Source organism: Hoylesella marshii DSM 16973 = JCM 13450 (assembly GCF_000146675.1).
Taxonomy (GTDB): domain Bacteria; phylum Bacteroidota; class Bacteroidia; order Bacteroidales; family Bacteroidaceae; genus Prevotella; species Prevotella marshii.
Map to the genome: position 1 here is coordinate 1,071,871 of NZ_GL397214.1, position 83,651 is coordinate 1,155,521.

The 83,651-nt window shown below is 47.3% G+C and carries 61 protein-coding genes and 1 tRNA gene; 30 read left to right on the top strand and 32 right to left on the bottom strand.

Annotation, left to right across the window (positions count from 1 at the left end):
• Both HMPREF0658_RS10640 and HMPREF0658_RS04465 read left to right on the top strand, forming a co-directional pair.
• The coding region (locus HMPREF0658_RS10640) for a hypothetical protein (RefSeq protein WP_006948908.1) at nucleotides 1–1,760 on the top strand (1,760 nt) is incomplete at its 5' end.
• A 325-nt stretch (nucleotides 1,761–2,085) separates the two neighbouring features.
• Nucleotides 2,086–3,057: a DUF6261 family protein gene (locus tag HMPREF0658_RS04465; protein ID WP_006948909.1), complete on the top strand. Its 972-nt coding sequence runs from the start codon at nucleotides 2,086–2,088 to the stop codon at nucleotides 3,055–3,057.
• Between the two features lie 536 nt (nucleotides 3,058–3,593).
• On the opposite strand, the gene rho is transcribed toward HMPREF0658_RS04465, so the two are convergent.
• The 17 genes from rho to HMPREF0658_RS04550 all read right to left on the bottom strand — a co-directional run bounded on the left by rho (nucleotide 3,594) and on the right by HMPREF0658_RS04550 (nucleotide 28,000).
• On the bottom strand, nucleotides 3,594–5,573 hold the full coding sequence (gene rho / locus HMPREF0658_RS04470) for a transcription termination factor Rho (protein ID WP_006948912.1): 1,980 nt from the start codon (nucleotides 5,571–5,573) through the stop codon (nucleotides 3,594–3,596).
• 210 nt (nucleotides 5,574–5,783) lie between these two features.
• A complete protein-coding gene (locus HMPREF0658_RS04475; protein ID WP_006948914.1) occupies nucleotides 5,784–7,556 on the bottom strand; it encodes an ATP-dependent DNA helicase in 1,773 nt (590 codons plus the stop codon).
• A gap of 84 nt (nucleotides 7,557–7,640) precedes the next feature.
• Nucleotides 7,641–10,154 carry a transglycosylase domain-containing protein gene (locus tag HMPREF0658_RS04480; protein ID WP_006948915.1) on the bottom strand — a complete coding sequence of 838 codons (2,514 nt, stop codon included), beginning with the start codon at nucleotides 10,152–10,154 and terminating at the stop codon, nucleotides 7,641–7,643.
• Nucleotides 10,155–10,209: 55 nt separating this feature from the next.
• Entirely contained in the window at nucleotides 10,210–11,106 is an 897-nt protein-coding gene (gene miaA, locus HMPREF0658_RS04485) for a tRNA (adenosine(37)-N6)-dimethylallyltransferase MiaA (protein ID WP_006948916.1), read from the bottom strand.
• 101 nt (nucleotides 11,107–11,207) lie between these two features.
• Nucleotides 11,208–11,978, bottom strand: a complete 771-nt coding sequence (lpxA, locus tag HMPREF0658_RS04490) for an acyl-ACP--UDP-N-acetylglucosamine O-acyltransferase (protein WP_006948917.1) — start codon at nucleotides 11,976–11,978, stop codon at nucleotides 11,208–11,210.
• Between the two features lie 14 nt (nucleotides 11,979–11,992).
• Complete coding sequence (locus HMPREF0658_RS04495) at nucleotides 11,993–13,378, bottom strand: bifunctional UDP-3-O-[3-hydroxymyristoyl] N-acetylglucosamine deacetylase/3-hydroxyacyl-ACP dehydratase (protein WP_024990964.1); 1,386 nt, start codon at nucleotides 13,376–13,378, stop codon at nucleotides 11,993–11,995.
• A gap of 23 nt (nucleotides 13,379–13,401) precedes the next feature.
• Nucleotides 13,402–14,439 carry a UDP-3-O-(3-hydroxymyristoyl)glucosamine N-acyltransferase gene (lpxD, locus tag HMPREF0658_RS04500; protein ID WP_006948919.1) on the bottom strand — a complete coding sequence of 346 codons (1,038 nt, stop codon included), beginning with the start codon at nucleotides 14,437–14,439 and terminating at the stop codon, nucleotides 13,402–13,404.
• Nucleotides 14,440–14,775: 336 nt separating this feature from the next.
• A complete protein-coding gene (locus HMPREF0658_RS04505) occupies nucleotides 14,776–16,203 on the bottom strand; it encodes a leucine-rich repeat protein (protein WP_162149569.1) in 1,428 nt (475 codons plus the stop codon).
• 79 nt (nucleotides 16,204–16,282) lie between these two features.
• Nucleotides 16,283–17,494 (bottom strand): leucine-rich repeat domain-containing protein, encoded by a 1,212-nt coding sequence (locus tag HMPREF0658_RS04510; protein ID WP_006948921.1) that lies wholly within the window; start codon nucleotides 17,492–17,494, stop codon nucleotides 16,283–16,285.
• Nucleotides 17,495–17,898: 404 nt separating this feature from the next.
• Nucleotides 17,899–18,108 carry a hypothetical protein gene (locus HMPREF0658_RS04515; RefSeq protein ID WP_006948923.1) on the bottom strand — a complete coding sequence of 70 codons (210 nt, stop codon included), beginning with the start codon at nucleotides 18,106–18,108 and terminating at the stop codon, nucleotides 17,899–17,901.
• On the bottom strand, nucleotides 18,105–19,061 hold the full coding sequence (locus HMPREF0658_RS04520) for a DUF4296 domain-containing protein (protein ID WP_006948924.1): 957 nt from the start codon (nucleotides 19,059–19,061) through the stop codon (nucleotides 18,105–18,107). The genes HMPREF0658_RS04515 and HMPREF0658_RS04520 overlap by 4 nt, the downstream gene beginning before the upstream one ends.
• A complete protein-coding gene (locus tag HMPREF0658_RS04525; RefSeq protein WP_006948938.1) occupies nucleotides 19,058–19,696 on the bottom strand; it encodes a lipoprotein signal peptidase in 639 nt (212 codons plus the stop codon). Before HMPREF0658_RS04525 ends, HMPREF0658_RS04520 begins: the two co-directional genes overlap by 4 nt.
• 79 nt (nucleotides 19,697–19,775) lie before the next feature.
• The gene (locus tag HMPREF0658_RS04530; RefSeq protein WP_006948939.1) at nucleotides 19,776–20,156 is read right to left on the bottom strand and encodes a TraR/DksA family transcriptional regulator; all 381 of its coding nucleotides are present in this window, start codon (nucleotides 20,154–20,156) and stop codon (nucleotides 19,776–19,778) included.
• Nucleotides 20,157–20,234: 78 nt separating this feature from the next.
• Nucleotides 20,235–23,666 (bottom strand): isoleucine--tRNA ligase, encoded by a 3,432-nt coding sequence (gene ileS / locus HMPREF0658_RS04535; protein ID WP_006948940.1) that lies wholly within the window; start codon nucleotides 23,664–23,666, stop codon nucleotides 20,235–20,237.
• A gap of 332 nt (nucleotides 23,667–23,998) precedes the next feature.
• On the bottom strand, nucleotides 23,999–24,871 hold the full coding sequence (locus tag HMPREF0658_RS04540; RefSeq protein WP_006948941.1) for a sigma-70 family RNA polymerase sigma factor: 873 nt from the start codon (nucleotides 24,869–24,871) through the stop codon (nucleotides 23,999–24,001).
• A 299-nt stretch (nucleotides 24,872–25,170) separates the two neighbouring features.
• Nucleotides 25,171–27,225, bottom strand: a complete 2,055-nt coding sequence (htpG, locus tag HMPREF0658_RS04545) for a molecular chaperone HtpG (RefSeq protein ID WP_024990961.1) — start codon at nucleotides 27,223–27,225, stop codon at nucleotides 25,171–25,173.
• Between the two features lie 145 nt (nucleotides 27,226–27,370).
• Nucleotides 27,371–28,000: a DUF308 domain-containing protein gene (locus tag HMPREF0658_RS04550; RefSeq protein ID WP_006948947.1), complete on the bottom strand. Its 630-nt coding sequence runs from the start codon at nucleotides 27,998–28,000 to the stop codon at nucleotides 27,371–27,373.
• Nucleotides 28,001–28,160: 160 nt separating this feature from the next.
• On the opposite strand from HMPREF0658_RS04550, the gene HMPREF0658_RS04555 reads away from it, so the two are divergent.
• The 9 genes from HMPREF0658_RS04555 (at nucleotide 28,161) to HMPREF0658_RS04595 (ending at nucleotide 39,722) form a co-directional block, all read left to right on the top strand.
• On the top strand, nucleotides 28,161–28,667 hold the full coding sequence (locus HMPREF0658_RS04555; RefSeq protein ID WP_024990960.1) for a histidine phosphatase family protein: 507 nt from the start codon (nucleotides 28,161–28,163) through the stop codon (nucleotides 28,665–28,667).
• Nucleotides 28,668–28,707: 40 nt separating this feature from the next.
• Nucleotides 28,708–31,254: a M1 family metallopeptidase gene (locus HMPREF0658_RS04560; RefSeq protein WP_006948949.1), complete on the top strand. Its 2,547-nt coding sequence runs from the start codon at nucleotides 28,708–28,710 to the stop codon at nucleotides 31,252–31,254.
• A 583-nt stretch (nucleotides 31,255–31,837) separates the two neighbouring features.
• The gene (locus tag HMPREF0658_RS04565) at nucleotides 31,838–32,758 is read left to right on the top strand and encodes a hypothetical protein (protein ID WP_024990959.1); all 921 of its coding nucleotides are present in this window, start codon (nucleotides 31,838–31,840) and stop codon (nucleotides 32,756–32,758) included.
• On the top strand, nucleotides 32,736–34,895 hold the full coding sequence (locus HMPREF0658_RS04570) for a hypothetical protein (RefSeq protein WP_006948951.1): 2,160 nt from the start codon (nucleotides 32,736–32,738) through the stop codon (nucleotides 34,893–34,895). The genes HMPREF0658_RS04565 and HMPREF0658_RS04570 overlap by 23 nt, the downstream gene beginning before the upstream one ends.
• A gap of 224 nt (nucleotides 34,896–35,119) precedes the next feature.
• Nucleotides 35,120–35,749: a hypothetical protein gene (locus HMPREF0658_RS04575; protein ID WP_024990958.1), complete on the top strand. Its 630-nt coding sequence runs from the start codon at nucleotides 35,120–35,122 to the stop codon at nucleotides 35,747–35,749.
• Between the two features lie 104 nt (nucleotides 35,750–35,853).
• Complete coding sequence (locus HMPREF0658_RS04580; RefSeq protein WP_006948957.1) at nucleotides 35,854–36,147, top strand: hypothetical protein; 294 nt, start codon at nucleotides 35,854–35,856, stop codon at nucleotides 36,145–36,147.
• Nucleotides 36,148–36,155: 8 nt separating this feature from the next.
• Nucleotides 36,156–36,464, top strand: coding sequence for a cell division protein ZapA (locus tag HMPREF0658_RS04585; protein ID WP_006948958.1), 309 nt, complete (start codon nucleotides 36,156–36,158; stop codon nucleotides 36,462–36,464).
• A gap of 130 nt (nucleotides 36,465–36,594) precedes the next feature.
• The gene (gene rny / locus HMPREF0658_RS04590; protein WP_006948959.1) at nucleotides 36,595–38,130 is read left to right on the top strand and encodes a ribonuclease Y; all 1,536 of its coding nucleotides are present in this window, start codon (nucleotides 36,595–36,597) and stop codon (nucleotides 38,128–38,130) included.
• Nucleotides 38,131–38,642: 512 nt separating this feature from the next.
• Nucleotides 38,643–39,722, top strand: coding sequence for a hypothetical protein (locus tag HMPREF0658_RS04595; RefSeq protein WP_006948961.1), 1,080 nt, complete (start codon nucleotides 38,643–38,645; stop codon nucleotides 39,720–39,722).
• A 7-nt stretch (nucleotides 39,723–39,729) separates the two neighbouring features.
• Here the strand turns inward: HMPREF0658_RS04595 and HMPREF0658_RS04600 are convergent, their stop codons facing one another.
• Complete coding sequence (locus tag HMPREF0658_RS04600; protein ID WP_006948962.1) at nucleotides 39,730–39,909, bottom strand: hypothetical protein; 180 nt, start codon at nucleotides 39,907–39,909, stop codon at nucleotides 39,730–39,732.
• Between the two features lie 198 nt (nucleotides 39,910–40,107).
• Between HMPREF0658_RS04600 and rpsF the strand changes: the two genes are divergently transcribed.
• From rpsF to rplI, 3 genes are read left to right on the top strand one after another with little or no spacing between them, the layout of a single operon-like run.
• Nucleotides 40,108–40,455 (top strand): 30S ribosomal protein S6, encoded by a 348-nt coding sequence (rpsF, locus tag HMPREF0658_RS04605; protein ID WP_006948964.1) that lies wholly within the window; start codon nucleotides 40,108–40,110, stop codon nucleotides 40,453–40,455.
• Nucleotides 40,456–40,725 carry a 30S ribosomal protein S18 gene (rpsR, locus tag HMPREF0658_RS04610; RefSeq protein ID WP_202898907.1) on the top strand — a complete coding sequence of 90 codons (270 nt, stop codon included), beginning with the start codon at nucleotides 40,456–40,458 and terminating at the stop codon, nucleotides 40,723–40,725.
• A gap of 18 nt (nucleotides 40,726–40,743) precedes the next feature.
• Nucleotides 40,744–41,274, top strand: a complete 531-nt coding sequence (gene rplI, locus HMPREF0658_RS04615; RefSeq protein ID WP_006948966.1) for a 50S ribosomal protein L9 — start codon at nucleotides 40,744–40,746, stop codon at nucleotides 41,272–41,274.
• 193 nt (nucleotides 41,275–41,467) lie between these two features.
• Here rplI and HMPREF0658_RS04620 read toward each other — a convergent pair whose 3' ends face one another.
• The 6 genes from HMPREF0658_RS04620 to HMPREF0658_RS04645 all read right to left on the bottom strand — a co-directional run bounded on the left by HMPREF0658_RS04620 (nucleotide 41,468) and on the right by HMPREF0658_RS04645 (nucleotide 49,907).
• The gene (locus HMPREF0658_RS04620; RefSeq protein WP_006948967.1) at nucleotides 41,468–44,350 is read right to left on the bottom strand and encodes a M16 family metallopeptidase; all 2,883 of its coding nucleotides are present in this window, start codon (nucleotides 44,348–44,350) and stop codon (nucleotides 41,468–41,470) included.
• Nucleotides 44,351–44,796: 446 nt separating this feature from the next.
• Nucleotides 44,797–45,282, bottom strand: coding sequence for a cytidine deaminase (cdd, locus tag HMPREF0658_RS04625; RefSeq protein WP_006948969.1), 486 nt, complete (start codon nucleotides 45,280–45,282; stop codon nucleotides 44,797–44,799).
• Nucleotides 45,283–45,293: 11 nt separating this feature from the next.
• Nucleotides 45,294–46,739, bottom strand: coding sequence for a right-handed parallel beta-helix repeat-containing protein (locus tag HMPREF0658_RS04630; protein ID WP_006948970.1), 1,446 nt, complete (start codon nucleotides 46,737–46,739; stop codon nucleotides 45,294–45,296).
• On the bottom strand, nucleotides 46,729–48,063 hold the full coding sequence (gene tilS / locus HMPREF0658_RS04635) for a tRNA lysidine(34) synthetase TilS (protein ID WP_006948971.1): 1,335 nt from the start codon (nucleotides 48,061–48,063) through the stop codon (nucleotides 46,729–46,731). Before tilS ends, HMPREF0658_RS04630 begins: the two co-directional genes overlap by 11 nt.
• Entirely contained in the window at nucleotides 48,053–49,237 is a 1,185-nt protein-coding gene (locus HMPREF0658_RS04640) for a class I SAM-dependent rRNA methyltransferase (protein WP_006948972.1), read from the bottom strand. The genes tilS and HMPREF0658_RS04640 overlap by 11 nt, the downstream gene beginning before the upstream one ends.
• Before the next feature lie 13 nt (nucleotides 49,238–49,250).
• Nucleotides 49,251–49,907: a 3'-5' exonuclease gene (locus HMPREF0658_RS04645; RefSeq protein ID WP_006948973.1), complete on the bottom strand. Its 657-nt coding sequence runs from the start codon at nucleotides 49,905–49,907 to the stop codon at nucleotides 49,251–49,253.
• Nucleotides 49,908–50,377: 470 nt separating this feature from the next.
• Here HMPREF0658_RS04645 and HMPREF0658_RS04655 point away from each other — a divergent pair, with 470 nt between their 5' ends.
• From HMPREF0658_RS04655 to HMPREF0658_RS04670, 4 genes are all read left to right on the top strand, one after another.
• Nucleotides 50,378–52,849: an FtsK/SpoIIIE family DNA translocase gene (locus HMPREF0658_RS04655; protein ID WP_006948975.1), complete on the top strand. Its 2,472-nt coding sequence runs from the start codon at nucleotides 50,378–50,380 to the stop codon at nucleotides 52,847–52,849.
• Between the two features lie 26 nt (nucleotides 52,850–52,875).
• On the top strand, nucleotides 52,876–53,484 hold the full coding sequence (gene lolA1, locus HMPREF0658_RS04660) for an outer membrane lipoprotein periplasmic chaperone LolA1 (RefSeq protein WP_006948976.1): 609 nt from the start codon (nucleotides 52,876–52,878) through the stop codon (nucleotides 53,482–53,484).
• A 3-nt stretch (nucleotides 53,485–53,487) separates the two neighbouring features.
• Nucleotides 53,488–55,008: a DUF5687 family protein gene (locus tag HMPREF0658_RS04665; protein WP_006948977.1), complete on the top strand. Its 1,521-nt coding sequence runs from the start codon at nucleotides 53,488–53,490 to the stop codon at nucleotides 55,006–55,008.
• A 113-nt stretch (nucleotides 55,009–55,121) separates the two neighbouring features.
• A tRNA-Lys gene (locus tag HMPREF0658_RS04670) sits at nucleotides 55,122–55,194 on the top strand.
• Between the two features lie 445 nt (nucleotides 55,195–55,639).
• On the opposite strand, the gene pfkA is transcribed toward HMPREF0658_RS04670, so the two are convergent.
• The 3 genes from pfkA to HMPREF0658_RS04685 form a co-directional block, all read right to left on the bottom strand.
• A complete protein-coding gene (gene pfkA, locus HMPREF0658_RS04675; RefSeq protein ID WP_006948978.1) occupies nucleotides 55,640–56,617 on the bottom strand; it encodes a 6-phosphofructokinase in 978 nt (325 codons plus the stop codon).
• A 35-nt stretch (nucleotides 56,618–56,652) separates the two neighbouring features.
• On the bottom strand, nucleotides 56,653–58,050 hold the full coding sequence (nhaD, locus tag HMPREF0658_RS04680; RefSeq protein WP_006948979.1) for a sodium:proton antiporter NhaD: 1,398 nt from the start codon (nucleotides 58,048–58,050) through the stop codon (nucleotides 56,653–56,655).
• An 80-nt stretch (nucleotides 58,051–58,130) separates the two neighbouring features.
• Entirely contained in the window at nucleotides 58,131–59,618 is a 1,488-nt protein-coding gene (locus HMPREF0658_RS04685) for an oligosaccharide flippase family protein (RefSeq protein ID WP_006948980.1), read from the bottom strand.
• A 999-nt stretch (nucleotides 59,619–60,617) separates the two neighbouring features.
• Between HMPREF0658_RS04685 and HMPREF0658_RS04695 the strand changes: the two genes are divergently transcribed.
• From HMPREF0658_RS04695 to HMPREF0658_RS04715, 5 genes are all read left to right on the top strand, one after another.
• Complete coding sequence (locus HMPREF0658_RS04695; protein ID WP_006948982.1) at nucleotides 60,618–61,220, top strand: riboflavin synthase; 603 nt, start codon at nucleotides 60,618–60,620, stop codon at nucleotides 61,218–61,220.
• A gap of 119 nt (nucleotides 61,221–61,339) precedes the next feature.
• A complete protein-coding gene (locus HMPREF0658_RS04700; protein WP_006948983.1) occupies nucleotides 61,340–62,683 on the top strand; it encodes a TolC family protein in 1,344 nt (447 codons plus the stop codon).
• A gap of 180 nt (nucleotides 62,684–62,863) precedes the next feature.
• Nucleotides 62,864–63,955 (top strand): sensor histidine kinase, encoded by a 1,092-nt coding sequence (locus HMPREF0658_RS04705; RefSeq protein ID WP_006948984.1) that lies wholly within the window; start codon nucleotides 62,864–62,866, stop codon nucleotides 63,953–63,955.
• A complete protein-coding gene (locus HMPREF0658_RS04710; RefSeq protein WP_006948985.1) occupies nucleotides 63,930–64,643 on the top strand; it encodes a LytR/AlgR family response regulator transcription factor in 714 nt (237 codons plus the stop codon). The genes HMPREF0658_RS04705 and HMPREF0658_RS04710 overlap by 26 nt, the downstream gene beginning before the upstream one ends.
• Before the next feature lie 66 nt (nucleotides 64,644–64,709).
• Nucleotides 64,710–65,387, top strand: coding sequence for a DnaJ domain-containing protein (locus HMPREF0658_RS04715; protein ID WP_006948986.1), 678 nt, complete (start codon nucleotides 64,710–64,712; stop codon nucleotides 65,385–65,387).
• Between the two features lie 436 nt (nucleotides 65,388–65,823).
• On the opposite strand, the gene HMPREF0658_RS04720 is transcribed toward HMPREF0658_RS04715, so the two are convergent.
• The 4 genes from HMPREF0658_RS04720 to HMPREF0658_RS04735 all read right to left on the bottom strand — a co-directional run bounded on the left by HMPREF0658_RS04720 (nucleotide 65,824) and on the right by HMPREF0658_RS04735 (nucleotide 73,587).
• The gene (locus HMPREF0658_RS04720) at nucleotides 65,824–67,863 is read right to left on the bottom strand and encodes a M13 family metallopeptidase (RefSeq protein WP_006948987.1); all 2,040 of its coding nucleotides are present in this window, start codon (nucleotides 67,861–67,863) and stop codon (nucleotides 65,824–65,826) included.
• A 60-nt stretch (nucleotides 67,864–67,923) separates the two neighbouring features.
• A complete protein-coding gene (locus HMPREF0658_RS04725) occupies nucleotides 67,924–69,867 on the bottom strand; it encodes an ABC-F family ATP-binding cassette domain-containing protein (protein ID WP_006948991.1) in 1,944 nt (647 codons plus the stop codon).
• Nucleotides 69,864–70,703 carry a type II pantothenate kinase gene (coaW, locus tag HMPREF0658_RS04730; RefSeq protein ID WP_006948993.1) on the bottom strand — a complete coding sequence of 280 codons (840 nt, stop codon included), beginning with the start codon at nucleotides 70,701–70,703 and terminating at the stop codon, nucleotides 69,864–69,866. Before coaW ends, HMPREF0658_RS04725 begins: the two co-directional genes overlap by 4 nt.
• Nucleotides 70,704–70,917: 214 nt before the next feature.
• Complete coding sequence (locus tag HMPREF0658_RS04735; RefSeq protein WP_006948995.1) at nucleotides 70,918–73,587, bottom strand: exonuclease domain-containing protein; 2,670 nt, start codon at nucleotides 73,585–73,587, stop codon at nucleotides 70,918–70,920.
• Nucleotides 73,588–74,362: 775 nt separating this feature from the next.
• Between HMPREF0658_RS04735 and HMPREF0658_RS04740 the strand changes: the two genes are divergently transcribed.
• From HMPREF0658_RS04740 to HMPREF0658_RS04770, 7 genes are all read left to right on the top strand, one after another.
• Nucleotides 74,363–75,052, top strand: coding sequence for a queuosine precursor transporter (locus tag HMPREF0658_RS04740; protein WP_006948999.1), 690 nt, complete (start codon nucleotides 74,363–74,365; stop codon nucleotides 75,050–75,052).
• 9 nt (nucleotides 75,053–75,061) lie between these two features.
• Nucleotides 75,062–75,532: a preQ(1) synthase gene (queF, locus tag HMPREF0658_RS04745; protein ID WP_006949000.1), complete on the top strand. Its 471-nt coding sequence runs from the start codon at nucleotides 75,062–75,064 to the stop codon at nucleotides 75,530–75,532.
• Between the two features lie 149 nt (nucleotides 75,533–75,681).
• Nucleotides 75,682–77,454, top strand: coding sequence for a biotin/lipoyl-binding protein (locus HMPREF0658_RS04750; protein WP_006949001.1), 1,773 nt, complete (start codon nucleotides 75,682–75,684; stop codon nucleotides 77,452–77,454).
• Between the two features lie 90 nt (nucleotides 77,455–77,544).
• Entirely contained in the window at nucleotides 77,545–78,075 is a 531-nt protein-coding gene (locus HMPREF0658_RS04755; protein WP_024991062.1) for a hypothetical protein, read from the top strand.
• Between the two features lie 487 nt (nucleotides 78,076–78,562).
• Nucleotides 78,563–79,471, top strand: coding sequence for a DMT family transporter (locus HMPREF0658_RS04760; protein WP_006949006.1), 909 nt, complete (start codon nucleotides 78,563–78,565; stop codon nucleotides 79,469–79,471).
• Nucleotides 79,472–79,599: 128 nt separating this feature from the next.
• Complete coding sequence (locus HMPREF0658_RS04765) at nucleotides 79,600–82,779, top strand: TonB-dependent receptor (RefSeq protein ID WP_006949007.1); 3,180 nt, start codon at nucleotides 79,600–79,602, stop codon at nucleotides 82,777–82,779.
• 159 nt (nucleotides 82,780–82,938) lie between these two features.
• Nucleotides 82,939–83,271, top strand: coding sequence for a cupin domain-containing protein (locus HMPREF0658_RS04770; RefSeq protein WP_006949011.1), 333 nt, complete (start codon nucleotides 82,939–82,941; stop codon nucleotides 83,269–83,271).
• Between the two features lie 181 nt (nucleotides 83,272–83,452).
• Here the strand turns inward: HMPREF0658_RS04770 and HMPREF0658_RS11635 are convergent.
• Nucleotides 83,453–83,651, bottom strand: a 199-nt coding sequence (locus HMPREF0658_RS11635) for an HU family DNA-binding protein (protein WP_006947834.1), incomplete at its 5' end; no start/stop codon positions are given.

The window sequence follows — 83,651 nt, forward strand, 5'->3', positions numbered from 1 at the left end:
CGATGGAGATGAAAATGAATTTGAATAAAAACAGAACAATGAAAATGAAAACGACATTATTTAGCCTTTGCCTTGCAATAGGAGCACTTGCAATCACAGCATGCAGCAAAGAGGATAACAACGACAGAGAGGAAGAAGCCACGTTTCAGGCCGTGCAGTTCTGCATGGCGGAAGAGGGATTCGGCACAGAAACCGAACTCACCCGAGCCTCTTCGATACCATCAGCACCTGCTCTGTCTGAGGTGGGCGATTGCGAAGCAGAAACCACACTTGAGAGCGAACCGGCAGAGAAGCCGACAGCAGCTACCCGCGGCGTAACCACCCCCACGCACTACACCATCCGCGCCTACCTCGGAGGTGTGTTGTATAGAGAGATAAAAGGCACATTCACTGCCACAGATTTTACACCCGACGCCGGCTCATCTAACAGTATGGAGTTGCATAGAAACCGCACCTACGACATTCTTTGCTTCAATGACCAAGTAACGCCCGTTGGCGATAAACTCGAAGTTGTTTTGGCTAATGCTGCTACCGCACGCATCGGTCGGCAGCAAATCACTTTGGGTAATACCGATCAAAACATATATCTTTCCTCCAAGCATGTGGGCGTACGCGTACGCTCCCATATTGTGGCAAAAAAGGATATTCCGACAGCCCTCACCGCCACGCTCCAAGGCAGCAACATTCCGCAACGAGTGTCTTATAATCCCGCAGATGGCACCTACACCACCGTTGCCACCGGTGCGCTTGCCACGCCGGCCATCACCTCTCCCGCCAGTACGCAAGCAAAGTTTACAGCCTCCAACTACGGGCAGACCTATGCTTACACCTCTACGGCTACGAACTATTACTACGTGCTTCCCACGACCGACAGCAAAGACCTGAAACTGAATTTCACCGGCGGAAAAATCTTTTGGAACCCACTCACCGGCTCCACATCGGGACTGACCAAGACAAGCCGGCCGCTTACGGCCAACGCCAGTTACCGCATTGCGGTGAAGATGAAACCCGCCTTTATCTATCTGATGAGCAACGGGCATACCGGTACTTTCCGGCAAACTCGCTTTGGCGGAGGCGATCAAACGCCCATCGCTCTCGTGATTGATCCCGGCCTACATCTCGCCATTGGGTTGAAAGATGCTCATAGAGGCCCCGTGTTCTGGTGTACAAATATCCCTTCCGGTGGCGTTTGGGGAAGTTATACAAGAATGCAGTGTAATACGCATGCAGCAACAACGCTGCAAGAAGCATTCTCTACCTTGGCTGCAAGCGGTAGAGATGAAACATGGAATGCCGCTTTCAGTGCAAGTGCTCCGCTAATGACTCCTATTGGTGTGAAGGCCACAAATCCTTATTTTCCTGCTTTCAATATTGCGGCACAATATAATCCCGGCGGAGGCTACACGGGACCAACCGCTTTGCAGTGGTTTCTTCCGTCTGTCAGCGACTGGAAGCGATGGACAGCGTGGGCTTGCTTCGATTGGAATGTTCAGATTGTATCAAATGGTGCAGGTTGGGACACAATGTGGTATAAAAACTTGATAGAAAGCGGTTTGACGCAAGTGGGAGGAGGAGGATTTCGCCCCAGTGGAAATACTATGTATCAAACAAGTACAGAGTATAACGATGGGTCTAATACGTCTCGCTATTTTTATATGGCAGGTCCTGCGGGGAATGCTATAATGTTCTCAGACTATAAATACGGAGGACAGAAAAATTTGCCTACCATTCAAGCTATTCGCTCTTTTGTGATCTATTAGAACTTCAGAAGATGCAAAAAGTGAGAATAAGTGGCTTGCAAAGGCATTTACAAGTGAAAAAATACGTCTGCAAGCCACTTGTTGGGACGCTGCAAACGTGAAATGTGCTAACAAGCCACTTGTTGGGCTGCTGCAAACGTGAAATGCGCCAGCAAGCCACTTGTTGGGTCGCTGCAAACGTGAAATGCGCCTGCAAGCCACTTGTTGGGCTGCTGCAAAAATGAAATGTGCCTGCAAGCCACTTGTTGGGTCGCTGCAAAAGTGAAATGACCAACAAGCCGCTTGCTACGAACATAAATATTCATCATTTAAAATCACAACCACTATGTCATTACAACAAAAAACAAAAATCGGAGACCACGGTGCTTCATTCAACAACGTGCTCCACATGCAGTATCACCGCGCGATGTACACGCAGGTGACGGCAGTAGACAAACAGAAACTCCACCTGACGGACGAGCTGCTCAAAGAGTGGAAGCGATGCATCGACATGGAAGAGGAAATCAACCGCGCGGTGGTGGCCTCTCTGCTCTCGAAGCGGCTGAATGAGAAAGACGGCGAGCGCGACGACACACTCTCATTTCTCTTTGGCGTGATTCAGCACCACAAGTATTCGGCCGACCCCACCGAGCGCGGTGCCGCCGAGGCATTAGGCATGATTATCAAGCCCTATAAAGGGATTCAAAGGGAACCCCTCGAAGAGGAATCCGGTCATATCTATGGGCTGCTCCACGACCTCGAAAAGCAACCGGCCGAACTCATGGCACTCAGCCTCGACGCAACCCTCACGCGACTGCGCACGCTCAACGACGAGTTCGCCAAACTGTTTCTCCAGCGGCGCCAAGATGTGGTAGCCTCGAAGCTGCCCACTTCGCGTGTGGCACGTCAGCAGACAGATGCCGTATGGGACAAAATCGCCGGCCTCATCTATGCCTCGCAGCAACTGTCTGCCACCGATGCCGACCGCGCGCTCATCACGACGCTTATCGACAACCTCAATCAAACGTTCGCCGACTACAGAACGATGAATAAACAGAGCATCGTGCCGAAGAAGAAAGATAAGGACGGGAAAGATAAAAAGCCGTCGGACGGCGACAAGAAGCCGGGCGATGACAAGGATAAGAAACCATCAGAGGGAGATAAAAAGCCGGGCGATGGTGGCAAGAAACCGGATGGCGGCGATAAAAAGCCAAGTGACGACGGTAAGAAGCCGGACGACGGTGGCGGTAAAAATCCGGGCGGCGGCAGTGCCGGCCCTATACCCTCCGACCCTCTTCCGATGGTGCCGAAGGAGTAAGGCAGCCCCGCATGCCTATAAGAAACTATTTTTTGCATAATACATAGAGTGGTACGCGTCGCGATGACGCGTACCACTCGCTTTTTAATGATTGGAAAGGCAAGTGCTGTGGACATCAAGCGGGGTTGCCGCTTTTTAGGACGATGCCTTTGTAAAAGGAAACCTCGGAGAGGTGACAGAACACAGGCAGGGGTGAAGCCCCTGATAAGCATGCGCAAAAAGAAAAAGCCCCAAAGGGGCGACGGAATAGCAACATATCCGTTATCATTCCGTCACTCCTCCGGAGTTTTGATGGGGGATGCTTTTATACAGGGGTTACGCTATCGCTTCACCACTTGCCTAAGGTCTTCCGCCCCTTTGGGGTTTACAATCCGAATAACCTTATCCCGAACTCACGTATAAATTGCTTGATTACATACAACAGAGTGGTACGCGTCGTGATGACGCGTACCACTCGCTTTTTTATTGAGATCTCGATGCCGGCTGGCATGATATCGAACGTGAAGCCCTGCGGGGCAAGCATTTTCTTCACATGGTCAGGAATTCATTGTAAGCAGGAATTCCTCGTTGCTCTCGGTGCGCTGCATGCGTCCATGAATCTCGTTCATGGCTTCAATGGGATTCATGTCGGCAATAAACTTGCGCAGAATCCACATGCGATCGAGTGTAGTCTTATCTTGCAACAAGTCGTCGCGGCGCGTGCTCGATGCCACCAGATTGACGGCAGGGAAGATGCGCTTGTTGCTGAGCGAACGGTCGAGCTGCAATTCCATGTTGCCCGTGCCTTTGAATTCTTCAAAGATGACCTCGTCCATTTTGCTACCGGTATCAATCAATGCCGTGGCAATGATGGTGAGCGACCCTCCGCCCTCGATGTTGCGCGCTGCACCGAAGAATCGTTTGGGTTTTTGCAGTGCGTTGGCATCCACACCGCCTGTGAGAATCTTTCCGCTGGCCGGAGCCACTGTATTGTAGGCACGTGCCAAGCGGGTGATGGAGTCGAGGAAGATAACCACGTCGTGGCCGCATTCGACCATGCGTTTGGCTTTTTCCAACACGATACCGGCAATCTTCACGTGGCGTTCGGCAGGTTCGTCAAACGTTGAGGCGATGACTTCGGCATTCACCGTGCGCGCCATGTCGGTCACTTCCTCGGGACGTTCATCGATGAGCAACATCATCAGGTACGCCTCGGGATGGTTGGCGGCAATGGCATTGGCAATGTCTTTCATCAAAATGGTCTTACCCGTCTTGGGCTGGGCGACGATGAGTGCACGCTGTCCTTTTCCGATGGGCGAGAAGAGATCTACCACGCGTGTCGAAAGGTTGGTGGTGCGACGGTCGCCGCAGAGTGTAAACTTTTCATCGGGGAAAAGAGGTGTCAGATGCTCAAAGGGGATGCGGTCGCGTATGTCGGCCGGCATGCGTCCGTTGATTTTATCGATGCTCGTAAGGGGGAAATACTTCTCTCCATCGTGGGGCGGACGCACATGGCAGTCTACCACATCGCCCGTTTTCAATCCGAACTGCTTGATTTGTTGCACGGAGACATAGATGTCGTCGGGCGAAGAGAGATAGTTGAAATCGCTGGAGCGTAGGAATCCGTAGCCATCGGGCATTACTTCGAGCACGCCGTTGGCTGCGATGAGGTCGGCGAAATCAAAAGTATCTGTCTCGCCTACGGGCATTTGCTGATAGGCGGGCGTGAGGTTTTGCATGGGTAGCGTAGGATTGTCGAACATGTCGTAGTTGGGCAGTGCCGCCTGATCTTCTATCGGCAAATCCACCACGGTGATGAAATCGGTTCCATCGTTAGGATCGCCTGCCCATACGCCATTGGCAACAGGCTCGGTGGCATCGTCTAACACGCTGTTATGCGCCTGCACTTTGGCTTGCAATTGTGCCAGCAAATCATTGTCGGGTTCATCTGCCGCCATGGCTTCCGCCGGTTCAAACGATGCTTCGGGTACAATCTGTTCAGCCATCTCCTCGGCCGGTGCCGGCAGTTCGGGTGCCTCGGCCGGTTCGCTTGTCGGCGTCTCTACTGTTGGTTCTTCCTTTGTTGTCGGCTGCTCGGAACTTTCTGCTTCCGATTCGGCAGTTGCTGTCGGAGTTTCTTCCACGGATGCTTTCGGTTTACGTCCGCGACGCTTCGGGGCTGCCTTCACGGCCGGTTCTTTCTCCTCTGTAGCTTCAGATTCTACGGCTTCTACCGGCACATCCTTAAACAATGAAGGCGTTTCGGCCGTCGTTTTGTTTTTCTTTGTATCGAAGTTCTCCCCGTCTGTTCCGTTCACGGTATATACACGGTCGGTGGTATCCTTCTTCGCGATTCGTGTACGACGCCGTTTGGTTCCCAACGGATTTTTGTTGCCTTCAACTACTGCCTGCTTGTCGAGAATGGCATAAACGAGTTCTTCTTGTCCTGACTTGGCATTGAAATCGGCGCCAAGGTCTTTTGCAATATCTTCCAACTCGGAGATATTTTTTGATAATAGTTCGTCTTTACTATACATATATAAAATTGTATATGAAAAATTTGTCTGTGTGAATGTGTTTCACGGACGGAAACACTTGTTGTATGAAAATTATGCTGCAAAGGTAACAAAAAGAATTGATACTGCTGTCCTTTTATCCTACTTTTTGCAGACTATACGTTTCAAAAGGTTTTGCGGACAGCAAAGATAAGTAGAATCATTTTCTATGATAAGATATCGATTGCTTGTCTACTTCTTGCGTTGCTTCATGCCTGCTTCTCGCTCAGGAGAGAGTTTCCGCAACCGTCGAATGGGTTCCGGTGCCGTGGGATAGAGTGTAAGTGCTTTCTTGTAGTTAGCAATGGCAGCGGCCGTCATACCCTCTGTCTCACATTCTTTACCTAAGAGTGTGTATTCGGCGGCCAACTCTTTCAGAAAGGTTTCATGCTTTTGTTGCTCTTCGCGCAGACGCTCATTCTCCTCGCGCAAGCGATGGATGACGCTCAGTTTGCGACGGATAAGACGCTTGGCGGCAGGCTTTTCTATGTCATAGCGACTATGGATAGCCTTGAAGAAATGGTCGATAAAAGCATCGAAATCACCTTTATCAAAAGAGGTAGCGGCATCGTGGTACTCCCTGTCTGCTTTCGATTCTTCCAATGCGGTATTGATAGTGTGGCGGTCGTTGTAGGAGCGCGCGAAATGAAGTATTTCGGGACGCACGAAAATCTCGCTGCGTCGGATAGGGTCTTTGAGGCTAATGCCTTCCAAGGAAGTGCAACGGCTCAATGCCACATAGGTTTGTCCGCCGGCAAATACTCCTCCCGTGAAGTCGATATGCACATTGCGGAAAGTGAGTCCCTGACTTTTGTGCACGGTGATAGCCCATGCCAATCGAATTGGGAATTGTACATAGGTGCCTATTTCCTCCTCTTCGATCTTCTGCTCCCGTTCGTTGAAAGTGTAACGCATGTTGCTCCATTTTTCTTGCTCTACATCGAAGTCTCGTCCGTCTTCGGTTCTGATGTAGAGTTTGCCATCATCGTTACTGATGCCGATGATGGTACCGAGCGTTCCGTTGACCCATCGCCGCTCTTTATCGTTTTTGATGAAGATGATTTGCGCGCCCGTTTTCAGGTCGAGACGGATGGGGGTGGGCAGACTGTTTTCGGGGAACTCACCCTCGATGATTCCGTAAAATACAGTCGGTTCGCCAGGGAGCAGGCCGAGCTGTTGGCTGTTGATGTAGTCTACCGTATCGCGTCGGGTAGAAAGTGTGATAGCGAGTTTGTCGTCAGAGGTGTCGAGTTCGGCTCCTACTCTGCTGTTGAGCCGTGCCAAATTTGGCGTGTCGATGCCCCCATCACGTATCTGGTCGAGAATGTGAATAAAAGTAGGATCGGTCTGCCGGTATATCTTCTTCAGCTCAATGCTCACGAGCTGTATCTCGCGAAACACATGGGCATCGAAGAAAAAGCCAGAGGGGTAGAACGGGCGGAGCAGCTGCCGGTCTTCTTCTCTTATCACGGGTTCCAATTGATAGACATCTCCTACAAGCAACAATTGCTTGCCACCGAAAGGCTCGCGTATGTTTCGCGAGTAAATACGCAACACTTTGTCGATGAAGTCGATGATGTCTGCCCGCACCATGGAAATCTCGTCGATAATGATGAGTTCGAGTTCTCGAATCAATTGACGCTTCTCTCCGCTGTACTTCAACGTGTCTTTGATATGGTGCGGACTGTATCGCATGTCGTTGGGCAGCAGAGGATGGAACGGAATCTTAAAGAAGCTGTGCAGCGTAGAACCTCCCGCATTGATGGCAGCAATACCGGTCGGCGCAAGAATCACGTGTTTCTTCTTCGTCGTAGCGGCAATGTGGCGCAGAAAAGTAGACTTTCCCGTCCCGGCCTTTCCCGTGAGAAAGAGCGACCGATGAGTGAATCGGATCAGCTGCAGTGCGTCTGCCAGCTCAACATTATCAAGGTCAATGGGTTCTATGACTGATGAGAGATTGTCCATATTATATTTTGAAACGGAAGACACGGAGCACTGCAGGTGTTATCGGTCTGCCGGCTCCGTGTCTCCCCATAGTTTGCTATATTGTTATAGGTCGTCCAGATTTACCTTTTGCTCATCCGGTTTCTTACGTTTCTTCTCTTTGGCAGACTTTGCCTCTGTGGGATTACGGGCTGGTGTAGTGCTGCCATCGGCATCGGTCTGCTCTACCACGGATATGCCGTTGTCGTCTAAGATGACTTCACCTTCGGAGGAAGCCGAAAGACTGTCGATGGCTGTTGTGTCTCTGCGTGCCTGCGGTCTGTAACTGTCGCAGATATACATCCCTCGCGTGATGTCCTCATCTTTCGGTCGGTCAAACTTCCCGTGATAATCTCTAAATGCAGGGTCTTTGAAAACCGCTTGCAGAAAATAGCCGCAGATAGGAAGTGCAGTCCGACTGCCTTGCCCTAACGCGCCGGTACGGAAGTGGATACTTCGGTATTCGCCACCTACCCACGCGCCGACAACGAGCTTCGGACTTACGCCCATGAACCACGCATCGGAATGGTTGTTGGAGGTGCCGGTCTTGCCGCCAAATTCCGTATCTCGAAACTCTCCCACATAACCCCACAGGCTCTGCGAGGTTCCGCCGGGTTCACGCATTCCTCCTTGCAGGAGTTGCTGCATCAGGAAAGCACTTTTGTAAGGTATCACCTGACGCTCTTCGTTCGGACCGACATATACTTCATGCCCGTCCTTGTCTACGATACGTGTCACTAACACCGGCTCGTGCATCTTACCATTGTTGGCCACCGTACAATAAGCATCTGTCAGCTCAAGGAGGTTGACATCGGAAGACCCTAATGCCAACGAGGGTGTTTCGTCCAAAGGACTCTTGATACCCATTTCGTGAGCTGTTTTGATAATGTTACGGATGCCCATCTCTTGTCCGAGTCTCACAGCAACAGAATTGATACTGCGGGCAAAAGCACTCTTCAATGGCATAGAATCACCCGAAAAAGAACCGTTGGCGTTAGAAGGTGTCCACGTTACATCCTGCTTTTTAAACTTGTCATACACCTGCATAGAGATGTATTCATCACGCCGTTTATCGCAAGGGGTAAGCCCTTGATTCATCGCCTCAGTATAAACAAAAAGTTTAAACGTAGACCCGGGCTGTCGCATGGCCGTCACTTTGTCGTATTTCCATGAATTGAAATCAATGTCACCCACCCATGCCTTTACCGCACCGCTCTGCGGTTCCATCGCCACAAAGGCACAGTGCATGAATCGCACCATATAACGGATAGAATCCATCGTGGACATTTCTTTCTCTATCACTCCTTTTTCATAGTCGAAGAGCTTCACCTTGTGGGGCTGATTGAGATAGAATTGAATGGAATCGGGGCTGTTGGGGAATCGTGCCAACAGGTTTTTGTACACCGGTTGCTTCTGCACAATATCTTCAATGAAGTGGGGTATCACCTTGTGACTTTCGTCTTGCCACGGTTCTTGTCCTGCCCAATGACTGTTGAAGTTACGTTGCACTTGCCTCATCTGCTTGATAGCAGCTTGTTCGGCATACTTCTGCAAACGCGTATCGATGGTCGTATATATCTTCAAACCACTGCTGTAGAGGTCGTAACCGTTATCTCTGCACCAATCTTTCAGGTATTCTGCCACCGCTTCACGGAAGTATTTGGCTTGTCCGTCGTAATTACTCTCCACGTTATAGTTCAGCCGAAGCGGTGTCTGAACAAGCGAATCGCACTCGGCTTTCGTCAAATCGCCGTGAGAAAGCATTTGCCTCAACACCGTATTGCGCCGCTTCAAACTGTTTTCCGGATTGGAAATAGGATTATAATAGGTAGTGGCTTTGAGCATACCTACCAGCACTGCGGCCTGTTCGGTCGTGAGTTGCGCCGGCGTTGTATTGAAATACGTTTTACAGGCGGTCTTGATGCCAAAGGAATTGGAACCAAAATCTACTGTATTTGCATACATCGTGATGATTTCTTTCTTATCATACACGGCTTCGAGCTTGCAGGCGATAATCCATTCCTTACTCTTCATAATGAGCATTCGTATGCCCGGAATATATCCGAGCAGGCCGGTAGAATATTGCGTGCGAACCCTGAACATATTCTTGGCCAGTTGCTGCGTGATGGTAGATGCTCCGCGGGCATCGTGATGCAAAATAGCATCCTTCATTGCAGCAAACATTCCCTGTGGGTCAATGCCGAAATGCTTGTAGAAACGTTCGTCTTCTGTGTCTACAAGGGCTCTCCAAAAGGCTGGATTCACCTCTTCATACTTCACGGGAGTTCTGTTCTCATTGAAATACTTGCCAATCAACACACCATCCGCACTATATATTTCAGAGGCTTGATTAGTGGTAGGATTCATAATCTTGGAAAACCCGGGCGACTTGCCAAACAACCACAGAAAGTTGATGTCTACCGCACCAAGGTAGAGAAACAAGGCTACCAATAACGATGCAAAGGCCACTCCTGTCTTCACATACCACGGTCGCCCCTTATAAAGCGACTTGTACCAAGGCCAAAAAGCACGGCATTTAGCCAAGAACTTATCCCAATAGGGTCTTATCTTTTCTATCATATTATAATGGGATTTGGTTTCTTTGTGATTACAAAAATATGAAATGAATGATATTTTACGATAACTCGTCTATATATTTTATGATTTCTTCAACATCATCGGGATTAAACCATCGGATGGTATCATCGCGTTTAAACCATGTCAATTGCTTTCTGCAATACCTACGGGTAGCTGATTGTATCTTAGCAACAGCCTCTTCCATTGTCGTTACACCGTCGAAATACTCGAAAAGCTCTTTGTAACCCACCGTATTCAGGGCATTCAAATGCCTATAAAGAAAGTTTCTACGTGCTTCTTCCACAAGTCCCTGCTTCATCATCTTCAACACGCGTTCGTTGATACGACGGTAAAGCACTTCACGTTCACGGTTCAGCCCAATCTTCACAATACGGAACGGACGTTGTTTCTTTTCGTTTTTGCGGTAAGAAGAATACGGCTTTCCCGTAATATGACATATCTCTAACGCATGAACCACTCGCCTCGGATTATTTCTGTCTACCTCTTTATAATGCTCGGGGTCTAATTTTCGCAACTCCTCTGCCAAGGCCGACAGTCCCTCTTCCTTAAGTCTCTGCTTCATCCATGTCCGTGTAGTATCGTCTACAGTAGGCAGTTCGTCTATCCCGTGGCAAACAGCATCGATATACATCATGCTCCCGCCGCTCATCAGAGCAAAGCGATGGGTCTCGAACAGTTTATCAAGCAGTGTCAGCACATCTTCCTCAAACATCGAGGCATTATAGTAATCGGAAAGTTGCTTGCATGCTGTAAGGTAATGCTTCACGCGTTGTCGCTGTGCAACAGTAGGTGCAGCGGTACCGATGGGCAATTCTTTGAAAAGCTGACGGGAATCTGCATTGATGATAGGTACACCCAAATGTTCCGCCACTTGAAGGCTTAACTCGGTTTTACCCACGCCCGTCGGCCCCAAGATAACGATGAGTGTATTCATCTGTTGTTATCGAATTAAATCCCTACAACATCAATCACAGAATAAAGCAAAACCGACTTATCATGCTAACAAACAGAATTTCACGCCCTATAAAAGCATGATTATCGGATAATTCCTCTGTTAGAAGACTCGACAAAATCTATGATATACTTTATTTCTTTCGTGATTTTCAACTGTCGCTTTATCTCTTCTATACCCTCAGCCAGCACTCCTTTTGAGTACAAAAGCCGATAAGCCGTGTGTATCAGCTCAATGGTTTCATTGTCAAAACCCTTTCTGCGAAGTCCTACCAAATTGATACCTGCATATCGTATGGGGTCTTTTCCGGCCGTAATATAAGGTGGAATGTCCTGACTGAAACGGCTTCCGCCTTGTATCATGACATAGCCGCCAATGTGACAGAACTGATGACAAAGCACGGCTGCACTGATAATGGCATAATCATCGACTGTTACCTCGCCGGCAAACTTCGTGGAATTGCCGACGATAACATTGGAACCGATAATACAATCGTGAGCCACATGCATATTCTCCATCAGCAGATTGTTGCTGCCCACCAAGGTGGAACCCTTGGAAGCTGTACCTCTGGATATGGTCACGCTCTCACGTATGCTGTTGTTATCTCCTATTTCACACAACGTTTCTTCACCTCTGAACTTCAAATCCTGTGGCTTCGTAGAGATACTTGCCCCGGGGAAGAACTCATTATTACTGCCGATACGCGCCCCGAAATGAATGGTGACACTATTCTGCAACACGTTATTGTCGCCTATCACCGTATTACGGTCTATATAACAGAAAGGGCCTATCACATTGTTGTCACCCAATTCCGCTTCAGGATGAATGTAAGCCAACGGGCTAATTTGATTCATACGTAGTCTGTATTTTACTTATTCTTTACGATTTGCGCCGTAAATGTGGCTTCGGAAACCACCTTGTCGCCCACAAACACATAGCCTTTCATGGATGAAACGCCGTGTCTGACAGGTGCAAGCAGTTCTACTTTGAAGAGCAAGGTATCTCCCGGCACCACTTTCTGACGGAATTTCACGTCGTCTATCTTCATAAAATAGGTAGACCAACGCTCCGGCTCCTCTAAAGTGTTCAGCACCAATAAGCCACCACATTGCGCCATAGCCTCTATTTGCAAAACGCCGGGCATCACCGGTTCCTGCGGGAAGTGCCCTTGAAAGAAGGGTTCATTGCTCGTTACGTTCTTTACGCCCACAATACTTGTAGCGCCTACGGCCGTAATCTTATCGACCAATTGCATCGGATAGCGATGAGGAAGCAGTTCGCGGATGCGGTTTACATCCATCACGGGTTCCTCATTAGGGTCATAAATCGGAGCTTGTATCTCGTGTTTCTTTATTTCGCGACGCAGCAGACGTGCAAACTTATTATTAATGGTGTGACCCGGGCGAGTGGCAACGATGCGCCCTTTAATAGGCTTTCCTATCAGTGCCATGTCACCAATGACATCCAACAACTTATGGCGGGTACACTCGTTTTCCCAAACCAACGGCTTATGCTGGATATAACCCAACTTAGTAGCATCCATATGGGGCACTTTTAATAGGTCGGCCAGCTGGTCTAAACGCTCCTGAGAGGTTTCTCTCTCGTAGATAACAATGGCATTGTCCATATCGCCTCCTTTGATGAGATTGGCTTTCAGCAAAGGCTCTATATCACGAACAAAAACAAACGTACGGGCGGCAGATATTTCCTTAGAAAAATCCGACATGGCATCGAGTGTTGCAAACTGACTGTTCACAAACTTGGAGTCAAACGAACACATGGCTGTGATACTGAAATCTTCTTCGGGGAAGATAGTGATGCACGAGCCACTTTCCTCATCTTTCACTTCTATTTTCTTGCGAATGATGTAAAAGTCCTTGGGAACAGACTGCTCCACGATGCCCACTTCGTTGATTTTCTCTACATAAAGAGCGGCAGAACCGTCGAGTATCGGAAATTCGGGACCGTTTACCTGTATGAAGCAGTTATCGATTCCAAGTGCATAAAGGGCAGCAAGACCATGTTCAACGGTAGACACCCGTACCTCTCCCTTTGCCAATACGGTGCCTCGCTGCGTATCTACCACGTTCTCGGCAATGGCTTCAATAATGGGTTGTTCTTCTAAATCGATGCGTTGTATCTTATATCCTGTATTCTCAGGGGCAGGATTGAATGTAACGGTAAGACTCAAACCGGTGTGCAATCCCTTACCGCACAGGGAGAAACTGCCTTTCAGTGTCTTCTGTTTCAACATTTCTGTCATTATATCTCTTTTTATTATTTCTTCTCTCTTCGCAGTTCGTCTACCTCACGTTGCAAGTCATTGAGTTGCCGGTACAACTCCGGTAATCTACGGAAAATAGCTTGCGACTTGAAATAGCCTTTGGGTTCCATCGGCGGTGTGCCGATAAGCGACTGATTGTCTTTCAGGTTTCCCGGCACACCTGATTGTGCTCCAAGGAAAACTTTGTCGCCTATCGTGAGATGACCGGCAAGCCCCACCTGACCGCCAAACATGCACCAACGACCGATTTTTGTAGAACCGGCCACGCCAACTTGTGCCGACATGACCGTATTTTCACCCACATCGGTATTATGGGCTATCTGTACGAGATTGTCTAACTTCACCCCTTTACGTATGTAAGTACTGCCCATTGTAGAACGGTCGATACAGGTATTAGCGCCAATCTCCACATTGTCTTCAATTGTTACTATGCCTATCTGCGGTATTTTGTCGTAGCCCTCGGCATTGGGGGCGAATCCGAAGCCATCAGCACCTATCACCGCACCGGCATGAAGAGTCACATGATTGCCTAAACGGCAGTCATGATAAACAGTAACATGGGGATAAATCAAGCAACCATTGCCTATTTTCACGTTGTCACCAATGGTTACATGGGGATAAATCTGACAGCCATCACCTATCTCCACATGCTCGCCGATATAGGCAAAGGCACCGATATAGGCATCTTTTCCCACCTTTGCATCAGGCGAAATGAAAGCCAACGGGTGGATACCGGTCTTCTTGGGGCGTGTCGATTCATAAAGCTGCAACAATTGGGCTACAGCCTCGTAAGCATTCTTTACCCGAATCAGTGTGGCATGTGTGGGTCTTTCGAGCTTCACATTCTCGTCGATAAGCACAATGCTCGACTGCGTTTCGTAAATGTAATGTGTATATTTAGGATTTGATAAGAAAGAAATAGCACCCGACACCCCTTCTTCTATCTTAGCAAAGGTATGGACGGATGCATGCTCATCTCCTTCTATTCTGCCTTGTATGTATTCGGCTATTTGTTTTGCAGTAAATTCCATTTCAACCTAATCAGTTGCATTATTTCTGCAAATATAACAAAATAAATTCATATACGGGGGAAACGCTCTTAAATATTTTTGTTTTTTGCGTTTTATACTTGCTGAAAGAGCATATGACTTCCAATTAACGAGAACAAAAAACCTTGTTCCCGACCAATCGAAAGCTGTACAACAATGAGGAAAAAGAGGCATATTGTCAAAAAAGGTGATAACTTTTCACAACGTAAAAGCAGGGGTATCGACAAGAAAAAAAGTCTCCTCCATGCGATATCTAAGAACAAACAAAAGGAGAGAATCCATAGATTCCCTCCTAAAGATAGTCTTCCAGACAATTCGTTACTGATTAAAACGGCTATCGATGAGGCTGTAACCAGCCACGTCTGTCCAGCGTTCAAACTTCTTCGTTTGAAGGTTCAACACGCCAAGACGACATTCCTTACTGGCCGTAGTATAAGAAATGAGCAACAAATCGAGTTTGGCATGCTTGGCAATGCTTACCAAACCGGAGTTAGCAAAGCCCGCATCTTTCAAAGATACCTCGCCAAGTAAGGTTTGTTCCTTAGTCTCTATGTTGTAAGAAAATATGCTTGTTTTCTTATTTTCATCACCTATGAAATAGAGCATCTTCGTTTTTTCATCATAAGCTGCTGACTTTCCAAAATTTGTTACCGACAGTTCCGCAATAGCAGAACCATCTTTCATACTCCTCAATATCGGCGTATTCTCTATAGTAATCAAAGTATTGTCAGAAGATTGTACTGCCGATTTAATTTTAGACGATGTCGTAAGACTCTCCATCTTTTGGGCATCATAATCATAACTATACAGTTTGTCACGGAAAGGTATGAATGCCCACACTCTTCCCTCTCCGTAATAATACCTGCGGAGTTTAAGTCTGTCGAAAGCGGGCACAGGGTCTTTCAGTCGCTCATCATCCTTTAAATCCTTATTGAAATCCACTTTAAAGAACGAGGGGCCGAATGCAAAATATACGTTCCCTTTATTATCGACCGTTACACCGTTAAATCCATACCAATCAAGGTCTTCCGGTAATCGCACAACAGCTTGGTGAACAACTTTCAAGGACTTGGCCTCAAACACTGTTACAAAATGATCTTTCTGCTTCGGAGTTACGAATTGAGAGTATACCAGATAATAGTTGCCTGCACGTTTCAGCGTTGATTCGTAACCAAGACTTATATTCGGATTTATCTCTTTGAATATTTTGTCATCTACCTTCCCATCATATGAAGTCAGAATGATATTGCTCTCAATACCTGTAGGTGCGTGAGATGCGCCGTTATAAGGCACGCTCCCTTGGTCAAGCGTAATGAAATAACCGAAATAAGGCTCGTAAATAGCTCCGATAGGAGTCTTATTTACAGTGGAAAAGCCATACGCTTCCCATGAGGAGAACTCGGCTTCCGCTTGAGTATAAACGGTCTTTCCATTAGGTGTTTGATAAAATACACCTTTCCCGAGTTGAGGTGCTTTGTCTACATAAATGACAGACAATGGAGTTTCTGCAAAAGCAGAATCAGCCAATTCCTTAGCCCCGTTCAACTTAACCGTAGTCAGATGTGAGCAGCCTTTAAATGCAGAAAGAGCAACTGTTGTGACCGAAGAGGCCTGAATCTCTTTTAACTTCTGCGAATTTCTAAACGCATTCTTCCCGATAGTCTTAACTGTAGCAGGCAAAGTGACAATGCCGTCGGCCGGAATCAGCTCTTCCGGATAAGAAATCAGCACATCCCCTTGTATCACGATCTCTGGTTGCTTCGTGTCGTCGCTGTCAGAACAGCCCACGAAAGCAATGGACAAAAAAATAAAAGATACTTATACATTATTTCTTCACTTTAGAAATAGAACTATTCATATATTTAGTTTGTCCCATAATTTGGGTTCCTGTACAATCTACAACCATCAAATGAGGTTGTTTAACGCCGAAAAGCGGCGAGAAAACGCCTGTAAAGTCATTCTTTGCAAGATAGATGCAATATACATTGGGTAACTTTGTCAGCACATCGATACTACCTGATAAGCGGTTGTTTTCTAAAGAAAGCTGCTGTACGGCAGAGAGATGGGCAAATGATTCGGGAATGCTGCCGGTAAGATTGTTATTTGATAAATACAATTCCTTTACTTTCAAATGCCCATAAGAGTCAGGTATCCCCCCTTCAAACTTATTCTTCGACAGATAAAGAACCTTTAATTTCTCCGCATTCTTAAATTGAGGCAAACGACCTTTCAGATTGCAAACAGCTAAGTCGCACTCAACCAAATTGGGCAAATCTATAACCTCCGGCATGGAAGTAAAGCCCTGACGACCTAACCGGAGGAAAGAGAGCTTTTTCAGGTTATTGATAGTTTGAGGAATCGCACCTGTTAAAACATCCGGATTTTGAGCATGGGTAACATGCTTCATATCCCATGGAGATGTCCACATATCTAATGAATCAAGCGAGGTTAAACAGCCTATTCTGTCAGACAAACTACCTGTTAGACTCGTGAAGGATAGTTTCAAACTTTTCAACTCGGTAAGATTATATATCTCGTCAGGGATGGAACCACCTAAATCTGTATTGTAAGAAAGATTGAAGCGTTGAAGACGCGACAGTTTGCCAATGGACTCCGGTAGTTTTCCCTTCAAATTGTTGTGTACCAAACACAAAGAGACCACTCTTCCGTTAGCAACCTTTACGCCATACCAATCCTTGAGAGGTTTCTCCAACCAACCTTCATTCTTGTACCAATGACCACCATCTAAAGCATTGTAAAAGTCTACTAAAGCCAATGAATCTGACGATTCTGTGACGCGACTTTTCATGTTTGATACTTGTTTCTCTTTGGTACCTTGCTCTTCCGAAGTGATGTCGCTACCACATGAAGCCAGCAAAGCAACCATACTCAATGCTGAAATACAGCACAATTTAAACATTTTCATTTGCTTGTTTTTTTTAATAGTAAGTTTCCAAGTTAATTCTCTATTGTTTTTTATCTCTACTTGACAGTGCAAAGGTAATATTTTATTACCACTTTCCATGACCTTTTTCATACTTTTTTTGTATAAAATTCATACATAATTAACCAGCATCCGAAAGTCCACCTCATACCTCCTTTTTTCTCCATGATATAAGAGATTAGGCAAAATCAACATTTGTAAAACATCAATACCCAAACTTCCATATAATAAAAGGATAGCTTTCACACGCTAAGAGCTATCTTTTTACACGCTCAAAGCTATGCTTTTAAGAGGTAGGAGCTTAGCTTTTAAAATACAACCTTTATCTATCTGTATACCAACGGATTATCTTTGACCCGATATTTTTTCACTTGCAATGTTCTATGAACAAAAGTATTTTGTCATTGAAACAGCATTTTATCTTGTCCTTACTGTGTTTTCCATAAGATATTTTGTTGCGTCGATAGTACTTCTAACAAGGCTACGAACAAGAAAAATCAGGCTAACAGGTGGCCATTCCAATACGCATGAAGTGTTCCCTTGTTATCACGGTGGAGCGAGATACGGCCTTCTAACCATTCGGTCATGGCCATCTCTTGGGTTAAAGCTCCGTAATTGACCACACGTCCCTCATCGATTTCAAGGAAAAAGAGGGGTAAACGCTCGCCCGTCTCCAGCTGCAATTCGTGAGCGGCATATCGTTTCATCGTTTTTGTGGCGGCATTAAGCGGGCTTTCTGCGGCGCTTGTTTCAACGATTTGATGAGCTGTTCATCCGCGGGAACTGCTTCCGGCAGTGTTGAGGGTACAACTCCATTGCTATCGGGTTTCGGCATGGCATCCTTCGGTGCTATGCTATCGGTGGGCGATGGCGTTTTCTTTCCATTGTCGTGCATCCTTATCAACTGCACATGATAGATGCTCATCAGTCGCAAAGTGGTAGAGGGTACAGCGCTTCCCTGTAAGTTTGACAACATGAAATAGCCGCGTATCTCGCGTATTCCAAGATGTGCCTCGTCGTCCAAGACCAATGAATAATGCGTAGCTGAAGTGATTTGTTGTGTCCGGGAGGCCACACTATCGTTGGCAAACCTCACAGCCAATACGGCAACTCCTTCGCGTAAACCGTCTTGGTAGATAAATTGCGCATCGAAATTGAGCATGATACGGTCGCCGCGATGATAGGTGGAATCGGCAGTAAGATAGAAAGATTGAACGCTATAAGGGGCTTTGGGAAGAAGGAAAAAAGACTTGTCACCCGTCCAAATGTCAGCGGTATCACCTTGAGCTGTCATCGCGCCAAACTTATTTAAATCGCTTGCAGAGGCTCCGAGGGCAACAGCATCGTCGTTGAAACGTTTTGCCAATCGCTCATAGATATCGTGCAAGCGGTCGGCATGCCGTGTATAATAAACTAAAGACGAATCGAACTCGGCTTTAGTGACACCGTACTTCCTGAAAACTGCTGCCTGATAAAGTTGTTGCTTATAACCGTCGACAGCACCGGCATTATTGTCCTGCAACATGGCTTCTGCCAAATGATAATCGTAAAGAATATCTTCCATCTCGCCGGGCTGTATATATTGGCTCGGCACTGATGGCTTGCAACTCCACAAAACGAGAACTGCAAACATGAAGAATATGACTTCTAAACGTTTCAATCCTTTTTCTTTTTAAGTCGGAAAGAGATGGTGGAAAGGTCTTGTCGGCAATAAATCATCAGCAAAACGAAACCTACGCTGATACAAGCATCGGCAAAATTGAAGACAGGACTGAAGAAAATAAACTCTTGACCGCCCCAAAACGGTACCCAATCAGGCCACGTCGAGACAATAAGAGGAAAGTAAAACATGTCTACCACCTTACCCATAAGGAATGGAGCATACCCATTTCCCCAAGGCACAAAGTAGGAAACATAGTAAGGAGACGAAGCATTAAAGATGAGACCATAGAACATACTGTCTATCATATTTCCCATTGCACCGGCCAAAACCATGGAAAGAAACACGATATAGCGAGTTCGTGCCTTGACCTTTACCTGCTTATAGAGATAAATCGCTATGACTCCGATAGCCAAGAGACGGAAGAGGCTGAGCATAAATTTATTGATAAACGTCATGCCATATGCCATTCCGTTATTCTCAATGAAGCTGATGTAGAACCATTGGGTCACTTCTATGCTCTGATGCAGTGTCATATGGGTCTTTACTTCGATTTTTATGATTTGGTCGATAACAAGTATCGACAACACAATCAAGCAAGCCAACTTGCCATCGGAGTGAAGTATATTCTTCATCTGTCTGTTTGTTGTTGAGAAATAAGGGCAGGCATCCATACACTGAAACACAGTACCTGCCCTTTATCTTCATAGATTTCTACCCTTTACGGGCGTTTTTCGACTCCACACTCAACGTGGCATGGGGTACGGCACGCAGACGTTCTTTGGGTATCAACTCGCCCGTTATACGGTCGATGCCATAGGTTTTATTCTCTATACGCACTAAAGCGGCCTCCAAACCCTGTATGAACTTCTGCTGACGACCTGCCAACTGAATGAGTTCTTCCTTGCTTTGCGTGGCACTACCTTCCTCCAACACCTTGTAAGTGGGTGAGGTATCGTCCACGTCGTTGCCGTCGGCATTCATCAAAGTACGCATCATTTGCTCGTAATCTCTTCGTGCCAAACGCAGCTTTTCATTAATGATGGCTCTGAATTCTTCCAGCTCCGAATCACTATAACGTGTTTTCTCTGCCATAATAGATATAGTTAATGATATTTGAAAATAGAGGTTCGACAATCATCGGTTTTAGCCATTGCCGTGTCCTCCCTATGTTTAAATCTTTTGAATGGATATGTTGAGTTTGAAATGATCAAAGTCTACCTCGGTTCCTTCGTTAGCTCCAATGGAGAGATGATTGGCCAACACTTGGCTCTTCACATAGTCGGCATAGTCGGCAATGGCAGCTTCCACGTCCGGATGCTTAGCTATCACGACATCGATGCGGTCTGTTATCTCCAAGCCCGCTTCCTTTCTGAGGTTTTGAATGCGGTTGATTAACTCGCGTGCCATACCCTCTTTGCGGAGCGCATCTGTGAGTTGCACCTCTAAGGCCACAGTCAGGTTACCTTCATTGGCTACCAACCAGCCCGGAATATCTTCGCTGATAATCTCTACATCGGTAGCATCTACCGTCACCGACTCACCTTCTACAGTGAAAGAGATACTGCCCGATTGTTCAAAAGCTGCAATCGCATCTTGGTCGAGCTTATCCATCTGTGCGGCAATGCTCTTCATCAATTTGCCAAACTTTTTGCCCATTGTGCGGAAATTGCACTTTATCTTCTTCACAAGGACACCTGTTCCCTCCACGAAATGCAGCTCTTTCACATTCACCTCATGCTTAATAAGGTCTGCAACGGCAGCGATATAGCGCTTTTGGGTCTCGTCGGTGGCAGGAATCATTATCTCTTGAAGGGGTTGTCGCACCTTGATATTCACTTTGCGGCGCAGTGCCAAAACCATTGACGTTATCTTCTGAGCCATTCCCATGCGGGCTTCCAGCTCTTTGTCGATAAACATTTCGTTGGGTTCGGGATAGCTGCTGAGGTGTACGGAAAGGGCTTTCTCGCGCTTGGTTACGGCCATTAAGTCTATATAAAGTCTGTCAGCATAGAACGGAGTCATGGGTGCCAAGAGTTTGGCAACCGTCTCCAAGCAGGTATAAAGCGTCTGATAAGCACTGAGTTTATCCTTACTCATCTCTTTGCCCCAGAATCTTTTACGGTTCAAACGCACATACCAATTGCTTAAATCGTCGTTTACGAAAGCATCGATGAGCCGTCCTGCACGGGTGGGGTCATAGTTTTCAAATTCCGATATGACAGCTTTCACCAGCGAATGCAGACATGAAAGCACCCAACGGTCTATCTCCGGTCGTTCGTTTAACGGCACATCAGGTTCCGAATAGGTAAATCCGTCTACATTGGCATAGAGCGAGAAGAAAGAATAAGTATTGTAAAGTGTGCCGAAGAGCTTACGTCTCACCTCATCAACGCCGTTTTCATCGAACTTCAAGTTGTCCCATGGCTCGGAGTTTGTCATCATATAAAACCTTACGGCGTCAGCTCCGTACTTGTCGATCATATCAAACGGATTGACAACATTTCCCACTCGCTTGCTCATCTTGTTGCCTTTGGCATCGAGGACAAGCCCTGTTGAGATGACGTTTTTAAAGGCAATACTGTCAAAAACCATAGTGGCAATGGCATGAAGGGTAAAGAACCAGCCGCGAGTTTGGTCTACTCCCTCGTTGATAAAGTCGGCCGGAAAGGCTAATCGGTTATCTATCGCCTCTTTGTTTTCAAACGGATAATGCACCTGAGCATAGGGCATGGCACCTGAATCGAACCATACGTCGATGAGATCGGTTTCCCGTTTCAAGGCTTTTCCTGTGTTGCTGACCAACACGATGTGGTCTACATAGGGGCGATGCATGTCTATTCGTTCGTAGTTCTCTTTTGAATAATCTCCCGGAACGAATCCTTTCTCTTTCAAAGGATTCGTCTTCATGACACCGGCATTCACACTTTTCTCTATTTCAGCATAGAGTTCTTCCAGCGAACCGATGCAAATGGCTTCGCCGTCGTCGTTTTTCCATATCGGCAGAGGGGTGCCCCAAAAGCGGCTCCGGCTAAGATTCCAATCATTCAAGTTCTCCAACCAGTTGCCGAAACGTCCCGTACCGGTGGATTCAGGCTTCCAATGAATGGTTTTATTCAGTTCCGACATGCGTTCTTTCTTTGCCGTTGAACGGATAAACCACGAATCTAACGGGTAGTACAACACGGGCTTGTCGGTTCTCCAACAATGGGGATAGCTGTGCACATGCTTCTCTATCTTAAAGGCTTTATTGGCTGCTTTCAGGTCGATACAAATGGAAACATCCAGCGTTTCGTCTTTTTCGGTGAGACGTTCGTCATACGCATTCTTCACAAAACGGCCGGCATATCGACCCCATGCCTCACGATGGATGTAACGATTCACAAACTCCGCATCCAAATCCGCCATGTCATAATACTTGCCTTGTAGGTCTACGATGGGGCGTTGCATGCCGTTTTTATCAATCATCACAATGGGAGGAACACCTGCCTTGCGAGCTACGAGGGCATCATCGGCACCGAAATTCGGCGCAATATGCACGATACCCGTACCGTCTTCGGTAGTAACATAATCGCCGGGGATGACCCTAAACGCACCGTTCTCCATGGGACTGACGAGCGGAAGCAACTGTTCGTACTCCATACCCACAAGGTCTGTACCCTTATAATGTGCGGTTATCGTCCACGGTATCACCTTATCGCCTTTCTTATACGTTTGCAAATCAACGTCTTTCCCTGCCTCATTGAAATATGCAGACACACGTGCTTCGGCAAGAACGACCGTTATCGGCTCGCCGGTGTACATGTTGTAACTGCGCACGGCCACATAGTCTATCTTCGGACCGACGCACAATGCCGAGTTCGCCGCTAATGTCCACGGGGTGGTTGTCCATGCTATGAAGTAGGCATTGCCCCACCCTTGCAACTCGGTTTTTGGCTTCTTGATGAGAAATTGGGCTGTAACGGTGGTATCCTTTACATCTCTGTAACAGCCCGGCTGGTTCAGTTCGTGGCTTGAAAGCCCTGTTCCCGCAGCGGGCGAATAGGGCTGTATGGTGTAGCCTTTATAGAGAAGGTTCTTTTCATAGAGCTGTTTCAAAAGCCACCAAAGGGTCTCTATATATTTATTGTCATAAGTAATATAAGGATGATCGAGGTCTATGAAATAGCCCATGCTTTCCGTCAACCGCCTCCACTCTGTGGTAAACATCATGACATTCTCACGACATTTCCTGTTATAGTCTGCTACCGAGATGTATTTCTCAGAGTCTTTATTGTCTATATCGGCCTTTGTGATGCCCAATTCCTTTTCTACGCTCAATTCAACAGGCAGCCCGTGGGTGTCCCAGCCTGCCTTGCGGCGCACTTGGAAACCACGCATGGTCTTGTATCTGTTGAATGTATCTTTGATGGCACGTGCCAAAACATGGTGTATTCCGGGATGTCCGTTCGCCGAGGGAGGTCCCTCGAAGAAGATAAACGGCGGACAACCGTCGCGCTCTTCTATGGATTTTCGGAAAATGTCGTTCTGCTCCCACGATGTCAATACTTCTCTATTAACAGCCGCGAGGTCAAGTCCTTTATGTTCGGCGAATTTCTCTGCCATATTATTACCTTAATTTATGATGCTGTATTATTAGCGTGCAAAGATACAATATTTTCTCTGCCTAACCAAAATAAATAACCTAATTTTGGCTGCAAAGCTGTGAATAAAAAGCCGAAAAACAGGCTTTTCTTCTATCAAAGACAAACGCCGTTACGACAAGTGCAAAGCACTGAAAATAAGCCAAATAAGTATCAGCATTGTAAAAGCTAAGCTCTTAGGCCGTCAAAGCTAAGCTATGATACGATAAAAGGTAAGCTTTCAACGCGTGAAAGCTTACCTTTTATCTTTATGGATGAATGCCTCCCAAAAGAGGAAGGCTATCAATGAGTTGATTATCCCAAATATTTCATGAGGACTTTAACGTTTCCGCTGTCTCTTAACTTGGCTATACTTTTCTCTCGTATCTGACGAACACGCTCGCGAGTAAGCCCCAAACGGTCGCCAATCTCTTCGAGACCTTTCTCATGACAACCAATTCCGAAGCATTCGCGGATAATGGTTATCTCGCGATCTTTAAGCACTTTGCACAATACAGTATTGAGTTCCTGTGCCATAGACTCGTGGTCTACGAGACGATCGGTACGACTGTCTTCACCACCGGCCATGACATCGAGCATGCAGTTTTCTTCTCCTTCCTGAAAAGGGGCATCTATACTGACGTGATGTCCATCAGCCATCAGGCTCTGCCCTATCTTTTCTTCGTCGATATGGGTAACGTCTGAAAGCTCGGAGACCGACGGATGACGCTGATTCTCTTGCTCAAACTTATTGATTTCGTGGTTTATCTTGTTGAGAGAGCCAACCTGATTAAGTGGCAAACGCACGATACGGCTCTGTTCAGCGATAGCTTGAAGTATGCTTTGGCGTATCCACCATACGGCATAAGAGATAAACTTAAACCCTCGTGTCTCATCAAACTTCTGTGCGGCTTTAATAAGTCCGATGTTTCCTTCATCTATTAAGTCAGTCAAAGTGAGACCTTGGTGCTGATATTGTTTGGCTACCGATACGACGAAACGCAAGTTGGCAGTCACCAATTTGTCTTTTGCACGCTCGCCTTCGGGGCCTCCTTTCTTTATCTTTTGTGCTAATTCTATTTCTTCATCGATAGAAATCAATGGTGCACGGCCAATCTCAACGAGGTATTTATCTAAGGCTTCGCTCGATCGATTGGTTATACTCTTTTGTATCTTTAGCTGTCTCATCTTTTATAAACCTTAATCTTTACTAACTTACTGAATACCAATTTAATACATAAAACTTACAGAGAAAACGTTGCAAAATTACAAAAAATACAGTTACACATGTGTTAAAATAGAGAAAACATTTAGCCAATAATCGTTAATATCTTCTATTTCATTCGTTTCTTTTGAAGCCATAAAATAGCGATACGGAGGGTTCCACATCGCTATTTCATGGTCATCAGCCCGCCATTGGAGAGGAATAAAAGCCTCGCCGTTCGGCTAAGACTGTCATGCTACAGATGAACTGAAAGATTGTCACCTTATTTAATAAGGTCGATAGAACGTTTTAAGAAAGCATCAAGTCCGGCACCTTTCAGCATACCGTTTTGCAACAAGGCCAAATCTATCAACTGCTTAACGATTTGATTGCTTGCAGCATAATCGGCAATGATGCCGTTTTTCTTTTCCGTTTCTTCGCTCACGGCCTTTTCGGTTTTAGCCATCTCGTCTTTCTCTTCCTGCGTTATCTCCTCTGCTTTTTTGTCTTTTTGCGATTGACGCAGGGCTGCAAGACGGGCATTCAGGCCTTTGAGTTCGGCAAGAACAGGCTTCAACGCTTCTGAGCAATGGGCTACTTCATCGCTAAGCACCTGTTTCACCAGCCTGTGATTGCTGTTCAGAACCAGCGAAAAGGCATCGGGCATCTGTGCATAGAAGTTCATACCGCTTTGAAAATGACTGATATCTTTCATCCGTCGCATCCATTCATTCTGCGTGATGAGCACCGGCTGTGCATTCTCTCCTAAGTCCTGTACTTCTACACTGAACTCTACTTTTTCTATCTTGGGCAACTGTGAACGGAACGTTTGTGACAAATTGGCACTTTCTTCCTCTGTGAGCGAGGTCTCGTGCCTCTCTTCCTTTACAATCAAACGGTCGATAATATCGGCATCTACACGGGCAAAGCGACTCTTCTCAAACTTCTGCTCAAGCATGGAAACCATGTGTACGTCGAGTTGTCCGTCAAGCATGAGCACGCTATATCCCTTTGCTTTAGCAGCCTCAATATAACTATACTGTTCTTCTTTGTTAGTGGCATACAGATAAATGAGCTGTCCGTCCTTGTCGGTCTGGCTGTCTTTGATAAGCGTTTTATACTCCTCAAAGGTAAAGAACTTGTTTTCCGTATCTTTAAAGAGTGCAAACTCTTTGGCTCTATCATAGAAATCTTCTTGTGACAGCATGCCATAGTTGATAAATATCTTTAAATCGTCCCACTTTTTCTCATAGTCCTTACGGTCTTCCTTAAAAAGCGTGTTAAGACGGTCGGCCACTTTCTTGGTGATATACGATGAGATTTTCTTCACATTGGCATCGCTTTGCAGATAGCTGCGGCTCACGTTCAACGGGATGTCGGGTGAGTCGATGACTCCATGAAGCAATGTCAGGAACTCGGGTACGATACCCTCTACTTGGTCGGTAACAAAGACCTGATTGCAATAGAGCTGAATTTTGTTACGCTGCAAGTCAAGATTCGATTGCACACGAGGGAAGTAAAGCACTCCTGTAAGATGGAAGGGGTAGTCCACATTGAGATGAATCCAGAAGAGCGGATCATCCTGCATGGGGTATAATGTGTGGTAAAACTGTTTGTAGTCGTCATCTTTCAACGTGCTCGGTGCCTTCGTCCAAAGGGGGGCGACATCGTTGATGATATTGTCCTCGCCGGTCTCCACCTGCTTTCCATCTTTCCATTCTGTCTTCTTTCCGAAAGCAATGGGCACGGCCATGAATCGACAATATTTGTTCAGAAGTGCCTGTATGCGTTCTTTCTCTAAAAATTCCTTACAGTCATCGGCAATGTGCAATACGATGTCCGTACCTCTCTCTGCCTTGTCCACCTCTTCTACCTCATACTCGGGGGAACCATCGCAACTCCATTTCACGGCCTTGCTATCCTCTTTATAACTACGAGTAATGATTTCCACCCTGTCGCTTACCATGAAAGCCGAATAGAAACCAAGTCCGAAATGACCGATAATGGCATTGGCATTGTCCTTGTATTTGTCCAAGAAGTCTGTAACGCCAGAGAAAGCTATTTGGTTAATATACTTATCTATCTCGTCTTCTGTCATACCAAGGCCATGGTCGCTGATGGTGATGGTTTTCTTTTCTTTATTCAATTGCACAGAAACGGTGAGCGAACCCAAGTCTCCTTTATACTCACCACGTTCTGATAACGTTTTCATCTTCTGTGTAGCGTCTACCGCATTGGAAACCATTTCACGCAGAAAGATTTCATGGTCTGAGTATAAAAACTTCTTAATAACGGGGAATATGTTTTCGGTTGTTACCCCAATGTTGCCTTTTGCCATAATGATATTTGTTTTTTCGTCATTAAATTTTTGCCATATCACAAACAAATAGTATGCCAAAGGAGCAGGAAAAGGATAGGTAATCACTAAAAAAGGATGACACTCACAGGGAAGAGTGCCATCCTTTTATATTACCGAAAACAAGCTATTCGGTAACGGAAGCACTATTCTCGTCGTCCGAAAGGGGTATTTCCGCAGCTTTTGCTTCGATATTTCGCCTGACAGAATGAGATTTAATACCGTTCAGACATTCGGTCACTCCGTAAAGAATCATAGTTAATCCTATGATAAGAAGCGGTGCGCTGGCAATAAAAGACGGTTTCACAATAGCCACGATGCCCACAAGAAGTGCCAACGACGGCAGCATCCAATAGAAGAGCCCTATACGACAATATTTCGTAAGCGAGCCTAATCCTACGAATTGGTTGAGTGCTCCGAGGATGAGAAGGGCGGCTAAAAGATATACCTGCCAAGCAATGAAAGTGTCAGGCATCAGTGAAAGAATGGCACCCAATATCAGACTTCCCGCACCTACGATGGGATATGCAGGACGGACAGCAGATGACGACTCTGCCAACGTTTCGCCGTCTGAGGTATCTTTGGAAGCTCTGCGCAAGGCAAAGAAGGTGGCACAGGATACGATACCCGAGAGAAAGAACAATACACCGATGGCTACCGTGAGCCAAGTTACGGTCTCCTCACGATACATAATCAGCAATCCGCCTACTACAATAGCACACAATGCGCGCACATAAATACTCTGTATGACTTTCATTTCTTTTCCGTTCGTTGGTGATATTTATGCGGACAAAAGTACGAACTATCTCTTATATGAGCAATCTTTTTTATACTTTTGTGCTGAAATTCATGTACCGAAAGGCCAGAAATGTATCAACACGCATATAAATGGCCACCACACAAATACCGAAAACAAGATGACAAGACTATGGTTGGTTCGTCATGGAGAGACGATAGACAATGTAAAACAGATACTTCAAGGCCAATGTCAGGGTGAACTCACTGAGCATGGTCTACAGCAGGCATGCGACGTAAGAGACAGACTAAGGGATGAGTCTATCGATGCTTTCCTTTCAAGCGACCTGAAACGCTCTATCGACACATGCCGTGTGATTGCTGAACCTCACGGAAAAGAAGTGACTACTACTCCACTCCTAAGAGAGAGAGATTGGGGTGACTTTACCGGTGCGTTTATACCTGATTTGAAAGGCCGTCAGTGGCCGGAAAACGTTGAAACACTCGATGCGCTGCGTGCACGTGCCCACAAGTTTCTGTGCTTCCTGCGACAGACTTTTCCCAATTGTACCGTGCTTGCCGTCGGTCACGGCATTATCAATAAAGCCATACAGAGTGTGTACTTCGACAAGCCGATGAATGAGATCATGAAGATGAACAATGCAGAGGTGCGCGAACTACTTCTGTAACAAAGACAATTCCGATATGTAATACCTACAAAACAAAGATATGACTACACAAAAAGCACATCCTTACCTTTTATTATCCGCCATCCTCTTAGCCCTCTTATTCATTCCCTTTCTGCCCGCTACGGCACAAGAGGAACGAGGTGTTCCACTGAAATTGGCTGACCTACGGGAACAGACCATCAGTCAACCTGCCTACCACCTCAACTTCACCATACCTAAAGAAGGTGTTGTCAAGGGAGAAGCCATCATCTCATTCGTCAGCAAGACCCGACGAGTGGTACTCGATTTCCAAGCCGATGCCAACCAACTCCACACCATCATGGTAAACGGACAAAAAGCCAATGCCACCGTAGTAAACGAGCATATAGTGCTTCCTCGCTCGCTTATACGAAAAGGCAAGAACACCGTTGCGTTGCAGTTCACAGCAGGCGACAAGGCTTTAAACCGCCATACCGATTTTCTCTACACGCTGTTGGTACCCGACAAGGCACGAATGCTGTTCCCTTGCTTCGACCAACCCAATCTGAAAGCACAGTTTACGCTGACGCTGACCGTACCAAACGGTTGGTGTGCGGTGTCCAACACGGCCATCGTCGATTCTGTTTCTATCTCTGAAGGCATGCGATACACCTTTGGTACGACCCGACTTCTGCCTACCTATCTGTTTTCTTTCGTGGTCGGACGTTTCCAAAAGACATCTACCGTATGCGACGGTCTCCCTATGACAGCCTATTATCGCGAGACCGACACTGCAAAAGTTTCGCAATTACCCGAAGTTTTTCGGCAGATTGCCTACTCCAAACGCTGGTTGGAAGACTACACCGGTATAAAGATGCCGTTTGAAAAATACGATTTCATCATGATTCCGGGCTTCCAATTCGGGGGGATGGAGCATCCGGGAGCCGTGCTCTACAAGCATAACTCCATCTTCTTAGGCCCCACGCCCACACCTGATGAGCTGCTCCGACGCGCCGAACTCCTTGCACATGAAACCACTCATTACTGGTTTGGCGACCTCGTAACCATGCGTTGGTTCAACGATGTATGGACAAAAGAGGTTTTTGCCAACTACTTGGCTGCCAAAATCATGCAGCCCTTATATCCCGACATCGACCATCCGCTCAATTTCCTACGCTCCTATCAGACACGTGCCCTTACCGAAGACCGCACACAGGGCACACACCCCATTCAGCAACCGCTTGATAATCTTAACAACGCAGGCCTGCTCTACGGCAATATCATCTACTGCAAAGCTCCTGTCATGATGCGCAAACTCGAAGAGACTATCGGCGAAAAGAACTTCCGCGATGGCCTTTCCGAATACTTAAAAACCTATTCTTATGGCAATGCTACATGGGACAATCTGGTAAACATCTTCGCAAAGAAAGACCCGCGGGTACTACAATTCAACGATGTATGGGTGAAATCAAAAGGGTTGCCTACGATTTCGTGCGAGGCGAAAGACGGCATACTTACGGTGCGGGAAACCGATCCTTACGGCAGAGGCTGCCGATGGACACAGCGACTGAAGCTGAAACTCGTATATAACGACGACGAACAAACGGATAAAAAAGATGCTCAAATACATCCACAGACACCCTACGAAATAAAGGAAGTGACCATGGGACAGGGTGATGTACGCATACCCGTGTCAGACAGACTGCGCTTCGTGATACCCAACTGCGACGGCAGTACCTACGGACGTTTCGTTCTCGATGACCGCGCATTGAACTACCTTCTTGCCACATGGGCAGAAGAAGAGAGTGCCGAAGCACGCATGGCTGCCCTCATGAATATCTATGAAAACCGACTGATGCACCGTTGTTCCGACGAACAAACTGCTCGTTCGCTGCTTCGAGGCCTGAAATGGGAGCAAGACCCGCTGGTAGCATCGGCATGCTGCAACTATATGTCGTCGGTCATGAGCCGTCTTCATGGTGAACCGAGACTACAAATGGAGCGTAAAATGTGGTATATGAGCCTCTCCCATTCCCTCGTGTCGTGCCGGCAAAGGCTGGTGAGGTCGCTCTTCAGCTTAGCTACCGACACAACCCTCATTGCCCATCTCTATGACGTATGGCAGCAACAAAGCAACAAGCAACTGAACGAGCGCGACTATACAAGCCTCGCTTACCAACTTGCCATCCGCCGTCCGGCAGAGTGGCGCGCCATTCTCGATACACAGAGGAGCCGACTTACAAGTGCCGACCGTAAGGAAGAATTCGACTTCATCAGCCGTGCCTGCACACCCGATGTGGAGGAGAGACGAGCACTGTTTCGCTCCTTGCTCAAGAAAGAAAACCGAAAGGTAGAGCCTTGGGCAGCATCGCTACTCTCACTACTCAACCATCCGTTGCGGCAACAACAGGCTTTGGAATACATCCTGCCCGGATTAAACGTGCTGGAAGAGGTACAACGCACTGGCGACATATTCTTTGCGAAAGACTGGGTCATGGCGTTGCTCGCAGGACACGACAGCGACGAGGCTAAACACATTGTGGAAACGTTTGTGGAAACTCATCCCAACTATCCGCCGGCACTGCGAAACAAACTTCTGCAAGCTGCCTATCCGCTGCTCAACCGATAGTGCAGTCCAACAGACATCCACTGCCGCCCAACTATCTCCGTTAGGATAAAGAGGATATTCTCAATACCATACTTATAATGACATAAGATACAACGCAAGCTCAGGAAACGAAGTTCGCTGTGCGAAGCGAATAGCGAGCTCCATTTCTGCACTTATCTTTCAATCATTAAAGAATACGATTTGTCTCAAGAAAGGTTGCCGATCTTCCATGTAAAACGCCACCTGTACATAGAACAACCGGCATTTGTACAGGGTACAGATGCCGACTTATCAATCGTAACTTTACGACCCTTCCAAATTGTAATCTCAAGCTTTTGAGTATCAAATACTAAAGAATCAAAACAAAAACGGGGTAAAAAGTTACAGATTAAAAGTATCTTTCGGCCGACATAAAAACATCGATGAATCTACAGACAACACAAAAGAGAGTATGAGAAAAGGAGGTGGATTTAGAATATCCGCACCCTTTTCTATGAGCAATGAGATAGGAGGGAGGGAATATGAGGGGACGATGTAGACCGAAAATGAGAAACTGATGCGATTAGGTCAGGGAGTGACGGAAAAAATGTATATTTGCAATGCAATGAAGAAACAATTGTTATGGGGCATGAGTCTGCTGTTCGTGGTCTCCTGCAACACAGGACATGAGACAGAAATGGTACGTGGAGCCTACTATTGGAGCACTACGTTTGCTTTAGACAGCACACAGCAGGCCTTTCTGTCGACACATCGCATCAGTCGTCTCTATGTGAGATACTTCGATGTAGTAGACAACCGCGAGGGACAAGCCGTGCCCAATGCCACCATCGACTTCCACTCCGCGATACCCAAAGGCATAGAAATAGTGCCCACCATCTATATATTGAACGACTGCATGCGGCACGAGGAACCCGATTTAGCGGAGAAATTGCTGAAACGGGTGCTACAAATGAACGAGACAAACGACATTCCGAAGATTCGCGAACTGCAAATAGACTGCGACTGGACAGCCTCCACCCGACAGCGTTACTACGACTTTCTGCGTGAGCTACGCGAACGGGCTGCACAACAAGGCATCGTGCTGTCGACCACCATCCGCCTACATCAGCTCTCTATGGAGGTGCCGCCGGTGGAGCGAGGCACGTTGATGATGTATAATACCGGAGATTTCAGACGACTTGATGACCATAAACCCATTCTTGACATGGCGGTGGTACGTCCCTATCTGCGACATCTGAAGCGATATGCACTGACATTGAACACAGCCTATCCGCTCTTTAAGTTCCGTCTGTTGTTCCGCCGTGGTCGATTCGTAGGCGTGATTCACAGCAAAGACGAATATCCCATTCTCTCAACAGACAGCATCATTACCCGAATGCCTGCACTGGGCGACATCATCGATGCCCGCAATGCCGTGGAAGCCATGCGTCCCGATGCCAACAACGAAATCATACTCTACGATATGAGTACCGATAATCTGACCCGTTTTAATCCATCCGAATATGAGAAGATTTATCATCCTTAACATCTTGTTCGTTCTATCGTGCCTGCGCGGAATGGCCTGTGCAGGTGAGTATTTTACGCACGACACGAATGTGTTTAATATCTTTTACAACGACGAATACGACAACGATTCCGGCGATGCCCGCCTCCTGTTTCAAAAGCAATTGGTGGACTATTGGCTGAAGTATGTGGGCGAAGGCTCCGTGCGCGCGCAGTGGAAGCGCGAGCCTGTGTATTCCGAAGCCGCTTACTTTTTTGAAAACAATTGTAAACGTCTGTTTGCTGCTGCCCGCCGAAAGGGTGATGTCGAAATGGAAACGTATTTGAAAGAGACAGTGAAGTACAACCACATCTGCGAAGAACTGTCTGACGTATGGGAATATCCCACCAAGCAGCAGTTGACTGAGCGAAAACGCATCCTTCGCAACATGCAGACCGTGGGGCTTTCCTACAAAGGCACTCGCATGAAAGCCCAATATGCACTGCTCTACATGCGTGCCAATCTGCTGTTGGGTGAGTATGCTACCAATCGCACCTACTGGTTGCAAACGGCTGCCGATTGCACGAAAGGCGTTTACCGCGATATGATGCGAAGCCTCTATGCCAACGCCTTGCTCCACACCGGGGCGTTTCGCCGCGCTTGCGATATCTATGTCGAGCAGGGCGACTGGGTGAGCGTGCGTTGGGCACTGCGGAAATATCGCAACATTGCCGGCATACAAACGATTTACAAGGAAGACCCTAACTCGCCGGCCTTGACCTATCTTGTGCAGTATTTCATCAATGGAAGCAACTCGTGCTATGAGGCAGACCCAGATGCAGCCGACGACAAAGCCCGCGAGGATGACAGAATCGTCCTCCTTTCGTTTATCGAGAAGGACGTGTTGCATCATCCTGCCGTGCGCAACAAAGCCATGTGGTTGGCCGTTTCAGCGATGTTGTATTATGATATGGATAGTAACGACGAGGCTTGGCAAGCGATCAACAAGGCCATGCAAATGCAGACCGATACCCGCACGAAAAACAGCATCCGCTGCATACGTCTGCTGATTTCCACAGCTGCCAAGCCCTTGGATAATACTTATTACGATTACCTCTCTACAGAGTTTGCGTGGTTGATTAAGCAGGGAAAGGAACAGAAGAATGCCTATTTCAACGGCGTGCTCGACCGCATTGTCTATAATGAACTGAAAACAAAACTGTATGACGGCGGACAGAAACAGTTGGCCGTCGCCCTTATCGGTATGATGGACGAATTGAGTTTGCCCGTAGAACAATATGAGTTCAATGAAGAAAGCAGTGATGTCGACACCGAGAACAGCGAGTATCACTATTTCGGGTGGGAATATACGGAATTGCTCGACGAAATGACTGCCGACGAGTTGCGCGATTATTTCCGTTACATTGCCGGCACGCCCGCAAATGCAATCGAGCGGTTCGCATTCTCGCGTATCTATAGAGGCGATGATATGTTCAACGATCTCATCGGCACAAAGTACATCGCACGGGGGGATTTTGCCACGGCACTCACATATCTCGAAAGGGTTTCTATGAAAAATGTCAATGCTACAGATATTTCGTTTTATGCCGATGACCGTGACTATGAAAAGGAGCGGTGGTTCGTGAGGCAACGGGCACCCGAACAGGATAGCGATGAAACGGCCGATCGCCCTAATATGACGGAGAATCCCAAAGTAAACTTCTGCCGCGAGATGCTGCAATTAGAGCGTCGGTTCTCGCTCGCCCGCGAGGGAGAAGGCAAGCGTGGCATGGCCTACGATTTGGCCACACGCTACTACCAAGCCTCCTGTTATGGCGACTGCTGGTATCTGACGCACAATACGCAGAGTTGGGATGACAGTGCGCGTGTCAACGAAAAGGACTTTGCTGCTACAGCCATTGCTTATCTGAACATCAGCAAAAAGAGCAAAGACAAAGACTTGCAGGCGAAAAGCCTCTTTGCCATCGCCTACATCTGTTATCAAATTGAGGTATGGGGCTGCACCTACGAGCATGGTGAGTGGTTCTCAGACATCCCTCCGTACTCGCCCGTTTATCCCGCTTATCGTGAATTGGCTGCTTGCGTAAGACGAGACAAGACGCAACGAGACTACATCACACATTGTGACATACTGCAAGAGTTTATGAACAGTAACTGACCGCATACTGCCCAATACCCGATTTCAACAGCGAGGTATCGGGCATTTGTTTTCCGGTCGGAGATTTGCTCCCAGCATGTTTTTGAGCTGCTTTCCTGTCGGAAATTGCCTCGAAAACTTTTAGAAAGCATCTTATGTCCGCCTTCACTTTGCATCTGTTTTGTTTTGTGATTCCGTGGATTTAAAGTAACTTTGCAGTGTTAAAACAAGAAATCTATAAAAATATGGGTATATTTTCAAATCTATTCGGTAAACGTGGTGTAGGCCATGCCAAAGTGGGAGGAATGGAAGACTTTATGACGCTGATACGCGTTTACTTTCAGGCATCGCTGGCAGCCGGTCTCGGTATCACAAACCTTGCCGTTTTACCGGATTTACGCACATTTAAAGCAACGCTGCGAGTTCCGACGGTGAATAACAAATTGGGGATAGGAGAGAAGACCCACTGCAAAAAGATGATGAAGGAACTCTACAAAATGGATGACAGTTTCTTCAAGGAAATCGACCGGAGTATCCGTCGTAATTGCCATAAGATGCAGGATGCGCAGACCTATCTCCTCCAGTTTCAGGCCTTCAGTCAAGATACCATGATGCTCATGGGCAATTTGATGAAGTTCAAGTTGCGCGTACCATCATTCTTCAAAAAGGCCATTCATTCCATGACAGAGAAGACTGTATCGGATATTCTGAACAAAAACGACTTTGATGATGTGGGCGTGATGAAAACCGTTATCGGTATTCGCAAGTACAATGCCCGTTTGGGATTCTCGCAAGGTTGGATAACCGAGTTTGTCTTCCATGTGGTTATGCTGGCAAAGAAGGAACCAAAGCCTGCCGACGACGGGAAGAAATAAGTGGTCGCAGGTGAGGCTATCTCCCTTGCAGCATACCGTGAAATGCAATCTTTTATTTGGCATATTCGATTAATTCAACTAATTTTGTAACCCAATTGTAGGATATGATTGCAGACGAAAATGCACTGGTACAATTCACAACGCGCATCCGACAGATGATTCTTCGCCACGAGGAAATCTCACAAGAGAAAAAGCAACTGCGTATCGCTGTGGAAGAGAAAGAGGCACAAATTGCCGAACTCACCCGTCAAATAGAGCATCTGCAACACGAGTACAACAGTCTGAAGATGGCCAGGATGATTGAAATCACGGACGACGATATGGAAACTTCCAAGAAGAAAATCAGCAAGCTCATCAGAGACATCAATAAATGTATCACACTTCTGAGTGAGAAATAAGCGGCTGAATGGCTGGAATCAACAACGAGAAACTTAATATCACACTGCATATCTACGACGAAGATATACAGGTTACAATTCCTCGAGAAGACGAAGAACTGTACCGCAATGCGGCGAAACTCATCACGAGTACCATCAGCTCTTACGCCGAAGTATACAGAGGGCGCAAGGGCGAAAAGATTATTCACTATATGGCACTCATTGATATTGCTCTTAGATATGCACGTGAAGCCAAGCGCAACGATATGACACCTGTTAATGAACTTCTTGGTAAGCTGACTTCGGAAATAGAAAAGGCTTTGGATGATAGGGAATAGCTGTGTAAGCACACAATGCCCTGTCATTTCTTCACATTTCCACTCCATCGTGTTTTTGATATTCGCCCCGCTCGCCGGAAATGATTGTCCATAAATTAAACTCAATATACGAACATAAATATAACATTCAATGACATCAACTATTATTATTGCTGCCTCCTGCCTCCTCGTCGGAGGTGTCGTAGGATACATGATATTCCGTTACATCATTAAAGGGAAATACAACGGAATGATACAAGCTGCCACAAAGGAAGCCGAAGTATTGAAAGAAAAGAAACTGCTGGAAGTAAAAGAGAAGTTTCTCAACAAAAAGAGTGAGCTGGAGAAAGAAGTGCAACAGCGCAACCAGCACATACAGCAGAGTGAGAATAAACTCAAGCAACGCGAATTGTCGTTAAACCAGCGACAGGATGAGTTGTCGCGTCGCCGGCAGGAAATGGAGCAAAATCAGCAGCGTTTTGAAAACGAAAAAAGGCTGTTGCGAATAAAACAGGAAGAGTTAGACAAAATGCAGAGCCTCGAGCGCGAGAAGTTGGAAGAGCTCTCCGGGTTGAGTGCCGAAGAAGCACGCAGCCGATTGGTGGAAAGTCTGAAAGATGAAGCCAAGACCAATGCTGCCGGCTATATCAACGAGATTATGGACGAGGCAAAGCTCAATGCCAATCAGCAGGCCAAGAAGATTGTCATACAAACCATTCAGCGCGTTGCCACCGAAACGGCCATTGAAAACTCCGTCAGTGTGTTCCATATTGACAACGACGAAGTGAAAGGCCGCATCATCGGTCGCGAAGGTCGCAACATCCGCGCGTTGGAAGCTGCTACGGGGGTGGAGATTGTGGTAGACGATACACCCGAAGCCATCGTCATTTCAGCTTTCGACCCCATCCGTCGCGAAGTTTGTCGTCTGGCATTGCATCAACTCGTGGCCGACGGCCGCATCCATCCCGCCCGTATCGAAGAGGTTGTAGCGAAAGTGAAAAGACAGTTAGACAACGAAATCATAGAAACAGGCAAGCGTACTACGATTGACTTGGGTATTCACGGCTTGCATCCCGAACTCATCCGCATCGTCGGAAAGATGAAATACCGTTCTTCATACGGTCAGAATCTGCTTCAGCATGCACGTGAGACGGCGAACCTATGTGCCATCATGGCATCGGAATTAGGGTTGAATCCCAAGAAAGCCAAACGTGCCGGACTGTTGCACGACATCGGTAAAGTGCCTGATGAAGAAAGCGAACTGCCCCACGCGCTCTATGGAGCAAAGATAGCTGAGAAGTATAAAGAGAAACCCGACATCTGCAATGCTATTGGCGCCCACCACGACGAGATAGAGATGAATACACTGCTGGCACCCATCGTGCAAGTGTGCGATGCCATTTCCGGCGCCCGCCCGGGTGCTCGCCGTGAAATCGTAGAAGCCTATATCAAACGTCTCAACGACCTCGAAGCCATCGCCATGAGCTATCCGGGCGTCACCAAGACCTATGCCATACAGGCCGGTAGAGAGCTTCGCGTCATTGTGGGGGCAGACAAGATGGATGATAAGGAAACCGAGGCTCTCTCCGGAGAGATTGCCACCAAGATACAAAACGAGATGACCTATCCGGGGCAGGTGAAGATTACCGTCATCCGCGAGACTCGCTCCGTATCTTACGCCAAGTAAGTGTCGTCGGATTCTTTCCGAGTCCAGGATAGAAAAGTCGGCAGCTGTGCTGTAGTCTTACAAACAAAAGTCTACGCATAGCTGCCGATTTTGTTTGTCGAGAACGAAATCGCCTCCGCCAACAAGCCGCTTGCAGGCTCGTTGCAAAAGTGAAAAGCGCCAACAAGCCGCTTGCAGGCTCGCTGCAAAAGTGAAAAGCACGAACAAGCCACTTGCAGGCTCGCTGCAAAAGTGAAAAGCGCCAACAAGCCGCTTGCAGGCTCGCTGCAAAAGTGAAAAGCGTCAACAAGCCGCTTGCAGGCTCGCTGCAAAAGTGAAAAGCGCCAACAAGCCGCTTGCAGGCTCGCTGCAAAAGTGAAAAGTGCCAACAAGCCGCTTGCAGGGAGATTTACAGCGTAAAAACGCCGACAGACCGTTTTTCAGATGGCTCCAATGTATTTATTTCCGAGATTCTCTTCTGAACTTCCGTTTATTTTGTACTTTTGCATCCGTTCATGTAAAAAGATTCTCTCTTGAAACTCCATCTCTTTAATCCCGAACACGACCTTGCCTTGGCCACCAATGAGGCTCATTTCACAGCTCCGCATGCTGCCCGCGAACTGCGTGCAGACCTCGGATTCATACCTGCTTTATGGGCTTCCGATGGCGATTTGGTGCTGGTAGACGACGTAGCGGCTGCTTTCAATGCCTATCGCCGTTTTAAATTTGACAGAAAGCCGGAAGTCATCTTCATAGCGAAAGATGATTTGGCTACAGGTGTTTTTTCTTCAGACGCACATATAGAAATCGCTCCTTGGGGATGGGACAGAGCCATTGCCACGCAGTTGAAGAGCATGCAGATTCCCGAACATTTGTTGCCAAGCGACGACGCATTGCAGCATATCCGTCGCCTGTCGCATCGGCAAACATCCGTCGCCTTGCTTCATGCTTTGCGGAAGCAACTTCCGCAATCGACTGTAGGAGAGCGAGTGGAATGTCGGTGCATGATGGAAGTGCATCAATGGATTGACCGTTGGCATCACGTCGTGGTAAAAGCACCGTGGAGCAGTAGCGGGCGTGGCGTGAGATACATTCATTCCGAGATGGAAACCAACACCGCGGGATGGCTCAACAACATGATTACCCGACAGGGAAGCATCTTCGTAGAGCCCTATTTCAACAAGGTGAAAGATTTTGGCATGGAGTTCTTTTCAGACGGAAATGGACGCATTGATTATTGGGGATTGTCGCTCTTCAAAACCATAAACGGGGCGTATGCAGGAAGTCTGCTGGCCACAGAAGAGGAGAAAGAAACCGCTTTGACGGGATATATATCAAAAGACGTGATACAAACGGTCTGTACCCGCATTCAAAATCAAATGGGAAGCCTGCTCAAAGGTCGCTATGCCGGAGCGTTCGGGGTGGATATGATGGTGGTAGCAGAAAAAGACGGAAACGGTTTTGTCTTGCATCCCTGTGTAGAAATCAATCTTCGTCGCACGATGGGGCATCTTGCTTTAGCGTTGTCACCCAAGGAAAGTGGCATCCCAAAACTCATGCGCATCTGCTACGAAGGCACGTCTTATCGTTTGAGAATCATGCCCGCAGATTAATCTCACTTCAGTATCGGCTTTCTTTTTTCAGGCCGACAGTGTAGCCGATAGTGCCTGAAACTATCAATGCAGAAGCCGAAAGCAAAGGGATGTTGCTATCGTTCCATCCGGTAATAAGGATTATTGCGAAGAGTATGCTCCCTACAAAAATGGCATACAGTCCAATGTGAGCCCAGCGTATCTTCATGAATCATTTTATTTTCTTTGTGGCGCAAAAGTACGAAGAAATACGTTGTACCTTGCCCCTTGGTCGTTGTATTTTCTGCAAAAAACAGTTAAATCACATGGAATACAATAGCGCACATGGCGTATTTCAAACGGAAATCATTACCTTTGCACAGCATTTTTGCAAATTATCAATTATTAATCAATTATTTAAAGTAGTATGAATCAATACGAAACCGTTTTCATTTTGACTCCCGTTTTGTCTGATGAACAGATGAAGGAAACGGTCGCTAAATTCAGAAATCTGCTCGTAGAAAAAGGAGCAGAAATCGTGAATGAAGAGACCTGGGGGCTGAAGAAGATGGCTTATGCTATTCAGAAGAAGTCCACAGGCTTTTATTGCCTGCTGGAGTTCAAAGCAGAGCCAGAAGTAATTAACACGCTCGAAACACAGTTCAGACGCGAAGAGAAAGTGATTCGTTTCATGACTGTTAAGCTCGACAAATATGCTATTCAGTATGCCGAGAAGAGAAAAAACAAATGGACAGAAAAACTAAAGGAGGCTTAAATCATGGCAGAACAATCGGAAATCAGATATTTAACTCCACCTTCCGTGGACACGAAGAAGAAGAAATACTGCCGCTTTAAGAAGAGCGGTATCAAGTATATCGACTATAAAGACCCCGACTTTCTGAAGAAATTCCTGAATGAACAGGGTAAGATTCTTCCCCGTCGCATTACCGGAACGTCATTAAAGTATCAGCGTCGTGTAGCTCAGGCTATCAAGCGCGCACGTCAGATAGCATTGCTGCCTTACGTAACTGATTTGATGAAATAAATAAGGAGGAATTGACAGATGGAAATCATACTGAAAGAAGATATTATCGGCTTGGGTTACAAGAACGATATCGTAGAAGTGAAATCCGGCTATGGCCGCAACTATCTCATTCCTAAGGGTAAAGGAGTCATTGCTTCTGAATCTGCCAAGAAGGTACTTGCAGAGAACCTGAAGCAGCAAGCCCACAAGTTGGCTGCTTTGAAAGATGCTGCTGCAAAGCGCGCAGAAGCATTGAATGGGGTGGCTCTCGTCATTGAAACCAAGGTAAGTGCTACCGGTGTGACATATGGTTCGGTGAATGCAGCTACCGTGGCCGAAGAGTTGAGCAAGAAAGGTTTTGATATCGACCGCAAAATCATTACGATGCGCGACATCAAGACTGTGGGTGACTTCGAAGCTGTTATCCATTTCCATAAGGAAGTGGAGGTAGTTATCCCTGTAAAGGTGGTTGCCGAGAATGCACCCGTTGAGGCTGCACCTGCCGAAGAGGTTGCTCCCGTAGAAGAACCGCAGGTTCAGACAGAGGAGGAAGCACCTGCCGCTGAGTAAGAAATATATAGCAAATAGATTTATCTTCAATCCCGATTGCCTGTGATGGCCGTCGGGATTTTTTTTGCGATTCAATCCCAATCGGTCATAAGACTGCTCATCTAACATCTTAATATTGATGACATGGCTTCCATCAGCAATTCCTTTTTCGTCCTATCCCTTCTATGAAAGTTCAGCGGACTTCTTCCTACTTTTATCGGTAGATATCTGACCGGTGCAGTTCCACGATACGTCCGTATTGCGCCAAGCGTTTCAAATCGAGTTTCTTCTTGTTGCCTACAACGATGATGGCGCGGGGTTCTTTGCCGGCTGTGTTCGTCTGATAATTGGTCACGTCGTTGGCCGAAAGCGAAGGGAGAATCGTCAGCCATCGCCGGGACGGATCTTCTGTGTAACCGTTTCTGTGCAAGAAGGCGATGCGATTGCCGATACTGCGAAACGAGGGGAAGTTGTTGGAAATTCTGTTCAGTATGCCTTGTCGGGCAATATCAACCCCCGTTTGTCGCAGCGGCATGTGGGTAAGCAGACTGTCGAGCACAGAGAGTGCGTTCATGGTCTTGTCGGCCTGTGTGCCTAAGCGGGTGGTGAAGGCCGTCGGTGCATCGGCATGGCGGATGAGCGAAGGACACATCAGATTGGCGGAGGCATAGTAGGCCAGCGAGCGAAACTCGCGTATCTCTTGGAAAATAACCGACGACATGCCGTTACCTAAATAGTCTGCCCACAGCGTTTGTCTAACGCGGTCTTCCACCGTGGGGGCGGATGGCAACTGGGCATACGTGCCGATGATGGTCTGCCGCGCCGAGGGATTGTTGAACAGATAGACCGTAGGCTCACAGACGGGCATGAGGGGGACGAATGTGGACTGGGCGGGACGCGCCATGCTGTCGATAGAGAACTGTTGCTTCAGGGCTTGCGCCACTTCGTCGGGCGGAAGTTGTCCGCTATAGACGATGGAGCATGCGTAGCGTTGCGCGTCGGCAAAATGTGCCAAGAGGTCTTCGGCACGCAGGGCACTCAGGGTCTTTGCCGAGGGCTGCGTGAGGTAAGCAGAGCGGTCGCCGTTGGCCACGCGTTCGAAGACGGCATTGGCAATGGTCGTGTTGTCTTTGAAGAACGTGCGGTCGCTTAATTTCCTTTCGGTTACGACATCGCGCATTTTCCGTGCATCAACCTCGGCATGATACATGAAATGATTGAGCAAACGGAGCGTGGGTGCGAGGTTACGGTCGTATCCGCTGATGCCGAGGATGAAGCTCGCGTTATCAACGCTTATCGCCATGTGTGAGCCCAACTGTTGGAATGCTTTGCCCAACGCGAGTTTCGAGAGTGAGTCGGTGCCGACAGTGGAGAGGTATTCTTTTGTTGCTTCGAGCAATGGGTCGGCAATGGTGCCTTGATGGAAGATGAATTGCAGTTTGAAGAGGTCGTTTACGGGATTCTTCACTGCGTAGAGATTTACCTGCGGCGAGAGTGCGATGGTGGTGGCATCGCGGTCGAAGTCGATGAGGCGTACAGGTTTGTCGTCGGTTGGCATCTTCGAGAGTTGTTCGGCGTAGGCCGACTGTGCGCCGATGTTTTTCGGCGTGACGGGTTGGTAGCCCGGCTGCGCCATCTTGTCCTTTTTTCCGCTGCCGTATTTCTTAACGACACGTATGGATTGGTCGTTGAAGTAGCGGGCAGCCACGCGCATGATGTCGGCCTTCGTGAGGTTGGCCACATTGCGACCGGTGCTTATATAGTCGTCCCACGAGCGGTCTTGAGTAAAGGCGTCAATCATAGCACTTGCACGGCTGTCGATTTGCTCCATCATCTGTTGTTTTTCTCTGATGTAGTCGCGTTTCAGACTTTGCAGCATCTCGTCGCTGAACGCACCGCTTTTCAGTCGGTCTACCTGTTGACGACACAGTGTTTCAACCTTGTGTTTGGAACCGAAAGGGATGTTGGGCACGGCACCGAAGAACAGCAGTCCCGTGTGTCGGAGTGCCATACGTTCGCAGAAGGCATAGAGCATCTTGTGGCTGTGCACCAGCGAGTCGAGCAAACCGGTGTTGTTGTCGTTGGAGAGCAGTTGGGTGGCTATGTCTAATGCTGGGGCATCGGGGGCATCGTCGGTCGGGGCACGGAAGGCTACGGCATCTATCTTGATGAGCGGAATGGGTAGTTTGACACCGAGCGTCTCCTTGCCCGTGAAAGGCGATAGTTGCCAAGGCGCGCGTGCCGGAGCATTGCCCGGGCGTATTCGTCCGAAAGTTCGTTCGAGGAGCGGCATGAGGGTGGAGGGGTCGATGTCGCCGCAGAGAATAAGCCCCATGTTGCCTGCCACGTAGTATTTGTCGAAGAACTCGCGCATTTCGCTGAGCTTCGGATTCTTCAGATTTTCGGTGCTGCCGAGGACGGGATAGGCGTAGGGACTGCCAGCAAAGAGCTTGCTCATAAACTTTTCCATGGCATTGCCGAGCACATTGTCGTTGACCATGTTTTTTTCCTCGTACACGGTTTCGAGTTCGTTTTGGAATCCGCGGAACACGGGATGGATGAGCCGTTCGCTGTTCAGTTCCGCCCATTGTGCGATGTATTGGGGGGCGAACTCGTTGTGGTAGACGGTCTCGTCGTAGGAAGTGTAGGCGTTGAGTTTTGAGCCGCCATAGCGGGTAATCAGCGAGTTGAACTCGTTGGGGATGCTGTAGTCGGCAGCTTTCCGGCTCAACCGGTTGATATCTTGCTGCAAGGCGCGGCGGGCGGCCTTGTCGGCTGTAAGGGCGAGTTGGTCGTATCGGGCGGAGATGGAATCCAGCCACGGTTTCTCTGCTTGGTAGTTGGTGGTGCCGATTTGGTCGGTTCCCTTAAACATGATGTGCTCAAAGTAGTGGGCAATGCCGGTGTTGGGGCAGTCGTTGGCACCTGCTTTCACTACCACTGCGCCCATCACTTTGGGTTGGCTGTGGTCTTCGTTGAGCCATACGGTCATGCCGTTGGAGAGTTTGTGTTCCACCACCCGAAGCGGGTCGGTCTGCTGTGCACACACCGGATAGATGCTGCACCACGTGATGAGAAATGCGAGGATATGTTTCATGTTGTGTTTGTTTTTTTATGATGGACGATGCAAAGGTACGCGGAAGATGGAGAATGGCCAAGACTTTTCTCTCGCTTTTTATCGGGATGTACCGGCGCAGGGTGCGCCGGGGCTGCATGAGTGCCGAACCATGTCGGCGCAGGGTGCGCCGGGGCTGCGCGAGTGCCAAACCATGCCGGCGCAGGGTGCGCCGAGACCGCACGAGTGCCAAGTGTTAAGATTTAGACTGCGCCGTTAACAAATGAGTGCCAAACAGTTAAAATATCAACTACGCCGTTAACGGATGAGTGCCGAGTGTTAAGATTTAGACTGCGCCGTTAACAAATGAGTGTCGTGCGGTCTCGGCAGAGGCTCTGCCGAGGCTCCCGGAGTGCCAAACCATGCCGGCAGAGGCTCTGCCGGGGCTTTCGGAGTGTCGCACAGTGCAAACCGGAGTTCGGGTCGGGTCATGGGTGCATACACTCGTCTACAAAGGAGAGGGGTAAGAGGTCTTTCATGCTGTTGAGTGCATAGATGGCATTCGTGCCATAAAGCAGAATGCGGACGGGCTGGCGGTAACGGTCTTCTATTTCCAATACTACCTGCCGGCATGCACCGCAAGGACTGATGGGGTTTGCCAACAGATGTCCCTCCGTATTTCGAGCGGCCACGGCCAACGTGCGTATGGGCTGGTCGGGGAATTGCGATTGGGCGGCAAATATGGCCGAGCGTTCCGCGCAGAGACCGGAGGGGTATGCGGCATTCTCCTGATTGGCGCCGATAACCGTCCGTCCGTCGTTGAGCAAGAGGGCTGCACCCACACGGAAGTGCGAATATTTGGCATACGCATTCTGTGTGGCATCGATGGCTGCTTTGAGAAGTTGTTGCTCAACTTGGGAAAGTTCTTCCATCGTATAGACTTCAATGTCGATGGGCAGATTGATGTGTTTCATTTGTCTTCTTGTTAGTCTTTTTTGTATTCATAGCATCCTATGTCGGGTTTCCCATCGCGGGGCTGTCCGTCCTTGTCGGCGGGCAACGAATGGGTGGCATCGGCTTTGTCTATGGCCAATGATTTCTTGCTGAGGCGGAAGTCGTAGCGCAACAAGCGGGTATCGACTTCTTTGAAATTCTTCCATCCGGCTGAAACGGTATCGCTCACGTTTTCCCAAATAATATGGCTGTAATGCGTGGCATCGTCTTTCACTTCGGGTGTTCGCAGCAGACAATTCTCGAACCGATAGTTGAACGGCGTTCCCTCCTTGCGGTCGTCGCCTTTGATAACGTCGTCGGCATAGCCCGTAACAAGGGTGTTGATGCAACGAAAATCCTGCAAAGGGAAAATCTTATCGCCCATACGGTTGCCGATGAAGAGCGCACTGCCGCGGTTGGAATCGAAGGGATAAAGCTGGGCGATGGTGTTGTGCAGGAGCAATGCCGAACCGCCGTAAATGGCCATGCAGGCCGACAGGGCGTTGGTGATTTGGCAGTTTTTCACTTCAATGTGGGAGTTGTAAGACAGCACCCCCGTTCCTTTACTGTTGTGCACCGTGGTTGAAAATAGCGTGAGCTTCAGCCGCGAGGCGTCGGAAGAATCGCATACAATGGCATCGTTCGCACCGTGAATATCCGTATAGGAAATGCGGTTCTCGTAAGAGGTTTTATGAAAACGCAAGCCTTTCCATTGTCCACTGATGCGGTCGTAAGGCAGATAGGGGAATATTTTGTCGAGGCGATCGCCGCGTAAGACGATGCTGTCAGTTGGCGTTCCTTCACACACAAGTTTGCCGTGTACATCAATGCCTGCCTTATCGTGGAAATAAAGCGTTGTGCCCGGGGAGATGGTCAATGTGGCTCCTTCACCCACGGTTATGCCTCCGTATATGATGATGGGCGCGGGGCCTGACAAGGTTGTGTCGTGGGTAAGGGTCGTATGAGTCAGTTTTGTGGCATCCCAAGCCCAAGCCTGCAGGCATACTTTCTGTTCCACGCCGTTTTCCAGCGTAAAGAGCAAATCATCTTCCACTGCTTTTGGATTCACTTGGTGGCTTAATGGCGAAGTCAATGCTACAAACACGTTGATGCTGTCTTTGTTTCTTATTTCCACATCGGAAGTGCGGTAACCTTCCGTCTTACCTAAATTCGCACCGTCTACATTCACGAGAAAGCCCGTTTGATTGCCTTGCCTCAAACGGACATTTGTGCATCGCAGACCAGCTCCGGAACGGTTGTAAACCCGAAAGACGGTGGTGGCGGTGGGAACATTTGAGAAGACGGTATCAAGTCGTACCGTGTCTGTGGAGAAAGAAAGGATATGCGAGGGCGATGTTGAAAAAGAATCATCGTCGCTGCAGGAAGCCCATAAAAAGAGGAAAGCGGGCAGTACAAAGGGTATTATTCTACATCTCATCGGTCATATAACGTATCAGAAGCGTATTTATTGTCTCGGAAGAGATGCGGTATCGGTTGTCTATTCTTTGTCCTACCAGCCATATAATGCGCCCCGAAGCATCGGTAACTACGAGTTGCTCTCTTTTCTCGAAGCGTGTCATTTTGCGGTCGGTCATGAAATCGCTGACCAGCTTTGAACCCTTCATGCCGAAAGGAACGAAACGGTCTCCCTCGGCAGTGCAACGGATGAAGAGTGGAAATTGTACTTCGTCAGCATCTAAACAAGCCCACAAGGGGTCGCGTATCACGGGAGTGCCAGGATTTGTCTGTATCGTCTGAAAACTAAATCTAACATTTTTCCTGTAAACATAGGTACCCTCTTCGGGGATTTTCAATGGTTTGGAAACTTCTTTTTCCGTTTCTTGAAGCAACAATCTGTCTCTGTCAATCAGCAATCTGTGAGTAGCAGACAGCCATTCTTTTCCTGGCGAAGCGTGGAGATGGGTGTATATATCCTCTATCTGTGCGGAGCGAAAACCGTATTGTTGCAGGATGAAAAACAACAGATATTCGGGGGAAGGCTCTTCTAAAAGACGAGGAATGGATAATGTATGCGGCATCGTACATACTCTTTGAGTTGCTTTCTGTAAAGCCGCTTCAGTCACTTTGATGGCCTCCGAAACATAGAAAGCCGTCTTGGCCATGCTTTCGCAGGCAGCAGGATTAATGTCTTTCAACAGAGGGATAATGTTGAGTCGTATTTTATTTCTCACAACATCGGCTACAAGGTTGGTACTGTCGGTGATGTATGTCTGCCCGATGTCTCGCAAGTACTGTTCTATCTCCATTCTTCCGACGCAAAGTAACGGGCGCAATATAAAACCGTTTCGTGGCAGAATGCCTTGTAATCCATGAAGTCCCGTACCGCGCACAAGGTTTATCAGCATCGTTTCTACGATGTCGTCACGATGATGGGCTATGCAGATGCCGTCGCAGGAAAGGTCTTTCCGCAGGCTCTCGAAATAGTTGTAACGCAATTCTCGCGCTGCCATTTCTATGCTGATTCCGTGTAATCGGGCATACGAAGATGTGTCGAAATGGACTGTATGGAACGGAATGTTGAGACTGCGACACAGTTTCTGACAGAAAGCCTCATCTCTATCGGCCTCTTCTCCGCGAAGTTTGAAGTTGCAATGTACGGCTTCTAAATGATAATGAAGCCTGTTTAAAAGGAATAGAAGTGCTACACTGTCTGCTCCTCCCGATAACGCGACGAGATATTTGCCTTCCTTTTGCAAGAGCCGGTGGATGGCAATATAGTTGGAAACGGTTTTACTGAACATATAGCACAAGCCCCTTCAGGTATTCGCCTTCGGGATGATAAATATTGATGGGGTGGTCTGCGGGTTGATGCAATTGATGAAGGATTCTCACATTTCTGCCGCTTTGTGCAGCTGCAGTAAAGACCGCTTGGCGGAAATGGTCTTTGGAAACAATTTGGCTGCAACTAAATGTAAACAGGATTCCTCCGCTTTTAATGCGCTCAAAAGTCTTTGCATTGAGCCGAATATAACCTTTTAACGCATTATGAAGTGCTGCTCGATGTTTAGCAAAAGCCGGAGGGTCGAGCACAATAAGGTCGTAAGCCTCTTTCGCCACATCAAGAAAATGGAATGCATCTTCGCAGAATGCTTGATGGCGGCTGTCGCGGGGGAAGTTAAGTTCTACGTTTTTGTTGGTGAGTTCAATGGCTTTGGCACTACTGTCTACGGAGTGTACGAGGTTGGCTCCTCCTCGCATAGCATAAAAAGAGAAACCTCCTGTATAGCAAAACATGTTCAGCACGTTGCGGTTCTTTGCATATCGTTCCAGCAAACAACGGTTTTCTCTCTGATCGATAAAGAACCCTGTCTTTTGTCCTTTTAACCAATCGACATGGAAAAGTAGCCCGTTCTCCATGGCCGTATTGTCTTCGCTTCCCCCATAAAGGAATCCATTTTCTTGTCCGAGGTCGGCCTTGAAAGGTAGAGTTGTTTCACTTTTATAGTAGATATGTTCTATTCTGTCGGCCATTACTTTGATGAGTGCCTGTGCAATCTCTGTTCTGCTCACATGCATACCTATGCTGTGTGCCTGCATTACCGCAGTTTTCCCATATACGTCGATAACCAACCCTGGCAGATTGTCGCCTTCTCCATGGACAAGACGATAGGTATTATTGGATGGAATATCAGTTATGCCGGCACCAATCCGCATGTTTAAGGCCTCTGTTAGCCTACTTTCCCAAAATGAAGCATCAATTTTGACGTCCTCGAACGACAGAACCCGTACAGCGATAGAGCCTATTTGAAAATGACCGACGGCAGCGAATTGTCCATCAGAATGAAGTACCCGTACCGTATCTCCTTCTTCTATATTACGGTCTGTATGGTGTATGGCTCCCGAAAATATCCACGGATGAAAGCGTTTTAGGCTCTCTTCTTTGCCTTGTTTTAGGTAAATATTTTTAGTGTTCATTAGAATTTACAGGTTATTTGTTTTCGTTTTTCAGCGCATCAGACTGCCTCTCTTCTTGAACTGTGACAAGTTGGTAAGCGTGGTCTTTTTTCAATCTATTGAATTCTTCATAGAGTTTGATACATGCCCACGCGTCTGTTGCGGCATATCTTTTCTGCTTCTCGGTCAGCACATCTGCATCCCAATTCGTTAGTTGTTCTCTTTTACTGATTCGTTGTCCAAAGATATTGGCATATAATTTAGCTAACCCAAGGTCTTGAATACCTATTTCCTTTACGTGATCCTGCAAGTCAATAAAATTACCGGGGATAAAACTTCCTCGTTTTTGTAAAGCCATAACATCGTCTCCTAACGATAATCCTATCTTGGGGACAGTGCTGTCTTCCAAGAAATATTTAATGGAAGAAGTAAGGCCAATCATGTTCAAGCGAAAGAGAAAACAGGTGTCATTTGTAGAAACTTGTAAAAGAGAAACTTTGTGGGTTTGTCCTTTTTTAAATGCCGGTCGTGTTTCGGTGTCTATTCCAAGAATGGTCTGTGAGAGCAAGAAAGCTACAGCCTTGTCTGCCTCTTCTTTTGACTGGACGACAATGATTCTTCCCCCAAATAAAACTCTGGGTAATTGGCTGATTGCCTGTTTGTCGAACTTACTGAATATTACCTTTTTCATGTACTTACAAATTACAGAATGCGTCGGTTCAAGATAAAGCATCTTGTCCAAAAGCCCCCAAAATTCTTATCCCAAAGTAGCATAAATGTTTGTTTTGATGCTTGCCTCGGCTGGGCATTTGACTTTCCTTTCGGTTTGGCGTTTGCTCATGTTGAGCATTTAACTTTCCTTTCGGTTTGGCGTTTGCACGCGTGTGGGATTTCCATGAGCCCCGGAGGGGCGGCGGATTTCAGGCAGGGGTGGAGCAACGAGCAGAACCCCTGATAAGCGACCCATCAAGGAAAGAACTCCGGAGGGTCGACGGAGCATCGGACAACCTCCCCTCTGTCGCCCCGTCTGAACTTACTGCTCAAGCATCCTTATCACGAACTCACACGCAACGTGCAAAATTAGAAAAAAGTTCTTGGAATCTCATCTTTTCTTAGTTTTTTCCCTTAATTTTGCATATAAATTATTGAAAGGTGGGACGAATGGTAAGAAAAAAAGCCGGAGCAAGGTCTAAAAGTCTTGCGGGAAGGTTCGGTATCAAGCATATTTTAGAAAACGAAAAAGCCAATTTTCTGTTGGGGATTGTGCTTTTATTTATATCTGCTTATATCATTATTGCATTCTTTTCTTACTTTTCTACCGGTCAGGCAGACCAAAGCCTTGTATTGGATTTACGGCCGGGAGAACTGGAAAATCAAGCACGTGAGTTTAAAAATTATTGTGGTTCTATTGGGGCATTAATATCCTATTTCCTCATTGCTCGCTGCTTCGGATTCCCGGCTTTCTTTATTCCTCTTTTTCTTGCACTGACGAGTTTGCAGTTAATGTCTGCTTACAAGGTGAATCTTTGGAAGTGGTTCTTTGGAACTATGCTTGTTATGGTTTGGAGTTCTGTCACACTTGCCAAGTTCCTTACTCCTTTTATGGGGGATCAGGTCTTTAATCCTGGCGGAGACCATGGTGTTTATTGCTCGCAGTATCTCGAAAATGTTATTGGATCGCCTGGACTAACTGCCGTTTTGATTTTTGTTGCCCTCGCTTTCCTCACCTATCTTAGTTCAGAAACAGTTTTAGTAGTTCGCAAGATACTAAATCCCATTGGCTATATTACTAACAAAGTAAAGTTCACAGTAACCAATGAATCTCACGAAAAAGAAGCGACGGCATCTGAAGAACTTCTTGTTGATACACAGGAAGACCCTGAAGTATTTGATAATCCGGCACCCCAGACGGTTGAATTTCATGGCGACAATGAAGTTATTTTTAATGAACCGGCTTCTGAAGATGACGTTTCTTTTTTATTGGATGGACATGTTGAAAATGCGATAAAACCATTTACACCGGTAGACAGTGAAACAGAAATGGCCGTTACCATAGCCGAAGAGGAAGAAAAGGCAAGCGGGAAGACAGTAACCTCTGAAGAGGTACTCAATACCCCCATCAATCCGAAAGAGCCCTTTACAAACTATAAGTATCCTACTCTCGACCTTCTTAAGAAATACGACAATGATGGTAAGCCTTATATAGATAAGGAAGAACTTATGGAGAACAAGACCCGAATCATTGAGGTCTTAAATAGTTTCGGTGTGCAGATACGGGAGATTAAAGCAACTGTTGGTCCAACAATTACATTATACGAAATTACACCGGCTGAAGGGGTACGTATCTCTCGTATCAGAAACCTCGAAGATGATATTGCTCTCAGTCTTTCCGCTCTTGGTATACGTATTATTGCACCCATCCCGGGTAAGGGTACTATCGGTATAGAAGTACCGAATGCAAAGCCGAACATTGTCTCTATGGAGAGTATTCTTAACTCTAAGAAGTTTCAAGAGACAACTATGGACTTACCTATAGCCATAGGTAAAACCATTACTAATGAGGTTTACATGGTCGATTTGGCTAAGATACCCCATCTGCTGGTGGCAGGTGCTACCGGTCAGGGCAAGTCTGTGGGGCTCAATGCAATTATTACTTCCTTATTATACAAGAAACATCCCAACGAATTAAAGTTCGTTTTGATTGATCCAAAGAAAGTTGAATTCAGTATTTATGCCCCCATTGCCAATGCTTTCCTTGCCAAAGTACCGGATGAAGACGAAGAACCTATCATTACTGATGTAACGAAAGTTGTAAGAACATTGAAGAGCTTGTGTGGATTAATGGACCATCGCTACGATCTCCTTAAACTCGCAGGGGCACGAAACATTAAAGAATATAATCAGAAATTTATCAACCACCAGCTCAATCTCACAAAGGGGCATGATTTCATGCCTTACATTGTGGTGGTTATTGATGAGTTTGGCGATCTTATAATGACAGCAGGCAAAGAGATAGAACTGCCGATTGCCCGTATTGCACAGCTGGCTCGAGCTGTTGGCATACATATGGTTATAGCTACACAGCGCCCCACAACAAGCATTATAACGGGTAATATAAAGGCTAATTTCCCTGGGCGTATGGCTTTTAAAGTAAGTGCAATGATTGACTCGCGTACCATCTTAGACCGTCCGGGTGCCAATCAACTGATAGGAAGAGGAGACATGCTTTTCTTAAATGGCAATGAACCGGTGCGTGTACAATGTGCTTTCGTAGATACACCCGAAGTAGAGAAGATCAATGCCTATATTTCGCAACAGCCGGGTCCCATTCAGCCTATGGAACTTCCCGAACCTGTTTCAGAGGATGGAGGTACTTCCGGTAGTCAAAGTGCAGACCTTCATTACCTCGACCCTCTTTTTGAAGAAGCTGCTCACGCCATAGTTATCAGTCAGCAAGGTAGTACAAGTATGATACAGCGTCGCTTTTCTATTGGTTATAACAGGGCAGGACGCTTAATGGATCAATTGGAGAAAGCCGGTATTGTAGGTATAGCGCAAGGCAGTAAACCGCGAGATGTGTTGATAACAGACGATAGTTCTCTTGAGAAACTACTGGCCTCTCTTAGAGGTTAGATACTTTTTTATAAGGTAAATAAGTAATGAAAAGACTTTTTCTTATCTCCATGTTGCTTTTGCTGGTTGCTGCAACCATGATAGCGCAAGGTAATAACAACGCCCGAAAGATACTTGACCGTACTTCCGCTGTTGTAGGAAACAAAGGAGGAGCTACGGCTTCATTCACTCTATCGGGTGGAAAGCTGGGTAAGCAGCAGGGCACCATTGCTATCAAAGGCAATCGTTTTTATGTACAAACGACTAAAACTATTGTTTGGTTTGACGGGAAGACGCAGTGGACTTATCTCAAAGGCGGCGATGAAGTGAACGTAAGTTCGCCGAATGCAGCACAACAACAGGCCATGAATCCTTATACATTTATTCGATTGTATCGAAACGGTTATAACCTGACAAGTAAGACAAAGGGTAAAGGATATATGGTTCACCTCCTTGCACAAAACAAGAAGCAAGGTTTACAAGAACTGTACATCACGGTTGATGCCAAGTATCGTCCTACGCAGGTGAAGATGAGACAGGCAAGTGGATGGATAACCATTGATATCAAAAACTTTAAAACAGCCAACCTGAGCGATGCTAAATTCAAGTTCAATGCCAAAGAGTTTCCGAAACTCGAAGTGATAGACCTGCGATAACTCATGAAACTTTCTACAAGCTATTTTCAACTCTTGCGGATAATCCTTCATCACCGCAAGCTCTATGATAAGCGAAATCTGACGTTTGAGGAAAACAGAACAGCAAAAATCTTGGTTTGGATCTTCCAATCCTTTCTGCTTTGCTATTTCATATTTATCTCTGTTCTACTTGCTCTTGCGGCACAGGAATCCAGAACCATCACCGCCTATGAATTAATGTTTGGTTTCCTGCCTTTTATCCTTTCCATTGATTTTCTGATACGCCTTATTAGGCAACAGACACCTTCGCAACTCATCAAACCTTATATCCTGTTGCCTATCTCAAAGTACATATGTATCGATTGCTTCATCTTTGCCTCGCTCGGGTCTTACACCAATCTGATTTGGTTTACCATATTTCTTCCATACGCTATTATTTCTGTCTTGTTTAGCGAGGGTTTAGGCATCACGTTCTGTTTCCTTCTCGGTCTGTATATCGTTGTTTTAATCTGCAACCAATGGTACGCCATCGTGCGTGCGCTTACTCGCAAACACCTCCTATGGTGGTTTTTGCCCATTGCCGTTTATGTCTTGGTTTATGCTCCTCTGTTCTTAGGCCGACACGTCTCCATAGAGCGATTATTGCACTTCTACGCATCTTTCGGTACCTCTATCTGTCGTGGGCATTGGCTTGCATGGCTGATATTATCCGCCTTGTTAGCATTCACGATTTATGTCAATAGAAAGATACAGCTTCGCCTTGTGCTCTCTGAAGTGCAACGTCAGGAGACAGCAAAGGCAGCACGCGTGTTCCGTCTGTCGTTGTTTGATAGATACGGAGAAATCGGCGAATACATGAAGTTGGAAATAAAAAGTATCATGCGAAACAAGGCAGTGCGCACATCGTTCCTCGTTGCAAACGCCGTTATCGTAATGTTTAGTGCCATTATCTCCTTGTCCGGTATCTACGACAACACTTTCATGCTTAACTTCTGGTGTCTGTACAATTTTGTCATCTATGGAGCGACAATGCTTACACGCATCATGTGTTACGAGGGCAACTATATTGACTGCTTGATGGTGCACAGAGAAAACATCCTCTCACTGTTGAAAGCCAAATATTATCTTTTTTCGTTGCTGTTGGTTATCCCTCTGTTGTTCATGTTGCCCACTGTCTTTGTCGGCAAGTGCAGTTTACTGATGCTCTTTACATTTATGTTTCTTGCTGTCGGTCCCGTTTATTTCTGCCTTTTCCAAATGGCAGTCTACAACAAACGAACCATTCCTCTTAATACCAAGTACACAGGAAAGGGAATGATGGAAAACAACTATATACAGATTGTCGTGCAACTTGTTATCTTTACCGTTCCGCTTCTTTTTCTCAATCTATTGCAGCTTGTAGTCTCAGAGACGATAGCCTATATTGTTCTTATCCTTTTTAGCATAGCATTCATGCTCTCGTCAAACATTTGGATTCACCGGATATACCGCCGTATGATGAATCGTCGGTACAGTCTGATAGAAGGATTCCACACCTCCCGATAAGACTGATTCTTTCCCATATGAAAAAAGTTAAGGAAAAGTTTGTTCGTTTCATAGAAAAGACCTACCTTTGCACCTACGAAAATCAGAAATTCAGAGGAATTTGTCTGTAACTTGCATCCTTAGCTCAGTTGGTAGAGCAACTGACTCTTAATCAGTGGGTCTAGGGTTCGAATCCCTAAGGATGTACAAAAGATGCCTATCTCATAAGAGGTAGGCATCTTTTTATATTTATGTTATAAGGGAAAAGCAGGTTAAGGTGGAATGTCCGATCGGAGAATGTTTTAAAATATTACTGTCCGGTAAACCTTTTCCGTATAAGAGTTAGGGAATGAAATTCAAACGAGGTTTTTTCTGTCATCCGCGCTGGCGGATGACAGTTTTTACTCATTGCCAACCTGCTCTGTACTGTTATCTATAGAATGATAAAAAAAAGACACGTATCTTTCTCACAGGTGCTAACCATGCTAAATAAAAGAATGCGGGATTACCTATATAAAGGCAATCCCGCAAGGGAATCTATGTTAGAGATGTTTTGCGGACAAGCAATAATTTTAAAACAATGATGAAGGGGCGGAGGAGAGGTCATCTTTATAAAAAGCGACAGATGGGCCGCCTGATGATTGATGGGGGATTAAATACTTAATTCGTCGAGTACTTTAATCAGTTTTTTGTCGAAAGGCTTGTCTGAGCGTATGGCCTCGCTTAGCGGCACATATACCACTTCGTTGTTTCTGATGCCTACCATGACGTTGCGTTGTCCTTGCATGATGGCTTCGATGGCGCCAATGCCTGTGCGTGCGGATAGGATTCTGTCGTGAGCAGAGGGGCGTCCGCCGCGTTGCAGATGGCCTAAGATGGAGACGCGGACATCGAATCCGGGGAATTCTTTCTTCACGCGGTCGGCATAGTAAAGGGCACCACATTTGGGACTTTCCGACACGATGACGATGCAACTCTTCTTGGATTTGCGGATGCCTCGCTCCATGAAGCGGGCTAATTGGTCTACGTCGGTAGAGTCTTCGGGGATAATGGCTGCCTCGGCGCCACTTGCGATGGCACTGTTTTGTGCAAGGAAACCGGCATCGCGCCCCATCACTTCGACGAAGAAGATGCGTTCGTGGCTCTGTGCCGTGTCGCGGATGCGGTCTACGCATTCCACAATGGTATTGAGTGTGGTATCGTAGCCTATGGTTGAGTCGGTTCCGTACAGGTCGTTGTCTATAGTTCCCGGGAGGCCGATACAGCATACATCGTGTTCTTGTGCGTAGAGCATGGCACCTGTCAAAGAGCCGTTGCCGCCGATGACTACAAGTGCATCGATGCCGGCCTTTACCATGTTTTCATATGCTTTCTGTCTTCCTTCCACGGTCATAAATTCATGGGAGCGTGCCGACTTCAGAATGGTTCCGCCCGACATGATGATGCCGCTCACGTTTTCTGTGGTGAAGTCGGCAATCTCGTTATGGATTAATCCGTCGTACCCCCGATAGATTCCTTTGATATGAAAGCCGTTGCAGATGCCCGAACGGGTAACGGCGCGTATGGCGGCGTTCATGCCCGGGGCGTCGCCTCCCGAAGTTAAGATACCTATGGTCTTTATTTTTCCCATGAGAATATATGATATATGTTACAGTACAATTTGTATCAAACCAACAGCCATAATGCCACGAGTCCCAATGCCCATGCCGCTAATGCTATCCAGCCCACGTGGCGGAAGTACCATCCCACGTGCATCTTTTCCATTTTCATCAACGCCAGACCACTCATAGAGCCGACGGCAAGCACGCTGCCGCCAATGGCTGCACTGAAAGCAATCATCTTCCAATAGGCCCCGTTGCAGACAAAGGCGTGGTAGTATTCGGAATCGGAGAAAGAAGACTGATGCACCGGCTCTACCACATCGTGGAGGGAGAACATGCTCATGGCGGTCGCGAAATTATCTAATACGATGCTTACGAATCCGGTGCCGATGCCTTCGACCCAGATGCTGTCTACATGCTCGGCTATCTGTCGCGCCATCCAACTAAGCGCACCCGTCTCATTGACCACGCCAAGGGCGAGCATCACGCCCATCACAAACAGCATCATCTGGATGACACCATACTGCAAGACGCGCGGCACACGGCGATGTATCATCTGGTCTACGTTCATCAATTTGCGGTTGACCACCTCATTGACAATCCACAAAATCGACAAGACGCACAATGCGCCAAGGAAAGGGCTGAGTTTCGTGATGTTATGAAACGTGGGGATAAACCATAAGCCGCCGATGCCCACGATGAGCATCAGGATACGTTGCCATACGTTCAGGTTGGTATCATCGCCACGGTAAGGCATCGCGACACCTTCCATTTCCACACGTTCGGGCAAATAACGCCCCAACCACCAAGTAGGCAATGCCCATGCGATGAGACACGGCAAGAGCAAAGACAAAGAGTAATCGGTGGCTGTTACGGCTCCCATATTCCACAATACGAGGCCTGCGGGGTCGCCGATTACGGTGAATGCACCACCACAATTGGCTGCGATGACCACCGCACTGCCGTAGAGCATACGTTGTCTGCGGTTGGGTATCATGTCGTGCATGATGGTGAGCATCATCACGGTCGTAGTGAGGTTGTCAAGATTGGCGGAAAGCAGAAAGGTGATAACAGAAAAGAGCCACAGGAACTTACGACTCTTGCGGGTGCGCACCCAAGCACGGATAAAGTCGAAACAGCCGTTGTTGTTGAGTATCTCTACGATGGTCATGGTGGCCAAGAGAAACAAGACTATCTCTGCTGCCTTACCCACGTATTTCAAGAAGATATTATGAGCGATATATTCTTTCACTGCGATGCTCGTGGGAACAGCTCCGCCGAGAAAATCGGTATATTCCCGTTGGTGCTGACTCATCACGAAGTCCGTGCCGTAACAGATATAGAGCACCCATCCCACCGTGCCGGCAAACATGGCTATGGCGGCCTTGTTGATGTTTGTCTGTCGTTCGGTTACTATCAAGATGTAACCCAAGAGTAAAATTGCTGCGATAATCAGTCCCATAACACCTAAAAATACAAACGCAAAGGTAACAAATATTTCAAACAAGCAAGCAACTGTCGGCTTTTTTCTTTCTATCTTCTTTATGAATGTGTACCTCGCTTATCCGGCAGACCACGTAGACCGCCGGTTTTCGATTTCAGAATCTTAATGGAAATCATCGCGCTGACTGCCACGGACAACACGCCGAGCGACCCATACAGAAATGGATTGTCGAGAAGCGTAATGCCGAATGTGAGCAGACCGAGCGGCAATTGCAGCATCATGTAAAGCCGCACGGAGGCAGACACACGGTAGCCATGTCGGCGATACATATAGATGAAAACGACAAGATAGTGAAGCAAACCTACGACGGCCAGCGCCAATCCCGTCCCCCACAGTCCCCACAGACGGAAAAACGGGAGGGCAAAGCCCACGATGAGTAGGGCATATACGCTTTCCAAGACGAGGAAACTGCGGGAGTCGCCCTTAGCCAGCGAGATGTACTCTACCGGCAGTCTGACCGCTCGCATATACATGCCGAGGAGCGACACCTGCGCCATGCCGACGGCCGGTGTGAAGCGTCCGCTGTACAACAAAGGCACGAGCCACGGCAACGTTATCATGAACAAGGCTATCAAGGGTGCGGCAAACAGCAGCGAGACTTCTATCTGCCGGTTCACCGTCTGGTTCATCGTAAACGTATGGGTTGCCACGGAAGAGAGGCGCGGAAAGTAGTCGGTCTCCATCGCCACGAATATCATCGACACATAAGTGGTGGTCAGCATGAATCCCGCATTGTAGAGTCCTACGGTGTCGAGTGCACCTTCGTGGTTGAGGAAGCTGCGGATAACGAACTCTGCACCGCTGGTCATCGTGCCGGCCACGACGAAAGCTACGCCGAGCTTCACCATCGGCAGTCCAGCCCCCAACGTCTCCCGTCGGAGAGAAAGTCGAAGCGGATAGAGCCGATACGAATAAACGATGGATAAGAATAGCTGTATCGCGGCCATCAACACCAAGGAGGGTACAATGGCGGCCTCGCCGAACTGCTCGTATAGAGGCACAGTGAGCAGGAGCGCAAGTAGCACCGTGCCAACAGACTGTTTGGCCAACGCCCGCAACTGTCGCGTAGCCTTCAGTATGGCCAATTCACCGTTTGTCACGGCAAGTAGGGGAATAATGGGCGAAAGTAGCATGAAATGAAGCGTATGGTCGCCCCAACTGAAAGTGAAACGGTCTAAAAGCGGACTTAATACGACGCATACGAACATGCCGAACAGTCCGGCCAACAGGCTCCACGAGCGGATGACACGAACAGAACGTTCCATTTCCGGTGTATCGCCCGTAGCAAACGATTCAGACAGACGTTTCACCGCACTCATGCCCAATCCCAAGCCTGTGGAATCGGAAACCAGTGCTATCGTGGAATTGAAGAGCGAGATAAGCCCCATGCCCTGCGGACCGAGAATCATGGCCACCAACTTATTACGCACCACCCCCACGAGGATGTTCACTCCCTGTACACCGCCAAACATGCCGGTGTATTTCAGTATATGTAAATAGCTGTTGCGCTTTTCCCGTTTTTTCATCGGTATATAAACGGCCGTCCATCGCGTTTATTGTCTGTTCTCTTCCTCTCTTTGGCAGCCTTGAATCCATGAGAAACACTGCGGGGCACCGTCTGCCCGTGGCCGATTAGTAAGGGAACATTAGTTCGAGATAAAGACCTCTTGCCAAAGCCCCCGAATCTGTTCTGATACTTGCCCCAGCCGGGCATTTAACTTTCCTTTTGGTTTGGCATTTGCTCATGTTGAGCATTTAACTTTCCTTTCGGTTTGGCGTTTGCTCATGTTGAGCATTTAACTTTCCTTTCGATTTGACGTTTGCTCATGTTGAGCATTTAACTTTCCTTACGGTTTGACGTTTGCTCATGTTGAGCATTTAACTTTCCTTACGGTTTGGCGTTTGCTCATGTTGAGCATTTAACTTTCCTTTCGGTTTAGCGTTTGCTCATGTTGAGCATTTAACTTTCCTTTCGGTTTAGCGTTTGCACCAGCCGGGCAAGCCTCCCGCCTGTTGTCGTGACGTGCATCCGCGTGTGGGCTTATCGTCCCCCTATCTTTATCTCGAATTCGCGTTAAGGGAGTGGCGAGGAAACGCTAAATACCGCGGAAAATAGAGCGAAAATATTTCTTTGCATTTGCTGTCGGACTCTACGAACGACAATGTTTGACTCCGCTTCAACAATTATTGCTTCAAAATATTTGCACAGTTATAAAGAAAACAATATCTTTGCAATAACAAAAGAGAGATACAGGTCGTATCGATTCGATTGGGATACTCATCAATTAAAATCGAAAAACCGAGATGACTTCTCTTGTCAATGGCGGGCCACATACCACATAAGCGGTAAGCTGAAAAGCCGGTGGATTACAAAGGCGGAGAGCTCTCAAATCTTATATGACTCGGAGTTTTCATCACATCATCGGTACGACCTCTTACAATAGAGAGACAGGGTGAGCCTGTCTCTTTTGGTTTACGAACCGTTCTCGTCCATATAAACAAATAAAAGATAAAAACCACTGCTTATGTTTTCCGGAATAGTAGAAAGCTTTGCCACTGTAATATCCATTGAGAAAGACAAAGAAAATATCGACTTTACACTCAGCTGCCCTTTTACCGACGAGCTGAAGATAGACCAAAGCATTGCCCACAACGGCGTATGCCTGACTGTGGTGCGGTTGGAGGATAACACCTACACCGTAACGGCGATGCTCGAGACCCTGCGCCGCACAAACCTTGGCCTGCTGAAAGTGGGCGATAAAGTGAACATAGAACGTTCGATGCTCATGAACGGACGTTTAGACGGACATATCGTGCAAGGCCACGTAGACCTGACAGCTCAATGCACAGCCATACAGGATGCAGACGGCAGCACTTATTTCACCTTTACGTATCACGAAGACCCGGAAATGACACAGCGTGGTTACTTCACCGTGGACAAAGGCAGCGTAACAGTAAACGGCGTTTCGCTCACGGTTTGTCGCCCCACGGCCAACAGCTTTCAGGTAGCCATCATACCTTACACGAAGGAGCATACCAACTTCTGCGACATCGCGATAGGTTCTACAGTCAATATTGAGTTCGATATCTTAGGCAAATATATTGCAAGATTGCACGAACTGCGATAAGACGTAACCATCCGTCTCTCGCAATAAGAGGTTATTCATCAGGCAATATTCTTTTGCCAAGTTTCGTTTATATCCATAAAGTATCATCATTTCACCTACTGAACAAAACGACAAAACCCATGAAAGAGAAACGTTTAAGACAGTTTGCACTACTTGCCTTGCTATGTTGCGGCATGCTTCACTGTAGCGCACAAAAGCAATGGACATTGGAAGATTGCATCCATTATGCCCTCGAAAACAATATCAAAATTAAGAAAAGCAGTCTTCAGAAATTGTCGACACAGGAAGATATGTGGCAATCTAAAGCTGCCCTGTTGCCTTCTTTAAACTTCAATACGTCGCACAACATCGCCTATCGTCCGTGGCCGGAAAGCGGACATTCAACCATAGCTAATGGTTCGAGTGTAGACAAGGTGTACTACAACGGCAGTTATAACGTAAATGCCAATTGGACGGTGTGGAACGGAAATCGCAACAAAAACACCATCAAAGCCAACCAACTTGCAGTGCAACAGGCTGCCTTAGACTCTGCAACCACAGCAAGCACCATACAGGAACAAATAGCCCAACTCTACGTCCAGATACTCTATTCGGCTGAAGCCATCAATGTTAATCGGCAAAGTCTTGAAACAAGCAAGCTGAACGAAGAACGTGGACAATCCATGTTCCGCGTGGGAAAGATGAGCAAGGCCGATGTAGCACAACTTACAGCACAGCGGGCACAAGACGAATATAATATCGTGGCAGCTGAAAGTAATCTGAGAAACTATAAAAGACAGTTGAAACAACTGCTCCAAATCACAAGCGACGAGCCCTTTGAAGTGGCTATCCCTACTACGACCGATGAGATGGCATTGCAGGAAATCCCGTCGCTGAACGATGTCTATACTAAGGCACTGGAACTGCGACCTGAGATAAAAAGTGCCCAGCTGGCAATAGAAAGCAGCAACGTGAATATCAAAATCGCAAAAGGCCAGCAACTACCAACGATCGGCTTGGCAGCTGGCTTTGTCACGAACACCACTTCCATCAATTCTAAAAGCTGGGGAACTCAACTGAAAACCAACTTCGATGCCTCGGCGGGAGTAACTGTCAGTGTACCCATTTTTGATAATCGCGCGGCCAAGACGGCCATCAATAAAGCCCGCTTGTCATACCAAACAAGTCTATTAGACCTAAAAGACAAGGAAACCATACTCTATGCCACAATCGAGAATTATTGGCTGGAAGCCGTCAACAACCAGAATAAACTGAAAGCAGCCATGGTAAGTGTAGCAGGGCAGACCGAAAGCTACAAGCTATTGAGCGAACAATTTAGGCTGGGACTGAAGAATATTGTAGAACTCATGACAGGTAAGACCCATCTCCTGACAGCACAACAGAACGAGTTGCAAAGCAAATACTTGGCTATACTCAATATTAACTTGCTGAAATTCTATCAGAGCGGGATACTCAAGAATTAAGGTTATAGCTCCATGGGTATGGACAAAGATGACCTCGTGTTATATGTCTGAAGCGAATGGGGACGACTTTACCATTCGCTCACAGCGTTATTCTTCGGTTATATCCGGCTAAGAAAGTAGCACAGGCAGGCCAGATAGAAGCCATCAGATACGAATAAGAAAAAGGGAAGGAGACAAAGAATGAGTAAACGACTGCTAAGACGCGAATGGCTGTTGCTGCAAGCAATTGTATGGATTGTCTTATTTCTCATGCCATTGGTCTTCAGCGACCCCAACGACAATATGACGCTTTCCGGCTATCTGATACGCAGTATATGGCCGCTGGCTATGATTTTTGTTTTCTACGTCAATTACCTTTGGCTTGCTCCTCAATACATCAATCAGCATGGTGACAAGCGTACGTTCTGGATCGTAAACGCCTGTCTCGTGGTGGCCATGGCGGCTATCCTCGGACAGTGTAATGAATACGGCCGACAGTTAAGCAAGAAAGAAAGAATGATGAAACACCACATCATACGCCTTGAGTCTGACGATAACATGAAAAACATTTATATCATGTTTGTCAGAGACGTTTTCAGCTTGTCTGTAGCTGCGGCCATTGCGAATTCCATCATCATGTATCAACGTCTGAAGATGGCTGAGCTGGCCAGGAAAGAGGCCGAAGCCGCAAGGGCTGATGCTGAACTGAAAGCCCTGCGTTGGCAAATTAATCCTCATTTCCTGCTCAACACATTGAACAACATCTACGCCCTTGCAGCTTTCGATACGGACAAGGCACAGAGTGCCATCATGCAATTAGGCAAGATGCTCCGCCACATTCTTTACGACAATCAGCAACAGCTCGTGAATCTGAGAAACGAGGTCGAGTTTCTCCATAATTACATCAATCTCATGAAAATCAGGCTCTCCTCAACCGTTGATATCACCGAAGAAATCAAGATTCCCAACCCTTGTTCGTTGCAAGTAGCCCCCCTTATCTTTATCTCACTCATAGAAAATGCGTTCAAACACGGGGTCAGCTCCACCGAACACAGCTATATCAAGGTGAAAATCATCGCCGACACCACCCACATCATCTGCGATATTGAGAATTCCTATCACCCAAAGACCGAACAAGACCACAGTGGCCATGGCATAGGATTGCTACAGGTGCAACGCCGTCTCGACCTTTCATACCCCGGAAGTTATGAGTGGAAAAAAGAGATAGACCAAGAACGAAATTGTTACCAATCAAAAATTATTATCTATGATACTAAACTGCGCAATCATTGACGACGAGCCTTTAGCTGCCGACTTATTGGCGAGTTATGCCCGCAAAACACCTTTCCTCCATCTCATCGGTTCCTACAATAGTGCCGTTTCTGCCATGAAAGAAATTCGCACCAATCATATTGATTTGGTGTTTCTCGACATCCAGATGCCCGAACTGAGCGGTTTGGAGTTTGCGAAAATCTTTTCCAAAGATACAAAGGTTATCTTTACCACCGCTTTCAGTCAATATGCCGTGGAAGGATACAAAGTAAATGCTCTCGACTATCTGCTCAAGCCCATCAGTTATGAAGAGTTCTTCGCATCGGCCTCTAAAGCACTCGAATGGTTCGAGGCTGCTACCCAAAATGAGATGAGCCTCAACGACCGCTTCATGTACGTGAAAAGCGACTACAAATTGGTGCAAATCAAATTAGACGATATCCTTTTCATCGAAGGTGTGAAAGACTATGTAAGAATCTACCTCGAAAATAGCCCTACCCCTGTGATGAGTCTCATGAACATGAAAAGGCTCGAAGAATTCCTCCCCCAGCCCGAGTTCATGCGCACACACCGCTCCTATATCGTACACATGCCAAAAGCAAGACTCATCGACCGCTTCCGCATTGTCTTTGGCGAACACATGATTCCCATTTCAGAAAGCAATAAAGAAACGGTACAACACTATTTCGACTCACACACACTGACATAATACGACATGAATCTCCGTCGGGCATGGATTTTGTTATTTTGATGAATAAAAAAGGAGACATCAATTATGGCATTTATAGACTATTACAAAATACTGGGTGTAGATAAGAGCATTGCACAAAAAGACGTGAAGAAGGCTTACTTAAAAAGAGCCAAACAATTTCATCCCGATTTACACCCCGATGACCCCAAGGCAAAGGCTAAATTTCAAGCCTTGAACGAGGCATACGAGGTGATCGGCGATGAAGAAAAGCGAAAAAAGTACGACCAATACGGAGAGCAATGGCGCAACGCTGATGCCTATAATGCGGCGGGCGCAGGCGGTGGAACCTATCAATGGGGGACTTCCGACGGCTCATCATTCGGCGGCTTTGATTTCGGAGCCTTCAGCGGAGGCGGTGGTGTCAGCGATTTCTTTGAACAACTCTTTGGCGGCGGCCGACGGGGAGCAAGAACTAAACGCAGTACACAACGGTCTTCGGGAGATGTCGAGAGTTCGGTCAACATCGACTTCTATACGGCGATGTTAGGCGGAGACATCATTTTAGGTCTCAACGACGGCTCAAAGGTGAAGCTAAAGGTGAAACCGGAAACTCAGAACAACACGAAAGTAAGACTGAGGGGGAAGGGATTGAACCGCGGAGACGGAACTTTCGGCGATCTTATCATCACGTATCAAATCACATTGCCCCAACACTTATCCGACCGACAGAAAGAATTGCTAAGGCAGATGCGCGACGCGTAATGCTGTGCCCGAGTGGGGTTAAAGTTGCCTGTGAGCATCCCATCTTCTGCTGGTGAGCAAAAGAAATTCTGCTGGTGAGCAGAAAAAAGTTTGCTGGTGAGCAGAAAAAAGTTTGCTGGTGAGCGAAAAAAAGTTTGCTGGTGAGCAGAAAACGGCTCGCTCGCCGAGGCCTTTGAAAAGCAGACGAGAGCCTGTATGTAAACAACTTATTATCAATCACTTTATCTATAAGGCTGACAAGTTTTGCGGGAGAGGATATCGGAGAGGTGATAGAATATAGGCAAGGGCGTAACTCCTGCAAAGTAGTTGTCCGGCCTGCCAAAGGAATGAGGCGACAGTTTCCAATATCCTTATCCCGAACTCGCGATACCTAATATAACAGACCGGCACGCATCATTTTGATGCGTGCCGGTTGCTTTTATAAGTATGTATGGGATTACCACAACGAGAGGCGTTGCTCTTTGGGGATAAACATTTTATCGCCCTCTTTGATGCCGAAAGCATCGTACCACATATCGATATGCGGCAGTGCGCCGTCTACGCGCCATTTGCCCAATGAGTGGGGGTCGCTCTTCGTGCGATTACGTATCTCCTTCTCGGTGATATTGGCAGCCCACACGCCTGCATAGGCGAGGAAGAAGCGTTGCTCGGGAGTAAAGCCATCTATAGTGGGAAGCGGTTTGTTTTTCGTAGCATTTTTAAAGGCATTGAAAGCCACTTGAAGACCACCATGGTCGGCCAGATTTTCGCCCAGCGTGAGCTGACCGTTGGCATTTAAATCGGGCAACACCTTGATGGCAGAGAAGAAGTCTGCATACTTACCGGTACGGTCGGTAAAGTTCTTGCCGTCGCTCTCCGTCCACCAATCGGTCATGTTTCCGTCTTTGTCGTAGTGGCGACCTTGGTCATCGAAGCCGTGGGTCATCTCATGTCCGATAACAACTCCGATAGCACCGTAATTGAAAGCATCATCGGCCGTCATGTCGAAGAAGGGCACTTGCAAGATGCCTGCGGGGAAACAGATTTCATTGGTCGTGGGGTTATAGTAGGCATTCACCGTCTGCGGTGTCATACCCCATTCGTCTTTGTCAACGGGCTTGCCTGCGCGGTAGTCGATGTCCCATTTATCCCAGAACAGGCGGCAGTTCTGCACGTTCTCGTAATACGATTTCTTCGGGTCGATAACCAACCCCGACATATCTTTCCACTTATCGGGATAGCCTATTTTCACGTAGAATGTAGCCAACTTGTCGAGTGCGTTTGCTTTCGTTTCATCACTCATCCACGTCTGTGCCTTGATGCGTCCGGCAAGAGCGGTTTGCAAATTCTTCACCAGCGTTTCCATGCGGGCTTTTGCTTCGGCGGGGAAGTAACGCTTCACATATATTTCGCCGAGTGCCTCGCCCATCTGGCCTTCTACTTGTGCGGTGGCGCGCTTCCACAGCGGATGGTTCTCTTTACGGCCAGACATTGTTTTCCCGAAGAAGTCGAAGTTGGCAGCCACCACATCGTCGCTCAGGTAATTGGCTGCACCTAATATGACATCGAGTTCCATGCAGGCACGCAGCTCATCGGCAGTAATATGTGCGAACACCTTGTCGGCTCCTGCGAGGAACGACGGTTGGCCTACGACCATCTCCTGAAAGTATTCCGTCTTCACGCCCTCGGCATTCAGCAGTTTCCGTAATTGCAAGTGGGGATATTTCGTTTCAAAATCTTTGAGGGTCATTTTGTTGTAGTTGGCCTCCACATCGCGCAATTCGGTACGGCTCTTGCTCACTTTAGCCAATGCCGTTTCCACTTTGAGAATATCCTGCATGCGTTTCTGTGCCACGGCATCTTTGAAACCGAAAAGCCGGAACATGCGCACAATATGCTTCTTATAAGCCTCGCGGATGGCGGTTGTAGCACTATCGGTATCAAGGTAATATTCTTTCAGTCCGAGGGTGAGTCCGCCTTGGTAAACGTTCAATATGTTCATCTTAGCGTTTTTCTCGTCGGCTCCGAAGCCTATACCTGCAGGGAATCCATAGCCGAAAGCTGCATATTTCAACTGTATCGCCTGCAAAGCTGCCGGTGTTTTAGCCGCTTCCAATGCCCTGATAAGAGGCATCACGGGGGCGACTCCTTCTTTATTTCTGCGCACGGAATCCATTGCTAACTTATAGAAATCGCTGAGCTTCTGCTCTACAGACCCCTGCTTGTAAGTACCTTTCAGCAAATCTGTCAGGATGTTATTGATGCGCACATTGTTATCTTGCGCCAATCTGTCAAAGCTGCCGAAGCGAGAATAAGCTGCGGGAAGCGGGTTGTTCTTCATCCATCCTCCACAAGCGAACTGATAGAAACTGTCGCCCGGGCGCACCGAACGGTCGAGGTCTTCCTGATGGATTCCCGATTTAAGAGGCGTCTGAGCCATGCCCAACGCCGGAACAATTGCCATTACTGCCATTGTCATTAGTGATTTGATTTTCATGTTATGATACTTTTAATGTTAAAAATAGATAGTATATTGTCATCTGTTTTTCCATGTTATCTATGATGCGGTGGAAAGCGCCTCCAAGTCTTCGGATAGCCGTTCCCATGTTTCGACTTCTTTGTCGAGTGTCTGCTTCACAGAAGTGTATTCCGTGACCAACACCATATCGGAAGCACCCTCGGGCGTGCAGAGGATGGCATCCAACTCTTTCAGGCGTTGCTCCATACGTTCTATCTTTCGCTCCGATTCCTTTACTGCTTTTTCCGCCTTATTGAGGCGTTTCTGCCGTTCCTTGTGCTCGGCATAAGATTGTTTTCCCTGCTGCAAGGAAGCGGGGGATTGCTTGGGAGCAAGAGGTTCATACGACGTAAGGTTTTCCAATTCGTTCAGCGAATGGATGTCGCGGGCATGAAGGAAGTCGTAGATGCCACCTAAATATTCGCGCACCTTACCACCACCGAACTCGTATACCTTTGTCACAAGTCCATCTAAGAACTCTCGGTCGTGACTGACGATAATCGCTGTGCCGTCGAATGCCTTGATAGCCTCTTTGAGTACGTCTTTAGAAGGCATGTCGAGGTGATTTGTCGGCTCATCGAGTATCAACAGGTTCACGGGTTCCAACAGAAGTCTTATCATTGCCAAGCGACTTCGTTCGCCGCCACTCAGCACCTTGACCCTTTTCTCCGAAACCTCGCCGCCAAACATAAATGCTCCTAAGATGTCGTTGATTTTTAAGCGGATATCGCCTTTTGCCACATGGTCTATCGTTTCATAAATGGTTAAACGCTCATCCAACAGCTGCGCTTGGTTCTGCGCAAAATAACCTATCTGCACATTGTGTCCTATCTTCAGCTCACCTTCAAACGGTATTTCGCCCATGATACATTTCACAAGCGTAGACTTTCCTTCTCCGTTCTTGCCCACGAAAGCCACTTTCTCGCCGCGCTTGATGGTCAGTGTAACATGGTCGAACACGCTGTGGTCGCCATACGTCTTGGTTACTTCGTTGCAGATAACGGGATAATCGCCGCTGCGCAGACACGGAGGGAACTTGAGACGCATAGCGGAAAGGTCTACTTCGTCTACTTCTATGGGTACAATTTTCTCCAGCTGCTTGATACGGCTCTGCACTTGTACAGCCTTTGTGGGTTTATATCTGAAGCGTTCAATGAAATCTTTGATATCTGCTATCTCCTTCTGCTGATTCTCATAGGCGCGCAGTTGCTGTTCTCTGCGCTCGACACGCAACTTCACATACTCGTCGTACTTCACCCGATAGTCCGTTATTCGTCCACAGGAAATCTCTATCGTTCGATTGGATACGTTGTTGATAAAGGCTCTGTCGTGGCTTACCAGCACTACGGCACGGGCACTCTGTTGCAGCTGTTGTTCCAGCCATTGTATGCTCTCAATGTCGAGATGGTTGGTTGGCTCGTCGAGCAACAGTACGTCAGGCTTCCGCAATAGTATCTTCGCTAATTCGATACGCATACGCCACCCACCGCTGAATTCCGATGTGGGACGGTCGAAATCGCTGCGCTCAAAGCCCAGACCGGCAAGTGTGCGTTCTATCTCTGCCTCGTAGTTCTCTCCTCCGAGCATGAGGTAACGGTCGTGTTCCTGCGTGTATCGCTCCACAAGTGCCATATAGTCTTCACTTTCATAATCGGTGCGCTCGGCGAGTTGGCGATTCATGCTGTCGATACGTTCTTTCAGTTGCGTATTGTCGGCAAAGGCCTTGCGAGCTTCTTCGCGAACGGTGGTATCATCGTGTAGCACCATGACCTGCGGCAAATATCCCACTTCCGTATCGCGGGGCACAGAAACCGTACCGGCGGTGGGTTGCTGCATGCCGCAAAGTATCTTCAACAGGGTGGATTTTCCTACTCCGTTCTTACCCACAAGGGCGATGCGGTCGCGCTCATTGATAACGAAGCCTACCTCTTGGAACAGCGGCTTGGCACCGAATTCAACCTTCAATCCTTCAACCGAAATCATCTAAGCGTCGATTTTTCAATACCCGAATAGCTGAGTGCTGCCCCGATGGCAGTGCAAAATTCGGAATATTGGGGGATATGAAACTTCACGTCATAGAGTTTTTCCATAGCCGGATAAACAATCTTGCATTGGGGAAGCAATGTCAGATTGCCTATCATCACATAGTCTTTGATGCCGGTGCCGAGCGATGAGAGGATGGTGGCACTGCCAATGGTTTGCAACACCATCCACACGATACCCAGCGAAATGTCTTCTGCCGAGGCATCGGCCTGCGCATTCCCAAAGAGGGAGGCAATGGCATCCATGGGGAGTCCCGAGAGCGGATGGGCGGTAATGTCGCCTATCAACACGTTGATTTTGGAGATATCGCCGTGAAGTGCCATGTTTGAAATCAAACGTATGTCGTCGGTTTTCAACAGCAATCGCGCCAACCCCTGCAACGTACCGCCTCCCACGCCGATACCTCCGATATGGTCAATGGTTCCTTCGTCGCACCTTACGAGCGATGTTCCCGTGCCCATGCTTACAACTATCATGCGGTCTTTTCCCGATTCAAAGCGCGCGCCAAGGCCGTCGGCAATGAACTCGTCGGCACGTTCGGTAGGCAAACCATACACGTCGTTGTTGATATAGGCACTGCCCACGCCGGTGAGCATCACCCGTTCCACTTCTGCAAGACTGATGTCGTTGTCGTAAAGGTATTTACCAAAGGCGCCATACAGTGATGTGACAGGGTCGGTAGCCCTGATGCGGATGGGTGATACCACTGCGCCGTCTTTGATTCCGACTATTTTTGTCGTGCTGATGCCTACGTCGATGCCGATGACTATATTCATAGATTTTTATCGAAAGAACGTGCAAATATAGCAATTATAATTAAGTTATGATGCGATGATGTCGTATTTTTCGCCATCACGCCACGCGGCAAAGCACTATGACCTTACGTTTAAAAGATGTTTACAAACCAGCGAGCATGCGAGAGATTCATTACTATCGTCCGGATTGGTCATTGTCTCTTTCAAGATTGTTCATAAACTTTTACCGGAAAGTCTATTCGTGAGAAAGGGGAAGGGTATTGTGCCGGTAGACAAAATGATGCTCTACCGGCGACATAAATGGAGAGAGTGAGCGCGGAAAGATACGGCCATAACGGTTGGTGCTCGAGGCGTAGGTGCTGACAAATAAGCGGCGGCGAGCACGGGAAAGAGCAACATATAGGCGGCAGGCATCTTCGAACAGGCTCTCGCGATGGTTCGTTGAAGAGAAGCGCGGATAACGATCGTCGGTCACGCCAAGCACCACTACGTTATCGAACTCAAGCCCTTTGGCCTTGTGGACGGTAGAGACGAACACGCGCTCTTGTATGCTCTTGCTGCCACAGAGGTCGGTTTCTCGGTAGGAGTTAATGTCTCTTATGTGGTTGTGCAACTGCTGTATCAGCGTGTCTTCATCGACACCCATCACATTTTCATCAAGGTAATCAACGATATAATGCAACTTTTCAACCGGAGCAATATGCCGCGTCTCCACCAGCGTATCATAGACATATCGCAGTTCGGCAGTGAAAGCCTGCCGTTCGTGGCGGACATACAGCCGGTGGAAAGAATGGAAGAACAAGTCGGCATACACGTGTCTGAACTTCTCCACCATAGGACGATGCGCGTCGATAAAGCGTTGTTGCTCGTCCACGCATGCCACTGCATGGCGATAGCAATAGTCGGCGAGGCTCTTGGTGGCCATGATGTCGTCGTCGGCCAAGTGGCTGTTCGTCCCTTCCAACCCAAGTCGCTCGAGCAGATGTTTCAGCTTATAACTCTTCTGCCGTGGGTGGAGCAGACGAATCAGCTTCAGAGAATCGAACCGCTCAACGGCCTTCCAACGCTCCACCCATTGAGGAGCATGACGCAACAAGTTATAGAGCAGGATGTGGAAGTCGTACTCCACGTTATGCCCCAACACGGCGTCGTCGGCCACATAATCCATAAACTGTGCGAACGCCTCCTCGGGAGAAAGACATTCATGGTGCTTCATCTCCTCGATAATAGGATTGGGTATATCACCGAGCATGGCAGGAATCTCGCGCTCGGTGCGGATAAAAACATTGAAAGATGAGCCTTCCACCACCTTGCCATTGCGCACCTTGATGGCGGCAAGCTGCACGATGTCGTCGGCAAACACGTCGAGTCCGGTGGTCTCGGTATCGAAGACAACCACCTCTCTTTCAGCATAGCAGCGGGCAAAGGTCTGCATATAGGTGGGGTTAGGCGTGAGGAAGTCGACGGGCGTGAGTGCTCGTTCCTGCACTTCACGCAGCCATTTGCGTGCCGTTGCGCCATCGGGGGTCATGCGCAGGCCTTTCAGAATGCGTGACCATGCCATCAGGTTGTGCTCGTCTACAAGTACAGTGAAATGAGCAAAAAGGAGTTTCACCTCCGGCAAGTCGAAAAGGTCGCGGCCGGAAACTTTAAAGTGCGGCACGCCAATATCGTTCAGGCGCAGACTCATCTCGTCGGCTTCGCGGTTGGAGGAGACAATGACAGCCGTGGTCTCGCACTCGCTTTGTCCGAATAACGTCTGCACAAGGGCGGCCACCTCAACGTACTCATCGGCTTGGGTCTGCGCTTTCAATATGGCTAAATCGGCAGGAGCGTGAGGCTCATCCCTATCCGTTACGGGCAACAGTCGTCGGTCGATACCCAAGACCTGCGCACCGAAATCGTTGAAAACATCGAGCAGATATTTCGGAGAACGATAATTCACACCAAGTGTATGGATGGCTTCCGGACGACAACGCTCTTTCAGCAGGTTGAGCGTCTCTTTCTTAGCACCCATAAAAGAGAAGATGGCCTGTTGCTCATCGCCGAGATACAACACGGAGAACGCGCCCGAACGATTCGTAAACCGGTCGATGATGGCCAACTGAAGCGGGTTCAGGTCTTGCACTTCGTCTATCTGTATCCACGTGTAAGTGCGACAGTCGGCAGGGAGTTCGTCTTTCACGGCATCATACGTAAACAACAGTAAATCCTCAAAGTCGAGCATGCTGTTGGCGCGTTTGTACTGTTCGTAATGACGGGCGGCATACATCATCTGCAACAGCTGCTGCATCTCCAGCGTAAGATGCAAGTCCGACGAAGGATAATAGTCGTCTATATGCTCGTAAATATCGAGAATGGAACTCCGCGAATAGGGCATGCGAAGCTCCGTACATACCGCCCGCAGAGCCTTGAAATCTACGGAGTCAGCATGCAAGAGGAGGTCGCGGGGGTGGTCAGCAGCATACTGATACATGAGATGCTGAAAGTTCATGATGGTAGAATAGTAATGTCGCCACCGGTTATCGCTCAATATGCTCAACTCTTCATGCTCTAAATAATCGGCAATGATGCTGATGGTATCTTCTTCGTCGATAACGGAGGCACTCTCAGGTATAATGCCATTATCGAACAAGAAGCGAGAACAGAAGCGATGAACGTTGCCCACAAAGAGTTGCTCTATTCCCTCACACTCGGTCATCGTGCTGATTCGCTCGCGCATTCCCCGCGAGGCACGGTTGGTGAAAGTGAGACACAGCATGTCGGCAAATGCTGTTCCTGCATGATAGGCATGCACGATACGGGCGGCAAGAATCTCGGTCTTACCACATCCCGGCGGTGCCAATACCACATGATAACCGCCCGCAGCAGCAATCACCTCTTGTTGTTTCTCATCGTAAATCATGGTTCAATTATATAACAGATTGGCAAAGATAGTGCAAGCGAGTGCCATAAGAGCTTGGTCTTAGATGGCCGAGCGCAGCCTATCTTATGCAAAGATAGTGCAAGCGAGTGCCATAAGAGCTTGTTCTTAAATGGCCGAGTGCAGCCTATCTTATGCAAAGATAGTGCAAGCAAGCGCCATAAGAGCTTGGTCTTAAATGGCCGAGCGCAGCCTATCTTATGCAAAGATAGTGCAAGCAAGCGCCATAAGAGCTTGGTCTTAAATGGCCGAGCGCAGCCTATCTTATGCAAAGATAGTGCAAGCAAGCGCCATAAGAGCTTGGTCTTAAATGGCCGAGCGCAGCCTATCTTATGCAAAGATAGGCAAATTTGCTGGGATAGCCACACGGAGTATAAACGAATACAGAGCGGAAAGCATAATCCATTGTTATACAGAAACATACGAGGTTGATTGTAAAAGCTATTCTTTTGCAACTCAAAAACATAGTTCCAAGGACATTAAAAGATAGCTCCAAGGACATTAGAGCATAGCTTTCACAATGCAAGAGCAGTCCGTAGCTTTCGGGGCACCTTGTATTTAATAAAAAACAAACACCGATGGAAGATTTCTTTACCTGTATTCTTTCGTCACGGTATTTATGCTTACCTTTGCATGCCCGTTCGTCGGAAGTGAAGAAGTTTTCCCCAAGACCGATAAAGGATGACGGCTTTACAGAAGACGACCGGCATATATTGAATAAACAGAGTGCTTGATCAACCTCTTAAAAAACAAGAAAATGAAGAATAAAAAGAACCAAGTCAGTGTGCTGTTCATGCTTTTCAGCATACTTTTCTGTGTTTGCCTGATAGCGGCAAACCTACTCGAAACAAAGCAAATTGCCGTAGGTCCCATCAGTTTAACCGGTGGTTTGATTGTCTTTCCCGTCTCTTATATCATCAATGACTGCGTTTGTGAAGTATGGGGATACCGCAAGGCACGCCTACTCATTTGGACGGGCTTTGCCATGAATTTCTTTTTCGTAACGGTAGGAGCGATATGCGATGCCATCCCGGGAGCAGACTATTGGACAAACGATGCCGGTTTCCATGCCGTATTTGGTTTAGCTCCACGCATTGCTGCGGCCTCTTTCGTAGCCTTCCTTGTCGGCTCGTTTGTCAATGCCTATGTGATGAGCAGGATGAAGATTCGCTCAAAAGGCAAACATTTCTCACTGCGTGCCATTGTCAGCACTATTTTCGGCGAAAGTGCAGACTCACTTATCTTCTTCCCCTTAGCCCTCTCGGGTGTAGTCCCGGCAGAGGAACTGCCCATGCTGATGCTGTGGCAGGTCATATTGAAAACCGCTTATGAAGTGGTGGTATTACCCATTACTATCCGTATTGTGCATGCGCTGAAATCAAAAGAAGGAGAAGACGTGTACGATGAGGGCATCAATTACAATGTATTGAAGATATTCAGCATCTAATCGAGCAGTATGGAAAGGAAAAGAAAAACAGAAGGACTGCATGCACTCGGTACACAGACAAAATACTGCACAGACTACGCTCCGGAAGTATTAGAGACGTTTGAAAACCGCCATAAGGACAATGATTACTGGGTGGAATTCAACTGTCCCGAGTTTACCTCATTGTGCCCGATTACAGGACAGCCCGACTTTGCCGAAATAAAAATCGCCTATATCCCCGCTGAAAGGATGGTGGAAAGCAAGAGCCTTAAACTTTATCTGTTCAGTTTCCGTAATCATGGCGACTTTCATGAGGATTGTGTAAATACAATTATGAAAGACCTTATCCGGCTCATGGCACCCAAATACATCGAAGTAGTCGGCCTCTTTACTCCACGCGGTGGCATCAGTATCTATCCCTACGCCAACTATGGGAAGCCCGGAACACGCTATGAGCAAATGGCCGAGCATCGATTTATGAATCACAAAATAAACTGCTAAGAGGCCTACACCTTATTATATATATAAGGCACATGTGTGCGGAAGGACATAAAACCTTGAAAAAAAAGTGGCACAGCGTACACTTTTCAAAAATATTTTTCTATATTTGCAACATCGTTAACTATTGAAAAGTACAAGACAAAAGCAATATGAAAAAGAAAGTACAGTTCAGTCTCGTCTATCGAGATATGTGGCAGTCGTCAGGTAAGTACCAGCCACGTAAAGACCAGTTGGAGCGTATTGCCCCTGTAATTATTGAAATGGGCTGTTTCAGCCGCGTAGAAACCAACGGTGGAGCCTTCGAGCAGGTGAATCTCCTTGCTGGAGAAAATCCTAACGCTGCTGTTCGTGCATTCTGTAAGCCGTTCAATGAAGCGGGTATTAAGACCCACATGTTAGACCGTGGCTTGAATGCGTTGCGTATGTATACCGTGCCCGACGATGTGCGCCAGCTGATGTACAAGGTAAAACACGCACAGGGCGTGGATATCCCCCGTATCTTCTGTGGATTGAATGACACCCGCAACATCATTCCGAGCATCAAATGGGCAAAGGAAGCAGGTATGACTCCGCAGGCCACACTTTGTATCACAACATCACCGATACACACTGTCGAGTATTATTCAAAGATTGCCGATGAAGTAATTGCTGCCGGTGCAGAGGAGATTTGTCTAAAAGATATGGCCGGAATAGGCCAGCCTGCCATGCTCGGCAAACTGACAAAAGCCATCAAGGACAAACATCCCGAAGTGATTATACAATACCACGGACACTCCGGCCCTGGTCTTTCCATGGCCTCCATATTGGAAGTGTGCAATAACGGAGCCGACATCATCGACACCGCTATTGAGCCTCTATCATGGGGAAAAGTGCATCCGGACATCATTTCTGTGCAGAGCATGCTGAAGAACGAGGGCTTTGACGTGCCCGAAATCAATATGAATGCCTACATGAAAGCTCGTTCTCTGACACAGGAATTCATAGACGAATGGTTAGGTTATTCCATCAATCCGGCCAACAAGCACATGAGTTCACTCTTGTTAGGTTGCGGTCTTCCGGGCGGTATGATGGGAAGTATGATGGCCGACCTCGGCGGTATACGCGGCACTATCAACAACATCCGCAAGAAAAAAGGAGAACCCGAACTGTCGGTAGACGACATGCTCGTGAAACTGTTTGATGAAGTAGCCTATGTATGGCCACGTGTTGGCTATCCACCCCTTGTCACTCCGTTCTCGCAATATACCAAAAACATCGCTCTCATGAACTTGCTTACCCTCGAACAGGGCAAGGGTCGTTTCGTTATGATGGACGATGCTATGTGGGGTATGATACTCGGAAAGAGTGGAAAGATACCGGGCACCATTGACCCAGAGCTGGTAGAGTTGGCCAAGAAACAGGGACGAGAGTTCACTACAGCCGACCCGCATACCCTTATCCCTAATGCTTTGGATGATTTCAAAAAAGAGATGAAAGACAACGGATGGGACTTCGGACAAGACGACGAAGAACTCTTTGAGTTGGCCATGCACCCAGAGCAATACCGTAACTACAAGAGCGGACAGGCTAAAAAGAACTTCCTTGCAGAACTACAAGCCGCTAAGGATGCAAAACTCGGCAGCAAACTCACACCTGAACAGCTGTCTGCATTCAAGCACGCCAAGGCTGATGCCATCGTAGCCCCTGTGAAAGGACAAGTATTCTGGGAATTCAATGGCGAAGGAGAATGTGCTCCGACCGTAGAGCCGTTTATCGGAAAGGAATACAAAGAGGGTGACGCATTCTGTTACATACAGGCTCCATGGGGCGAATTTGTAACCGTACCTGCTGCATTGGGTGGTAAATTGGTGGAAATCAATGCCAAACAAGGCAAGAAAATCAATAAGGGCGATGTTATCGCTTATATAGAAAGACCGGAGTAAAGAATCGCTCCTAACCCATCGGACATCATCTGCCATGTTTGTGAAAACGCAATGGCAGATGGTGTCTTTTGTTTTTACGCCTTATTATATATGGAATGGAGAAAACGATTGAGCAGCAAGCTACACCTTGAAGATGTGCGCGCATTGGCTACTGAGATACAAGAAAAAGGAGGCGATGCTGACAAAGAAATGCTTTTCGCCCTGTTATCCGATGCCAACAGTAAGGTCGCGGGGAATGCAGCATGGGTGTTCAGCCACTTCCGAAGTGACCAACGCCGATGGCTCTACGGCAAACAGCAGGTACTTATCGACATGGTTATGCGGACAAAGAACCCTACCCTACTCCGTCTCATTCTCTCTTTACTCTTGCGCCTGCCCTTTACCGAAGATACCCTCCGTACCGATTTCCTCGACTTCTGTCTGTTACATATCACCCAAACATCTGCTCCCGTTGCCATCCGTTCCCTGTGTCTCTACCTCGCCTATGAGCAATGCCGCTTCTTTCCGGAGCTGACAAAAGAGCTGAGAGCCATACTGAGCATACTTGAATCCGAAGCGTTGTTGCCCGGTCTGCGTACAGCTAAGAGAAATGTTTTGCATCAGCTAAAACAGAACCATTAACTTCTCAATACAAAAAAGCCACGACATCATGCCGTGACTTCTTCGTTGCTATCTTTTTCTAATACCTATCGTCGGTATTTACATACAAGCTTTTCTCTATTTTTTAATGGTATGAGTACCCCGACTTACTTGCCGAGGTCGATTTTCTTACTTAATATCGCAGCCTCTATTACAACGGAAGCAATAATCGTCAGTATTCCAAATGTTATCATCATCTTTTTACCTTTCTTTTTTATTTGTTATCCTTTTCTTCTTACGATGCAAAAGTAAGATATTATTGTATTTGCAGCAAGCCCTTTCAGCAAAAGATACCACGAAGTTCGCATTTGTTGATACACATCAACCATACCTGTTTATATTTCCAGCAGCAAATGCATATTTTTTAAGTTTTATCGTTATTTAGGAGCCAAGAATTTTGTTTATCTTCTAAGAATTCTTAACTTTGCGCTACGTTTTGCACGACTTTAAATCATACACAAATAATTTTATGCCTAATACTGTCAAAGATAGTAAAAACAGAGTAGTCCTCTATCATCTCATTGCAATCTTGGTTGTAAGTATCTGGGGGGCAACGCTTGTAAACACAAAGGTTGTGATACAAGGTGGTATGCGTCCCGAGGAAGTATTTCTGTCACGCTACATCATAGCCTATCTTGCTATGTGGACACTGTCGTACAAGCGACTATGGTCTGCCAATATCAAGGACGAATTGCTGATGGTGGCATGCGGTATCTTAGGAGGCTCGCTCTATTTCATACCTGAGAACTTTGCCGTACAAGTAGGTAGTGTTAACGATATTAGCTTCATCCTCTGCACATCGCCGTTGTTTACCATGTTTTTAGCTATACTTTTTTTGAAGGAAAAACTAACGAAGTCGCTTGCTATCGGTTCAATGATTGCCCTGATTGGCGTATCGTTCATCATATTTGGCGGCAACAACGATTCGACAATAGCAAGCAATCGCCTACTGGGCGATGCTTTGGCATTGCTTTCAACGGTTTGTTTTGGTGCTTACTGCTTGCTACTCCGCCCACTAGGACGAAAATATGGAGCAGCATTCATTACCCGCAAGATGTTCTTCTACGGCTCACTGACGAGTTTGCCGCTGTTCATTATCACACCGTGGCAATTCCCATTAAAGAATTTCCTCACCGACCTGCCTGTTACTTTAAACCTTCTCTTCCTCAGTCTGGTAGCATCATTCTTTTGCTTTGGGGCGTGGAGCTATGTTACAGAGAAAGTAGGTGCAGTAAAAGTGGCCAACTACAACTACTTCAGTCCTATTTGCACGGTCATCATCAGTGCCATCTTCTTAGGAGAAGAAATGACTGTCGAAGCTGCTCTTGGCAGTGCTCTTATTCTGATTGGTGTATTCTTTGCCAATAAAAACAAATAAAAAAACAAAGAAGTAACCAAAATAAACTATTTCGGGAATTTTTATAAAAAAAATGCCTAAATTTGTAGCTGGATATTTACTTGAATCCATTTACTTTCATAAAAATTATCAATTAATTAACTAAGACCATGCAGAAGAAGCTTTACTCTCTCATCATGATGCTCACCCTTACGCTGAGCATGATGGCACAAGTAACAACATCCGGCATCAGCGGAAAAGTTACCGCCCAAGGCGAAGACGTTACAGGTGCAACCATTACTGCTACTCATGAGCCGTCAGGAACTGTCTATCGGGCTGTGACCAACACAGAGGGACGATACACCATCAACGGTATGCGTGTGGGAAGTCCTTATACCGTAGTCATATCCTACGTAGGGCACAAGACACGAACATTTAACAATGTAACCCTCTATCTGGGAGCGACACAGAACATTTCATGCGACTTAGAAGAAGATTCCAAGCTGCTCGAAGAATTAGTCGTTACGGGCAAAAGTGGACTGAATGCCACCAAGACCGGTGCGGCACAGAGTATCGATACCCGTATGATTAACAATATGCCAAGTATCAACCATGGCATTGCTGATATTGCGCGTCTCAATCCACAACTGAATATCACCAGTACAGGTGCCATGTCGTTTGCCGGCATCAATAACCGCTATAACTCTTTCCAGATAGACGGAGCCATGAATAACGACGTATTCGGACTGACTGCTAATGGGTCGAACGGCGGACAGGCCGGCACACAACCCGTATCGATGGAGACAATCGAGCAGATACAAGTGAATATTGCACCTTATGATGTGCGGCAAAGCGGCTTCACAGGAGGTGCTATCAATGCCATCACAAAGTCGGGTACCAACCAATTCCACGGCTCTGCCTATTACTATGGATATAATGAGAATCTCATCGGCAGACACTATAAGATGAGCAACGGAAAGTACAGCAGCCCCTACAACGATGAAACGGAATATCAAATAGGTTTCACTCTGGGTGGCCCCATTGTAAAGAACAAACTGTTCTTCTTTGCCAACTACGAGAGAGACAACAAGGAATATCCCAACAACTTCGGGCTGGGTGCCGATGGCTCTAAGGTGGATGGCGAAGAAGCTAAGAAGATTCTGGATTTCGTAAAAGCACAAGCTGCTCTACAAGGTATCACTTACAACGGCGCTTTCTCTAATCCCGACATCTACACACAGTCCGACAAGGTGGGAGCAAAACTTGATTGGAACATCAACGACTTCAATAAATTCTCCATACGCTGGTCGTTTGTTACCGCTAAACAACTCAATAACACAGGCAATGCAGTCACACTGAATACCGACACATATAGCTATCCGTTTAAATCGAAAACCCATACGTTCATTGCAGAGTTGCAGACCCGTATCTCGCCTGTTATCAGCAACGAAGCACGTGCCTCATACGTGTCGGTACGCGATAAGCGCAGTCCGGGACAGCCCTTCCCCATGATACAGGTAAAGAACGTAGGAACAGGCGGCGGTACAGTAAATATAGGTAACGAACGTTCCTCCATGGCCAACCAATTAGACCAAGATATCTTTACGCTCGAAGACAACCTCACTTGGTACAAGGGTAACCACACATTCACATTCGGTACCCACAACGAGTTCTATAAGTTCTCCAACCTCTTCATACAAGACTTGTATGGCAGCTACTTCTACAATACACCGGCCGACCTTTACGCCGGCAAAATATACCGTTATCGTTACGGGCAAGCCAATGTAAGCATAACGGGCGACCCACGCTGGAAGCCCTCTTTCGGAGCAGGCCAACTTGGTTTCTATGCTCAAGATAAATGGGATGCAACCAATAACCTCCAGCTTACTTACGGTTTGCGTATGGATATCCCAATACTCTTCGACACACCGACAGCCAACGAACCTTTCAATCAATATGCAGCAAGTAAAGGATGGAACGTGAAAACCAATCAAAAGCCGTCGAGTGCGCCACTGTTCAGTCCGCGCGCAGGTTTTCGTTGGGACATCGCCAACGACCACCGTTTCATTCTTCGCGGCGGTGTAGGCATCTTCACGGGTAGAATACCTTTCGTGTGGCTGAGCAACAACTTCTCTAACACAGGTATACAGCTCTCTACCTACGATACGAAGTCTACAAGTGCTCTCTCGCTGGTGCTCGACCCCAACAACCAAGCTGCCAACACAAACAAACTTACAGCCGATGGCAGACAGACTATCAACATCTACGACAAGAAATTTAAGTTCACACAAAATTTGCGGTTGAACCTCGGTTTCGACTTCGAGGCCTTAGGCATTAATTGGACGGCAGAAGCCATCTACTCCAAAAACTTGAACGACATCTACTACAAGAATCTGGCCTACGACGCTACAGGTGCCACCCTCGCTGCTACGGAACCTTCCCTCAATTTCGATGACCGTCCCATGTTCAAACGTGTTACTACGGGCAGTGATTTCAGCTATATCTACGGCCTCTACAATACGAACAAAGGCCATACACTCAACCTGTCGCTGAAAGCCGAAAAGCACTTCAGGTTCGGTCTCGACCTTATGGCCAGCTATACCTTTACACAGTCGAAGACCATCAACAATGGCTCTTCGTCCGTAGCACAGAGCAACTGGAACTACAACTATACCTATCGCAATCCCAACGCCCCTGAGTTAGGCAACAGTGCTTTCAACATTCCCCACACCGTGAAGTTCTCTGCATTCTACAATGTAGACTACGGCCGCAACAAAATGTTCACCACTACCGTAGGCCTCATCTACCAAGCACAGAGCGGCTCGCCCTATTCCATCTACTACTACGGCGACCTCAACGGCGACAGCTCTAACGGCAATGACCTGATGTTTATCCCCACCGATGCACAGGTAGACCAAATGAAGTTCAGGGATTATAAGAAAGGTTCGACCATCATTATGTCTGCCGCACAGCAAAAAGCCAACTTCAAAGAGTGGTTGGCCAACACCCGCTACCTGCGCAACCATCGAGGTGAATACTACAAACGCTATGCTGACAACCTGCCTTTCGAAGGGCATTTCGACCTCCACTTGGCAGAGAAGATACGCCACAAGATGGGTAAGACCATCCACACCTTAGAAATATCCATGGACATCATGAATCTTGGCAACCTGCTGAACAAGAAATGGGGACGCACCTATGGCAACGGATTCGGAAACTACTACAGCCCCGTAACTTACTTAGGCGGCGGAGAGTTCCAATTCCTGCACGAGGGGAACTACGACATGTTCAACTACAACGACTTCTATAGCCGCTGGCGTGGTCAGATAGGCGTGAAATATACTTTCTGACAATTATTTCTATCAACATGAATCAAGCGGATATTCCTCGTGAATATCCGCTTTTCTCGTGGAAAAGATGTATCTTTGCCTTGGTAAATATCTCCAAAACACGAGGTATTGATAAACAGCAATTCAATATCAACCCAACCTATAACAAAACAACGCATTATGGTAATAGACCCTAACCAACTGGAAGAAAACGTGGTAATGAATTTCAAAGGCGGACAAGGCGAAATGGACATGCGTGCTTTCGTAGACAGCAAATGCCGCATCATGCGCAACGTACTGAAACCCGGTGCAGGCAGCGGAGAGCACATCCACGACGGAAACAGCGAGATTATCCTCGTACTCAACGGCACCCTCACTTTCTATTTCGATGGACAAAAAGAAACCGTCTCCACAGGCCAAATACACTATTGCCCCATGGGGCATCGCCACTATTTTATCAACGAGACCGACACCGATGTCGTGTTCTTCGCCGTAGTGCCCGAGCACCATTGAGGAAACCGAAACAAAGTCCCGTCAACGGAGAATACAACCAAAAAAGGCGAGTGGTACGCATCATCACGATGCGTACCACTCTATGTGTGTATATATATAAAGGTGTCTCTTTTGCTCCTCGCACGGCAGGGATAAGACTTGTTCTTTTCTCACGCCGCGCGCGTTCCGCAGAGCGGCCTCCTTACGGTTTTTTCTTTTTCTTCTCCTCCTCCGGCTTCACCACCTCGTAGGAGATGTCGAGCATCTCGTGTTTCAGCTGCACGCTCGGGGTGAAGATGACGCGGGGTTTGATGCCCGCCGTGTCGAACGCCTTCTCCGTGGCCGCCCCTTTTGAGGAGAGCGATATGCGCAGCGTGCCGAACTCGCCTAATTGAATGCTG

Coding starts and splice junctions, on each gene's coding strand:
- HMPREF0658_RS04585 (WP_006948958.1), top strand. CDS start 36,156: ATGGCTGGAATCAACAACGAGAAACTTAATATCACACTGCATATCTAC.
- HMPREF0658_RS04700 (WP_006948983.1), top strand. CDS start 61,340: ATGAAAGAGAAACGTTTAAGACAGTTTGCACTACTTGCCTTGCTATGT.
- rpsF (WP_006948964.1), top strand. CDS start 40,108: ATGAATCAATACGAAACCGTTTTCATTTTGACTCCCGTTTTGTCTGAT.
- HMPREF0658_RS04510 (WP_006948921.1), bottom strand. CDS start 17,494: ATGAAAAAGGTCATGGAAAGTGGTAATAAAATATTACCTTTGCACTGT.
- miaA (WP_006948916.1), bottom strand. CDS start 11,106: ATGAATACACTCATCGTTATCTTGGGGCCGACGGGCGTGGGTAAAACC.
- htpG (WP_024990961.1), bottom strand. CDS start 27,225: ATGGCAAAAGGCAACATTGGGGTAACAACCGAAAACATATTCCCCGTT.
- HMPREF0658_RS04465 (WP_006948909.1), top strand. CDS start 2,086: ATGTCATTACAACAAAAAACAAAAATCGGAGACCACGGTGCTTCATTC.
- rho (WP_006948912.1), bottom strand. CDS start 5,573: ATGTATAGTAAAGACGAACTATTATCAAAAAATATCTCCGAGTTGGAA.
- HMPREF0658_RS04525 (WP_006948938.1), bottom strand. CDS start 19,696: ATGAAGAATATACTTCACTCCGATGGCAAGTTGGCTTGCTTGATTGTG.
- lpxA (WP_006948917.1), bottom strand. CDS start 11,978: ATGAATCAAATTAGCCCGTTGGCTTACATTCATCCTGAAGCGGAATTG.
- HMPREF0658_RS04475 (WP_006948914.1), bottom strand. CDS start 7,556: ATGGACAATCTCTCATCAGTCATAGAACCCATTGACCTTGATAATGTT.
- lolA1 (WP_006948976.1), top strand. CDS start 52,876: ATGAAAAGACTTTTTCTTATCTCCATGTTGCTTTTGCTGGTTGCTGCA.
- coaW (WP_006948993.1), bottom strand. CDS start 70,703: ATGAATATAGTCATCGGCATCGACGTAGGCATCAGCACGACAAAAATA.
- HMPREF0658_RS04740 (WP_006948999.1), top strand. CDS start 74,363: ATGAAGAATAAAAAGAACCAAGTCAGTGTGCTGTTCATGCTTTTCAGC.
- HMPREF0658_RS04555 (WP_024990960.1), top strand. CDS start 28,161: ATGACAAGACTATGGTTGGTTCGTCATGGAGAGACGATAGACAATGTA.
- HMPREF0658_RS04750 (WP_006949001.1), top strand. CDS start 75,682: ATGAAAAAGAAAGTACAGTTCAGTCTCGTCTATCGAGATATGTGGCAG.
- HMPREF0658_RS04565 (WP_024990959.1), top strand. CDS start 31,838: ATGAAGAAACAATTGTTATGGGGCATGAGTCTGCTGTTCGTGGTCTCC.
- HMPREF0658_RS04550 (WP_006948947.1), bottom strand. CDS start 28,000: ATGAAAGTCATACAGAGTATTTATGTGCGCGCATTGTGTGCTATTGTA.
- HMPREF0658_RS04570 (WP_006948951.1), top strand. CDS start 32,736: ATGAGAAGATTTATCATCCTTAACATCTTGTTCGTTCTATCGTGCCTG.
- HMPREF0658_RS04515 (WP_006948923.1), bottom strand. CDS start 18,108: ATGAAACGATATGCCGCTCACGAATTGCAGCTGGAGACGGGCGAGCGT.
- HMPREF0658_RS04685 (WP_006948980.1), bottom strand. CDS start 59,618: ATGAAAAAACGGGAAAAGCGCAACAGCTATTTACATATACTGAAATAC.
- HMPREF0658_RS04575 (WP_024990958.1), top strand. CDS start 35,120: ATGGGTATATTTTCAAATCTATTCGGTAAACGTGGTGTAGGCCATGCC.
- HMPREF0658_RS04620 (WP_006948967.1), bottom strand. CDS start 44,350: ATGAAACATATCCTCGCATTTCTCATCACGTGGTGCAGCATCTATCCG.
- tilS (WP_006948971.1), bottom strand. CDS start 48,063: ATGTTCAGTAAAACCGTTTCCAACTATATTGCCATCCACCGGCTCTTG.
- HMPREF0658_RS04630 (WP_006948970.1), bottom strand. CDS start 46,739: ATGAGATGTAGAATAATACCCTTTGTACTGCCCGCTTTCCTCTTTTTA.
- HMPREF0658_RS04600 (WP_006948962.1), bottom strand. CDS start 39,909: ATGAAGATACGCTGGGCTCACATTGGACTGTATGCCATTTTTGTAGGG.
- HMPREF0658_RS04720 (WP_006948987.1), bottom strand. CDS start 67,863: ATGAAAATCAAATCACTAATGACAATGGCAGTAATGGCAATTGTTCCG.
- HMPREF0658_RS04695 (WP_006948982.1), top strand. CDS start 60,618: ATGTTTTCCGGAATAGTAGAAAGCTTTGCCACTGTAATATCCATTGAG.
- HMPREF0658_RS04760 (WP_006949006.1), top strand. CDS start 78,563: ATGCCTAATACTGTCAAAGATAGTAAAAACAGAGTAGTCCTCTATCAT.
- HMPREF0658_RS04715 (WP_006948986.1), top strand. CDS start 64,710: ATGGCATTTATAGACTATTACAAAATACTGGGTGTAGATAAGAGCATT.
- cdd (WP_006948969.1), bottom strand. CDS start 45,282: ATGAAACACATCAATCTGCCCATCGACATTGAAGTCTATACGATGGAA.
- HMPREF0658_RS04770 (WP_006949011.1), top strand. CDS start 82,939: ATGGTAATAGACCCTAACCAACTGGAAGAAAACGTGGTAATGAATTTC.
- HMPREF0658_RS04765 (WP_006949007.1), top strand. CDS start 79,600: ATGCAGAAGAAGCTTTACTCTCTCATCATGATGCTCACCCTTACGCTG.
- HMPREF0658_RS04480 (WP_006948915.1), bottom strand. CDS start 10,154: ATGATAGAAAAGATAAGACCCTATTGGGATAAGTTCTTGGCTAAATGC.
- HMPREF0658_RS04755 (WP_024991062.1), top strand. CDS start 77,545: ATGGAATGGAGAAAACGATTGAGCAGCAAGCTACACCTTGAAGATGTG.
- HMPREF0658_RS04560 (WP_006948949.1), top strand. CDS start 28,708: ATGACTACACAAAAAGCACATCCTTACCTTTTATTATCCGCCATCCTC.
- ileS (WP_006948940.1), bottom strand. CDS start 23,666: ATGGCAGAGAAATTCGCCGAACATAAAGGACTTGACCTCGCGGCTGTT.
- HMPREF0658_RS04645 (WP_006948973.1), bottom strand. CDS start 49,907: ATGAAAAAGGTAATATTCAGTAAGTTCGACAAACAGGCAATCAGCCAA.
- HMPREF0658_RS04495 (WP_024990964.1), bottom strand. CDS start 13,378: ATGTTGAAACAGAAGACACTGAAAGGCAGTTTCTCCCTGTGCGGTAAG.
- HMPREF0658_RS04540 (WP_006948941.1), bottom strand. CDS start 24,871: ATGAGACAGCTAAAGATACAAAAGAGTATAACCAATCGATCGAGCGAA.
- HMPREF0658_RS04530 (WP_006948939.1), bottom strand. CDS start 20,156: ATGGCAGAGAAAACACGTTATAGTGATTCGGAGCTGGAAGAATTCAGA.
- rny (WP_006948959.1), top strand. CDS start 36,595: ATGACATCAACTATTATTATTGCTGCCTCCTGCCTCCTCGTCGGAGGT.
- HMPREF0658_RS04665 (WP_006948977.1), top strand. CDS start 53,488: ATGAAACTTTCTACAAGCTATTTTCAACTCTTGCGGATAATCCTTCAT.
- nhaD (WP_006948979.1), bottom strand. CDS start 58,050: ATGGGACTGATTATCGCAGCAATTTTACTCTTGGGTTACATCTTGATA.
- lpxD (WP_006948919.1), bottom strand. CDS start 14,439: ATGGAATTTACTGCAAAACAAATAGCCGAATACATACAAGGCAGAATA.
- HMPREF0658_RS04710 (WP_006948985.1), top strand. CDS start 63,930: ATGATACTAAACTGCGCAATCATTGACGACGAGCCTTTAGCTGCCGAC.
- rplI (WP_006948966.1), top strand. CDS start 40,744: ATGGAAATCATACTGAAAGAAGATATTATCGGCTTGGGTTACAAGAAC.
- HMPREF0658_RS04735 (WP_006948995.1), bottom strand. CDS start 73,587: ATGATTTACGATGAGAAACAACAAGAGGTGATTGCTGCTGCGGGCGGT.
- HMPREF0658_RS04725 (WP_006948991.1), bottom strand. CDS start 69,867: ATGATTTCGGTTGAAGGATTGAAGGTTGAATTCGGTGCCAAGCCGCTG.
- HMPREF0658_RS04655 (WP_006948975.1), top strand. CDS start 50,378: ATGGTAAGAAAAAAAGCCGGAGCAAGGTCTAAAAGTCTTGCGGGAAGG.
- HMPREF0658_RS04705 (WP_006948984.1), top strand. CDS start 62,864: ATGAGTAAACGACTGCTAAGACGCGAATGGCTGTTGCTGCAAGCAATT.
- HMPREF0658_RS04580 (WP_006948957.1), top strand. CDS start 35,854: ATGATTGCAGACGAAAATGCACTGGTACAATTCACAACGCGCATCCGA.
- pfkA (WP_006948978.1), bottom strand. CDS start 56,617: ATGGGAAAAATAAAGACCATAGGTATCTTAACTTCGGGAGGCGACGCC.
- queF (WP_006949000.1), top strand. CDS start 75,062: ATGGAAAGGAAAAGAAAAACAGAAGGACTGCATGCACTCGGTACACAG.
- HMPREF0658_RS04640 (WP_006948972.1), bottom strand. CDS start 49,237: ATGAACACTAAAAATATTTACCTAAAACAAGGCAAAGAAGAGAGCCTA.